122 protein-coding genes, 11 tRNA genes and 1 pseudogene (2 of these 134 running past the window's edge) are annotated in these 109731 nt (G+C 61.5%); 82 read left to right on the top strand and 52 right to left on the bottom strand.

What is annotated here, in order from left to right; genetic code table 11:
- Positions 1–936 carry the 5' portion of a sugar ABC transporter substrate-binding protein gene (locus PC358_RS01140; RefSeq protein WP_033696934.1) on the bottom strand. It extends 21 nt beyond the left edge of the window, so the window shows 936 of its 957 coding nt (coding positions 1–936); it begins with the start codon at positions 934–936; its stop codon lies beyond the left edge, outside the window.
- Positions 937–1328: 392 nt separating this feature from the next.
- On the opposite strand from PC358_RS01140, the gene PC358_RS01135 reads away from it, so the two are divergent.
- The gene (locus PC358_RS01135; protein WP_033696933.1) at positions 1329–2417 is read left to right on the top strand and encodes an asparaginase; all 1089 of its coding nucleotides are present in this window, start codon (positions 1329–1331) and stop codon (positions 2415–2417) included.
- Positions 2418–2474: 57 nt separating this feature from the next.
- Here PC358_RS01135 and hpaR (PC358_RS01130) read toward each other — a convergent pair whose 3' ends face one another.
- Both hpaR (PC358_RS01130) and hpaA read right to left on the bottom strand, forming a co-directional pair.
- Positions 2475–2897: a homoprotocatechuate degradation operon regulator HpaR gene (hpaR, locus tag PC358_RS01130; protein WP_033696931.1), complete on the bottom strand. Its 423-nt coding sequence runs from the start codon at positions 2895–2897 to the stop codon at positions 2475–2477.
- Positions 2898–3072: 175 nt separating this feature from the next.
- Positions 3073–3978, bottom strand: a complete 906-nt coding sequence (gene hpaA, locus PC358_RS01125) for a 4-hydroxyphenylacetate catabolism regulatory protein HpaA (RefSeq protein WP_033696929.1) — start codon at positions 3976–3978, stop codon at positions 3073–3075.
- Positions 3979–4150: 172 nt separating this feature from the next.
- On the opposite strand from hpaA, the gene PC358_RS01120 reads away from it, so the two are divergent.
- The 8 genes from PC358_RS01120 (at position 4151) to hpaI (ending at position 11507) form a co-directional block, all read left to right on the top strand.
- Positions 4151–4810, top strand: a complete 660-nt coding sequence (locus PC358_RS01120) for a fumarylacetoacetate hydrolase family protein (protein ID WP_033696928.1) — start codon at positions 4151–4153, stop codon at positions 4808–4810.
- Positions 4811–4821: 11 nt separating this feature from the next.
- A complete protein-coding gene (locus tag PC358_RS01115; RefSeq protein WP_033696925.1) occupies positions 4822–5595 on the top strand; it encodes a fumarylacetoacetate hydrolase family protein in 774 nt (257 codons plus the stop codon).
- Complete coding sequence (hpaE, locus tag PC358_RS01110; protein WP_033696922.1) at positions 5592–7052, top strand: 5-carboxymethyl-2-hydroxymuconate semialdehyde dehydrogenase; 1461 nt, start codon at positions 5592–5594, stop codon at positions 7050–7052. Before PC358_RS01115 ends, hpaE begins: the two co-directional genes overlap by 4 nt.
- A 69-nt stretch (positions 7053–7121) precedes the next feature.
- Positions 7122–8045, top strand: a complete 924-nt coding sequence (gene hpaD / locus PC358_RS01105) for a 3,4-dihydroxyphenylacetate 2,3-dioxygenase (protein WP_033696920.1) — start codon at positions 7122–7124, stop codon at positions 8043–8045.
- Positions 8046–8104: 59 nt separating this feature from the next.
- A complete protein-coding gene (locus PC358_RS01100) occupies positions 8105–8515 on the top strand; it encodes a 5-carboxymethyl-2-hydroxymuconate Delta-isomerase (RefSeq protein ID WP_033696918.1) in 411 nt (136 codons plus the stop codon).
- Positions 8516–8564: 49 nt separating this feature from the next.
- Positions 8565–9872: an MFS transporter gene (locus PC358_RS01095; protein WP_033696916.1), complete on the top strand. Its 1308-nt coding sequence runs from the start codon at positions 8565–8567 to the stop codon at positions 9870–9872.
- A 17-nt stretch (positions 9873–9889) separates the two neighbouring features.
- Positions 9890–10693, top strand: a complete 804-nt coding sequence (gene hpaH / locus PC358_RS01090; protein WP_033696913.1) for a 2-oxo-hept-4-ene-1,7-dioate hydratase — start codon at positions 9890–9892, stop codon at positions 10691–10693.
- A 10-nt stretch (positions 10694–10703) separates the two neighbouring features.
- A complete protein-coding gene (hpaI, locus tag PC358_RS01085; RefSeq protein WP_033696912.1) occupies positions 10704–11507 on the top strand; it encodes a 4-hydroxy-2-oxoheptanedioate aldolase in 804 nt (267 codons plus the stop codon).
- Between the two features lie 131 nt (positions 11508–11638).
- On the opposite strand, the gene PC358_RS01080 is transcribed toward hpaI, so the two are convergent.
- The 3 genes from PC358_RS01080 to hpaR (PC358_RS01070) all read right to left on the bottom strand — a co-directional run bounded on the left by PC358_RS01080 (position 11639) and on the right by hpaR (PC358_RS01070) (position 14453).
- Positions 11639–12583: a p-hydroxyphenylacetate 3-hydroxylase reductase component gene (locus PC358_RS01080; RefSeq protein WP_033696910.1), complete on the bottom strand. Its 945-nt coding sequence runs from the start codon at positions 12581–12583 to the stop codon at positions 11639–11641.
- A 75-nt stretch (positions 12584–12658) separates the two neighbouring features.
- Positions 12659–13828, bottom strand: coding sequence for a p-hydroxyphenylacetate 3-hydroxylase oxygenase component (locus PC358_RS01075; RefSeq protein WP_033696908.1), 1170 nt, complete (start codon positions 13826–13828; stop codon positions 12659–12661).
- Positions 13829–14030: 202 nt separating this feature from the next.
- Positions 14031–14453: a homoprotocatechuate degradation operon regulator HpaR gene (hpaR, locus tag PC358_RS01070; RefSeq protein WP_033696906.1), complete on the bottom strand. Its 423-nt coding sequence runs from the start codon at positions 14451–14453 to the stop codon at positions 14031–14033.
- Between the two features lie 231 nt (positions 14454–14684).
- On the opposite strand from hpaR (PC358_RS01070), the gene PC358_RS01065 reads away from it, so the two are divergent.
- On the top strand, positions 14685–15983 hold the full coding sequence (locus PC358_RS01065) for an NAD(P)/FAD-dependent oxidoreductase (RefSeq protein WP_033696904.1): 1299 nt from the start codon (positions 14685–14687) through the stop codon (positions 15981–15983).
- A gap of 80 nt (positions 15984–16063) precedes the next feature.
- Here PC358_RS01065 and feaR read toward each other — a convergent pair whose 3' ends face one another.
- From feaR to PC358_RS01050, 3 genes are all read right to left on the bottom strand, one after another.
- Positions 16064–17008 (bottom strand): transcriptional regulator FeaR, encoded by a 945-nt coding sequence (gene feaR / locus PC358_RS01060; protein WP_033696901.1) that lies wholly within the window; start codon positions 17006–17008, stop codon positions 16064–16066.
- A 114-nt stretch (positions 17009–17122) separates the two neighbouring features.
- Positions 17123–17707 carry a DUF3156 family protein gene (locus PC358_RS01055; protein ID WP_033696899.1) on the bottom strand — a complete coding sequence of 195 codons (585 nt, stop codon included), beginning with the start codon at positions 17705–17707 and terminating at the stop codon, positions 17123–17125.
- On the bottom strand, positions 17688–19184 hold the full coding sequence (locus PC358_RS01050) for an APC family permease (RefSeq protein ID WP_033696897.1): 1497 nt from the start codon (positions 19182–19184) through the stop codon (positions 17688–17690). The genes PC358_RS01055 and PC358_RS01050 overlap by 20 nt, the downstream gene beginning before the upstream one ends.
- A 275-nt stretch (positions 19185–19459) precedes the next feature.
- On the opposite strand from PC358_RS01050, the gene PC358_RS01045 reads away from it, so the two are divergent.
- From PC358_RS01045 to PC358_RS01025, 5 genes are all read left to right on the top strand, one after another.
- Positions 19460–20947, top strand: coding sequence for an aldehyde dehydrogenase family protein (locus tag PC358_RS01045; protein WP_033696895.1), 1488 nt, complete (start codon positions 19460–19462; stop codon positions 20945–20947).
- 188 nt (positions 20948–21135) lie between these two features.
- The gene (locus tag PC358_RS01040) at positions 21136–22446 is read left to right on the top strand and encodes an alginate export family protein (protein ID WP_033696891.1); all 1311 of its coding nucleotides are present in this window, start codon (positions 21136–21138) and stop codon (positions 22444–22446) included.
- 185 nt (positions 22447–22631) lie between these two features.
- Entirely contained in the window at positions 22632–23771 is a 1140-nt protein-coding gene (locus tag PC358_RS01035; RefSeq protein ID WP_033696889.1) for an ornithine cyclodeaminase family protein, read from the top strand.
- Between the two features lie 26 nt (positions 23772–23797).
- On the top strand, positions 23798–24220 hold the full coding sequence (locus PC358_RS01030; RefSeq protein WP_033696887.1) for a RidA family protein: 423 nt from the start codon (positions 23798–23800) through the stop codon (positions 24218–24220).
- A gap of 53 nt (positions 24221–24273) precedes the next feature.
- Complete coding sequence (locus PC358_RS01025) at positions 24274–25569, top strand: NAD(P)/FAD-dependent oxidoreductase (RefSeq protein WP_033696886.1); 1296 nt, start codon at positions 24274–24276, stop codon at positions 25567–25569.
- A gap of 29 nt (positions 25570–25598) precedes the next feature.
- Here PC358_RS01025 and PC358_RS01020 read toward each other — a convergent pair whose 3' ends face one another.
- Positions 25599–27722 (bottom strand): TonB-dependent receptor family protein, encoded by a 2124-nt coding sequence (locus tag PC358_RS01020; protein WP_420847907.1) that lies wholly within the window; start codon positions 27720–27722, stop codon positions 25599–25601.
- A gap of 219 nt (positions 27723–27941) precedes the next feature.
- Here PC358_RS01020 and PC358_RS01015 point away from each other — a divergent pair, with 219 nt between their 5' ends.
- A complete protein-coding gene (locus tag PC358_RS01015) occupies positions 27942–28184 on the top strand; it encodes a DUF1654 domain-containing protein (protein ID WP_033696884.1) in 243 nt (80 codons plus the stop codon).
- Positions 28185–28190: 6 nt separating this feature from the next.
- Positions 28191–28883 (top strand): endonuclease, encoded by a 693-nt coding sequence (locus tag PC358_RS01010; protein WP_033696883.1) that lies wholly within the window; start codon positions 28191–28193, stop codon positions 28881–28883.
- A 3-nt stretch (positions 28884–28886) separates the two neighbouring features.
- On the opposite strand, the gene PC358_RS01005 is transcribed toward PC358_RS01010, so the two are convergent.
- Both PC358_RS01005 and PC358_RS01000 read right to left on the bottom strand, forming a co-directional pair.
- The gene (locus tag PC358_RS01005) at positions 28887–29312 is read right to left on the bottom strand and encodes a GTP pyrophosphokinase (RefSeq protein ID WP_033696882.1); all 426 of its coding nucleotides are present in this window, start codon (positions 29310–29312) and stop codon (positions 28887–28889) included.
- A gap of 115 nt (positions 29313–29427) precedes the next feature.
- Entirely contained in the window at positions 29428–29997 is a 570-nt protein-coding gene (locus PC358_RS01000; RefSeq protein WP_033696881.1) for an SPOR domain-containing protein, read from the bottom strand.
- Positions 29998–30338: 341 nt separating this feature from the next.
- Here PC358_RS01000 and PC358_RS00995 point away from each other — a divergent pair, with 341 nt between their 5' ends.
- The 5 genes from PC358_RS00995 to PC358_RS00975 are packed head-to-tail and all read left to right on the top strand — an operon-like array spanning position 30339 to position 34845.
- On the top strand, positions 30339–30857 hold the full coding sequence (locus PC358_RS00995; RefSeq protein ID WP_033696880.1) for a TRAP transporter small permease: 519 nt from the start codon (positions 30339–30341) through the stop codon (positions 30855–30857).
- Positions 30857–32140 (top strand): TRAP transporter large permease subunit, encoded by a 1284-nt coding sequence (locus PC358_RS00990; RefSeq protein ID WP_033696879.1) that lies wholly within the window; start codon positions 30857–30859, stop codon positions 32138–32140. The genes PC358_RS00995 and PC358_RS00990 overlap by 1 nt, the downstream gene beginning before the upstream one ends.
- A gap of 28 nt (positions 32141–32168) precedes the next feature.
- Complete coding sequence (locus PC358_RS00985; protein WP_033696877.1) at positions 32169–33164, top strand: TRAP transporter substrate-binding protein; 996 nt, start codon at positions 32169–32171, stop codon at positions 33162–33164.
- A gap of 51 nt (positions 33165–33215) precedes the next feature.
- The gene (locus PC358_RS00980) at positions 33216–34019 is read left to right on the top strand and encodes a carbon-nitrogen hydrolase family protein (RefSeq protein WP_033696876.1); all 804 of its coding nucleotides are present in this window, start codon (positions 33216–33218) and stop codon (positions 34017–34019) included.
- 25 nt (positions 34020–34044) lie between these two features.
- Entirely contained in the window at positions 34045–34845 is an 801-nt protein-coding gene (locus tag PC358_RS00975; RefSeq protein ID WP_033696875.1) for an HpcH/HpaI aldolase family protein, read from the top strand.
- Positions 34846–34896: 51 nt separating this feature from the next.
- Here the strand turns inward: PC358_RS00975 and PC358_RS00970 are convergent, their stop codons facing one another.
- On the bottom strand, positions 34897–35796 hold the full coding sequence (locus tag PC358_RS00970; RefSeq protein ID WP_033696874.1) for a LysR family transcriptional regulator: 900 nt from the start codon (positions 35794–35796) through the stop codon (positions 34897–34899).
- Between the two features lie 112 nt (positions 35797–35908).
- On the opposite strand from PC358_RS00970, the gene PC358_RS00965 reads away from it, so the two are divergent.
- From PC358_RS00965 to PC358_RS00950, 4 genes are read left to right on the top strand one after another with little or no spacing between them, the layout of a single operon-like run.
- Positions 35909–36577 (top strand): RraA family protein, encoded by a 669-nt coding sequence (locus tag PC358_RS00965; RefSeq protein WP_033696873.1) that lies wholly within the window; start codon positions 35909–35911, stop codon positions 36575–36577.
- 46 nt (positions 36578–36623) lie between these two features.
- Complete coding sequence (locus tag PC358_RS00960; RefSeq protein ID WP_050506021.1) at positions 36624–37673, top strand: TRAP transporter substrate-binding protein; 1050 nt, start codon at positions 36624–36626, stop codon at positions 37671–37673.
- A gap of 26 nt (positions 37674–37699) precedes the next feature.
- Positions 37700–38308, top strand: a complete 609-nt coding sequence (locus tag PC358_RS00955; RefSeq protein WP_050506094.1) for a TRAP transporter small permease subunit — start codon at positions 37700–37702, stop codon at positions 38306–38308.
- Positions 38302–39582 (top strand): TRAP transporter large permease, encoded by a 1281-nt coding sequence (locus PC358_RS00950; protein WP_033696871.1) that lies wholly within the window; start codon positions 38302–38304, stop codon positions 39580–39582. The genes PC358_RS00955 and PC358_RS00950 overlap by 7 nt, the downstream gene beginning before the upstream one ends.
- A gap of 46 nt (positions 39583–39628) precedes the next feature.
- On the opposite strand, the gene PC358_RS00945 is transcribed toward PC358_RS00950, so the two are convergent.
- From PC358_RS00945 to PC358_RS00905, 9 genes are all read right to left on the bottom strand, one after another.
- Positions 39629–39705: transfer RNA gene (locus PC358_RS00945), tRNA-Val, on the bottom strand.
- 182 nt (positions 39706–39887) lie between these two features.
- Positions 39888–39964: transfer RNA gene (locus PC358_RS00940), tRNA-Val, on the bottom strand.
- A 182-nt stretch (positions 39965–40146) separates the two neighbouring features.
- Positions 40147–40223 (bottom strand) — tRNA-Ile (locus PC358_RS00935).
- A 182-nt stretch (positions 40224–40405) separates the two neighbouring features.
- A tRNA-Ile gene (locus PC358_RS00930) sits at positions 40406–40482 on the bottom strand.
- A 182-nt stretch (positions 40483–40664) separates the two neighbouring features.
- A tRNA-Ile gene (locus PC358_RS00925) sits at positions 40665–40741 on the bottom strand.
- 182 nt (positions 40742–40923) lie between these two features.
- A tRNA-Ile gene (locus PC358_RS00920) sits at positions 40924–41000 on the bottom strand.
- A 182-nt stretch (positions 41001–41182) separates the two neighbouring features.
- A tRNA-Ile gene (locus PC358_RS00915) sits at positions 41183–41259 on the bottom strand.
- A gap of 182 nt (positions 41260–41441) precedes the next feature.
- Positions 41442–41518 (bottom strand) — tRNA-Ile (locus PC358_RS00910).
- A gap of 182 nt (positions 41519–41700) precedes the next feature.
- A tRNA-Val gene (locus PC358_RS00905) sits at positions 41701–41777 on the bottom strand.
- 201 nt (positions 41778–41978) lie between these two features.
- Here PC358_RS00905 and PC358_RS00900 point away from each other — a divergent pair.
- Positions 41979–43262, top strand: a complete 1284-nt coding sequence (locus PC358_RS00900; RefSeq protein WP_033696870.1) for an NAD(P)/FAD-dependent oxidoreductase — start codon at positions 41979–41981, stop codon at positions 43260–43262.
- A 50-nt stretch (positions 43263–43312) separates the two neighbouring features.
- On the opposite strand, the gene PC358_RS00895 is transcribed toward PC358_RS00900, so the two are convergent.
- Positions 43313–43999 (bottom strand): peptidase C39 family protein, encoded by a 687-nt coding sequence (locus PC358_RS00895; RefSeq protein ID WP_033696868.1) that lies wholly within the window; start codon positions 43997–43999, stop codon positions 43313–43315.
- Positions 44000–44222: 223 nt separating this feature from the next.
- On the opposite strand from PC358_RS00895, the gene PC358_RS00890 reads away from it, so the two are divergent.
- Complete coding sequence (locus tag PC358_RS00890) at positions 44223–44402, top strand: hypothetical protein (protein WP_033696866.1); 180 nt, start codon at positions 44223–44225, stop codon at positions 44400–44402.
- Between the two features lie 77 nt (positions 44403–44479).
- Here the strand turns inward: PC358_RS00890 and PC358_RS00885 are convergent, their stop codons facing one another.
- Entirely contained in the window at positions 44480–45232 is a 753-nt protein-coding gene (locus tag PC358_RS00885) for a TerC family protein (RefSeq protein ID WP_033696865.1), read from the bottom strand.
- 28 nt (positions 45233–45260) lie between these two features.
- The gene (locus PC358_RS00880; protein ID WP_033696863.1) at positions 45261–45500 is read right to left on the bottom strand and encodes a hypothetical protein; all 240 of its coding nucleotides are present in this window, start codon (positions 45498–45500) and stop codon (positions 45261–45263) included.
- Positions 45501–45635: 135 nt separating this feature from the next.
- Between PC358_RS00880 and nhaR the strand changes: the two genes are divergently transcribed.
- The 3 genes from nhaR (at position 45636) to PC358_RS00865 (ending at position 48581) form a co-directional block, all read left to right on the top strand.
- Complete coding sequence (nhaR, locus tag PC358_RS00875) at positions 45636–46529, top strand: transcriptional activator NhaR (protein WP_033696862.1); 894 nt, start codon at positions 45636–45638, stop codon at positions 46527–46529.
- A 104-nt stretch (positions 46530–46633) separates the two neighbouring features.
- Complete coding sequence (gene sstT / locus PC358_RS00870) at positions 46634–47845, top strand: serine/threonine transporter SstT (RefSeq protein ID WP_033696861.1); 1212 nt, start codon at positions 46634–46636, stop codon at positions 47843–47845.
- Positions 47846–47933: 88 nt separating this feature from the next.
- A complete protein-coding gene (locus PC358_RS00865; RefSeq protein ID WP_033696859.1) occupies positions 47934–48581 on the top strand; it encodes a YceH family protein in 648 nt (215 codons plus the stop codon).
- 4 nt (positions 48582–48585) lie between these two features.
- Here PC358_RS00865 and PC358_RS00860 read toward each other — a convergent pair whose 3' ends face one another.
- The 9 genes from PC358_RS00860 to PC358_RS00820 all read right to left on the bottom strand — a co-directional run bounded on the left by PC358_RS00860 (position 48586) and on the right by PC358_RS00820 (position 57320).
- Positions 48586–48774 carry a hypothetical protein gene (locus tag PC358_RS00860; protein ID WP_033696858.1) on the bottom strand — a complete coding sequence of 63 codons (189 nt, stop codon included), beginning with the start codon at positions 48772–48774 and terminating at the stop codon, positions 48586–48588.
- Positions 48775–48831: 57 nt separating this feature from the next.
- On the bottom strand, positions 48832–50394 hold the full coding sequence (gene ahpF / locus PC358_RS00855; RefSeq protein WP_033696856.1) for an alkyl hydroperoxide reductase subunit F: 1563 nt from the start codon (positions 50392–50394) through the stop codon (positions 48832–48834).
- Between the two features lie 203 nt (positions 50395–50597).
- On the bottom strand, positions 50598–51161 hold the full coding sequence (gene ahpC / locus PC358_RS00850) for an alkyl hydroperoxide reductase subunit C (protein WP_033696855.1): 564 nt from the start codon (positions 51159–51161) through the stop codon (positions 50598–50600).
- Positions 51162–51449: 288 nt separating this feature from the next.
- Positions 51450–52805 (bottom strand): glutathione-disulfide reductase, encoded by a 1356-nt coding sequence (gene gorA, locus PC358_RS00845; RefSeq protein WP_033696853.1) that lies wholly within the window; start codon positions 52803–52805, stop codon positions 51450–51452.
- A gap of 97 nt (positions 52806–52902) precedes the next feature.
- Positions 52903–53742, bottom strand: coding sequence for a UTP--glucose-1-phosphate uridylyltransferase GalU (gene galU, locus PC358_RS00840; protein WP_033696852.1), 840 nt, complete (start codon positions 53740–53742; stop codon positions 52903–52905).
- 48 nt (positions 53743–53790) lie between these two features.
- Complete coding sequence (locus PC358_RS00835; RefSeq protein ID WP_033696851.1) at positions 53791–55152, bottom strand: UDP-glucose dehydrogenase family protein; 1362 nt, start codon at positions 55150–55152, stop codon at positions 53791–53793.
- A 102-nt stretch (positions 55153–55254) separates the two neighbouring features.
- Entirely contained in the window at positions 55255–56169 is a 915-nt protein-coding gene (locus PC358_RS00830) for a c-type cytochrome (RefSeq protein ID WP_033696850.1), read from the bottom strand.
- Positions 56166–56816 carry a c-type cytochrome gene (locus PC358_RS00825; RefSeq protein ID WP_033696848.1) on the bottom strand — a complete coding sequence of 217 codons (651 nt, stop codon included), beginning with the start codon at positions 56814–56816 and terminating at the stop codon, positions 56166–56168. The genes PC358_RS00830 and PC358_RS00825 overlap by 4 nt, the downstream gene beginning before the upstream one ends.
- Positions 56817–56960: 144 nt before the next feature.
- A complete protein-coding gene (locus tag PC358_RS00820; protein WP_033696847.1) occupies positions 56961–57320 on the bottom strand; it encodes a hypothetical protein in 360 nt (119 codons plus the stop codon).
- A 161-nt stretch (positions 57321–57481) separates the two neighbouring features.
- Between PC358_RS00820 and PC358_RS00815 the strand changes: the two genes are divergently transcribed.
- The 8 genes from PC358_RS00815 (at position 57482) to csrA (ending at position 63260) form a co-directional block, all read left to right on the top strand.
- The gene (locus PC358_RS00815) at positions 57482–57784 is read left to right on the top strand and encodes a DUF1883 domain-containing protein (RefSeq protein WP_033696846.1); all 303 of its coding nucleotides are present in this window, start codon (positions 57482–57484) and stop codon (positions 57782–57784) included.
- A gap of 7 nt (positions 57785–57791) precedes the next feature.
- Positions 57792–57962: a hypothetical protein gene (locus tag PC358_RS27870; RefSeq protein ID WP_077068364.1), complete on the top strand. Its 171-nt coding sequence runs from the start codon at positions 57792–57794 to the stop codon at positions 57960–57962.
- Positions 57963–58013: 51 nt separating this feature from the next.
- Positions 58014–59090 carry an NAD(P)H-dependent flavin oxidoreductase gene (locus PC358_RS00810; RefSeq protein WP_033696844.1) on the top strand — a complete coding sequence of 359 codons (1077 nt, stop codon included), beginning with the start codon at positions 58014–58016 and terminating at the stop codon, positions 59088–59090.
- A 107-nt stretch (positions 59091–59197) separates the two neighbouring features.
- Positions 59198–59956, top strand: a complete 759-nt coding sequence (gene modA / locus PC358_RS00805; protein WP_033696843.1) for a molybdate ABC transporter substrate-binding protein — start codon at positions 59198–59200, stop codon at positions 59954–59956.
- Positions 59956–60636: a molybdate ABC transporter permease subunit gene (gene modB, locus PC358_RS00800; RefSeq protein WP_033696842.1), complete on the top strand. Its 681-nt coding sequence runs from the start codon at positions 59956–59958 to the stop codon at positions 60634–60636. The genes modA and modB overlap by 1 nt, the downstream gene beginning before the upstream one ends.
- Before the next feature lies 1 nt (position 60637).
- Positions 60638–61729 carry a molybdenum ABC transporter ATP-binding protein gene (modC, locus tag PC358_RS00795; protein ID WP_033696840.1) on the top strand — a complete coding sequence of 364 codons (1092 nt, stop codon included), beginning with the start codon at positions 60638–60640 and terminating at the stop codon, positions 61727–61729.
- Between the two features lie 57 nt (positions 61730–61786).
- Complete coding sequence (locus tag PC358_RS00790) at positions 61787–62809, top strand: DNA topoisomerase IB (RefSeq protein WP_033696839.1); 1023 nt, start codon at positions 61787–61789, stop codon at positions 62807–62809.
- Positions 62810–63062: 253 nt separating this feature from the next.
- Positions 63063–63260 carry a carbon storage regulator CsrA gene (csrA, locus tag PC358_RS00785; RefSeq protein WP_004375914.1) on the top strand — a complete coding sequence of 66 codons (198 nt, stop codon included), beginning with the start codon at positions 63063–63065 and terminating at the stop codon, positions 63258–63260.
- A 45-nt stretch (positions 63261–63305) separates the two neighbouring features.
- Here csrA and PC358_RS00780 read toward each other — a convergent pair whose 3' ends face one another.
- The 4 genes from PC358_RS00780 to PC358_RS00765 all read right to left on the bottom strand — a co-directional run bounded on the left by PC358_RS00780 (position 63306) and on the right by PC358_RS00765 (position 66659).
- The gene (locus PC358_RS00780; RefSeq protein WP_033696837.1) at positions 63306–63668 is read right to left on the bottom strand and encodes a response regulator; all 363 of its coding nucleotides are present in this window, start codon (positions 63666–63668) and stop codon (positions 63306–63308) included.
- An 11-nt stretch (positions 63669–63679) separates the two neighbouring features.
- The gene (locus PC358_RS00775) at positions 63680–65125 is read right to left on the bottom strand and encodes an ATPase domain-containing protein (RefSeq protein ID WP_033696835.1); all 1446 of its coding nucleotides are present in this window, start codon (positions 65123–65125) and stop codon (positions 63680–63682) included.
- A 5-nt stretch (positions 65126–65130) separates the two neighbouring features.
- Entirely contained in the window at positions 65131–66291 is a 1161-nt protein-coding gene (locus PC358_RS00770) for a two-component system sensor histidine kinase NtrB (protein WP_033696834.1), read from the bottom strand.
- Positions 66292–66374: 83 nt separating this feature from the next.
- Complete coding sequence (locus PC358_RS00765) at positions 66375–66659, bottom strand: hypothetical protein (protein ID WP_033696833.1); 285 nt, start codon at positions 66657–66659, stop codon at positions 66375–66377.
- A 213-nt stretch (positions 66660–66872) separates the two neighbouring features.
- Between PC358_RS00765 and PC358_RS00760 the strand changes: the two genes are divergently transcribed.
- A tRNA-Leu gene (locus tag PC358_RS00760) sits at positions 66873–66957 on the top strand.
- Positions 66958–67060: 103 nt separating this feature from the next.
- Positions 67061–67474, top strand: a complete 414-nt coding sequence (locus PC358_RS00755; protein ID WP_033696831.1) for a DoxX family protein — start codon at positions 67061–67063, stop codon at positions 67472–67474.
- Between the two features lies 1 nt (position 67475).
- Here PC358_RS00755 and PC358_RS00750 read toward each other — a convergent pair whose 3' ends face one another.
- Positions 67476–67673: a hypothetical protein gene (locus PC358_RS00750; protein ID WP_033696829.1), complete on the bottom strand. Its 198-nt coding sequence runs from the start codon at positions 67671–67673 to the stop codon at positions 67476–67478.
- Between the two features lie 444 nt (positions 67674–68117).
- On the opposite strand from PC358_RS00750, the gene PC358_RS00745 reads away from it, so the two are divergent.
- Entirely contained in the window at positions 68118–68459 is a 342-nt protein-coding gene (locus PC358_RS00745; RefSeq protein WP_227696970.1) for a hypothetical protein, read from the top strand.
- Between the two features lie 342 nt (positions 68460–68801).
- Here the strand turns inward: PC358_RS00745 and PC358_RS00740 are convergent, their stop codons facing one another.
- Positions 68802–69026 carry a hypothetical protein gene (locus PC358_RS00740; protein WP_033699934.1) on the bottom strand — a complete coding sequence of 75 codons (225 nt, stop codon included), beginning with the start codon at positions 69024–69026 and terminating at the stop codon, positions 68802–68804.
- Positions 69027–69209: 183 nt separating this feature from the next.
- Between PC358_RS00740 and PC358_RS00735 the strand changes: the two genes are divergently transcribed.
- The gene (locus PC358_RS00735) at positions 69210–69467 is read left to right on the top strand and encodes a DUF6434 domain-containing protein (RefSeq protein WP_050506020.1); all 258 of its coding nucleotides are present in this window, start codon (positions 69210–69212) and stop codon (positions 69465–69467) included.
- A complete protein-coding gene (locus tag PC358_RS00730) occupies positions 69439–69807 on the top strand; it encodes a hypothetical protein (RefSeq protein ID WP_156056727.1) in 369 nt (122 codons plus the stop codon). The genes PC358_RS00735 and PC358_RS00730 overlap by 29 nt, the downstream gene beginning before the upstream one ends.
- 89 nt (positions 69808–69896) lie before the next feature.
- Here PC358_RS00730 and PC358_RS00725 read toward each other — a convergent pair whose 3' ends face one another.
- On the bottom strand, positions 69897–70292 hold the full coding sequence (locus PC358_RS00725) for a MerR family transcriptional regulator (RefSeq protein ID WP_033696825.1): 396 nt from the start codon (positions 70290–70292) through the stop codon (positions 69897–69899).
- A gap of 72 nt (positions 70293–70364) precedes the next feature.
- On the opposite strand from PC358_RS00725, the gene PC358_RS00720 reads away from it, so the two are divergent.
- Both PC358_RS00720 and PC358_RS00715 read left to right on the top strand, forming a co-directional pair.
- Positions 70365–71432 carry an SDR family oxidoreductase gene (locus tag PC358_RS00720; protein WP_033696824.1) on the top strand — a complete coding sequence of 356 codons (1068 nt, stop codon included), beginning with the start codon at positions 70365–70367 and terminating at the stop codon, positions 71430–71432.
- A gap of 178 nt (positions 71433–71610) precedes the next feature.
- Positions 71611–72510: a DMT family transporter gene (locus PC358_RS00715; protein WP_033696823.1), complete on the top strand. Its 900-nt coding sequence runs from the start codon at positions 71611–71613 to the stop codon at positions 72508–72510.
- Positions 72511–72773: 263 nt separating this feature from the next.
- On the opposite strand, the gene trbK is transcribed toward PC358_RS00715, so the two are convergent.
- From trbK to sohB, 3 genes are all read right to left on the bottom strand, one after another.
- Positions 72774–72992 carry an entry exclusion lipoprotein TrbK gene (gene trbK / locus PC358_RS00710; protein ID WP_033696822.1) on the bottom strand — a complete coding sequence of 73 codons (219 nt, stop codon included), beginning with the start codon at positions 72990–72992 and terminating at the stop codon, positions 72774–72776.
- A 310-nt stretch (positions 72993–73302) separates the two neighbouring features.
- A tRNA-Cys gene (locus tag PC358_RS00705) sits at positions 73303–73376 on the bottom strand.
- Between the two features lie 154 nt (positions 73377–73530).
- Positions 73531–74550, bottom strand: coding sequence for a protease SohB (sohB, locus tag PC358_RS00700; protein WP_033696821.1), 1020 nt, complete (start codon positions 74548–74550; stop codon positions 73531–73533).
- 198 nt (positions 74551–74748) lie between these two features.
- Here sohB and PC358_RS00695 point away from each other — a divergent pair, with 198 nt between their 5' ends.
- The 4 genes from PC358_RS00695 to PC358_RS00680 all read left to right on the top strand — a co-directional run bounded on the left by PC358_RS00695 (position 74749) and on the right by PC358_RS00680 (position 77879).
- Entirely contained in the window at positions 74749–75459 is a 711-nt protein-coding gene (locus tag PC358_RS00695; protein ID WP_033696819.1) for a histidine phosphatase family protein, read from the top strand.
- A gap of 56 nt (positions 75460–75515) precedes the next feature.
- Entirely contained in the window at positions 75516–75833 is a 318-nt protein-coding gene (locus PC358_RS00690; protein WP_033696817.1) for an SCP2 sterol-binding domain-containing protein, read from the top strand.
- A gap of 187 nt (positions 75834–76020) precedes the next feature.
- Complete coding sequence (locus PC358_RS00685; protein WP_033696816.1) at positions 76021–77088, top strand: phosphotransferase family protein; 1068 nt, start codon at positions 76021–76023, stop codon at positions 77086–77088.
- Between the two features lie 23 nt (positions 77089–77111).
- Positions 77112–77879 carry an SDR family oxidoreductase gene (locus PC358_RS00680; RefSeq protein ID WP_019470688.1) on the top strand — a complete coding sequence of 256 codons (768 nt, stop codon included), beginning with the start codon at positions 77112–77114 and terminating at the stop codon, positions 77877–77879.
- Here PC358_RS00680 and PC358_RS00675 read toward each other — a convergent pair whose 3' ends face one another.
- Together PC358_RS00675 and PC358_RS00670 are read right to left on the bottom strand one after the other, a co-directional pair.
- Positions 77880–78701 carry a class I SAM-dependent methyltransferase gene (locus tag PC358_RS00675; protein WP_033696814.1) on the bottom strand — a complete coding sequence of 274 codons (822 nt, stop codon included), beginning with the start codon at positions 78699–78701 and terminating at the stop codon, positions 77880–77882.
- A 55-nt stretch (positions 78702–78756) separates the two neighbouring features.
- Positions 78757–79107, bottom strand: a complete 351-nt coding sequence (locus tag PC358_RS00670) for a hypothetical protein (RefSeq protein ID WP_033696813.1) — start codon at positions 79105–79107, stop codon at positions 78757–78759.
- A 114-nt stretch (positions 79108–79221) separates the two neighbouring features.
- Between PC358_RS00670 and PC358_RS00665 the strand changes: the two genes are divergently transcribed.
- On the top strand, positions 79222–79524 hold the full coding sequence (locus tag PC358_RS00665; RefSeq protein ID WP_033696812.1) for an RcnB family protein: 303 nt from the start codon (positions 79222–79224) through the stop codon (positions 79522–79524).
- A 10-nt stretch (positions 79525–79534) separates the two neighbouring features.
- On the opposite strand, the gene PC358_RS00660 is transcribed toward PC358_RS00665, so the two are convergent.
- Positions 79535–80686 carry a GGDEF domain-containing protein gene (locus tag PC358_RS00660; protein WP_033696811.1) on the bottom strand — a complete coding sequence of 384 codons (1152 nt, stop codon included), beginning with the start codon at positions 80684–80686 and terminating at the stop codon, positions 79535–79537.
- 224 nt (positions 80687–80910) lie between these two features.
- Between PC358_RS00660 and PC358_RS00655 the strand changes: the two genes are divergently transcribed.
- The 4 genes from PC358_RS00655 to PC358_RS00640 all read left to right on the top strand — a co-directional run bounded on the left by PC358_RS00655 (position 80911) and on the right by PC358_RS00640 (position 85091).
- Complete coding sequence (locus PC358_RS00655; RefSeq protein WP_033696810.1) at positions 80911–81099, top strand: hypothetical protein; 189 nt, start codon at positions 80911–80913, stop codon at positions 81097–81099.
- A 74-nt stretch (positions 81100–81173) separates the two neighbouring features.
- Positions 81174–81560 carry a glycine zipper domain-containing protein gene (locus PC358_RS00650; protein WP_033696807.1) on the top strand — a complete coding sequence of 129 codons (387 nt, stop codon included), beginning with the start codon at positions 81174–81176 and terminating at the stop codon, positions 81558–81560.
- 138 nt (positions 81561–81698) lie between these two features.
- Positions 81699–83528: an SLC13 family permease gene (locus PC358_RS00645; protein ID WP_033696806.1), complete on the top strand. Its 1830-nt coding sequence runs from the start codon at positions 81699–81701 to the stop codon at positions 83526–83528.
- 138 nt (positions 83529–83666) lie between these two features.
- Positions 83667–85091 carry a GGDEF domain-containing protein gene (locus tag PC358_RS00640; protein ID WP_033696805.1) on the top strand — a complete coding sequence of 475 codons (1425 nt, stop codon included), beginning with the start codon at positions 83667–83669 and terminating at the stop codon, positions 85089–85091.
- A 1-nt stretch (position 85092) separates the two neighbouring features.
- Here PC358_RS00640 and PC358_RS00635 read toward each other — a convergent pair whose 3' ends face one another.
- On the bottom strand, positions 85093–85854 hold the full coding sequence (locus PC358_RS00635; RefSeq protein WP_033696804.1) for a sulfite exporter TauE/SafE family protein: 762 nt from the start codon (positions 85852–85854) through the stop codon (positions 85093–85095).
- Between the two features lie 98 nt (positions 85855–85952).
- Here PC358_RS00635 and PC358_RS00630 point away from each other — a divergent pair, with 98 nt between their 5' ends.
- Positions 85953–86858 (top strand): LysR family transcriptional regulator, encoded by a 906-nt coding sequence (locus PC358_RS00630; protein ID WP_033696803.1) that lies wholly within the window; start codon positions 85953–85955, stop codon positions 86856–86858.
- A gap of 132 nt (positions 86859–86990) precedes the next feature.
- Here PC358_RS00630 and PC358_RS00625 read toward each other — a convergent pair whose 3' ends face one another.
- Together PC358_RS00625 and PC358_RS00620 are read right to left on the bottom strand one after the other, a co-directional pair.
- The gene (locus tag PC358_RS00625; RefSeq protein WP_033696802.1) at positions 86991–87185 is read right to left on the bottom strand and encodes a hypothetical protein; all 195 of its coding nucleotides are present in this window, start codon (positions 87183–87185) and stop codon (positions 86991–86993) included.
- A gap of 425 nt (positions 87186–87610) precedes the next feature.
- Positions 87611–87964, bottom strand: a complete 354-nt coding sequence (locus tag PC358_RS00620; RefSeq protein ID WP_033696801.1) for an SH3 domain-containing protein — start codon at positions 87962–87964, stop codon at positions 87611–87613.
- 398 nt (positions 87965–88362) lie between these two features.
- On the opposite strand from PC358_RS00620, the gene PC358_RS00615 reads away from it, so the two are divergent.
- From PC358_RS00615 to PC358_RS26740, 4 genes are all read left to right on the top strand, one after another.
- Positions 88363–88548 carry a hypothetical protein gene (locus PC358_RS00615; RefSeq protein ID WP_033696800.1) on the top strand — a complete coding sequence of 62 codons (186 nt, stop codon included), beginning with the start codon at positions 88363–88365 and terminating at the stop codon, positions 88546–88548.
- A gap of 208 nt (positions 88549–88756) precedes the next feature.
- Entirely contained in the window at positions 88757–88936 is a 180-nt protein-coding gene (locus PC358_RS00610; RefSeq protein WP_033696799.1) for a hypothetical protein, read from the top strand.
- Positions 88937–90054: 1118 nt separating this feature from the next.
- Positions 90055–91230 (top strand): AAA family ATPase, encoded by a 1176-nt coding sequence (locus tag PC358_RS26745; protein ID WP_077068361.1) that lies wholly within the window; start codon positions 90055–90057, stop codon positions 91228–91230.
- Between the two features lie 16 nt (positions 91231–91246).
- On the top strand, positions 91247–93736 hold the full coding sequence (locus PC358_RS26740; protein WP_077068360.1) for a S8 family peptidase: 2490 nt from the start codon (positions 91247–91249) through the stop codon (positions 93734–93736).
- A 121-nt stretch (positions 93737–93857) separates the two neighbouring features.
- On the opposite strand, the gene PC358_RS00605 is transcribed toward PC358_RS26740, so the two are convergent.
- Together PC358_RS00605 and PC358_RS00600 are read right to left on the bottom strand one after the other, a co-directional pair.
- Complete coding sequence (locus PC358_RS00605) at positions 93858–94916, bottom strand: phage portal protein (RefSeq protein WP_033696798.1); 1059 nt, start codon at positions 94914–94916, stop codon at positions 93858–93860.
- Complete coding sequence (locus PC358_RS00600; RefSeq protein ID WP_025339722.1) at positions 94913–96670, bottom strand: terminase ATPase subunit family protein; 1758 nt, start codon at positions 96668–96670, stop codon at positions 94913–94915. Before PC358_RS00600 ends, PC358_RS00605 begins: the two co-directional genes overlap by 4 nt.
- A 151-nt stretch (positions 96671–96821) precedes the next feature.
- Between PC358_RS00600 and PC358_RS00595 the strand changes: the two genes are divergently transcribed.
- From PC358_RS00595 to PC358_RS26735, 22 genes and pseudogenes are all read left to right on the top strand, one after another.
- Positions 96822–97676 carry a GPO family capsid scaffolding protein gene (locus PC358_RS00595; protein WP_033696797.1) on the top strand — a complete coding sequence of 285 codons (855 nt, stop codon included), beginning with the start codon at positions 96822–96824 and terminating at the stop codon, positions 97674–97676.
- Positions 97677–97709: 33 nt separating this feature from the next.
- Positions 97710–98717, top strand: coding sequence for a phage major capsid protein, P2 family (locus PC358_RS00590; RefSeq protein WP_033696796.1), 1008 nt, complete (start codon positions 97710–97712; stop codon positions 98715–98717).
- Positions 98718–98728: 11 nt separating this feature from the next.
- The gene (locus PC358_RS00585; protein ID WP_033696795.1) at positions 98729–99427 is read left to right on the top strand and encodes a phage terminase small subunit; all 699 of its coding nucleotides are present in this window, start codon (positions 98729–98731) and stop codon (positions 99425–99427) included.
- Positions 99428–99532: 105 nt separating this feature from the next.
- Positions 99533–100009 (top strand): head completion/stabilization protein, encoded by a 477-nt coding sequence (locus PC358_RS00580; protein ID WP_033696794.1) that lies wholly within the window; start codon positions 99533–99535, stop codon positions 100007–100009.
- Entirely contained in the window at positions 100009–100221 is a 213-nt protein-coding gene (locus PC358_RS00575; protein WP_033696792.1) for a tail protein X, read from the top strand. The genes PC358_RS00580 and PC358_RS00575 overlap by 1 nt, the downstream gene beginning before the upstream one ends.
- Before the next feature lie 42 nt (positions 100222–100263).
- Positions 100264–100578 (top strand): phage holin, lambda family, encoded by a 315-nt coding sequence (locus tag PC358_RS00570; protein WP_025339728.1) that lies wholly within the window; start codon positions 100264–100266, stop codon positions 100576–100578.
- Positions 100575–101432, top strand: coding sequence for an N-acetylmuramidase domain-containing protein (locus PC358_RS00565; RefSeq protein WP_033696790.1), 858 nt, complete (start codon positions 100575–100577; stop codon positions 101430–101432). The genes PC358_RS00570 and PC358_RS00565 overlap by 4 nt, the downstream gene beginning before the upstream one ends.
- Positions 101432–101800, top strand: a pseudogene (locus PC358_RS00560) (Rz-like lysis system protein LysB); the annotation flags it as partial. The gene PC358_RS00565 and the pseudogene PC358_RS00560, both read left to right, overlap by 1 nt.
- Complete coding sequence (gene lysC / locus PC358_RS28030; RefSeq protein ID WP_237616600.1) at positions 101721–101975, top strand: Rz1-like lysis system protein LysC; 255 nt, start codon at positions 101721–101723, stop codon at positions 101973–101975. The pseudogene PC358_RS00560 and the gene lysC, both read left to right, overlap by 80 nt.
- On the top strand, positions 101972–102505 hold the full coding sequence (locus PC358_RS00555) for a phage tail protein (protein ID WP_033696787.1): 534 nt from the start codon (positions 101972–101974) through the stop codon (positions 102503–102505). Before lysC ends, PC358_RS00555 begins: the two co-directional genes overlap by 4 nt.
- Positions 102498–102953 (top strand): phage virion morphogenesis protein, encoded by a 456-nt coding sequence (locus PC358_RS00550; protein WP_033696785.1) that lies wholly within the window; start codon positions 102498–102500, stop codon positions 102951–102953. The genes PC358_RS00555 and PC358_RS00550 overlap by 8 nt, the downstream gene beginning before the upstream one ends.
- Before the next feature lie 61 nt (positions 102954–103014).
- A complete protein-coding gene (locus tag PC358_RS00545) occupies positions 103015–103590 on the top strand; it encodes a phage baseplate assembly protein V (RefSeq protein WP_033699930.1) in 576 nt (191 codons plus the stop codon).
- Positions 103587–103931, top strand: a complete 345-nt coding sequence (locus tag PC358_RS00540) for a GPW/gp25 family protein (RefSeq protein ID WP_033696782.1) — start codon at positions 103587–103589, stop codon at positions 103929–103931. Before PC358_RS00545 ends, PC358_RS00540 begins: the two co-directional genes overlap by 4 nt.
- Complete coding sequence (locus PC358_RS00535; protein WP_033696780.1) at positions 103928–104941, top strand: baseplate assembly protein; 1014 nt, start codon at positions 103928–103930, stop codon at positions 104939–104941. The genes PC358_RS00540 and PC358_RS00535 overlap by 4 nt, the downstream gene beginning before the upstream one ends.
- The gene (locus PC358_RS00530; RefSeq protein WP_033696779.1) at positions 104938–105660 is read left to right on the top strand and encodes a phage tail protein I; all 723 of its coding nucleotides are present in this window, start codon (positions 104938–104940) and stop codon (positions 105658–105660) included. The genes PC358_RS00535 and PC358_RS00530 overlap by 4 nt, the downstream gene beginning before the upstream one ends.
- Entirely contained in the window at positions 105657–106343 is a 687-nt protein-coding gene (locus PC358_RS00525) for a phage tail-collar fiber domain-containing protein (RefSeq protein WP_033696777.1), read from the top strand. The genes PC358_RS00530 and PC358_RS00525 overlap by 4 nt, the downstream gene beginning before the upstream one ends.
- A 2-nt stretch (positions 106344–106345) precedes the next feature.
- Positions 106346–107077: a hypothetical protein gene (locus PC358_RS00520; protein ID WP_033696776.1), complete on the top strand. Its 732-nt coding sequence runs from the start codon at positions 106346–106348 to the stop codon at positions 107075–107077.
- 7 nt (positions 107078–107084) lie between these two features.
- Positions 107085–107537 (top strand): hypothetical protein, encoded by a 453-nt coding sequence (locus PC358_RS00515; RefSeq protein WP_033696775.1) that lies wholly within the window; start codon positions 107085–107087, stop codon positions 107535–107537.
- A 102-nt stretch (positions 107538–107639) separates the two neighbouring features.
- Entirely contained in the window at positions 107640–108812 is a 1173-nt protein-coding gene (locus tag PC358_RS00510) for a phage tail sheath protein (RefSeq protein WP_033696772.1), read from the top strand.
- A 14-nt stretch (positions 108813–108826) separates the two neighbouring features.
- Positions 108827–109342, top strand: coding sequence for a phage major tail tube protein (locus PC358_RS00505; RefSeq protein WP_033696771.1), 516 nt, complete (start codon positions 108827–108829; stop codon positions 109340–109342).
- 31 nt (positions 109343–109373) lie between these two features.
- The gene (locus tag PC358_RS00500) at positions 109374–109712 is read left to right on the top strand and encodes a phage tail assembly protein (RefSeq protein ID WP_033696770.1); all 339 of its coding nucleotides are present in this window, start codon (positions 109374–109376) and stop codon (positions 109710–109712) included.
- A gap of 8 nt (positions 109713–109720) precedes the next feature.
- On the top strand, positions 109721–109731 hold the 5' portion of the coding sequence (locus PC358_RS26735; protein ID WP_033696769.1) for a GpE family phage tail protein. It continues 109 nt past the right edge of the window; 11 of the gene's 120 nt are visible here — the first part of the coding sequence; the start codon lies at positions 109721–109723; its stop codon lies off the right edge, out of view.

Below are 109731 nucleotides of genomic sequence, written 5' to 3'. Positions count from 1 at the left end.
GACCGGGGTCTGGATGACGTTGTCGGCATCCACGCCCGGCTTCTCGCCGTTGATCATCTTCAGCGCCGCCTGGATACCGAACACCGCCTGCTGGCTGGCGGCCTGGTCGAGGGTGGCGAGCACGCGACCATCCTCGAGCATCGGCTTAATGGCATTGATGTTGTCGTAACCGACCACTTGTACCTTGCCGGCCTTGCCTGCCGCACGCACCGCCGACACTACGCCCAAGGCCATACTGTCGTTACCGGCCAGCAGGGCCTTGAGCTCGGGGTATTCGTTGAGCATGGCGGCGGCGACGGCGCTGCCTTTGTCGATTTCCCAGTTGCCGGACTGCACCGCGACGATCTTCATCTGCGCAGCGTCCATGGCATCCTTGAAGCCTGCCGTGCGCTGCTGGGCGTTGGTGGTGGTCGACACGCCTTCGATGATGCCAACCTGGTCACCGGCCTTGAGCTTTTGCTGGGCCAGGTAGTCACCGACCATGCGTGCGCCCTTGCGGTTGTCGGGGCCGACGAAGGGCACGCTGATGCCTTTGCTCTTGAGCAACTCGGGGTCAAGGCGGTTGTCGATGTTGATCACCACCACGCCTTTGTCCATGGCTTTTTTAACCGCAGAAACCAGGGCCTTGGAGTCCGCCGGCGCAATCACCAGCGCCTTGACCCCCGAATTGACCATGTTCTCGACGATGCGGATCTGCTCGCCGGTGTCGGTTTCGTTCTTGATGCCGTTGGCGACCAGGTCGAAATCACTTGCGTGGGCTTTTTGGTAATCCTTGGCGCCGTCTTCCATGGTGCGGAAGAATTCGTTGGCCAGGGACTTCATCACCAGGGCGACTTTGGGTTTTTCTTCGGCGTGGGCCGCAGACAGCGGCAAGGCCAGGGACAGGGTGGAGACGACAGCGAGGGCCAGCAGACGACCGGGGAACGGCAGTTTCATGGACGATGACTCCGAATCTTGTGTTTTTTATCGGATCGCAAACGTTTGCGTTGACTCACTATGGAAACAGGACCTGGTTTTGTCAAACCCGTTTGGCTGGCTGGGCCTGAGTCACGCCCTGGGGCAGAGTATCCGGAATTTATCCGAAAAACCGAACAGGTTTTCCTATGCTTGTTCGGGTTCCCGAATTAAACCTGATGTTTGTAGGTGCGGCCTTGCGTCGCGAAAGGGCCGCATAGCGGCCCCGGGATATCCGCAGCGACGCATAAATCCGGGGCCCTTTCGCGACGCAAGGCCGCTCCTACCACAAGCCGCATCTAGGCTGGTACGAAACATGCCTAGCGTTAGTTGCACTTCAGCAATCGCCTCATTAGGAAGAGAGAACAATAACTATGAATGCTGCACTTAAAACCTTCGCCCCCAGCGCACTCGCTCTGCTGCTGATCCTGCCGACCACGGCTTCGGCCAAGGAAGCCGAAACCCAACAGAAACTGGCCAACGTGGTCATCCTCGCCACCGGCGGCACCATTGCCGGTGCGGGCGCCAGCGCGGCCAACAGTGCCACCTACCAGGCCGCCAAGCTTGGCGTCGACAAGCTGATCGCCGGCGTACCGGAGCTGGCAGACCTCGCCAATGTGCGCGGCGAACAGGTGATGCAGATCGCCTCCGAGAGCATCACCAACGAAGACCTGCTGAAACTGGGCAAGCGCGTCGCCGAACTGGCCGAGAGCAACGACGTCGACGGGATCGTCATCACCCACGGTACCGACACCCTGGAAGAGACCGCCTACTTCCTCAACCTGGTAGAGAAGACCGACAAGCCCATCGTGGTGGTCGGCTCGATGCGCCCCGGTACCGCCATGTCGGCAGACGGCATGCTCAACCTGTACAACGCCGTGGCCGTGGCCAGCGACAAGCAGTCGCGCGGCAAAGGCGTACTGGTGACCATGAACGATGAAATCCAGTCCGGCCGCGATGTCAGCAAGTCGGTCAACATCAAGACCGAAGCGTTCAAGAGCGCCTGGGGCCCAATGGGCATGGTGGTGGAAGGCAAATCCTACTGGTTCCGCCTGCCGGCCAAGCGCCACACGGTCAATTCGGAATTCGACATCAAGCAGATCAGCAGCCTGCCTGCCGTGGACATCGCCTACGGCTACGGCAACGTGACCGACACCGCCTACAAGGCACTGGCGCAGAACGGCGCCAAGGCGATCATCCATGCCGGTACCGGCAATGGCTCGGTGTCGTCGCGGGTAGTGCCGGCGCTGCAAGAGCTGCGCAAGAACGGCGTGCAGATCATCCGTTCGTCCCACGTCAACCAGGGCGGTTTCGTGCTGCGTAACGCCGAGCAGCCTGACGACAAGAACGACTGGGTCGTGGCCCACGACCTCAACCCGCAAAAAGCCCGCATCCTGGCCATGGTGGCAATGACCAAGACCCAGGACAGCAAAGAGCTGCAGCGTATCTTCTGGGAATACTGAGTGCTGTAGCAGCAAGGCCGGTGCGCTGCCTGCGCCGGCCCTTCCCTTCAGCCAAGCCTACGGCGCAACGCGCTTGAGCTCATTCAGCAAGCCCATCAGTTGCTCCAGCTTGTCTTCGCCGAACTGCTGCTGGATCTTGCGGTAGTTGGCCTCCATACCCTCGCGCATCGACTCGAAGCAGGCCTCGCCACGCTCGGTCAGGCTCACGAACATGCGCCGCTGGTCCTGGGCGGCCTTTTGCCGGCGCACCAGGCCGTCGCGTTCAAGCCGGCTCAATACCCCGGTCATGCTCGGCTTGAGAATGCAAGCCAGGTGCGCAAGCTGGTAGCTTTCCAGCTCGCCCTGCTGGCTGAGGATACGGATGACTCGCCACTGTTGTTCGGTCAGGTCATGTTCGTTCAGCAATGGCCTGAAAAATGCCATCGCAGCCTCCCTGGCCTGCAGCAGGCTCAGCGTCAGCGAGGGTTGAGTCTTGGTCATGTTGGCGCCTGTGATAGGAGTACAACGGGCAAGATTAGGGGCATAGGCGAAAAGGGACAAGGCACCTGGAAAGTGCAATCTGTTCCATGGAAAACCCATTCAAGGCCAAGGGGCAAGCTGCGACCATCCGGATCAAACACTCACAACCCGATCCGGGCGTACCGACGTGGCCATATCACTGCAACTGGGCTTGCCGCTGGCGGTATTCGCCGGGCGTGAGCTTGGCGTAACGGTTGAAGAACCGGCTGAAATAGGCCGGGTCCTTGAAGCCCAGCTGGTAGCAGATTTCGTTTGCCGTGCTGCCGGAAAACAACAGCAGGCGCTTGGCCTCCTGCATCAGCCGCTCAAGCACCAGGCGTTTGGACGGCAAGTCGGCAATACGCCGGCACACATCGTTAAGGCGTGCTTCGGTCACGCCGATCTGTTGTGCGTACTGCGCCAGCGGCCAATGCTCAAGGTAGTGCGCCTCGATCAGCGCATTGAAGCGGTGGAAAATTTTCAGGTCTTCATGCCGGGCCGGCGTCGACTCCAGCGAGTTGGGGCACAGCCGCAGCAAGCTGACCATGATCAGCCGGGTCAGCGACTGCAGTGCCGCCTCGCGCCCCGGGTGGGGGCTGGCAAACTCATCGCTGAGCGCATCCAGCCAGCGCTCCAGCCGGCGCGCCTCGGCCTTGTACGCGGCCGGCACGTTGCCCAGGGCAACGCAGGCAGGCTGTACCTGCACCCCCGCCGGCAGCAGGCTGGCGTCCGCTTCGATCAATTGCCAGACCAGCTGCTGACGCACCGTCAGCACATGGCCGTCGCTGTCCGCCTCGGTGACGAAGGCGTGCGCCACCGTCGGCGGCGTCAGGAAGAACATCGGCCCCGACTCGATGTACTGCTGATCGTCCAGGTACACCCGCACCGTGCCGGACTTCACGTAATGCACCTGAAAAAACCGGTCGTGACGGTGCACGGGCATGTTGCGCCCGAAGAACCCGGCAAGGTTACCCAGCCGGTCGTAATGCACCTCGCTGTCACTGTAGCGCTGGTCGTAGACCTGGCCGATGTTGATGTTCGGAATCGGATGCCGATCGCTCATGCCTGCTTACCCGCAAATCGCTTGACCGTGTTGACGTTCACCCATGGTGCCCCGGCTGCCCGGCAGATACCACTGACGGATGTGTTGACCTTCGTTAACATATTAACTATAACATTAACACGTTAACAATCTCGGCAGAGCGACTATCGCCCTGCACCGCCTGGAGAAAAGCATGAGCCATGCCCTGCATGACGTTGCGACCGGCACCCTGTTCGGCGTTGCGCTGAACTACCAGGGTCTGCTGCAGCAGCACGAAGCGGCGTTTCACGAAGCGCCCTACAAACAACCGCCCGTCAAGCCGGTGCTGTTCATCAAGACGCCCAACACCCGCAATCACCATGAGGGCAATGTGCTGTACCCGGCCGGTGTCGAGCGCCTGCAACCGGGCCCTGCGCTGGGCGTGGTGATCGGCAAGGACGCCAGCCGGGTCAGCGCCGAAGACGCACTCGCCTATGTGGCGGGCTACACCATCGTCAACGAAATCAGCCTGCCTGAAACCAGCTACTACCGCCCTGCGGTCAAGGCCAAGTGCCGCGATGGCTTCTGCCCGGTCGGCCCCGAGCTGGTGCCTGCGGCCCAGGTCGCCAACCCGGACGCCCTCGGCCTGCGCCTGTGGGTCAACGGTGAACTGCGCCAGCACAACACCACCGCCAACTGCGTGCGCACAGTGGCCCAGTTGATCGCCGAACTCAGCGAATTCATGACCCTGCATGCAGGCGACATCCTGATCACCGGCACCCCCGAAGGCCGCGTCGATGTGCAGCCGGGCGATCGCGTCGAGGTCGAGATCGACGGCCTGGGCAAGCTCACCAACCACATCGTCGCCGAATGAGGACTCACCCTGTGAAACACGCCCGTATCCAGTTCGACGGCCAAGCCCACACCGTCACCGTCGAAGACGAGCACCTGCGTCTGGCCGATGGCCGTCTGGTGCATGAAGACCAGGTGACCTGGTTGCCGCCGGCCACCGGCAGCATGTTCGCCCTTGGCCTGAACTACGCCGACCACGCTGCCGAGCTTGCCTTCTCGCCGCCCACCGAGCCATTGGCGTTCATCAAGTCACCCGGCACCTACACCGGCCACAAGCAGGTCACCTGGCGCCCAGACAACGTCGCCTACATGCACTACGAGTGCGAGTTGGTCGCGGTCATCGGTAAAGCGGCGAAGAACGTCAAGCGCGAGGACGCCCTGGGCTACGTTGCCGGCTACACCGTTTGCAACGACTACGCCATCCGCGACTACCTGGAGAACTACTACCGCCCCAACCTACGGGTGAAGAACCGCGACGCCACCACCCCGGTCGGCCCGTGGATCGTCGACGCCGCCGACGTGCCGGATGTAAGCAACCTGAAACTGCGCACCTGGATCAACGGCGAGCTGAAGCAGGAAGGCAGCACCTCGGACATGATCTTCGACATCCCCTACCTGATCGAATACTTCTCCAGCTTCATGACCCTGCAACCTGGCGACATGATCGCCACCGGCACCCCAGAGGGCCTGGCCGACGTGGTGCCGGGCGATGAAGTGGTGGTGGAGGTAGAAGGCGTCGGTCGCCTGGTCAACCGTATCGTCAGCGAAGCTGACTTCTTCAAGAACAACAAGGCATCAGCAGCATGATCAAGCACTGGATCAACGGCCGTGAGGTCGAGAGCAAAGACACCTTCGTCAACTACAACCCGGCCACCGGCGATGCCATCTGCGAAGTCGCCAGCGGCGGTGCCGAGGAAGTGGCCCAGGCGGTTGCTGCGGCCAAGGAAGCCTTCCCCAAATGGGCCAACACCCCAGCCAAGGAACGCGCCCGCCTGATGCGCAAGCTGGGTGAGCTGATCGAGCAGAACGTGCCGAAACTGGCCGAGCTGGAAACCCTCGATACCGGCCTGCCGATCCACCAGACCAAGAACGTACTAATCCCGCGTGCCTCGCACAACTTCGACTTCTTCGCCGAAGTGTGCACGCGCATGGACGGCCACAGCTACCCGGTCGACGACCAGATGCTCAACTACACCCTGTACCAGCCGGTGGGTGTCTGCGCCCTGGTGTCGCCGTGGAACGTGCCGTTCATGACCGCCACCTGGAAGACCGCACCGTGCCTGGCGCTGGGCAACACTGCGGTGCTGAAGATGAGCGAGCTGTCGCCGCTGACCGCCAATGAACTCGGCCGCCTGGCCGTTGAAGCCGGCATCCCCAACGGTGTGCTCAACGTGATCCAAGGCTATGGCGCCACTGCCGGCGATGCGCTGGTGCGTCACCCGGACGTGCGGGCGATTTCGTTCACCGGCGGCACCGCCACCGGCAAGAAGATCATGCAGACCGCAGGCCTGAAGAAGTACTCGATGGAGCTGGGCGGCAAGTCACCGGTGCTGATCTTCGAGGATGCCGACCTAGAGCGCGCCCTGGACGCGGCCTTGTTCACCATCTTCTCGCTGAACGGCGAACGCTGCACCGCCGGCAGCCGCATCTTCATCCAGGAAAGCGTGTACTCGCAGTTCGTGGCCGAGTTCGCTGCCCGCGCCAAGCGCCTGATCGTCGGTGACCCGACCGACCTAAAAACCCAAGTCGGCTCGATGATCACCCAGCAGCACTACGACAAGGTCACCGGCTACATCCGCATCGGTATCGAGGAAGGCGCACGCCTGGTCGCAGGCGGCCTGGAGCGCCCGGCCAACCTGCCAGCGCACCTGGCCAAGGGGCAGTTCATCCAGCCGACCGTGTTCGCCGACGTGAACAACAGCATGCGCATCGCCCAGGAAGAAATCTTCGGCCCGGTGGTGTGCCTGATCCCGTTCAAGGACGAGGCCCAAGCACTGCAGCTGGCCAACGACACCGAGTACGGCCTGGCCTCTTACATCTGGACCCAGGACATCGGCAAGGCCCACCGCCTGGCGCGCGGCATCGAAGCCGGCATGGTGTTCATCAATAGCCAGAACGTACGTGACCTGCGCCAACCGTTCGGTGGTGTGAAAGGCTCCGGCACCGGTCGCGAAGGCGGGCAATACAGCTTCGAAGTGTTCGCCGAGATCAAGAACGTGTGCATTTCCATGGGCAGCCACCACATCCCGCGCTGGGGCGTGTGATCATCCTCCTGCAGCGCCGAGCAAACCCGCCCCGGCGCTGCGGGACTTACAAGAATAAGGAGTCCGATCATGGGTAAAGTGGCGCTCGCAGCCAAAATCACTCACGTGCCCAGCATGTACCTGTCCGAGCTGCCTGGCCCGCGTCAGGGCTTTCGGCAAGCCGCCATCGACGGGCACTACGAGATCAGCCGACGCTGCCGTGAGCTGGGGGTCGACACGATTGTGGTGTTCGACACCCACTGGCTGGTCAATGCCAACTACCACATCCTCTGTGGTGAGCACTTCAAGGGGGTCTACACCTCCAATGAACTGCCGCACTTCATCAGCAACATGGCGTACGAGTTCCCGGGCAACAAGGACCTGGGGCTGATCCTGGCCGAAGCGTGCAACCGCTTCAACGTCGAGACCATGGCCCACCACGCCACCACCCTGGGCCCGGAGTACGGCACCCTGGTACCGATGCGCTACATGAACCAGGACCAGCACTTCAAAGTGGTCTCGGTCTCGGCGCTGTGCACCTCCCACTACCTGGCCGACAGTGCGCGCCTCGGCTGGGCCATGCGCAAGGCCGTGGAAGACCACTACGACGGCACCGTGGCGTTCCTGGCCAGCGGTTCGCTGTCCCACCGCTTCGCGCAGAACGGCCAGGCGCCGGACTTCGCCACCAAGGTGTGGAGCCCATTCCTGGAAACCCTGGACCACCGCGTGGTGAAGATGTGGGAAAACGCCGAATGGGAGGACTTCTGCGGCATGCTCCCCGAATACGCTGCCAAGGGCCACGGCGAAGGGTTCATGCATGACACCGCGATGCTGCTCGGCGCATTGGGCTGGTCGAAGTACGACGGCAAGGCCGACGTGGTAACGCCCTACTTCGGCTCGTCGGGCACCGGCCAGATCAACGCGATCTTCCCGGTCACCCCCCAGGATGGTTCGGCCATTCCCGCCGCACAGGCCGCCAACCCGGCCGCTGTGCTTTCCACCAGCCGCCTGTGACCCCGCTGCCTGGCCGCCCTGCCCGGCGGCCAGGCATTCCTGCCCTGAGGATGCCCTTCATGCCACACCTGGTTCTGCTCTACACCCCCGACCTGGAAGCCGACGCCGACATCCCGGCCCTGTGCCGCGCCCTGGCCGACACCATGCTTGAACAACGCGATGCCGCCGGCAAGGCAGTATTCCCCACCGGCGGTACGCGCGTGCTGGCCTACCCCGCCGCCCACTGCGCGGTAGCCGATGGCAACGGCGACTATGGCTTCCTGTACGCCAACCTGCGGATGGGCAGCGGCCGCGCTGCCGAGGTTCACAAAACGGTGGGCGACAGCCTGCTGCAAGTGCTCAAACAACACCTGGACGGGCTGCTGCAGCAACGCCCGATCGGCATCACCGTGCAGATCGACGAGAGCACCGCGCAGGTCTACGACGCCAAGCACAGCACCCTGCACCCGCTGTTCAACACGCCGGCCTGAAGCCACGGCCAGCCCCTCTCAACGTCTCATCCACTACAAGTACAAGAATATGAGCACACTGGAGCACGCCTCGCGCAGCACGGCGCAAGCCACACTCATCGACAGTACACACCGGGCCATCACCTGGCGGCTGATGCCGCTGCTGCTGGTGTGTTACCTGTTCGCCCACCTGGACCGCATCAACATCGGCTTCGCCAAGATGCAGATGAGCCAGGACCTGCACCTGTCCGACACGGTCTACGGGCTGGGCGCCGGGCTGTTTTTCATTGCCTACGCGCTGTTCGCCGTGCCCAGCAACCTGATGCTCGAACGCTTCGGCCCACGGCGCTGGATCGCCAGCCTGATGGTGGTGTGGGGCGCGCTGTCGACCTGCATGCTGCTGATCGAGAGCAGCAGCGCGTTCTACCTGCTGCGCTTCGCCCTGGGCGCGGCCGAAGCCGGGTTCTTCCCAGGTATTCTGGTGTACCTCAACCGTTGGTACCCGGCCGGCCGCCGGGCGCAGATCACCGCGCTGTTCGCCATCGCCGTGCCGCTGGCGGGGGTGGTCGGCGGGCCGCTGTCTGGCGGTATTCTGGCGTTCATGCATGACGCTGCGGGCCTGCGTGGCTGGCAGTGGATGTTCCTGCTCGAAGGCGCACCGGTCATCCTGCTTGGCCTGGTGGTGCTGGCCACCCTGCCGGAACGCTTCGAGCAGGTGAACTGGCTCGACGCGCAGCAAAAAGCCGCCCTGCGCGCTCAGTTCGGCCAGGAAGAACAGCGCAAGCCGGTTACCTCGTTCGCCGGCATCCTCGCCAGCCCTGCGCTGTGGTTGCTGGTGGCGGTGTACAGCGCGGTGATGCTGGCGGTGAACACCTTGGCATTCTGGATGCCCAGCCTGATCCACACCGCCGGCATCGCCAGCGACGCCAGTGTCGGCCTGCTCAGCGCCGTGCCGTACCTGGCCGGTTGCGTGTTCATGCTGGCCTGCGGGCGCTCGTCCGACCGCCACCGCGAGCGCCGCTGGCACTTGTCCATCCCGCTGTTGATGGCCGCTGCCGGTATCGCGATCGCCGCCCTTGCGCCCTCTCAGCCGCTGCCGGTATTGGCCGGCCTGGTACTGGCAGGCATGGGTGCGAGCGCCGCCCTGCCGATGTTCTGGCAACTGCCCCCGGCGTTTCTCAATGACCGCACCCAGGCGGCTGGCATTGCCCTGATCAGCTCGCTGGGCAGCATCGCCTCGTTCGCCACACCGTACTTCATCGGCTGGGTCCGCGACACCACGCAAAGCGCCAGCCTTGCGCTGTATGTGCTCGCCACTTTCATCACCCTCGGCGGCCTGCTGGTGCTGCGCACCCGCGCCGCCATCGTCAACCCTTGAACGCAGAGACTCTGACCATGCTTGATAACGCTTTCATCCAACAGGCGGCCGAGCGCCTCGACCAGGCCGAGCGCACGCGCGAACAGGTGCGCCAGTTCTCGCTCGACCAACCCGCTATCACTATCGAAGATGCCTACGCCATCCAGCGCGCCTGGGTCGCCAAGAAGATCGCGGCCGGGCGCAAGCTGGTCGGCCACAAGATCGGCCTGACCTCACGCGCCATGCAGGTGTCGTCGAACATCACCGAGCCTGACTACGGCGCCCTGCTGGACGACATGCTGTTCGATGAAGGCACCGACATCCCCTTCGAGCGGTTCATCGTGCCGCGCGTCGAAGTTGAGCTGGCCTTCATTCTCGGCAAGCCGCTCAAGGGCCCGAATGTCACGGTGTTCGATGTACTGGACGCCACCGAGTGGGTGATCCCTGCGCTTGAGATCATCGACGCCCGTATCCAGCAGGTCGACCCGCAGACCCAGGCCACACGCAAGGTGTTCGACACCATTTCCGACAACGCCGCCAATGCGGGCGTGGTGATGGGCGGGCGCGCCGTGCGTCCCACCGAGATCGACCTGCGCAAGGTGCCAGCCGTGCTGTACCGCAACGGTGTGATCGAGGAGTCCGGGGTCAGCGCTGCGGTGCTCAACCACCCGGCCAAGGGCGTCGCCTGGCTGGCCAACAAGCTGGCCGCGTATGACGTCACGCTGCAGCCGGGGCAGATCATCCTGGGCGGCTCCTTCACGCGCCCGGTGGCCGCACGGCCGGGCGACACCTTCCACGTCGACTACGACCAACTCGGCTCGATTGCCTGCCGTTTCGTCTGAGGACTTGCCCATGGACATGCCCGTCAACCGTTTCAAACAACGCCTGCGCAGTGGCGAGGCGCAGATCGGCCTGTGGCTCGGCCTGGCCGATGCATACTGCGCGGAGCTTGCCGCCAACGCCGGCTTCGACTGGCTGTTGATCGACGGTGAGCACGCACCCAACGACCTGCGCGGCATGCTCGCGCAGTTGCAGGCGGTGGCGCCTTACGCCAGCCAGGCGGTGATCCGCCCGGTGATTGGCGATACCGCGCTGATCAAGCAAGTGCTGGATATCGGCGCGCAGACTTTGCTGGTGCCGATGGTGGAAAGCGCCGCGCAGGCGCGCCAGCTGGTGCAGGCCATGCATTACCCGCCCAAGGGCATACGCGGGGTGGGCAGCGCGCTGGCGCGGGCGTCACGCTGGAACAGCATCCCCGGCTACCTCGACCAGGCTGATGCGCAAATGTGTTTGCTGGTGCAGATCGAGAACATGGAAGGGCTGGCCAACCTGGATGAGATCGTGGCGGTCGAGGGTGTCGATGGCGTGTTCATCGGCCCGGCCGACCTGAGCGCCGCCATGGGCCATCGGGGTAACCCTGGGCATCCTGAAGTGCAAGCGGCCATCGAGGACGCGATCGTGCGTATCGGCCAGGCGGGCAAGGCGGCGGGGATTCTCAGCGCGGACCAGACGCTGGCACGGCGCTACATGGCGTTGGGCGCGGCGTTTGTGGCGGTGGGGGTGGATACCACGGTGCTGATGCGTGGGCTCACGGCGTTGGCGGGGGCGTTCAAGGGGGGGGCGGCTGCGGTCGGTGATGGGGGCGGCGTTTACTGACAACCTTTGGGGGGCGCTTTGCGCCCCTTTCGCGACGCAAGGCCGCTCCTACCATCAGAGCCATGCGCTGTGCCTGTAGGAGCGGCCTTGCGTCGCGAAAGGGCCGCAACGCGGCCCCAGTCTGCAATGCCCTACCGCTGGATGATCGCCCTCAACACCGTCTTGAAGGTGTCCATCTGCTCATCGCTGAACTGCCCAAACACCTTGTCCTGTTGCTCCCTGGCAATGGTCCAGAGCATCTCGGTCTCGTCCACACCTTTGACCGAAAGCCGCACACGGCCCTCCTCATCAGCAATCAACCCCTTGCGCTTGAGGTTGGCGACCGCTTCCTCGATTTCCCGGGCCGGCATCGCCACTTCACGCTGCAGGTCGTTCAGGCCTAGCCCGGCATCGTTCTCCAGCACCATCAGCATCCGCGCTTCGCTGGTACGCAGGCCGGTGCTCAGTTGGCGTGGCTGATAGTCACCCTGGTAGGCCCGCAACGCCTGGGTCATCAGGTAGTACAGGTTGTGCTGCAGGCGGCCCTGGAAGTGGCTGCTCGGCGCCTGGCCCTCGGCACGCTGGGTCATGCGGGTATGGGGCAGCACCATCGAGTAGGCCCCCTGGTGGTACAGCAACGGCGAGCGGCCGAAGTCATCGAACGCCACCACCTTGCCGATCAGTATCCAGTGGTCACCACCGTCCAGTTGCTGAAACTTCTCACACTGAAAACGCGCCGAGCAGTCGGCCAGCAGCGGTGCGCCGCCCGCCCCTTGCTCGCATTCGACACCGGCAAAACGGTCGTCCCGGGGCCGTGCGAAGTTGTTGGAAAGCTCGATCTGGTCCGCCGCCAGAATGTTCACGGCAAAGTGCGACGCTTGCTCGAACACCTCGTGGCTGGTGGAGCGTTTGTCGATGCTCCACAAGATCAACGCCGGCTCCAGCGATACCGAGTTGAAGCTGTTGGCGGTGACGCCGACCGTGCGCCCGCCGGGGGCGGCGGCAGTGACAACGGTCACGCCGGTGGCGAAGTTGCCCAGCGCGCGGCGGAAGGCACGGCTATCGAAGCCAGCGGCAGTTGCGGTTTCATTGGACATGCAAGACTCCCGGGCAGACCAAGAGCCTGCCCTGTTCGTTGTTGTATTTGTGAGGGGGATCGGCCAGCCGGCGGCTCAGACCATCGCCGGGTCAGGCTCCAGGCCCATCAGCTCGCGGCCGAGGATTTGCGCGCACACGTCGTAATCGGTGTAGGCATGGGCACCGGTCAGGTGCGCATCGCGGAACAGGCGCTGCATCTCGTTGCTTTCGAACCAGGCGCCGCCACCGGCCGCTTCCATCAGCCGGTCTACCGCCTGGATGCACATCTTCACGGCATAGCCCTGGTTGGTGCGCCAGAATGCCAGGGTGGCGCGTGTCGGGTATTGGTGGCGCTCGCTGTGTTCGGCGATCTCTTCCCAGCTTTTTTCCAGCAGGGCCCGTGCGGCGGCGACTTGATGCGTGGACTCGGCCAGGCGCATGAGTGCCGGCGTTGCCGCGCCCACCGCAGCACCGGTGTAGGCGCGCACGCGGTTGCGGGTTTTCTCGCGGAACACCGCCAGCATGCGCTCGGCGACACCAAGGCTGACGGTGGAGAAACCACTGGCAAAATAGGGGCGGTACGGGGCGAAGAAGATCTTGCTGTCCGGGTACAGGCCAAAGCCTGCCGACTTGCCCTCCATCATGTCCTTGGCCTTCTGGATGCGGTGCTCCGGCACGAAGGCGTCACGCACGATCAAGGTCTTGCTGCCGCTGCCACGCATGCCGACGGCATACCAATCATCACGGATCTCATAATCGCTGCGCGGCAGAATGGCGAAGCAGTAGTCCTGGGTGCCCTCTGCATTCTGCCGGCGGAACCCCATGATCGCCCATTCGGCATGGTCGCAACCGGAGCTCCAGCCCATTTCACCGCTGAAGGTCACGCCGCCTTCGACCTCTTCGGTACGGCCAAAGGGCGCGATGCTGCTGCTGGCCGTTGCATCCGGGTTGGCTTGCCACACCTCCTGCTGCAGTTTGGGCGAGAACATCGCCATCTGGTGGCTGTGGGTGCACAGCAGGCTCATGGCCCAGGCGGTGCTGGCGCAGGCGCCTGCCAGCGTGGCGATGCACTGGGCAAACTGCGGCAGCGAAATCTCCATGCCACCGTAATGCTTTGGCAAGAAGGCGCGATGCATGCCGATGCTTTTGAGCAGCGCGATATTCTCTGCCGGAACACTGCGATCCTGCTCCGCGCGCACAGCATTGGCGGCAATCGTCGGCAAGATCGACGTGAGGTCTTCCAGCAGGGAGTTTGGCTTTTTCATGAACGGTCTCTTGTTATTGGATAGTCGACAGCGGCTGCGCCAAGCCCGTCGTTGCGGGCGTTTGGGTGCGAAGGAACAGCCGGGAAGTCTGCAATGACACGTTCAGTATGTGAGGTAAGACCAAACCTCGGAATGCACGTTACGGCGGGAAAATTGTACTTTCCATGGCGCCATCAGCCGATGAAACAAGGCCGTTGGCGTATCACGGTTTGATCTTTTTCATCTCGTTGAGCAGTTGCATCAGTTGCTCGAGTTTTGCCTCGCCGAACTGGCTGAGGATCCTGTCGTAGTTGCGGGCCATTTCTTCGCTCATGGCCAGAAACGCCTGCTGCCCCTTGTCGGTCAGCGTGATGAACACCCGCCGCTGGTCTTCCGGCGACTTTCGCCGTGCAACCACCCCGTCGCGTTCGAGCCGCTTGAGCACGCCACTCATGCTGGGCTTGAGGATGCAGGCAAGCTCGGCAAGCTGATGGCTTTCCAGCTCGCCTTGCTGGCGCAGAATGCGAATGACCCGCCATTGCTGTTCGGTCAGGTCATGGGCATTCAATGCCGGTCGAAAGAACGCCATCGTGGCTTCACGCGCCTGTAGCAGGGTCAGGGTCAAAGAGGGTCTTGGTGTGGTCATGCGTGCCCGAGCATCATGGAAAGTGGCGAGCAGGCCAGTATGCCATCGCAGGCTCATTAATACATTAACCAATCTGCCGATGACGGGCCCGTACGCCGCGCTGGCAGGCTGGTTACACTCGGGGGGCAGGCAAGGACAAGACCCCCGGCGATAGCCAGGCGTTCAATGGCCGCATGTGCCAGTGCGCTTGCGAAACAGCCCTATCACAACTCCCATTCGGCAGGCTGCGTCATGATCACCCTCGAAAGCCCGACCTATTACGGCGCAACCAAAAAGTACAACCTGAACTACCCCACTTTGGAACATGACATCGAGGCGGATGTGGTGGTCATCGGTGGCGGGTTTTCCGGCATCAACACGGCGCTGGAACTGGCCGAAAAAGGCGTGACCAACATCGTCGTGCTCGAAGCCCGCTACTTGGGTTTCGGCGGCACCGGGCGCAACGGCGGGCAGATCATGGCGGGCATCGGCCATGACCTGGAGAAGATCAGAAGCAGTGTCGGTGACCAGGGCCTGCAGCAGATCTTCGCGCTCAGCGAACTGGGCGCCGGCATCATCAAGGCGCGCATCGCCCGCTACGCCATCGACGCCGACTTCTGCCATGGTTACGGCTACATGGGCTTCAATCGCCGCCAGGCGAACACCCTGCGCACGTGGGAAAAACAGTTCAAGGCCATCAATTCGCAAGACGAAATCCGCTACCTGGAAGGCTCGGACGTGCGCCAGATCATCGGCAGCGACGCCTACAGCAGTGCCCTGCTGCACATGGGCGGTGGCCACGTGCATTCGCTCAACCTGCTGCTTGGCGAGGCCCAGGCCCTGGTCGGCCACGGTGCGCGCATTTTCGAGCACAGCCCGGCGCTCGAAGTGACCTACGGCGAGCGTATCAAGGTGCGCACCGGCCGCGGCTCGGTACGTGCAAGCAAACTGCTGTGGGCGTGCGACAGTTTTCTCAACAAGCTGGAGCCGGAGCTGCACGCGCGCACCGTCAACACCTACGCCTTCCAGATGATGACCGAGCCGCTGCCGGATCAACTGATCGCGCGCATCAGCCCGATCCGTGGCGCCTACAGCGATATCCGCCCGGTGATCGACTACTACCGCGTCACCCGCGAGAACCGCCTGCTGTTCGGCGCCGCCACCTCCTGCATCGAACACATCCCGCTGGACCTCAAGGCGTGGAACCGCGCCCTGATGCTGAAGATTTTTCCGTACCTCAAGGACGTGCGCATCGACCTGGCCTGGGGCGGCCCGATGGCCACCAGCGCCAACTTGTTCCCCCAGATCGGTACGCTGAGCAATCGTCCCAACGCGTTCTATGTCCAGGGCTATTCGGGTTTCGGCGTCACCCCCAGCCACATCATTTGCAAACTCCTCGCCGAAGGCATGCACGAAGGGTCGGCAGGCTATGAGCTGGTCAGCTCGGTCAAGCATGCGCGGATCTTCGGCAAGGACCATTTCCGCCCGCTACTGCTTACCGCCGGCAAAGCCGTGCACCAGCTTTCAGGCTATTTCAACGGCCGCCGCTGAACCTTTGCTTTCATTACTGAAGCACTGCCATGACCCTCACCGCCACTCGGCAAGGCGTACAACAGGCGGTGAGCTGAGGGCTACATGACCATGGCCTGTGCGCGGAAGTCCTTGGGCGATTGCTCGAACTGCTTCTTGAACGAGCGGCTGAAATGCGCCGAGTCGGTAAAGCCCCACTTGTAGGCGATCGAGGTAATCGACTCACGCTTGAAGAACGGGTTGGCCAGGTCGTCCGCGCTGCGCTTCAGGCGCGCTCGCTGGATGTAGCGGCAGACGCTGTCGCCCTCCTCCTCGAACAACCGGTACAGGTGGCGAACCGAAATATTCAGCCGACCCGCCAGGTTGGCCGGTGTCAGCCCCGGCTGCGACAGGGACTCATCAATCACCTGCTGCACATAGCTGCGCAGGTTGCCACCACTGAGCGGCCCCAGGTTGCAAGCGCCTTCGCCATTACGCTCGAAGCCCGGTTCGAGCAACGCAATGAATGCAGTCTGCAGCGCATCGCCTTGTGCACCATCGCCACTGACATGGTCGTCCTTGCACAGTTGGTCCATCAGCACATGCAGCATGCGCCCACAGGCATTGGTCGAGGAGATCTTGCCAAACATTGCCCCCGCGCCTTGTACATGCTTGCGCACCTGCTCGCGGGAAAGGGCCAGCGACACATGTTCGATCAGGCCGTTGGGGGTGATTTCGCAACGCCCGACCGAATCCATCAGCAACAATTCACCCGGCGCCAGGCTGACGCTCATGCCGCCTTGCGCCACCGTCGAATGCCCCATGCGCTGACTGACCAGAAAGCAATGCTGGTCATCGTCCAGGGTCGGGTTATCGCCCAGCCGGCGAATGTTGCCGGCGTTGGTGCGCAGGTTGGCAAGCGGCAGGCCCGCACGGGAAAACGTGGAGACTTCGCCGATGAACAAGGAATGGTTGGAGGCCAGCGCTGTCTCGAAACGGCCGCAGATCTGCTGCATGGCCGTGGTCCAGCTTTCCAGCCCCTGACGATTGGGTTGTTGAGTGTGCATGGATGCCCTCGACGCAGAATTTGTTGTTATGCGGCCATTGTTAACATGTTATCAATGACCGCACAACTGTGATCTCTCGCCTGAAACAGGAGCAAGGCACGTGCCAGAAAAAGGTCAGAGGCGGGGTAGCGACTCCCCGAACAGGCCGAGGCAAGCCATCAGGTGCGCCCGCTGCGGCGGGCTGATCTGGATGTAGCGCCGGAACGCCGGCATGCGGTTGACCACTTCGCTGCCGCCCATGTGTTCCAGGGTCAGCCACCAGTGGCCATCGCGGCATTCCAGGGCCAGGCGCTTGAAATCCAGCGGCATGAGCGCAGCGGTCAGTTGCGCATTGCTCAGCAGCAGGTCACGTGCCTGGATGAAGCGCGCCTTGTCACCGCTGCGGTACACGCAGGCCAGGCCCGTACGGCGGATTGCACCAGCGTGACGCAATTCAAGCCTCACCTCGCCCCCTTGCAGGGCAGGCAGGCACAGGTGGAATTCGCAGGTCACCACGTGCATCAGCAAGTGCGCCTCGACGCACTCGCGCACCTCGGCACGCCAGCCTTGGGCGGGGTTGTCGAGCACCGCGCGGGCGGGTTCCAGCAGGTGCATCTGTACCTGCCCCAGGTTACGCGACAGCAGCCCCAGCGTAGCCCCTGGCCGGTAACCGGTTGGGGCACGCGGCGCCAGCAGGCGCTCACGCAAATGTCTGATCATGCTGCATGTGCTCCACTGCAGGGCCCGGCTCTGCCGCGAATTCTTGTGCCAGTACATCCTCGACCCGCGCCGGCTTGAACGGGTTGACCTTCTGTACGCACAGCGTCCAGAACAGCGCATAGGTCGCGGTGCCGGCCAGCATGATGGCGAACGGCACGTAGATATCGGCCGGGTTCATGCCCGGTGGGGTGATGAACGCCATGCCGATGACGATGCCGCTGCTGGAGAGGATCTGCGGCAGCGGGAACAACGGCGAGCGGTAGGCACGTGGCAGGTCCGGACGACGGATGCGCAGGATCACCACCGACAACGTCACCAGCAGGTAAGCGGTGCTCCAGGCACACACCGCCGCCAGTACCAGGTGCAGGATGTTGTCCGGGTTGCCCCCCAGGTACCAGGCGTGCAGGCACGGGATCAAGGCAACCACCAGAATGCACAGCAAAGGCGTCTTGAAGCGCGGATGCAGGTAGCTGAAAGCCTTGGGCAGTGCACCATCCACCGCCATGCCGTAGAGGATGCGCGGCACCCCGGCCATCAAGGTGTTGATGGTGGCAGCGCCGGCAAACAGAAAGCCGATACCCAGCCACACCGGGCCGATATCGCCCATCACCTGCTCGGCGAAACGCGGGATGGCCATAGGCGTGTCGAGCAGGTGCACACCGCTGGCGGCATCGAGCACAACGTTTTCCACCTGGCGCTTCATCGCCGCGCCGTAGATGAACATGCAGCTGGCCACGCCAAACAAACCCAACGCCATGGCCCGCGGCAACACCCAGGCCGAACGGCGCAGTTCCGGCGCCAGCGGGGTGACGAACTCACACCCGACGAACATGAACATGGCCATACCGATCAGCGAGAGGATGGTCATCAGGTCGGTGCCGACCAGCGAAGCGCCGAACGGCCCTTCCAGCTCAACCGCCGGCGCAGCGATCAGGCCGAGCACGCCAAACACCATCAGCGTGGTCCACATGCCGAAGGTCAGGATCACCTCGGCGCGGCTGAAGGCACTGACGCCAAAAGCATTGAGCACCGCGAATGCCAACACGAAGAACACGCCGAGCAGCCACGAGCCACCTGCGGACTCCGCCAGGGTATTGAGGTGCTCGAAGTTCACCAGGGCCATGACGCCAGACAGAATGGTCTCGGCGGTACCGGCGAACACGTGCACGATCAGGTAGGCCGACAAGGTGCCGGTGATGGCGAAGAACCGGCCCATGCCGCAGTTGATGTAGTCGTACACCGACCCTGTGGTCGGCAGTATCGCCGCCGCCTCGGCGAAGGTGGTCGACTGCGCCAGCATCATCAATGCCGCGATGACCATGGCCATGGCGAAGGCACTGCCGCCAATGCCAAAGCCCATGGTCGCGGTAAGGATCACCGGGCTGGCCATGATCAGCCCGACGGTGCTGGCCAGCGCCGTGGGGAACCCGACAGTGCCCCGGTTGAGATGCTCGGTGAGCTTATTGTTGAGTGACATCGTTATGCCCCGGCTTGTTTTTGTGGCGTTGAACGCGGCAAGCGAACCTGCACGCACGGCTGTTGTTTGCCTCCCTGCGCTGCCACTGTGCGCCGCAGCCGGCAGGGCGTCTTGCCCATGGCTGCCGTGGCCCTTGTTGCTGCCTGCCAATGCCATCACGCCTGGCAGGCAGCGTCATGCCGGCGTCAGGGAGATGCAAGATCAACACCGTGCACGCTCACTATGCTCGACGCTTTGGCGGCCTGCCGGGCCGCGTCTCTGCCTCAGGAGCCTGCATGAGCGACATTACCCTTCTTCCCGCGGTCACCGCATTCATGGCCCGACAACATGGCGTGTTCATTCACGGCCAACACCTGGCCAGCCAATCGTCTGCGACCCTTGCGGTGGTCAACCCGGCCGATGGCGAAACCATCGCCCGCATCGCCGACGCCAACCAGGCCGATGTGGAGCATGCCGTGAGCTCGGCCCGCCAGGGCTTCACCACGTGGTCGCGCACCAGCCCCGCCGCCCGCGCCGCCGTGCTGTTCAAACTGGCCGACCTGCTGGAAGCCAACCGCGAAGAACTGGCCCAGCTCGAAACCTTGCAGTCGGGCAAGCTGATCGGTATCTCGCGCGCTTTCGAAGTCGAGCAGGCCGCGCACTTCTTGCGCTATTACGCAGGCTGGGCCACCAAGATCACCGGCCAGACCATCACCCCGTCCCTGCCCTCGTTCGCCGGTGAGCGCTACAGTGCATTCACCCTGCGCGAACCGATCGGCGTGGTCGTGGGCATCGTGCCGTGGAACTTCGCCACCATGATCGCCATCTGGAAACTCGCGTCGGCCCTGACCACCGGCTGCAGTATCGTCCTCAAGCCCAGCGAGTTCACGCCCCTGACGCTGCTGCGCATCGCCGAACTGGCCAGCCAGGCCGGCCTGCCGCCGGGCGCGCTCAACGTGCTGACCGGTGGCGGCCTGGTGGGCAAGGCATTGATCGAGCACCCCGGCACCGACAAGGTCTCGTTCACAGGCTCGGTGCCTACCGGCATCGCCGTCGGCCAGGCCGCCATGGGCGCCAAGCTGACCCGGGCGACTCTGGAGCTGGGTGGCAAGAACTCAGTGGCATTCCTGCCTGACGTGGCGCTCGACAAGGCCGTCGATGGCATCATCGAGGCAGGCTTCCTGCACTCAGGGCAAATCTGCGCAGCGGGTGAGCGCTTCTTCGTCCACCGCTCGCGCATCGACCCGCTGCTCGATGCGCTGTCCCAGCGCCTGAGCCAGCTGAAGGTCGGCTCCCCCCTGGATGAGGCCACCCAGTTCGGCCCAGTGGCCAACAAGCCGCACCAGCAGAAATTGGCCGAGCTGTTCGCCACCGCGCGCGCCGAGGGCAGTCAGATCATCCATGGCGGGCAGATTGGCGAGGGCCCGGGCTGCTTCGTCGAACCGACGGTGATCCTCGCCAAGGCCGCCAGCGACACCTTGCTGAACCAGGAAACCTTCGGCCCGGTGGCGACCTTCCTGCCTTACGACGACGAAGACGAACTGCTGCACCTGATGAACGCGACGCCTTATGGCCTGAGCGCCAGCCTATGGACCAACGACCTGGGCAAGGCCATGCGCCTGGTGCCGGAAATCCAGGCCGGCACCTTGTGGGTCAACATGCACACCCTGCTCGACCCGGCCGTGCCGTTTGGCGGTATCAAGGCGTCCGGCATCGGCCGCGAGTTCGGCTCGGCGTTCATCGATGACTTCACCGAGCTCAAGTCGGTGATGATCCGTTACTGAATAGGCCAATCGAACAGGCCTGGCCAAGGCGTGCAAACGCCTTGGCAGCCACGAACAAGACCCCACCCTGCCATCCACGCGCTAATAGGCCGTCGCAGCCAACCGCGACGGCGCCTCGTCCCCACACGGGTGCCCCCGAAAAACAAAGGCCGCCTTGCAAGGTGCCGAGAACAATCGAGGGAAGTGCAATGTTCAAACCGCAACGGCTGTCCGCCCTGGCCTTGGCCACCTTACTGGCCAGCCAGGCCGCGCCGGCCTACGAGCTTTACGCCGACGACGACAGCCACTTGAATGCCGACATGCTCGCGGTGTGGGGCATGTTCAACAGCCGCAAGAACTATGACGGCACCCCCGGTGGCTCGACCTGGCGCGAGGGCTTCATCAAGTATGGCGTTAGCGGCGATCAGGGCCTGGCCGGCAACGGCAGCCTTTATGGCGCCTTGAACTGGGTCAGTTCCGCCACCTGGGGCGATGGCGATGCCGCAGGCAATACCGATGGCTCCGAACGCACCACCAAGATCGAAGACGCCTACCTGGGCTGGCGTTCGGGCGATCTGCTGCCCTGGCTGGGCAAGGATGGCGTGGATATCTCCGCAGGGCGCCAGGTGGTGCGCCTGGGCAGTGGCTTCTTGATCAACGACGACGGGCCCAACCTGGGCAACGGCGTGGCGGATGGCACCCTGGACCGCGGCGGTGCCTACTACCTGGCGGCGCGCCATGCCTTCGACCGCACCGCCGTGCTGCGCCTGGGCGGGCAGGATGGCCTGCATGGCAGCCTGCTGTGGCTCAAGTCCGACAACCGCGCACAGGCCGAGACCGAACTGGCCGCAGGCACGCTGGACTACACCCATGCCCTGGGCACCTTGGGGCTGACCTGGGTGCACGGCATCGACGTGACCGACCAATGGGCCAGCGCCTTCCAGAAGGCGCGTGAGGGCATGGATGTCTACAGCTTGCGGGGCGAAGGCAGCGCCGGCATCGACAACGCCAGCTTCGCCTTCGAATACGCGTGGCAAGACAAGCAAGGCGGCCCGGAAAAAGCCTGGTACCTGCAGGCCGGCTACACCTTCGCCGACCTGCCCTGGGCACCCCAGGTGACCTACCGTTACACGCGCTACTCGGCAGGCTGGGATTCGCTGTTCAGTGGCCTGTCCAGTGGCTATGGCACCTGGTTCCAGGGTGAGGTCGCCGCCAACTACGCCGGCCCGTTCAACAGCAACACCGGCATTCACCATGTTGGCGTGAAGGCTACCCCGCTGGAAAACCTCACGGTCGGTGCGCTGTATTTCGACTTCGATACCGTGCGCACCCGCGACAGCCTCAACCTCGATGCCAGGGAGCTCGACCTGTACCTGGAATGGGCGGTCAACGAGCACCTGGTCATCAGCCCGCTGGTCGGCCTGTATCAGCCACGCAAGGGCGAAAGCAACGGCGGCAACCAGGTGGGTGGCAACGGCACCAACGTCTACAGCCAGCTGACCATCGCGGTGCCCTTCTAGGCCCTGATGGCAGTCACCGTCTTGCCAATACGCCGATGGCACGGCAGGTCAAAACGGCTGGCACGCAGGCACAAGACGCCCTGCCAGCCGTTAGCGAAACTGGCCGCACGTGTTAGCGCCAGCCCACAACAACAAAACCCGATGACGCCGTCGTCCCTGACAACGGCCGCCCTGCGAGACCCGCCATGACCCTCGATACCCGAATTGACTTCATCTACTTGTCCGAGCAGGACATGATCCGCGCCGGCGTGACCGACATGCCCGCTTGTGTCGACACCATGGAGGCGATGTTCAACCTGCTCTACCAGGGCGACTACCGCATGGCCGGCCCGAACAACGATTCCCACGGCGCGATGATCACGTTCCCCGAACAGTCGCCCTTCCCGCACATGCCCAAGCCCACCGCAGACCGTCGCATGATGGCCATGCCCGCCTACCTGGGCGGCAGCTTCCGCACCGCAGGCGCCAAATGGTATGGCTCGAACATCGCCAACCGGGAAAAGGGCCTGCCGCGCTCCATCCTGATGTTCACCCTCAACGACGCCGACACTGGCGCGCCCCTGGCGCACATGTCGGCCAACCTGCTGTCGGCGTACCGCACCGGCGCCATCCCCGGTGTTGGCGCGCGCCACTTGGCCCGCAAGGACGCCAAGGTCATCGGCCTGGCCGGGCCAGGTGTGATGGGCAAGACCACGGTCGCCGCGTTCATGGCCGTGTGCCCGCTGATCGACACGATCAAGATCAAAGGCCGTGGCCAGAAGAACCTCGATGAGTTCGTGGCCTGGGTCAAGGCCACCTTCCCGCAGATCACGCGCATCCAGGTCGTGCAAACCCTGGAAGAGGTGGTGCGTGATGCCGACCTGGTCAGCTATTGCAGCTCGGGCGAAGTCGGCGACCCCAGCACCTACCCGCTGGTACGCCGCGAATGGGTCAAGCCCGGCGCGTTTCTGGCGATGCCCGCCCCCTGCAGCATCGATGCAGGCATGGAGCGTTCGGACGTGCGCAAGGTGGTGGACAACACCGGGCTGTACGAAGCGTGGTTCGACGAACTGCCCAAGCCTGCGCACAACCATGTGCCGCTGGTAGGCGTGCGCTTCATGGACATGATCGCCGAAGGCACGCTCGACGCCGCGCAGGTCGAAGACATCGGCAAGATCATCAGCGGTGATGCGCCAGGGCGTCTGAACGACGATGAAATCATCATCATGTCGGTGGGCGGCATGCCCGTGGAAGACGTCGCCTGGGGCACCGTGGTGTACCGCAACGCTGTCGAGAAAGGCATCGGCGTAAAGCTCAACCTCTGGGAAAAACCTGTCCTCAGCTGACCCTCCTCACCTCAAAAGGCTCCCCCATGACGCAAATCACCAAACTGAAAACCGGCTCCAAATTCGAAGACATGGCCAGCTACTCCCGCCTGGTGGCGGTAGACAACTGGATCTACGTGTCCAACACTGCCGGCCGCAACCCGCAGACCCAGATCATCCCCGAAGACGTGATCGAACAGACTCACCAGGTATTCGCCAACATCGAAGCCGCGCTGGCGGCCGTCGACGCTGGGCTGGGCGATGTGATCAGCTCGCGCGTGTTCATCCAGGACCCAAACGATCTTCCCAAGGTCATGGACGTGATCGGCGAGAAATTCAGGGGCGTCGACCCGGCCACCACCGTCACCTGCCCGCCGCTGGGGTCGACCGTGTACAAGGTCGAGCTGGAAGTGACGGCGTACCGGGGCGCCTCCCGCGCGCAGGTCTCGTTGATCCGGCTGGGCCAGTGACCTGCCCGCCTTGAACCCGCCACGTTCTGTTCACACTGCCGCCGAGTGAAACCATGTCCCCCGTCATCGATCCTGTGCACACCAGTACCACCCACCCTCAGGCCACCAGCGTGGTGATCATCGGCGCAGGCATCATCGGCCTGACCGCAGCCCTGACCCTGGCCGAGCGCAACATCCCGGTGGTGGTGCTGGAGAAGGGCCGCCTGGCGGGCGAGCAGTCGTCGCGCAACCTTGGCTGGGTGCGCAAGACCAACCGCCATGCGCACGACATTCCGCTGGCCCTGGCCGCCGACCGGCTGTGGGCGAAGATGGCCGAGCGGGTTGGCTGCGATGTCGGCTACCGGCAAGCCGGCATCATGTTCATTGGCCGTAACGACACGCAAATGGGCATGCACGAGAGCTGGCTGAAGAGCATCGAGCACCTTGGCCTGGACTCTCGCCTGCTCAGCAGCAAAGAGATTGCCAACCGGGTGCCCGGTGGCCGTGCCGAATGGGCCGGGGGCATCTACACCGCCTCCGACGCCCGCGCGGAGCCAACCCTGGCAGCCAGCGCCATTGCCCGGGCGGCGATCGCCAAAGGCGCAGTGATCGTGGAAAACTGCGCCGTGCGCACATTGGTCACCGCCGCCGGCAGGGTCAGCGGCGTGGTCACCGAACAAGGCGAGATCCGCTGCGAGCAGGTGCTGCTGGCCGGGGGCATGTGGTCACGCAAGTTTCTCGGCAACCTCGATATCGACCTGCCAACCTTGCCGCTGACCTGTTCCGTGCTGCGTACCCACCCGCTGCAAGGCCCGACCGACATCGCCGTGGGCGCACCGGACTTTTCGTTTCGCAAACACAAGGATGGCGGCTACATCATCACCCAACGCGGCGCGCTCGATGCGTTCCTGACCTGGGACCATGTGCTGCTGGGCAGGCGCTACCTGCCGCAATTGCGGGCGCAACGTGATTTTTTGCGCATCAGTTTCGGCAAGTATTTCTTCAAGGACCTGGCCCTGGCCCGGCACTGGAAGGCCTCGCAAGTCACGCCCTTCGAACGCGTCAGGGTTCAGGACCCACAGGCCAACACCGCTCTCAATGACGAAGCCCTGCGTAACCTCAAGGCGGCCTGGCCGGTCTTCGAGCAGGCACAGATCGCCGCAGCCTGGGCCGGCACCATCGACGTCACCCCCGACTCCAACCCGGTCATCGGGCCGGTGCCGGCCCTACCCGGCCTGACCCTGGCCACCGGCTTTTCCGGCCATGGCTTCGGCACCTCGCCGGCTGCCGGCCAACTGGCCGCAGACCTGGTTTCGCAAGCGCCACCGCTGATCGATCCAAGCCCTTATCGGTTCGAACGCTTCGCCTGAACCCTCAGCGGATATAGCACCGCATCACATCAGCGGAACTGATACTCCAACCCTGCCCCGGCATACCACGAGCGCCCAGGCGCAGCTTCGTAGTAACGCGAGTTGCTGTCGCCCACGATCACCGACCCCACGTACTGCCGGTCAAGCAGGTTGTCCAAGCGGATCAGCTGATGAAACGTCCAAGGCCCGACGTGCTGCTCAAAGCGCGTTCGCCAGTTGAACACGGCATAGGCAGGCGCCGGCTTGGCGTTGTTGCTGTCCTCCACATACACCTTGCTGCGGTATTGCCCTTCAACCCCCATGCTGACGAACGTCGCAGGCTTCCATACCAGCTCGCCATACAGGTTGTTCAGCGGTACCCCAGGCAGCCGGTTACCGCTGTCGATAGTCTGCGTGCCTTGGGCAAAATCTTCGGCATAGCGGGCATCGGTGCGGGTGTAGACAAAGGTGGTTTGCCACTGATCGCTCAGGTCACTGTGCAGGCTCGCCTCGAAACCGCGGCGCAAGGTTCGCCCAGCGTTTCGATAGCTGGTGCGGCCTTCGGTGGAGCGGTCCACGACGATTTCATCATCGGTGTGGATTTCGTAGACCGCTGCGTTGATCCGGGTGCGCTCACCGAGCCGGTATTTCACGCCCAGTTCATACTGGGTACTGGTGGCAGGCTTGAGCCCGAAATTGAAGCTTTCGACCAGGCCGGGCGCGTAAGCCATCTCGGCCTGGGTCGGGGTCTCGAAACCCTTGCCGACACTCACGTAACCACGCAAGTCGGCAGTGAACGCGTACATCACTGACAGCGATGGCGTGTTCTGCTGATATTTCTTCTTGCCACTGGCGTCGCCATTGGCCAGGTAGTGGTCATCGACGCGCATTTGCATGGTGCTGTGGCGCACGCCGAGCTGGGTGGTCCAGTCGCCGATTTCCCAATGCGCCTGGATGTATGGGTCCAGGCTGGTGGCGGTGTCTTGCTCGTCACGGCGCAACTCGCCTTTGACGCCTAGCGTGTCGCCGCTGAAATTCTGGTAGCCGCGGCGGTCATCCTTGCTCTGGTCGTAGTCCGCGCCCACCGTGACGGTCAGGTTGCCGGGTGCGGCGGTAACCGGTTGTATCCAGCGCAAGGTGCCACCGTGGAACTCACGGTCGAAGTCGACGACCCCACCGCCACGCTGGTTGTTGGAGGCCACCGTCTTGGGGATGGACAGGTACTGAATGACGCTGCGCTGCCCCGCATAGAGATTGAACTGCAACGTGGCATCGCCAAAATAGCGCTCGTAGTTCATGCCCAACTGCTGGTGGTCGATGCTTTTGCGGGTGTTGTAGGTTTCAGCCACTGTCGCGGTGGAGCGCGGGTCGTGCTGGTAAGCGCTCCAGGTCTGCCCCAACGGGTCTTGCGTGTTGTTTTGCTCAAGGCTGCTGTAGATCAGTGCCAGGCGTGAATCGGCGTCTGGCCTGACGTGCACCTTGGCGAAGGTCTGGTCGCGGCGGGCAGCGCTGTGGTCACGGTAACCGTCGGTGTCCATGCGCGAGGCATCGAGCACAAAGCCGGCCGTCTCGTTACCGCCCTCGGCCGACAGGTGATTCTTGTTGAAACCGTCGCTGCCGAAGGTGGTTTCGGCCCCGACCCTGGCAGGCCCCTGCCCGTCCCGGCTGAACATCTGGATGACGCCGCCGGCGTTGCTCCCGTAAAGGGTCGCGGCCGGGCCACGCAGTACTTCGATACGGTCGGCCACATCCAGGTTTAGCGAGGCCGCCTGCCCCTGCCCGTCCGGGGTACTGGCCGGAATGCCGTCGCTGAGCAGCTTCAGGCCACGAATGCCGAAGGCCGAGCGTGCGCCGTAACCCCGCGAAGACACCTGCAGGTCTTGCGCGTAGTTCTGCCGGTTCTGCACCACCAGGCCAGGCACCTTGGTCAGCACTTCCGACAAGTTGACGCCCAACTGGCCGTCATTGCCCTGTGAAAGGTCGACGGTATCGATCGAAAAAGGCAAGTCGAAACTACCGGTTGGCGCATAGGCGCCGGTGACCACCACAGGGTCGGTGATCAGCACATCGGTTGCCTCGCTGCCGGCATGGCTCAAGGGGCTCATGCTACCGGTCAGCAACAGGGCCAGGCCTGTGCGCAAGTGGGCAGGTCGATGCAAAGGGAGTGGGTACATGTGAAGCTTCCTGAAACTTGCGCCTGACCCGTTGCGGGCCACGCCCAAGGCGTCGCTGCTGTGGCCATGCACAGCGCGCGCGAATGATGGCGGAGGGGTGATGGGCTGAATGGTATCAATCCTTCTCCTCAGTCACACACTCTTTCGCCTCACAGGCAGTTGCGAATTTACTTACAGTGAAATACTGTATGCACATACAGCAAAAACAAGGAAATGCCTGTGGCCAGCACCTCCTCAGCAACGCCGAGCAGCTATGAACAACTGGGTGTCCGTATCCAGAAGATCATCAACAGCCAATCCGCCCAGCGCAACCGCGCCGCGCTGATCTTCCGCCTGGAGCAGGAATCCCCGGACGACTGGGAAACCCTGCTTGAGGAAATCGCCGAAAACGACAACGTCACACTCGCCCATCGCGACGACGGTGGCGTGCAGATTTTCTGGACCGTGCCCAAGGAAGACTGACCGCGCATGAGAGTTTCGCTTTTCGCTGCAACCTGCCTGCTGTTGGCCACCCCGCTTGCCCAAGCCGATGCCCCGCGCACCTTCCAGGAGGCCAAGAAAGTCGCCTGGAAGCTGTACGCGCCCCAGTCGACGGAGTTTTATTGCGGCTGCAAATATAAAGGCAACAAGGTCGACCTTGCCTCTTGCGGTTATGCCCCGCGCAAGAATGCGCAACGGGCTTCGCGCATCGAATGGGAGCACATCGTGCCGGCCTGGCACATTGGCCACCAGCGCCAGTGCTGGCAGGCCGGAGGGCGCAAACAATGCTCGCAACAGGATGAGGTGTACAAACGCGCCGAGGCCGACCTGCACAACCTGGTGCCCAGCATTGGCGAGGTCAACGGCGACCGCAGCAACTTCAGTTTCGGTTGGCTGCCCGAACAGCGGGGTCAGTACGGCAGTTGCCTGACCCAGGTCGATTTCAAGGCCAAGAAGGTCATGCCGCGCCCCTCGATCCGCGGCATGATCGCGCGCACCTACTTCTACATGAGCAAGCAGTACAACCTGCGCCTGTCGAAGCAGGACCGCCAGTTGTTCGAAGCCTGGAACAAGACGTACCCACCGCAGGCCTGGGAGCTGCAACGCAACCAGCAGGTGGCCTGCGTGATGGGGCGTGGTAACGCATTCGTCGGGCCGGTGAACCTCAAGGCCTGCGGCTGAGGGTCAGGCCAGTGTCTGCAGGTAGGCGCTGGCCTCCCGGTAACGGGCCAGCCGCGCCAGGTCGGCAGGGCCTGGGCAGGCGATGCGCGAGAGGTCGCTGTTGTCGGCCAGGTCGGCCAATTTGACGGTACGCGCCAGCGGGTCGACGCCCAGCCGTACCACGAAGTCCTGATAGGCCTCGCCGTCACGTCGGCTCAGCGCCAGCAAGGCGGCGAGAATTTTCAGTGCAAAACCTTCACGCGCCAGGTCGGACAGGGTCAGCGGGGTATCTTCAATCACATCATGAAGCACCGCGACGATCCGCTGCTCGGGCGTGGAAACCCGCATCATCACGCGCAACGGGTGGAGGATGTACGCCGCCCCACCCTTATCGTATTGCCCTTCATGTGCCTTGGCTGCCACGACAATGGCCCGCTCCAGTGTAGACATGAGGCCCCTCCCCGTTCAGCTCTCCCAGTGCAAGCATAGCCCGCACTGGTCGCAGATGACAGGTCGGCTGCTTGCGATAGAGCCCTTGCGGCCTGCCTTGCAGCCTGGATAACCCTCAGCGCTGGGCGCCGTGCTGGATCACCACCGAATCGGTCCCCAGCTTGGCCATCACCTCGGCCTTGCGCGCCTCGGCTTCTTCCTTGGTGGGGAACGGCCCCATCAGCACGACCGGCTTGCCGTTGCGGTATTCGACAGAAGACGGGATGCCCTTCTCGATCAGGCGCGCCGTCATGTCGCTCAATGCGCCCATGTTCGCCCCCTGCACCACTTCGACATCCCAGCCTTCAGGGGCCGGCTCACCGGCCAGCGCCTCGGCGCGGCGCTGCAGGTCGGCACCGCCACACAGTTCGCGGATGCGCAGGTTGTTGCCGCTGTCGTCGACGATGATCTGGTACTGGCCATCACGCTTGATCGCCACATAGCTGCGGTAGGCTTCGTACTGCCCGGCATCGTCCTTGCCGCGGACCTGGCCGCAGAGGGTGCCATTCGTGTCGATCCGCACGTTGCCGAACTTGGCCGTCTTGGGGTTGTGCAGGTGCTCGGCCACCTGCTTGTGCACGCCTTCGACCTCGTTTTCACAGCCCGCCAGGGCGAGCACTGCCATTACCACAGCCAGTTTGCGCACGCGTGTACCTCCAGATTCGAAGGGGCGGATTCTAGCATGCCGACCCAGGGCAAGGACCGCGACCATACGTTACACCCTGCTACCGCGACGCTGCGACGGCAGTCCCTTGCACGCGCGGCGCCAGCCCACTGATCGCTATTTCTTATCCCCCTGATAAAAAACTTGAGGCAGCAGACACCGGGCGTTTCGTTGAACAATCCACACAGTCGTACGACGACGTATGTCCAATAATAAAAAGGTGACTCCATGCCCCGCTCACACTTACAGGTGGATGTTCCTGTCCGCGTTCTCGCACCAAGCGCTTTCGGCGCTCCCTGGGCAGTGATGCTCCAGGAGGCGCCATGAAAACACTGATCGATGGTTACTTCCTGGTTCTGAAGACGTTGGTGATCGGGTGCCTTGTCACCATCACCTGCCTGATTTTCACCAATGTCGTGCTGCGCTACGGCTTCAACTCGGGCCTGTTCTTCAGCGAGGAGATTTCGCGCCTGGCCTTCGTCTGGCTGGTGTTCGCCGGCGCCCAACTGATGCTTCACGAACATGGCCACATCGGCGTCGACATCGTTACCCGGCGGGTCTCCCCTAGCGTGGCCAGATGCCTGCTGGCGCTCACTCAAGTGCTGATGCTCTACGTGACCTGGCTGTTCCTTGACGGCAGCTGGAAACAGACCGTGATCAACCTGCATGTAGGCGCCCCCTCCACAGGCATTTCCATGGCCTTGTTCCATGGTGCAGGCCTGGTCTTTTGCATACTCAGCGGCCTGCTGATCTTTACCCAGCTGGTCAGAAACCTCACGGGCACCCTGCCCGCGCACACCCCGGCCGAACCCTCGGCAGCCGAACACGGAGCAGTCGAATAATGGCCCTGTCTGTCTTCGTCGGCGTGCTGATGGCCGCCATCCTGATCGGCGCCCCCATCGCTTACGCCCTGATCCTCTGCGGCGTTGCCTTGATGTGGCTGCTGGGCCTGTTCGATGGCCAGATCATCGCGCAGAACATCATCAACTCTGCAGGCAGCTTCCCCCTGCTGGCCATTCCGCTGTTCATCATCGCTGGCGAGGTCATGAACAGCGGTGGCTTGTCCAAGCGCATCATCAACCTGGCCATCACCTTGGTCGGCCACCTGCGCGGCGGGCTCGGCTACGTCACCATCTTCGCTGGCGTGCTGCTGTCCAGCCTGTCCGGTTCGGCACTGGCGGACGCGGCCTCGCTGACCGCGCTGCTGCTGCCGATGATGGTCATCGCCGGCTACAACCGCGACCGCTCCGGCGGCCTGATCGCCTCGGTCTCGGTGCTCGGTTCGATCATCCCGCCCAGTATCGGGTTCGTCGTGCTGGGGGTGGCTTCCGGCCTGTCGATCACCAAGCTGTTCCTTGCCGGCATTGCCCCGGGGCTGATGATCGCCGCCGCCCTGGTCGTGGCCTGGTGGCTGATGTCGCGGCGCAATACCGAGGTCGAGCTGAGCCCAAAGGCCAGTGCCAAGCAGCGCCTCAAGGCCTTGGTCGACAGCTTCTGGGCATTGATGCTGCCGGTTATCATCGTGGTAGGCCTGCGCTTTGGCGTGGTCACCCCCACCGAGGCCGGTGCGGTTGCCAGCGTCTATGCCCTGCTGGTGTCGTCGTTGATCTACCGCGAACTCAGCCTCAAGTCGCTCAATGACCTGCTGCTGCGCGCCGGCAAGACCACCGCCGCCGTGATGTTCCTGGTCGCCGCTGCCTCGATACCCGCCTGGATGATCACCATCGCCGACATCCCGGGGCAGATCATCGACCTGATCCAGCCAGTGATGGACAACCCACGCTTGCTGATCGTGGTGTTGATGCTGTTGATCCTGGTGATCTCCATGGTCATGGACCTGACGCCGACCGTACTGCTGCTTGCGCCCATCCTGGTGCCGGTAGTAACCGCCGCCAACATCGACCCGATCTATTTCGGCGTGCTGTTCATGATCAATTGCTCGATCGGCCTGATCACCCCACCCGTGGGCACGGTGCTGAACGTCGTGTGCGGCATCGGCAGGATGCGCTACGAGGCGCTGCTCAAGGGCACGTTCCCGTTCCTGATCGCCGAAATCATCGTGCTGTTCCTGCTGGTCATCTTCCCCGAACTGGTCACCGTCCCCGCTCAGTGGTTCGGCCACTGATCCCCTACAACAATAAAAGGCACACACCATGAAGAAGCTCGCCGTCATCGCCGCCCTTTTGCTCTCCAGCAGCCTGAGCATGGCCGCCGATTACAATCCGCGTGTGATCAAGTTCGCCGCCACCAGCCCCAAGGGCACGCCACCGGCCATCGGCATGGAGCTGTTCGCCAAGAAAGTGCAAGAGCGCAGCGATGGCAAGATCAAGGTACGCACCTTCCCTAATGGCGTCCTGGGTGGCGACGTGCAAGTGCTGTCGTCGCTGCAAGGCGGCGTGGTTGAAATGATGACCTGGAACGCCGGGTTGATGATCAACCACGTCACCGACTTCGGCATCCTCGACTTCCCGTTCCTGTACACCGACACCGCCAAGGTCGATGCCATGCTCGATGGCGAAGTGGGCAAGATGCTCACCGACCAGTTGCCCGAAAAGAACCTGGTCGGCCTGGCGTTCTGGGAGCTGGGCGTACGCAACCTGACCAACAATGCGCGCCCGGTGCAAAGCCTTGAAGACATTGCCGGCCTGAAGATCCGCGCGCAGCAATCGCCGCTGTTCCTCGACGTGTGGGCTGCGCTGGGTGCCAACCCCACCCCCCTGCCCTTCACCGAGGTGCACACGGCACTGGAGACCGGCACCGTGGATGGCCAGGAAAACCCGGCGGCGCTGATCTTGGCCTCGCGCTTCAACGAGGTCCAGAAGTACCTGAGCCTGACCCGGCATAACTACAACCCGCAGATTGTGCTGATCAGCAAGACCTTCTGGGACACCCTCAACCGCGATGAGCAGCAACTGCTGACCGAGGTGGCCCAGGAAGTGCGCCTGGAGCAACGCAGGATCTCCCGCGAGGCCGACAGCAAGGCCATCGCCGAACTGCGCAGCGACGGCATGCAGGTCAACGACATGCCGGCCGAAGAGGTCGCGCGGATCCAGGCCAGGATCCGCCCCGTGGTCGACAAGTACGCCGCCCAGATCAACCCCGAACTGGTCAGCAAGGTCTACCAGGCCATGGGCTACCAGGCGCAGTGACATTACCCGCGCCGCCCGCGGCGGCGCCCTTCAATTACCACAAGGACCCGCATGAAAATCTCCGTCGCCCAGATTCATCCCGTGGCCGGCAACCCGGCCCTCACCCTAGAAAAGGTTGCCGAACTGGCACGTCAGACTGCGGCTGAAGGCTCGCGCCTGATCGCCTTTGCCGAATGCCTGATTACCGGTGGCGCCTTCGACAGCCGCGAAGACCTCGAACGCGGCGCCATTACCCTGGATGCCTTGGCACCGCTGCTGCAGGTATCGGCGCAGAGCGGCATCTTGATCGTGGTCGGTTTCTACGAACGGCATGAAGCCTCGGTGTACAACACCGCCGCGCTGATCGGCGCACAGGGCATTATCGGCCTGCACCGCAAACGCCATCTGCCGTTCATGATCGGCGACCGTTTCACCGACCGCCCGAGCGAGTGGGCGCCGCCGGTGTTCGACACCGAGATCGGCCGTATCGGCCTGGCCATCTGCTATGAAATCCGTTTCCCGGAGGTCGTCCGCACGCTGGCGCTCGAAGGCGCCGATATTGTCGTGCTGCCTGCCGCCTGGCCTGAGCAGGCGCGCATGCTGCCGGACATTTTCAGCACCGTGCGCGCGGCCGAGAACATGGTCTATTTCGTCGCGCCCAACCGCAACGACATGGATGAAGGCATGCAGTTCATCGGCACCAGCCACATCATCGAACCCTCCGGCAAGACCTTGGTACGCGCAGGGCTGGAAGACGGTGTGTACAGCGTCGAAATCGACCTGGCCAAGGCTCGCAACAAATCGCTGATACGTGACCCTGGCGTGTTCGAGGTGCACCCGTTCCGCGACCGCCTGCCCGAAACCTATCGCCTCTGATATCAGCCCAAGGCAGACCTTAATCATGAACCCAAACATCACACACACAACGCTGAAGGCGCGCATGGCACGCGGTGCTACCTTCGGCATGAACATTTACAGTACGGCCTGCATGCCCATCGAGGTGGCCGGCAACTGGGGCCTGGACTTCGTCTTCATCGATGCCGAGCACACTGCGCTGGGTGTCGACAGCCACATGGAGAAGCTCTTGCTGGCCGCCAACAGCACGGCCATCCCCTGCCTTGTACGGGTGCGTGGCACGCTGGAGTGGGACATCCGCAAGGCGCTGGAGATGGGCGCTTCGGGCGTGATCGTGCCGCAGGTCCACACGGCGGCGCAGATGCGCGAAATCATCCGCTACAGCAAGTTTCCCCCGCTGGGGCGCCGCGGCGGTGACAGTTCGGTGCGCTCGGCAGGGTTCGCCGGGCCCGGCTTCGACTGGGCCACCTACACCCAGGCCGAAAATACCCGCAGCGTGATCGTGCCGATGGCCGAGAGCTACGAGTTCTTTGACAACATCGATGAAATACTCGACGTGGAGGGCATCGACGCCGTGCACTTCGGCCCTGCCGATTATTCATTGTCGCGACATTTGCCGGTCGACTACCGCCTTGGCAACCCCGAAGTGCTGCAACGCCTTGAGCTGCTGATCGAGAAGTGCCATGCCCGCGCGATCCAGGTCATGGTGCCGTGCTTCCCCGCAGACCAGGCCACCGCGCAGCGCCTCATCGAAATGGGCAGCGACATGCTGTTGATGGGCAGCGACCTGTCCTGGCTCAACCAGGCAGGGCAACAGATCTCGGCCGTTAAACGCGCCGTGGCCTGAACGCCGGCCCGGCCAAGGCGCCTGCGCCGTGGCCGGGCACACCCGGTTTGATCAATCGACCAGAAAATTCTGTTTGACCAAGGTCGCCCGGATGATCGAAACCAAGGTATCAAGCTGCATATCCGGGCGTTCGGTCAAATAAGACAGGCAGAACTTGGCCGGCGGGATCGGCGGATCGCAAGGCAATGTCTTCAACAAATCGACGGCCAGCAGGTCGCGAATCAAGGGTACCGGCAAAATACCTATGGCATGCCCTGCCGCTACCATCTTGGCAATAAAGGCCAGCGAGTTGCTCGAATGAAAGGCATGGCTGACCGAGCCACTTTCCATCAGCCAGCGGTCCACCACTGAATACAGTGTCGAGGGCGCACTGTGGGTGACAATCGAATATTGCCGGGCCTGCTGCGCCAGAAAAGGCCCCGGGGCCACGTCCAGGTGCCGCGCCGCCACCCACTGGAAGGTCATCCAGCCGAGGAACACATCGGTTACATCCTCACGCGTGGCCGGGTTGGTCAGCAGCGCGATGTCGAGTTCGTGGTCGTTCAGCTTGCGGTTGAGCACCGCACCGACATCGATGGAGATCTCCAGGGTGATCTCTGGGAAGTGCGCCTTTATATCGCTGATTACCGCCGTCAGCCCGACCATCGCCGAACATTCGTCCGCGCCCAGGCGCAAGCGCCGGTGCTTTTTCTGCTGCGCGGCAAACTGCTCGAGTTGCGTGCTGTTGTTGAGCACCTGTTCGGCGTGGCGCAAAGCGGTATGGCCATCTGCGGTGAGGCTCATGCGTTGCTTGCTGCGGTCGAACAACTTGACGCTGAGCAGCGATTCCATTTCCTTGATACGCGCCGACACTGCAGGTTGCGTCAGGTGAAGATGACGGGAGGCGGCATGAACGCCCCCGAGGCGGGCGGTCCAGTAGAACGCCTCGATCTGCATCAGCGTGATACGCATGATAAAAACTGCTCCGGTTACTGCTTACGGATTTTTATTATCGACCGTTAAGCGTGCTTGTTAGGATGACCGAAACCCTTCGAAAAAGCATCCGGCCTAATAACAACACCCTATGTATATTATCGAAGCACTGCCCGCCCCGATCAGCGCCGCTGAACTTGAAGTCTTGATCAACGCCGAACCGGCGACCATCGGCCATTTCATTACCCACGGTATTGCCAGCCCGCACATCAAGGCACACTTTCAGAATGTCAGGGCCGTGGGTACCGCGGTGACCGTGAGGATGCCAGGCAACGATGGCGGGATTCTGCATTACGCCATGGGCTGCGTGCGCCCAGGCGACTTTCTGGTGGTGGACCGCTGCGGTGAACGCATGACCGCCGCCCTGGGCGGCGCCATGGCCTACGCCGCCAAGCAGGCTGGCGTGGCGGGGATCATCGTCGACGGCTACGTCACCGACCTGGGCGAAATACGCGAGCATGGTGTGCCAGTGTGGTCACGCGGTGCCAGCGCGATTACCACCCGCGTGATGGGCCTGGAAGGCGAGTTCTGTACCGCCATCCAATGTGGCGGGGGGATTGTCCACCCCGGCGATGCGGTGGTGGCAGACGAAAACGGCATGGTGTTTCTGCGCCCCGGCCAGGTGATCGAAATGGCTCAGCGGGCCATCGACTTCCAGCACAAGGAAAAGCACACGCTGGCACGGCTGGCCAAGGGTGAGAAATTCCCTGATATCGTCGGTTCGCGAACCACCATCGAGGCCGCGTCCCGCCCTCGTTGATCGAACAGCCCCAAAGTAGCTCCCGAACAAGCACAAGAGGACTACCGTGAAACTCAGCTCGCTGCTCATCCCCCTGGCGTTCGGCGCGCTGCTCGGTACCTCGCTGGCGCGCGCGCAAGACTACCCCGTGATGCGCTTCAACGTGGTGGGCGGTGGCAGCCACAACTACACGTTCCGGGCGGTTGAACAGCCGTTCTGGAATCAGACGTTGCCCGCGCGCTCGCAAGGCAGGGTCACCGCGCAACTGCTGGGGTTGTCGGAAAGTGGCCTGAAAGGGCCGGAGATCATTCGCCTGATGCGCTTTGGCGCAGTCGATATCGGCATGGGCGTGTTCGCCTTCGTCGCCGGCGACGATGCCACCTTCGAAGGTGTGGACCTGCCCGGCCTGGCCGATACCATCGACACCGCCCACAGGGTCGCCAACGCCTACAAGCCGGTGCTCGAACAACGCATGGCCGAGCGTCACGGCATCAAGTTGCTGGCCACCGTCCCCTATACCGCGCAGGTCTTCTTTTGCCGCGATGCCGTGCACTCGCTGGCTGACTTGAAGGGCAGGAAAGTGCGCACTCGCGGGCGCAACATGGCCGAGCTGGTCAAGGCCATGGGCGCGGCGCCCGTCACCCTGCCCTTTGCCGAGGTGGTAACCGCCATGCAAACCGGCGTCATCGACTGCGCAATCACCGGCATTGGCTCGGGCAACGCCGCCAAGTGGTACGACGTTGCAGGCTACCTTTACAACCTGCCCGTGGATTGGTCGATCGGCTTCTATGGCATCGGCCTGAAGCGCTGGCAGCAACTGCCGCCCGAGGTACAGCAATTGCTGCAGGTGCAATCGCAAGTGCTGGAGCAGGCCTTGTGGCAAGCGACCGCCAACGAGAACCGTTATGCCCAGGCCTGCAATGTCGGCGGCCCTGACTGCCAGATTCATCACCCCGCACACATGACCGCCTCGGCCCCGACCGCAGCAGAGAAGCAGACCCTGCGCCAGGCCGCACTGACCATTGCCAACGACTGGGGCAAACGCTGCGGCGGACCTTGCGTGGCACGCTGGAATGCCACCGTGGGCGATGCCATCGGCATGCGCCTGGCCCCATGAGTTACCCTGCTTCGGAGACTGCCCACATGCACACCGCCCGCTCAAGCATGGGAGCCATCAGCGCCATTGCCAAGGCCAGTACCTGGGTCGGCGGCTTCGCGCTGCTCACCTGCGCCCTTCTGATCGGCATCGACCTGATCTTGCGCAAGGCCCTGGGTATCTCCATGGGCGGCGCCGACGAAATAGCCGGTTACGTGCTGGCGATCACCAGCGCCTGGGCGTTCCCGGTCACCTTGCTGAAGCGCGCACATATTCGCGTGGACATCCTCTACACCCGCCTTGGCCTGCGCCCCAGGGTCGCGCTCGACCTGTTCGCCCTCGCCTGCATGCTGGTGCTTGCCAGCACATTGGCCTACCACGCGTGGAACGTGCTGTGGGACTCCATCGAATACCGTTCAGTGTCAAACACGCCACTGCAGGTACCACAATGGCTGCCCCAATCACTCTGGTTCGCCGGCTACGTGTTCTTTGCCCTGACCTTGTCGAGCCTGGTGGTCACCTGCACCCGCCACTTGCTGCACGGCCGCTGGCACGCTGTCAGCAAACTGATCGGTATCAACTCGGTCGAGGAGGACATTCAGCAGGAGCGCTACCACGGTAGCCCCGCTGCTGGCACGGAGCAAAAGCCATGCTGAGCCTCACCCTGATCGTGCTGCTCGCACTGCTGGCGCTTAGCGTGGCCGCTGCAGTCAGTGTCGGCCTGCTGGGCATGTCCCTGTCGCAGCTGTTCTCGACATTGCCGTTAAGCAGCGCCATGGGCGAAATTGCCTGGAATACCAGTAGCGAATTCCTTCTGGTGGCGATCCCTTTGTACATCCTGATGGGTGAACTGCTGGTGTGTTCAGGCGTGGCCGGGCGCATGTACCAGGCCGTCGAAAAGTGGCTGTCGTGGCTGCCAGGTGGCTTGATGAATTCGAACATCGGCGCCAGCGCACTGTTCGCCACCACCAGCGGCTCCAGCGTGGCGACTGCGGCCACCCTCTCGACCCTGGCCATCCCCGAGCAGGAACGCAAAGGCTACAACGCGCCGCTGTTTCTCGGCTCGATTGCCGCCGGTGGCACACTGGGCATCCTGATTCCGCCCTCGATCAACATGATCCTGTTTGCCCTTATCGCCAACGTGTCAGTGCCCAAGCTGTACCTGGCCGCGACCGTTCCCAGCATCATCCTGAGCGTGCTGTTTATCGCGTTGATCGTGCTGGCCTGCCTGATTCGGCCACAGCTGGACGGCCGCAAGGCGCCTACGCGCTGGGCCGAGCGCCTGGCCTGCCTCCCTGACCTGTTGCCGCCACTGGCGATCTTCGCCCTGGTGATTGGTTCGATCTACAGCGGCTTCGCCACCGCCAGCGAGTCGGCAGCGCTGGGTGTGCTCAGCGCCTTCGGCCTGGGCCTATGGCGCCGGGCATTCACCTGGCAGAGCCTGGGTCAGGCGTTCGAGGTAACCCTGCGCACCACCGGCATGATCATGCTCATCACCTTGTCGGCGTTCTTTCTCAACTTTGTGCTGGCCTCCATTGGCCTGACCACCACGCTGGTCCATTTTGTCACTGACCTGAACCTTTCCCCCACGGCCACACTGCTGGCGATCATCCTGTTCTACATCGTGCTGGGTTGCTTCATGGACACGCTGGCCATGTTGATCACCACCGCGCCGCTGATCGTGCCGATCATCGTCGCACTGGGCTTCGATCCGTTGTGGTTTGGGGTGGTGTTGATCGTGCTGTGCGAGATGGGCCAGATTACGCCACCGTTCGGCATGAACCTGTTCGTGGTGCAGAGCATTCGTGGCCGGGGCAACTTCATGGACGTGGTGTACGGCGCGCTGCCGTTCTGCCTGGCGTTGCTGGTGCTGATCGCCCTGTTGATCGCCTTTCCACAACTGGCGTTGTGGTTGCCGGCAGCTGTTTAGCGGGCAATAAAAAAGGGCGATCCGTGTGGATCGCCCTTTTTCGATTTGGTAGGCACAATTGGACTCGAACCAACGACCCCCACCATGTCAAGGTGGTTCTCTAACCAACTGAGCTATGTGCCTGTCGTGTGGTGCGCATATTAGTGATCGAATGCGTACCTGTAAAGCTTTTTTTTCAGAAAAATCAAAAACTTTCGGTTTTGACTGGAGGGGCTGCTTCATGCCCCTTTTCGACCGGATCGACGCCCCGGTAGGCCGCCCAATGAAAGAAGGGGCAACCCTTTCGGATTGCCCCTTCTTCGATTTGGTAGGCACAATTGGACTCGAACCAACGCCCCCCACCATGTCAAGGGGGTGCTCTAACCAACTGAGCTATGTGCCTGGCTTGTGGTGCGCATATTAGTGATCGCATGCGTACCTGTAAAGCTTTTTTTTCAGCAAAATCAAACACTTTCGGTTTTGACTGGAGGGGCTGCTTCAGGCCCCTTTTCGACCGGATCGACGCCCCGGTAGGCCGCCCAATGAAAGAAGGGGCATCCCTTTCGGATTGCCCCTTCTTCGCTTTGGTAGGCACAATTGGACTCGGACCAACGACCCCCACCATATCAAGGTGGTGCTCTAACCAACTGAGCTATGTGCCTGGCTTGTGGTGCGCATATTAGTGATCGCATGCGTACCTGTAAAGCTTTTTTTTCAGCAAAATCAAACACTTTCGGTTTTGACTGGAGGGGCTGCTTCAGGCCCCTTTTCGACCGGATCGACGCCCCGGTAGGCCGCCCAATGAAAGAAGGGGCATCCCTTTCGGATTGCCCCTTCTTCGCTTTGGTAGGCACAATTGGACTCGGACCAACGACCCCCACCATATCAAGGTGGTGCTCTAACCAACTGAGCTATGTGCCTGGCTTGTGGTGCGCATATTAGTGATCGCATGCGTACCTGTAAAGCTTTTTTTTCAGCAAAATCAAACACTTTCGGTTTTGACTGGAGGGGCTGCTTCAGGCCCCTTTTCGACCGGATCGACGCCCCGGTAGGCCGCCCAATGAAAGAAGGGGCATCCCTTTCGGATTGCCCCTTCTTCGCTTTGGTAGGCACAATTGGACTCGGACCAACGACCCCCACCATATCAAGGTGGTGCTCTAACCAACTGAGCTATGTGCCTGGCTTGTGGTGCGCATATTAGTGATCGCATGCGTACCTGTAAAGCTTTTTTTTCAGCAAAATCAAACACTTTCGGTTTTGACTGGAGGGGCTGCTTCAGGCCCCTTTTCGACCGGATCGACGCCCCGGTAGGCCGCCCAATGAAAGAAGGGGCATCCCTTTCGGATTGCCCCTTCTTCGCTTTGGTAGGCACAATTGGACTCGGACCAACGACCCCCACCATATCAAGGTGGTGCTCTAACCAACTGAGCTATGTGCCTGGCTTGTGGTGCGCATATTAGTGATCGCATGCGTACCTGTAAAGCTTTTTTTTCAGCAAAATCAAACACTTTCGGTTTTGACTGGAGGGGCTGCTTCAGGCCCCTTTTCGACCGGATCGACGCCCCGGTAGGCCGCCCAATGAAAGAAGGGGCATCCCTTTCGGATTGCCCCTTCTTCGCTTTGGTAGGCACAATTGGACTCGGACCAACGACCCCCACCATATCAAGGTGGTGCTCTAACCAACTGAGCTATGTGCCTGGCTTGTGGTGCGCATATTAGTGATCGCATGCGTACCTGTAAAGCTTTTTTTTCAGCAAAATCAAACACTTTCGGTTTTGACTGGAGGGGCTGCTTCAGGCCCCTTTTCGACCGGATCGACGCCCCGGTAGGCCGCCCAATGAAAGAAGGGGCATCCCTTTCGGATTGCCCCTTCTTCGCTTTGGTAGGCACAATTGGACTCGGACCAACGACCCCCACCATATCAAGGTGGTGCTCTAACCAACTGAGCTATGTGCCTGGCTTGTGGTGCGCATATTAGTGATCGCATGCGTACCTGTAAAGCTTTTTTTTCAGCAAAATCAAACACTTTCGGTTTTGACTGGAGGGGCTGCTTCAGGCCCCTTTTCGACCGGATCGACGCCCCGGTAGGCCGCCCAATGAAAGAAGGGGCATCCCTTTCGGATTGCCCCTTCTTCGATTTGGTAGGCACAATTGGACTCGAACCAACGACCCCCACCATGTCAAGGTGGTGCTCTAACCAACTGAGCTATGTGCCTGTCGTGTGGTGCGCATTCTACGCATTCCGAAAACCATGTCAACACTTTTTTTCGCGCTAACTTACTGAATCTTAACCTCTTTATAGGAAAGCTTCGGCGACGGCCGGGTAAAGGATTTTCAACGGACGACTAGCGGGTGTTTATTATTATTGATAGCATCGCTACATTCGTTAAAAATATAACACACGAGGTTTCTCGAGCATGGCCAACACCCCCTACCCCCAGTCCTACTACGCCGCCTCGGCTAACCCGGTGCCGCCACGTCCGGCGCTGCAGGGTGAGGTGGAAACCGATGTGTGCATCATCGGTGCCGGCTACACCGGCCTGTCCAGCGCCTTGTTCCTGCTGGAAAACGGCTTCAAGGTCAGCATCGTCGAAGCCGCCAAGGTTGGTTTTGGCGCGTCCGGCCGCAACGGCGGCCAGATCGTCAACAGCTACAGCCGTGACATCGACGTGATCGAGCGCACCGTCGGCCCAAAGCAGGCACAACTGCTGGGCCAGATGGCATTCGAAGGTGGCCGCATCATTCGTGAGCGTGTCGCCAAGTACAATATCCAGTGCGACCTGAAAGACGGTGGCGTGTTCGCAGCCATCACCCCTAAACAGATGGGCCACCTGGAGTCGCAAAAGCGCCTGTGGGAACGCTTTGGCCACAACCAGCTCGAGCTGATGGACCAGAAGCGCATCCGTGAAGTAGTCGCATGCGACAGCTACATTGGCGGCATGCTGGACATGAGCGGCGGCCACATCCACCCGCTTAACCTGGCCCTGGGCGAAGCGGCCGCGGTAGAGTCGCTGGGCGGCATCATCTATGAGCAGACCCCGGCCATCCGTATCGAGCGTGGCGCCAACCCGGTCGTGCACACACCGCAAGGCAAGGTGCGCGCCAAGTTCATCATCGTCGCCGGTAACGCCTACCTGGGCAACCTGGTGCCAGAGCTGGCCGCCAAGTCCATGCCGTGCGGCACCCAGGTGATCACCACCGAGCCCCTGAGCGATGACCTGGCACGTACCCTGCTGCCGCAGGATTACTGTGTCGAAGACTGCAACTACTTGCTCGACTACTACCGCCTGACCAGCGACAAGCGCCTGATCTTCGGCGGCGGCGTGGTCTACGGCGCGCGTGACCCGGCGAACATCGAGGCAATCATCCGTCCGAAGATGCTCAAGGCCTTCCCGCAGTTGCAGAACGTGAAGATCGATTACGCCTGGACCGGCAACTTCCTGCTGACCCTGTCGCGCCTGCCGCAGGTTGGCCGCATCGGCGACAACATCTATTACTCCCAGGGCTGCTCGGGCCACGGCGTCACCTACACGCACCTGGCAGGCAAGGTGCTGGCCGAGGCGCTGCGTGGCCAGGCCGAGCGTTTCGATGCGTTCGCAGGCCTGCCGCACTACCCGTTCCCGGGTGGCCAGATGCTGCGTGTGCCATTCAGCGCCATCGGTGCCTGGTACTACAGCCTGCGTGACCGCCTGGGCTTCTGATTGATGCCTCGGTAACCTGGCACCGGCCTCTTCAAAAGGCCGGTGTACGTTTACCGCCCCAGGCTGTTCACGGCCTGCTTCGCGGCAATTTCCTGCCCTGCCCGGGCCAGTTCGTCGGCCGCCTGCAACCAGCGTTGCCGGTCTACCTGGGCGGGCAGTTGCCGCGGCGGTTGCACCAGCACCGCCCAACTGCCCTGCTTGGCCCAGGCCGAAGCAAAATCATCGAAGGCCATCAGTTGCCTGCGGTGCATGCCTGAGCGCAACAGTACCCGCTGCTTGTAGCGGTCATAACCGATCAGCACCGCGTAGCGTGGCTCGCTCCACCAGGCTGAACCCTCCTCGTAACGCAGCAAAACCGGGTTGCCCGCCGCCACCTGCGTCAACAAGGCATCCATTTGCTTGTCCAGTGCGTACACCACCATGCCGTAGTCACGCGCCACGCGGGGGATGCTGGTGTCCAGCGTTTCGGCGCCCTGGGGCAGGTTCAATGGCTTGTCCAGCAGGCCTGGCGTGATCGGCGCCCCCTGCTGCGAAAGCAGCGCTGCCAGGGCCATGGCGCCGCTGTGGTTGGCATTGCCACGGTAAAACGGCACGCTGCTGATCTCGACCCGCTGCGGCAGGCCTTTCAGGTTCGCGGGCGGTGCGCTGGCACAACCGGCCAGGCTGGCCGCCATCAGGCAGGCCAGCAGCAGCCGACGGGGGGCTGAGGCCAGCGGTTTGAAGGAAACTTGCTCCATGGGCACTCGCTTGTTCCGATGCCAGGCAGGCAGCGCCCGGCTCTGGGCTCAGATCATAGGGCCCACAGGTGCGCGGGTATAGTCCGACACAGGCTTGTAGCCAATCGGACCAAGCAATAGACCTTTGATCAATGGAACGTCACACGGGTCGAGCTAGACTAAAGCAGTGTCTGTAAGGCGAGCCCTGGCTGACAGCGCGCTTGCCCGAGAGAAGGAGGCACACATGAGCCTGACCCTGGCAATCCTCATGCTGGTAGGTATGTGGCTGAGCGTCGCAGCCGCCATGCTGTGGGGTGTACTGCGTATCGTGCGGCGTCATTCCCATCATCACTCCCTGCCCCCGCAGGGCCTGGCCAAACCTCAGGTTGGGCACAGGGTACGGCGGCAAGTGGAGGCGCATTAAACTCACGCTTTTGTGATGGTCCATTCGCGGGGCCCACCCCTGGCTTCAAGGCCAGCGGTGGGCCTGCGCCTTTTACATCAACCTTCTGCCGCTTCGCGCTTGAGCCGCGCCCGACGGGCCATGATGTTGAGGACCTCGATCAAGGTCGAGAAGGCCATCGCTGCGTACACATACCCTTTCGGTACATGAGCCCCCATGCCTTCGGCGATCAGGGTCATGCCGATCATGATCAGGAAGCCCAGGGCCAGCATCACCACGGTCGGGTTGTCATTGATGAACTTGGCCAGCGGGTCGGCCGCCACCAGCATTACGATCACGGCAGCGATCACGGCAATGATCATGATCGGCAAGTGCTCGGTCATACCCACGGCGGTAATGATGCTGTCGATCGAGAAGACGATATCCAGCAGCAGGATCTGGCCAATGGCTGCGGCAAAACCCAAGGTGATGGTGGAACCGGCCTTGGACTCTTCCTTGGCACCATGCGGGTCGACGTTCTCGTGGATTTCCTTGGTGGCCTTCCACAGCAGGAATAAGCCACCTGCGATCAGAATCATGTCCTTCCACGAGAAGCTGTGGCCGAACACATCGATCACCGGCTCGGTCAATTGCACGATCCAGGCCACGGTGCTGAGCAGCGCCAGGCGCATGACCAGGGCCATGCTGATACCAATGCGCCGCGCCTTGGAACGGTATTCCATGGGTAGCTTGTTGGTCAGGATGGAGATGAAGATCAGGTTGTCGATGCCGAGCACGATCTCCATGGCCACCAAGGTGGCGAGGGCGACCCAGGCGGTCGGGCTTGCGGCGAGTTCCAGCAAATATTCCATTTAATCAATCCTGCATCGGGTCTTGGGGTCAGATGTCCTGGGTCTTTTCGTGCTTTTCAGCATCTTTGGGCGGCTGGCCTTCGCTGCCGATGGCATCGCTCAGGGCCTGCTGGGCCGCTTCGTTGGTCTTGTCGATGGCCTGCTTGGCCGACTGGGCGGCCTGGTCGAGCATCTGCTGGGCAGATTTTTCAGCCTGATCGCAGCCGGCCAGGGTGAACAGGGCCAGGGCCAGCACCAAAGGCGTGCCAATGGATTTAAGCTGCAACATGGGTTCCTCGCTTGTCGATATTCCGGCGGCGCGCAACGCGCCTCATGGAGTCGCATTCTAGAGAGGCGAATACATCAGGAAAATTCGTATTTTCAGCGGTTATACTTCGGTTTTTACGAATCGAGAAATACACCGATGCTCAACTATCGCCAGTTGCACTACTTCTGGGCCGTGGCCAAGACCGGCAGCATCGCGCGTGCCAGCGAGCAGTTGAACCTCACCCCGCAGACCATCAGCGGGCAGATCAGCCTGTTCGAGCAGACGTATGGCCTTGAATTGTTCCAGCGAGTCGGTCGGCAGTTGGAGCTGACCGAGACCGGCCGCCAGACGTTGGTGTATGCCGAGCAGATGTTCCAACTCGGCGGCGAGCTGGAAGCCATGCTGCGCGCCGGTCCGCAAGAGCAGATTCTGTTTCGCGTGGGGGTGGCCGACGTTGTCCCCAAATCCATCGTCTATCGCCTGCTGGCGCCGACCATGGAGCTGGACGAGGTGCTGCGCATCAATTGCCGGGAAGACAAACTCGAGCGGCTGCTGGCGGACCTGGCGATTCAGCGCCTGGACCTGGTCATTTCCGACAGCCCGATGCCCAACCACCTGGATATCAAGGGCTACAGCCAGAAGCTCGGCGAGTGTGGCCTGAGTTTCTTCGCCACCCAGGCGTTGGCGCAACGCCTTGCCGGCCCCTTCCCTGCCTGCCTCGACGATGCACCGCTGTTGATTCCGGGCCAGGAGACCGTGGTGCGCAGCCGTTTGCTGCGCTGGCTGGGGGAACAGCAGGTACAGCCGCGGATCGTTGGCGAGTTCGACGACAGCGCCTTGATGCAGGCGTTTGGCCAATCGGGCAGCGGCATTTTCGTGGCGCCCAGCGTGATCGCCGAGGAAGTGTGCCGCCAGTATGGCGTGCAACTGATCGGGCAGACCGAAGCGGTGCATGAGTCGTTCTATGCCATTTCGGTGGAGCGCAAGGTCAAGCACCCAGGGATCGTCGCCATTACCGAGGGGGCGCGACGGGAGTTGTTCCACTGGTGATGTGCTCGCCGCTTCGCGCGTGAACCCTGAAGACCGCGAACCTGCCCGACAAAGGTCTATGGTAAAGTCTCGCCCTTTTTGAACATGCCGGGATATCGCTGCATATGACCCCCTTCTTCCGCCTTCTCAACCGCACCAGCCTGGTGACGCAGATCGTCATCGGCCTGCTGGCCGGCATCGCCCTGGCGCTGCTCGCACCCGACGTCGCCCGCGACCTGGCGTTCCTCGGCAAGGTGTTCGTCAGCGCCCTCAAGGCAGTGGCACCCATTCTGGTGTTCATTCTGGTCATGGCCTCGATCGCCAACCACCGCCACGGCCAGGAAACCCACATACGGCCGATCCTGTGGCTGTACCTGCTGGGCACCTTCGCCGCAGCGGTGGTGGCCGTGGTCGCCAGCATGCTGTTCCCGTCCCACCTGGTGCTGAGTGCCGGCGACGCCACGCTGAGTGCGCCGGGCGGTATCACCGAGGTCCTGCAAAACCTGCTGCTGAGCGCGGTCGACAACCCGGTCAACGCCTTGCTCAATGCCAACTTCATTGGCGTGCTGACCTGGGCGATTGGCCTGGGCGTGGCCCTGCGCCATGCCGGCGAAACCACCCGCACTGTGGTCGAGGACCTGTCCAACGGGGTTACCTTGATCGTGCGCGTGGTCATCCGCTTCGCCCCGCTGGGCATCTTCGGCCTGGTCAGTGCCACCCTCGCCCAGTCGGGCCTCGATGCCCTGTTCGGCTATCTGCACCTGCTGGCCGTGCTGATCGGCTGCATGCTGTTTGTGGCCCTGGTGATGAACCCGCTGATCGTGTTCTGGAAGATTCGCCGCAACCCGTACCCGCTGACCCTGCTGTGCCTCCGCGAGAGCGGTATCACGGCGTTCTTCACCCGCAGCTCGGCGGCCAACATCCCGGTCAACCTGGCCCTGTCGGAGCGTCTTGGCCTGCATGAAGACACCTATTCGGTGTCGATCCCGCTGGGCGCGACCATCAACATGGCGGGCGCAGCGATCACCATCACCGTACTGACACTGGCCGCTGTGCATACCCTGGGTATCCCGGTCGACCTGCCGACTGCCGTGCTGCTCAGCGTGGTGGCGGCTGTCTGTGCGTGCGGCGCCTCGGGCGTGGCAGGTGGTTCGCTGTTGTTGATCCCGCTGGCGTGCAGCCTGTTCGGCATCCCCAGCGAGATTGCCATGCAGGTGGTGGCGGTGGGCTTCATCATTGGTGTGCTGCAGGACTCGGCGGAGACTGCGCTGAACTCGTCGACCGACGTGCTGTTCACCGCGGCGGCGTGCCAGGCTGAGGAACGACGCGGGGCGTGAGGCTGTCGGGGCCGTGTTGCGGCCCCAATTGCCTTAATCAACGGCTTTACCTACGCTAGTGGCCTTTTCCTCGCAATGAGACAGGGCCATGTCCGAACACGAAACCGTAGGTGAAGGCCGTTTCAACAGCACCGAGATCCGCATTCTCGGCTCGCTGATCGAAAAGCAGGCCACCAGCCCGGAAAGCTACCCACTGACCCTCAATGCCCTGGTCCTGGCCTGCAACCAGAAGACCAGCCGGGAACCGGTGATGAACCTCACCCAAGGCCAGGTCGGCCAGGCCCTGCGGGCGCTCGAAGGCCAAGGCATGACCCGCTTGCAGATGGGCAGCCGCGCCGACCGCTGGGAGCAGCGGGTGGACAAGGCCCTGGAATTGGTGCCGGCGCAACTGGTGCTGATGGGCCTGATGTTCTTGCGCGGCCCGCAAACCCTCAACGAGTTGCTCAGCCGCAGCAACCGCCTGCATGAATTCGATGACACCGAGCAGATCCAGCACCAGCTGGAACGCCTGATTTCAAGGGACCTTGCCCTGCACCTGCCGCGCCAGGCAGGCCAGCGCGAAGACCGCTATACCCATGCATTGGGCGACCCGGCAGAAATCGAAGCGATCATGGCCGCACGCCAACAGGAAGGCGGTGCCCGCAGCAGCGGTGGCAGTGTTTCGGAAGAGCGCATGGAGGCCTTGGAAGCCCGGATTGCAGCGCTGGAGGCGCGCCTGGCCGAACTCGAAGGCTGAGCCATTAGTGCTCGGGGTCGGGGAAATTGCGACAGCTCTTGCGCTCAGCCAGCTCCCGCTCACTGGGGCGCTGGTCGACGAACACGGTGCGGCCGTCGGCGTAGATTTCGAGGAAGCCCCAGTGCAGGTCCTGCTCTTTCTGCCCGGGCTTGGATGGCACTAGCCACCAGGGTTCGCGGCTGATCAGGGTCATGGTGAGCTTCCTGAGGGTGTCTGGGGTAATGATAGACACCCTCAGGCTGCTGCTGACTTACGCCGGGGCCGAAGCCCGAATCAGGTGATCGAAGGCCGCCAGCGAAGCCTTGGCGCCCTCACCCACGGCAATGACGATCTGCTTGTACGGCACGGTGGTCACATCACCCGCGGCAAACACGCCGGGGATGTTGGTCGCGCCCTTGGCATCGACAATGATCTCGCCACGCGGCGACAGTTCGACGGTGCCTTTGAGCCAGTCGGTATTGGGCAACAGGCCGATCTGCACGAAGATGCCTTCCAGCGCCAGGTCATGCAGCTCATCGCTGGCGCGATCCTTGTAGCGCAACCCCGTCACCTTCTCACCATCGCCGACCACTTCGGTGGTCAGTGCGCGGGTGATCACCTTGACGTTCGGCAGGCTGTGCAGCTTGCGTTGCAACACGGCGTCGGCACGCAACTGGCTGTCGAACTCGATCAGGGTCACCTGGGCGACGATGCCCGCCAAATCGATGGCCGCTTCCACGCCCGAGTTGCCGCCGCCGATCACCGCCACACGCTTGCCCTTGAACAGTGGGCCATCACAGTGCGGGCAGTAAGCCACGCCCCGGGCACGGTATTGCTGCTCGCCCGGCACGTTCATTTCGCGCCAGCGTGCACCGGTGGCCAGGATCACGGTCTTGGCCTTGAGCGACGCACCGCCCGCCAGACGCACTTCGTGCAGGCCGCCATCGGTGGCCGGGATCAGCGCTTCACCGCGCTGCAGGTTCATGATGTCGACGTCGTACTGCTTGACGTGTTCTTCCAGCGCAGTGGCCAGTTTCGGCCCTTCGGTTTCCTGCACCGAGATAAAGTTCTCGATGGCCAGGGTGTCGAGCACCTGGCCGCCGAAACGCTCGGCGGCAACACCGGTACGGATACCTTTACGCGCGGCATAGATCGCGGCCGCAGCGCCGGCCGGGCCACCGCCGACGATCAGTACATCGAAAGCGTCCTTGGCGTTGATCTTTTCGGCCTGGCGGCTGCCGGCACTGGTGTCGATCTTGCCCAGAATCTCTTCCAGGCCCATGCGGCCCTGGCCGAACACTTCACCGTTCAGGTAGATGCTCGGCACCGCCATGACTTTGCGCGATTCGACTTCATCCTGGAACAGCGCGCCGTCAATGGCCACGTGGCGCACGTTGGGGTTGAGCACCGCCATCAGGTTCAGCGCCTGGACCACGTCCGGGCAGTTCTGGCACGACAGCGAGAAGTAGGTTTCAAAGGTGAATTCGCCTTGCAGCCCTTGGATCTGCTCGATCACTTCGGCGCTGGCCTTGGACGGGTGGCCACCGACTTGCAGCAGCGCCAGCACCAGGGAGGTGAATTCATGGCCCATGGGGATGCCGGCGAAACGCAGGCTGATGTCAGCCCCAGGGCGATTGAGCGAGAACGATGGACGACGAGCGTCGGTCCCGTCCGCGCGCAGGGTAATCAGGTTCGACAGGCCGGCGATTTCCACCAGCAGGTCGTGCAATTCGCGGGATTTCGCGCCGTCGTCGAGGGAAGCAACGATCTCGATCGGCTGGGTGACCCGCTCCAGGTAGGTTTTCAGTTGCGATTTAAGCGTGGCGTCCAACATACGGGCGATTCCTTTTTCAATCTTCAGATACAAAAACGCCCAGGCAACAGCGCCCGGGCGTTTGGCGGGGCGGTAAGTACTTCAGCTTTGGCGGCTGCTTACCGCCCTCGACTGGCGCATAACGTCTATTCGTTCGTGAAGTGCCGAGCGGCGATCAGTTTCAACGCAGCATGATCGTCGCGCAGGCACTTATTGGACGACGATTAGATCTTGCCGACCAGGTCCAGGGATGGCGCCAGGGTAGCCTCGCCTTCTTTCCACTTGGCCGGGCAGACTTCGCCTGGGTGGGCAGCGACGTACTGGGCAGCCTTGACCTTGCGCAGCAGTTCGCTGGCATCACGGCCTACACCACCGTCGTTGATTTCGACGATCTTGATCTGGCCTTCCGGGTTAATCACGAAGGTACCGCGATCGGCCAGGCCGGCTTCTTCGATCAGCACGTCGAAGTTGCGCGAGATGACGTGGGTCGGGTCACCGATCAGCGGGTACTTGATCTTGCCGATGGTTTCCGAAGTGTCGTGCCAGGCTTTGTGGGTGAAGTGGGTGTCGGTGGACACGCCGTAGATTTCCACGCCGAGCTTCTGGAACTCTGCGTAGTTGTCAGCAAGGTCACCCAGCTCGGTCGGGCAAACGAAGGTGAAGTCGGCCGGGTAGAAGAACACGACAGACCACTTGCCTTTCAGGTCGGCTTCGCTTACCTGAACGAATTCGCCGTTGTGGAAGGCGGTGGCGTTGAACGGTTTGACCTGGCTGTTGATGATAGGCATGAGAGACGCTCCTTCATGGGGTTGAAATCAGTTGACGGAGAGAATCCTAACCGCTGGTCGCCAGAAAGGCTCATTGGCAAACCTGATGCTGACGATTGGTTTTGGCTATAACCAGGGTTTATTAATAGAAGAGATAGCGCTGAGCGGCGGTTGCTTTGTGTAGGAGCGGCCTTGCGTCGCGATGGGCGGCGAAGCGGCCCCAGGATTTCGGCGTCGAAACACAGATCCTGGGGCCGCTTCGCCGCCCATCGCGACGCAAGGCCGCTCCTACAAAGGCCAGAGGTGCTTTTAGCGGGTAACGGTGCGCATCGTCACGAATTCTTCAGCCGCGGTCGGGTGCACGCCGATGGTCTCGTCAAACTGCTGCTTGGTCGCGCCCGCCTTCAGCGCAATCCCCAGGCCCTGCACGATATCGCCGGCATCCGGCCCGACCATGTGGCAGCCCAGCACCTTGTCGGTCTCGGCATCGACCACCAGCTTCATCAGGGTCTTTTCCTGGATGTCGGTCAAGGTCAGCTTCATGGCCCGGAAACGGCTCTCGAAGATCTGCACCTTATGGCCGGCCTCCAGCGCCTGTTCCTCGGTGAGGCCAACGGTACCGATCGGCGGCTGGCTGAACACCGCAGTGGGGATGTTCTGGTAGTCCACCGGGCGGTACTGCTCGGGCTTGAACAAGCGCCGCGCAACGGCCATGCCTTCGGCCAGCGCCACTGGGGTGAGCTGCACGCGACCGATCACATCGCCAATGGCCAGAATCGACGGCGCGGTGGTCTGGTACTGCTCATCGACGCGAATGTAGCCCCGTGCATCCAGCTCGACGCCCGTGTTCTCCAGGCCCAAATTGTCGAGCATCGGACGCCGCCCAGTGGCGTAGAACACACAGTCGGCAACCAGCTCGCGGCCATCCTTGAGGGTGGCCTTGAGGCTGCCGTCGTCCAGCTGGTCGATGCGCTGGATATCCGCGTTGAACTGCAGATCGAGGCCGCGTTTTTCCAGCTCTTCCTTCAAGTGCGTGCGCACCGAACCATCAAACCCGCGCAGGAACAGATCGCCCCGGTACAGCAAACTGGTATCGGCCCCCAGCCCCTGGAAGATGCCGGCAAACTCGACGGCGATGTAGCCACCGCCCACCACCAACACGCGGCGCGGCAACGCCTTGAGGTAGAACGCTTCGTTGGAAGTGATGGCCAGTTCCTTGCCAGGGATGTCCGGCACCTGCGGCCAGCCGCCGGTGGCGATGAGGATGTGCTCGGCGGTATAGCGCTGGCCGTCGACTTCCACCTCGTTGGCGCCAGTCAGGCGTGCATGGCCCTGCAACAGGGTCACCCCGCTGTTGACCAGCAGGTTGCGGTAGATACCGTTGAGGCGCTCGATCTCCCGGTTTTTGTTGGCAATCAGGGTGCCCCAGTCGAAATGCCCTTCTTCCAGGGTCCAGCCGAAGCCTGCGGCCTGCTCCAGCTCGTCTGCGACATGCGCGCCATACACCAGCAGTTTTTTCGGCACACAGCCGACGTTGACGCAGGTACCGCCCAGGTAGCGGCTTTCGGCTACCGCCACCTTCGCGCCGAAGCCCGCGGCAAAACGCGCTGCGCGCACACCGCCGGACCCGGCACCAATCACGAACAGATCAAAATCGTAGGCCATTTATTCAGTCTCCTAGGCTGGCGCCCAGCATACCGCCGTTGGCCGCCGCAAACAAAAAAGCCACCCCGAGGGGTGGCTTGCAGACCAGCGGGGCTTATCAGTAAGCCTTGCCAGTCTTGTAGTAGTTCTCGAAGCAGAAGTTGGTCGCGTCGATGTAGCCTTCGGCGCCACCGCAGTCGAAACGCTTGCCCTTGAACTTGTAGGCAATCACGCAGCCATCTTTGGCCTGCTGCAGCAGGGCGTCAGTGATCTGGATTTCGCCGCCTTTGCCCGGCTCGGTATTGGCGATGATATCGAAGATGTCCGGGGTCAGGATGTAGCGGCCGATGATCGCCAGGTTCGAAGGCGCGTCTTCCGGTGCAGGCTTTTCGACCATGTTGGTGACACGGTAGATGTCGTCGCGGATCATCTCACCGGCGATCACACCGTACTTGTTGGTTTCCTGCGGGTCGACTTCCTGGATGGCGACGATCGAGCAGCGGTACTGCTTGAACAGTTTGACCATCTGGGTCAGTACGCCGTCACCTTCCGGGTTGACGCACAGGTCGTCAGCCAGCACCACCGCGAACGGTTCGTCACCGATAAGCGGGCGGCCGGTGAGGATCGCGTGGCCCAGGCCCTTCATCTCGGTCTGACGGGTGTAGGAGAAGGAGCACTCGTTGAGCAGACGACGGATACCGACCAGGTACTTTTCCTTGTCGGTGCCCTTGATCTGGTTTTCCAGCTCGTAGCTGATGTCGAAGTGGTCTTCCAGGGCACGCTTGCCACGGCCGGTCACAATGGAGATCTCGTTCAGGCCGGCATCCAGCGCTTCTTCAACGCCATACTGGATCAGTGGCTTGTTGACCACCGGCAGCATTTCCTTGGGCATGGCTTTGGTAGCGGGCAGGAAGCGGGTGCCGTAACCGGCGGCCGGGAACAAGCATTTCTTGATCATATACGTCCTTAAACAAAGGCTAGGCCTGTGGAATTCGGCGCAGTCTAATCAGGCGGCAGTCACCTTACAATGCCCCGCCTGAGGCCGACCGATGCCATGATAGAGATAACCCAGTGTAGATAGTTCCAAGGGATCGTAAATATTGCGCCCATCAAATAGCACTGGCATACGCATAAGCCCCCGCACACGCACGAAATCCGGCTGCCGAAACTGCTTCCATTCGGTCACCAGCACCAGGGCGTCTGCGCCCTCGACACAGGCGTAAGGGTCTTCGCTCAGGCGCAACTGACCGCTGGCCACGGCCTGCGGATAACGCCCCTGCATGCCGCCAAGTGCCACCGGGTCGCAGGCCTGTACCCGGGCCCCCGCCGCAAGCAACGCATCGATCAGCACCAGACTGGGCGCCTCGCGAAGGTCGTCAGTGCCCGGTTTGAAGGCCAGCCCCCAGAGCGCGACGCTACGCCCACGCATGAAGCCGCCAAAGTGCTGGTGCAGCGCCTTGAACAGCAAGGTCTTCTGTTCGTCGTTGCGTGCCTGCACCGCCTGCAAAATCGCGGCCTGGTAGCCCTGCTGCTCGGCAGTGCGAAGCAGGGCCCGGACATCCTTGGGGAAGCACGAACCGCCGTAGCCACACCCGGCATAGATAAAATGGCTGCCGATGCGCCGATCACTGCCGATGCCCCGGCGCACCTGCTCGATGTCCACATCCAGCTGTGCGCAAAGCCCCGCCAGCTCATTGATGAAGGAAATCTTGGTGGCCAGAAAGGCGTTGGCGGCGTATTTGCTGAACTCGGCGGCGCGGGGCGCCATCAACAGAATGCGTTCGCAGTTACGCACAAAGGGTGCATACAGCCGCTGCAGGCACTGGCCGGCCGCCGCACTGTCGCTGCCGATAATGATGCGGTCGGGGCGCATGAAGTCATCGATGGCGCTGCCCTCCTTGAGAAACTCGGGGTTGCTCGCCACCTCGACAGCAAAGCCTGCGCCACGCGCGCGCAAACCGACTGCAATGTGCCGGGCCACCCGCTCTGCAGTACCTACCGGTACTGTCGACTTGTTCACCACCAGGCCTGGGCGTGTCAGGTGGCGCCCCAGGCTGTCGGCAACGCCCAGCACATGCTGCAGATCGGCCGAACCGTCCTCCTGGCTGGGCGTGCCCACGGCGATAAACACCACCTCGGCACTGGCCAGCGCCTGCTGCCAATCATCGCTGAACAGCAGGCGGCCCGCCTGCATGCCGCTATGCAAGAGTGCCGGCAGGCCTGGCTCGTGGATCGGGCTCTGGCCCTGGCGCAACTGCATCAAGCGCTGCGGATCACGTTCCAGGCAGGTCACCCGGTTGCCCATTTCGGCAAAACAGGCCGCCGTTACCAAGCCGACATACCCCGCCCCGATCACACAGAGTTCCATGGCCGCGCTCCTTGAGGATGATGGCGGTCATTGCAACCCGAAGGTGGTTGCAGGGCGGTGACGGGCAGATGACAAAAGAAGGCGGCCGGCGCAGCAAACCCGTCAGCTACCCGTTCCCTGCCCGATCAACACCCCCTCGACTTGCTGGCCATACAGGTTCACCCCGTCATTGGCATGAAACTTCAGCCGCGTCTTCTCCACAGACCCCTCCACCAAGCGCGGGTCCTGCGGCCGTTCGTGGCGGTTGATCCACGCCGCCACATCCCAGGCCTGTTGATCGCTCAAGCTGCCCGGTTTGCCCAGTGGCATGTTGTACTTGATGAAGGACGCTGCCGTGTTGATCCGGTGCATACCGGCCCCCCAGTTGTAGGAGTCCTTGCCCCACAGCGGCGGCATCACGTACTCACCGGCCACCTTCTGCCCTTCGCCGTTGTCACCATGGCAAATCGCACATTGCTCACGGTAAACCTGCTGGCCGCGCTTGAAGTCGTAGCCACCCTGGGGTTGCGCCACGTCCGGATAGCCGCGACCCGCGATCTCGACGCCTGTGGGTGCCTTGGTCGACAACCAGTAGGCATACACCGACAGCGCCGTCATCTGCGGGCTGTCTGCCGCCGGTGGCTTGCCGTTCATGCTGAACTGGAAACACCCCTGGATGCGCTCGGCATAGGTGTTGACCTTGTCGTTTTTCTTGCGATAGGCCGGGTACATCGGGTACGCGCCCCACATCGGCGCGGAGTGTGCCAGCCGCCCCTGGTCGAGGTGGCAGTTGCTGCAGTTCAAACCGTTACCCACGGCTTCCGGCATCTTGCGTCGGGTATCGACAAACAAGGCATGGCCCTCGCGGACCATCTTGCCAAAGGCATTGTCCGGCAACTCGCTTTCGGCGGGCGGCACGAACTGCGGCGCGGCCTGCACGCCTGGCACCTTCAACTGCGACTGGTCTTCCATGGCGATCGGGGCCGCCTGGGCACTGCCCATGGCCAACAGCAGCGCGGCGGGAATCAAGGGCTTCATGGCGTGACCTCCTGGCGGGCGGGGCGGGCGAAGAACTCGGCAATGGCCTTGACCTCGTCATCGGTCATGGCCTTGGCCACGCCGACCATCAGTTGGTTGGGGTCATTGCTGCGGCTGCCGTCGCGCCAGGCATTGAGCTGCGCCATCAAGTAAGCCGCAGGCTGGCCTGCCAAGGGCGGAAAATGCTCACCTACACCACTGCCACCAGGGCCGTGGCATTGCACACAACCGGGTATCTGTCGCCCCCAATCACCGTACAGGGCCATGCGCGTGGTGGGGTCATCGGCAATCTGCTGGCGGCGCAGGTCAGCCGCTGGCTCGGCCGGTAGGCTGGCCAGGTACGCGCTGACCGCCTTGATCTCGTCTTCGCTCAAAGCCTTGGCGAGCGGTTCCATCACCGGCTGCTTGCGCGTGCCATCACGCCAGTCGTGCAACTGTTTGCTCAGGTAGCCGGCGGGTAACCCGGCCAAACGGGGGAACCCAGCGGCGGCAATGCCCTTGCCGTCTGGCCCATGGCAACCTAGGCAGGCCATGGCGGCGGGGTTCGCCCCGCCCTGGGTGAATATTTTCTGGCCATCGGCGGCATGCGCCGTGGGCCAGGCCAGGATCAGCAAGCTGCCGATCACGACTCGACTCAACGGTGTCATCACGAATCTCCATTTCTTTTGTTATAAGCTTAGGCTTAAAAAACATAAGCAAATGGATACTAGCCCCGTAAGGCAAATCGCAACAACGCCAGACTCGCCAAGCGAGGGTTATTGGCTTTTTAACCGCGAATCAATTGCGCCAGATCAATGGCCAGAAATGCACTGCGTCGTCGCCGTGCGCACGTCGCCCAGGCGCAGCGGGAAGTTGTTCAACCGCTCACGCAGTTTGATGCTGCTGCCGCTGCCACGCTTGTCGATATCGACCAGCGCCGCAGGCCCGGCCCCGGACGTCAGCTTCTGCGGCACGATCAGGCGCAGGCCGTCGCCTCGCGGCTCCTCGACCAACGGATCACGGGTATCGGCCAGCTTCTGCTTGATGCAATCTGCGTATTCACGCGGCGTCTTGCCAGAGATCACATCCATTGTTTCGCGCGATTGTTCAAGCTCCGAAACGCTGACACAGCCACCCAGCGTCAGGGACAACGCCGCTACCATCCATTTCATTTGCAGCACCTCTGCCTTTCAAGAATCCCGTTCGACCACCGCCGGGCTGTTTTGCTCCCTGCTTTGGCAGATTTATCTACGCCTGGCCAACAGGCGCGGCAGTGTAACGCTACATCGTGGTATCTTTCGCCTTTGCAGATCCAAACCTTGCGGAGCATCACATGAAATTCGTACACCAGCGCGAGCACCTGAACGAAGACGATATCGTCGTCATCGAGTGCTCCCAGCGCTGCAACATCCGCCTGATGAACGACGCCAACTTCCGCAGTTTCAAAAATGGCGGCCGGCACACCTACCACGGGGGTGCTTTTGACCAGTTCCCGGCAAAGATCACCGTGCCAAGTACCGGTTTCTGGAACATCACCCTCGATACCGTGACCACTCGCCCGATCTCGGTAACGCGCAAACCGACCTTGACCCACAAGATCAAGATCATCCGTCGCTCGTCGTCGAAACTCAGATAAGACCGCCATGACCCAGACCATCAAGTACGTCATCAAATACAAACTCGACGGCGAGCGCCGCTTTGAATTCGCGTTCATGCCCGAGGCTTCCGTGGAGCAGGCCCTGCAAGCGCTGCAAAAGATCCACGGCGACGATGCCGTGAAGATCAGCGACATCCAGGTCAGCAAGGCCCTGTAAACGCCCACGTGCACTGCCGTACCGATCACGCTGCCCCGCAAGGAGAATCGCATGAGCCAGTGGCCTGACCGTCGCATCCTCGATCTGCTGGGCATCGAGCTGCCCATTCTCCAGGCGCCGATGGCCGGTGCGACCGGCTCGGCCATGGCCATTGCCGTGGGCGCTGCGGGCGGCCTCGGTGCGCTGCCCTGCGCCATGCTCACCGCCGCGCAGATCGCTGAAGAGATCGAAGCATTTCGCGCCGCCTGCCCTGGGCGCCCGCTGAACCTGAACTTCTTCTGCCACCAGCCACCGCTGCCCGATGCCGAGCGCGATGCGCGCTGGAAGCAGGCACTGAAGCCTTACTACAGCGAATTGGGTGCCGACTTCGAGGCCCCTACCCCGGTCTCCAACCGTGCGCCTTTCGATGAGCAAAGCTGCCAACTGGTCGAGCGACTGCGCCCTGAAGTGGTGAGTTTCCATTTCGGCCTGCCCGCGCCGCAGTTGCTGCAGAGGGTCAAGGCAACCGGCGCCAAGGTGCTGTCCAGCGCCACCACGGTGGCAGAAGCGGTGTGGCTGGAGCGCCACGGCTGCGACGCGATCATCGCCATGGGCTATGAAGCCGGCGGCCATCGCGGCATGTTCCTCAGCGAAGAAATCACCAGCCAGATTGGCACTTTCGCCCTGGTGCCGCAGATTGCCGATGCGGTCGAGGTGCCGGTGATTGCAGCCGGCGGCATCGGCGACCACCGCGGCCTGGTCGCGGCCCTGGCCCTCGGCGCGTCGGCCGTGCAGATCGGCACGGCCTACCTGTTCTGCCCTGAGGCCAAGGTTTCTACCGCTCACCGCCACGCTCTGGACACCGCGCCGGCCAGCGAAACCGCACTGACCAATCTGTTCACCGGCCGCCCAGCGCGGGGCATCATCAATCGCGTCATGCGCGAGCTGGGTCCGATGAGCGAGCTGGCACCGCGCTTTCCGCTGGCGGGTGGCGCGCTGATGCCGCTGCGCGCAATCACCGCCCCCCAGGGCAACAGCGACTTCAGCAACCTCTGGTCAGGCCAGGCGCTGCGCCTGGGCAGGCACTTGCCGGCAGGTGAGCTGACCCAGGATATCGCCGACAAGGCCCTGCAACAAATCGGGCGCTGAACCCGGTTGGCGAACGCCTATAACACAGTTGCCCTCAGGCCCTTCCCGGCCAATGGCGTATCGCTATATAGTTAACGCTATAACGATAATCCCAAGGAGCTGTCTTCATGCGAATCCGCCCACTGCACCTGGCTGCCACTGCCCTGGCCAGCCTGATCTGCCTCAACACTGCCTGGGCCGACGAGGTTCAGGTCGCGGTCGCAGCTAACTTCACAGCACCGATCCAGGCCATCGCCAAGGACTTCGAGAAAGACACCGGCCACAAGCTGGTTGCAGCCTACGGTGCCACCGGGCAGTTCTACGCACAAATCAAGAACGGTGCGCCGTTCGAAGTGTTCCTCGCCGCCGATGACAGCACCCCAGCCAAGCTCGAGCAAGAAAACGAAATCGTACCCGGTTCGCGTTTCACCTACGCCATCGGCACCCTGGCCCTCTGGTCGGCGAAGGAAGGTTACGTGGACGCCAAGGGCGAAGTGCTGAAAAAGAACGCCTACAAGCACCTGTCCATCGCCAACCCTAAAGCCGCCCCTTACGGCCTGGCCGCGACGCAGGTGCTGGACAAACTGAACCTGACCGAGGCCACCAAGGGCAAGATCGTCGAAGGCCAGAACATCACCCAGGCCTTCCAGTTCGTATCCACCGGCAATGCCGAGCTGGGCTTCGTTGCCCTGTCGCAGATCTACAAGGACGGCAAGGTAACCAGCGGCTCGGCCTGGATCGTGCCGTCCGCGCTGCACGACCCCATCCGCCAGGACGCCGTGATCCTCAACAAGGGCAAAGACAATGCCGCCGCCAAGGCGCTGGTCGAGTACCTGAAGGGCCCGAAAGCCGCAGCGGTGATCAAGTCCTACGGTTATGAAATCTGATGCCACTGGACGCCAGTGACCTGGGGGCAATCTGGCTGACCGTCAAACTAGCCAGCTTGACCACCCTGATTCTGCTGGTCCTCGGTACGCCCATCGCCTGGTGGCTGGCACGCACGCGTTCGTGGTTACGCGGGCCGGTGGGCGCCGTGGTGGCGTTGCCGCTGGTGCTGCCACCGACGGTGATCGGCTTTTACCTGCTGATCGCCCTCGGCCCGCACGGTTGGCTCGGCCAGGCTACCCAGGCGCTAGGCCTGGGTAGCGTGGTGTTCAGCTTCACGGGGTTGGTGATCGGCTCGGTGATCTATTCCATGCCGTTCGTGGTGCAGCCGCTGCAAAATGCCTTTGGCGCTATCGGCCAACGGCCACTGGAAGTTGCAGCCACCCTGCGCGCCAGCCCCTGGGACACCTTCGTTCATGTGGTACTGCCGCTGGCCCGCCCCGGCTTCGTCACCGCGAGCATCCTGGGTTTCGCCCATACCGTGGGCGAGTTTGGCGTGGTGCTGATGATTGGCGGCAACATCCCCGACAAGACCCGCGTGGTCTCGGTACAGATCTTCGATCACGTCGAGGCCATGGAATATTCGCAAGCCCACTGGCTGGCCGGTGCCATGCTGGTGTTCTCGTTCCTGGTGCTGCTATTGCTATACGCTGGGCGCCGCGGCAAGGCTGGCTGGAGCTGAAATGACTGGATCGATTGTGGCGCGCCTGGAGTTGGCGCGCGACGACTTTACCCTGGATGTCGACCTGCTGCTGCCAGGGCGCGGTATCAGCGCGCTGTTCGGCCACTCCGGCTCGGGCAAGACGTCATGCCTGCGCTGCCTGGCGGGGCTGGAGCGGGCTGCCAGCGCGTATATCGAGATCAACGGCGAGGTTTGGGAAGACAGCGCGAGCGGCTATTTCCAGGCGCCGCATCTGCGACCGGTGGGCTACGTATTCCAGGAAGCCAGCCTGTTCCCGCACCTGTCGGTACGCAGCAACCTGGAGTTCGGCTGGCGGCGAATTGCGCCGGGCGAGCGCAAGGTCAGCCTTGATCAGGCCTGCCAACTGTTGGGCATCGGCCACCTGCTGGCACGCCGCCCGGCCACCTTGTCCGGCGGCGAGGCCCAGCGCGTCGGCATTGCCCGTGCGCTGCTCAGCAGCCCACGGCTGTTGCTGATGGACGAGCCACTGGCGGCCCTCGACGGGCCGCGCAAGCGCGAGATCCTGCCGTACCTGGAGCGCCTGCATGACGAGCTGGAGATCCCGCTGGTGTATGTCAGCCACGCCCAGGACGAAGTGGCGCGGCTGGCAGACCACCTGGTGTTGCTGGAGCAAGGCCAGGCCGTGGCCAGCGGCCCGATCGGCGAAACGCTGGCGCGCCTCGACCTTTCATTGGCCCAGGGCGAGGACGCCGGGGTGGTGTTCGAAGGCCTGGTGGTCGGTCATGACCCTCATTACGATTTGCTCGACCTACGCCTGCCCGGCAGTAGCGCGCCACTCTTGCGCATCGCCCACCCTGCGCATGTCATGGGCAGTACCCTGCGGGTCAAGGTTCAGGCCCGCGATGTAAGCCTGGCCCTGGCCGCAGACAGCGCCTCGAGCATCCTCAATCGGTTGCCGGTGCGGGTGCGTGAAAGCCGCCCGGCAGACAACCCGGCCCATGTCCTGGTCAGCCTGGATGCCGGCGGCAATGCCTTGCTGGCGCGTATCACTCGCTATTCGGCAGACCAGTTGGGCCTGCACCCGGGCCAGGCACTGTTTGCCCAGATCAAGTCGGTGGCATTGTTGGGCTGAGCAACCACCACGCGGCCGTTGTCCATTGATCAGTGACCTGATCGAGGCCTGCCGCCAATGCTCGACTGCCCCCTGCCCCGCACCTTGCATTACGTTGACGACAGCCAACCGGGCCTGAGCCGGCGGCGCTGGCGCGACCGCTTCATCTACTTTGACGCCGAGGGCCAACGGGTGCGCGACGCCGACACCCTCGCGCGCATCGCCGCGCTGGTGATTCCGCCGGCGTACAGCGAAGTGTGGATCTGCGCCGACCCGCAGGGTCACCTGCAAGCCACTGGCCGCGACGCCCGTGGCCGCAAGCAGTACCGCTACCATGAGCAATGGCGCGAACTGCGTGACCAGCACAAATACGGGCGCATGCTGGCCTTTGCTCAGGCACTGCCGAAACTGCGCCTGCAACTGGAAACGCACCTGGCCCGCCCGGGCCTGGACCGGGAAAAGGTCATGGCACTGGTGGTGAGCCTGCTGGACCACACCCTGATCCGCATCGGCAACCAGCGTTACCTGCGCGACAACCAGTCATACGGGCTGACCACGCTGCGCAACCGCCACGTCAAGGTGCAAGGCGGCACCATCCGCTTCCAGTTCCGCGGCAAGCGCGGCGTCGAGCACGACGTCACCTTGCATGACCGGCGCCTGGCAAACCTGCTCAAGCGTTGCATGGAGCTGCCGGGCCAGGCGCTGTTCCAGTACCTGGACGAAGACGGCCAACGCCGCAGCGTCGGCTCCAGCGAGATCAACCAGTTTTTGCAGGAACTCACTGGCGCCGATTTCACTGCCAAGGACTACCGCACCTGGGCCGGCAGCAGCCTGGCGCTGGATCTGCTCAGGCCGCTGGCATGGGAGCCGGAAAGCGAAGCGAAGCGCCAGGTCGCAGCCATCGTCAAACAGGTAGCCACACGCCTGGGCAACACCCCGGCGGTGTGCCGACGCTGCTACATCCACCCGGCGGTGCTGGAACACTTTGCCCTCGGGCGGCTGGCCAGTTTGCCGCGCAAGCGTAACCGCAAGGGCCTGGACCCGGAGGAAGTCGCGTTGCTGTTATTTCTTCAGGCACTAGAGGAACAGTACGATCATTGACACTGTCTATTTAGGCCATGATGCAGAGAAATTTCCAATACGGGCTGAACCCCCCTATTCTTGCCACCGAGCACCTTCGCCGACAATCCGCTTGCGGTAACTATCGGCGCCTGCAACTGAAGACACGCAACAGAATTTGTCTGTCGGGGAATTCCTATCCGCCGAAAGCGTCTTTAATGAGAAGGAAGAGGGACTGGCTCCCACCGCCGCGGCAAATAGCCCGACGGATTTCAACATTACCAAGGAGAACTACATGCTGATACTCACCCGTAAGGTTGGCGAAAGCATCGTCATCAACGATGACATCAAAGTCACCATTCTGGGCGTCAAAGGGATGCAGGTGAGGATTGGTATCGACGCACCGAAAGATGTCCAGGTGCACCGCGAAGAGATCTTCAAGCGTATCCAGGCTGGCAGCCCGGCCCCGGAAAAACACGACGACTCGCACTGAGCGACCCCGCCTCAAGACGCACGGACGCGCTTGATCGACGGTGCCTCAGGTGCCCACCAGTTCGCGCACCTTGGCGATCATCCTGTCCATATCGAAGGGTTTGTCGAATACCGCGGCGAACAGTTCAGGGCACCCGTGGTTGGCCTGGCTAACCTGGCCGCCGCTCATCAAGATGACCGGCAGGTCGCTCAGGTGCAGCTCATCGCGCATCGAGCGCACCAGCTCTTCGCCATTGAGCAGGGGCATCATGTAGTCGGTGATCACCAGCTCGACGCGTTTTTCCTTGAGCGCTTCCAGGGCCTTGAGGCCATTGCTCGCCTTCTCCACCAGATAACCTTCATCCTCAAGGGCGAAGCCGAGGATGTCGGCGATCAGGTATTCGTCATCGACGATCAGAATGGTGTTCATCAGAGGGCCCGTCACCCGCTCCCCTGCGGCACAGGGGCCCCAGAGAGCACGCCGCTGGCGCCCTCGAAGGCCTTGCGCAAGGTGATGCCCTGGGGGCCGAGCAGCAGCTCGTGCAACGCAGGGTCATGGTGGCTGTCACGCACCTTGAGGATCGACAGCATGCGCCGCAGCTGCGACTGCAGCTCGACGAAGCGCATCAGCATCAGGTTGTCGACGATGCTCGACAGGTCCGCTGTCGGCGCAGTGATTTCCGAACCGAAGATGTCACGCATTTCCCAGGTCAACAGCACACTGACTTCACGTGCTCGCAGCTCAGCAGTCAAGGCGCGGAAAAACGCGTTGAGCCGCGTCGGGTCGATCGCCAGACGGCTGAAGGCACCCAGGCTGTCGATCACCACACGCTTGCTGCCTTGCGCCTCGACACGTTCAAGCAAGCGCGCGCCAACCTGGTCCAGCAAACCCTCCGTGGTGGGCTGCCAGCACAACTGCAGGGCACCTTCGCGCTCAAGTGCGGCAAAATCGTAGCCCAGCGACGCCGCTTTGAGGCGCAAGCGTTCGGGCGTTTCGTAGAAACCGAAGTGCACCCCTGGCGCCCGCGCGGTACATGCGCCCAGAAATGCCAGGCCCAGGGACGTCTTGCCGATACCGGAAGGCCCCATCAACAGGCTGACCGAGCCAGCGGCCAGCCCGCCACCGCACATTTCATCCAGGCTCAGGATGCCTGAAGAGACCCGGCTCAGCGTGGCGTTGCCCTTCTGACTGAGGTGACCGAGCAGCGACTCCAGCCGCGGAAACACATGCATGCCCGCTTCGTCGATCAGGCATTCGTGACGGCCCGACAAGGCTGCGCTGCCACGCGTCTTGCGCAACTGAATGTGGCGTACGGCACGGCTGCCGACCAGTTGCTCGCCCAGCTCGATCACCCCATCGACCATCGTGTGTTCCGGGCTGCCTTCGTCCAGCCGTGCACTGGTCAACAGCAACACGGTGCAGCCGGCAAAAGCTGCGTGGCCTTGCAGTTCCGAGACGAATTTTTTCGTGTCCAGGTGCGTCTGCGCACGCACGCGGGCATTGAGCACACCGTCCACGATGAGTAGGCTGGCCTGCTGGCGCCCGATCTCCTGGCGCAGCAACTTGACCACGGCATCGAGCCCTTCCTGCTCGAGGGCGTCGAAGGCACTGACGAACTGGATCTGGTCGCCAACCAGGCTCGGGTCGAAAAATTCAAGGGTACCCAGGTACTGGAACAGCCGCTCGTGGGATTCACTGAGCAACGTCGCCACCAGCACCCTGCCGCCAGTCTGCACGTGGTGACAGGCCAACTGATTGGCGAGAATGGTTTTACCCGCGCCGGGTGGGCCTTGAATGATGTACGACGCCCCCGCCACCAGCCCACCCCTGAGCAGCGCATCGAGCCCTTCGATCCCCGTCACCAGCCGCTTGAGTGCCTGTGCCATGGTTTCTACCTGTCGAGTTGGCGATCTGCTTGTGGGTCAGACGTGGGTAAATAAAGACGCATGCAGGTGCCCTTGCCGAGCACGCTGTCGACGCTGATGGCGCCATTGCTCTGCTTGGCGAAGCCATAGACCTGGCTGAGGCCCAGGCCGGTGCCCTTGCCGAATGCCTTGGTGGTGAAGAACGGCTCGAAAATGCGTGGCAGCACGTCAGGGGCGATCCCGCTTCCGCTGTCCTGCACCTCGAAGCACACGAAGCTGCCATGCAACCCCTCCACCTCACCGACAAGCTCGACAACCTCGGCCGCCATACGGATTTGGCCACTGCCCGGGATAGCATCGCGGGCATTGAACAACAGGTTCAGCAGCACCATCTGCAACTGCCCTGCATCCACTTCTATTGATGGCAAAGTTGACGGCAGGTGATGCTCCAGGTCGATGTCACTGGGCAGCGAATGTTCCAGCAGCCCACGGGTGGCGGCGATCAGTTCCAAGGGCGCGACGCGGCTGACATCGAGTTTGCGGTGTCGGGCAAAACTGAGCAGTTGCTGGGTCAGTTCGGTACCCCGCTGCCCGGCGTCGACAATGTGTTGCAGCATACGTTGGATACGCGCCGGGTCCTGAGCGTTCATGGCCAGCCGTGCCGAGCTCAGGATGATGGTCAGCATGTTGTTGAAATCATGCGCCAGCCCACCGGTCAGTTGACCAAGGGCTTCGAGCTTCTGCGCCTGGAACAGCTGGGCACGCACAGCATCGAGCTGCAGCGCAGAATCGCGCCGGTCAGTGATATCCCGGGTAACCTTGGCCAGGCCGACGATCTGCCCGAGATCGTCACGGATCACGTCCAGCGCGGCCATCGCCCAGAATTGCGAGCCGTCCTTGCGCACGCGCCACCCCTCATCCTGCGCCACCCCCTGCTCCAGCGCTTGGCGAAGCAGGCGTTCGGGGCGCCCTTCGGCACAATCCTGAGGGGTGAAGAACAACGAGAAATGCCGGCCGATCACTTCATCTGCGCGGTAGCCCTTGATCCGTTCGGCGCCAGCGTTCCAGGAAACCACGCGCCCATCCGGGTCGAGCATGTAGATGGCGTAGTCCACCACCGACTGAACCAGTTGTTCATAGCGGTGAGCGGGAATGACGGGGTGATCGAGGCAGTCAGCTGAAACCATGCAAACTCCACAGGCACAGCGGGAGGTAGAAAATAGGCCTAACCAGCAGTGTCACCCTGCATCCGCCCTGTGGCAACTGTTTGTCAGCGGTCACGGTCGACCAGTACAGGGCTCACTCGACGCGGCAGCGCCACCTTGAGCAGCCACAGGCCCAGCAGCAGAATGCCGCCGCCGCCCGCCAAAGCCATCATGCGTTGGGATTGCGGGTGCTCGGCGTCAAACCCTAGCATCAGCAAATAACCGCCGAGGCTGATGAGGCTCACATAGAGAAACGCCCGCAACAGTGTCACCCGGGCGAACAACAGACGCCATATAAACCGCGGGCGCATCACACGACCACTAGCATCGGACGGACTGGCCCGAGTCATCGTTTCATAGCCATTGGATCCAAATGAGGGGCAACAGTGGCGTAATGACAGCAAGGTGTCAATCACCCATTCGAGCACCCTTCACACCCTTGATCATAGGTGCTGCGGTTGACTCAACTATAACAATGGGTTATAAAGCGCGCTTGAATGCAAGGCTCTTCTACTTAAAAGCATTGACTTAGAAGCATGCCGGTCGCTCAGACCCATTCAAGTGCGAGTGTGGTGGAATTGGTATACACAGCAGACTTAAAATCTGTCGGCGTGAGCCTTGCGGGTTCGAGTCCCGCCACTCGCACCAAATTCCTTCGAAAAGGCGCCCTTGTGGCGCCTTTTTTCGTCCTGCGGAAATTCCCGGCGCAACTGCTAGAGTGGAGTTTGTCCCCGTCCACTGGAACGCCGCCATGCGCTACTCCCTGTTCGATGGTCAACGCGACGTCATCATCCTGATTGCCCGCATACTGTTGATGATTCTGTTTGTTGTATCCGGCTGGGCCAAACTGACTGGTTTTGAAGGTACGGTCAGCTACATGACATCACTAGGCGCGCCTGCGCCAATGCTTGCCGCAGCAGTTGCAGTGGTGATGGAGTTCTTTGTCGCCATCGTGCTGATTCTGGGGTTCTATACCCGCCCACTGGCGTTTCTATTCGCACTGTTCGTGCTGGGCACCGCGCTGATCGGCCACCCGTTCTGGAACATGGTCGACCCCGAACGCAGCGCCAACATGACTCAGTTCCTGAAAAACTTGAGCATCATTGGCGGCTTGCTGTTGCTGGCAGTGAGCGGCCCCGGGCGTTTCTCGCTGGACCGCCGTTGACTCAATCGTCTTCGCAGTCGTCGTGCCAGGCTGGGTGATCACGGTCCTCGTCATCGAGATCATCCAGCGTTTCCTCATCTTCTTCGACTTCGTCTAGCGCGCCTTGGGCATCTGCTTCGTGCTCGATGTCGTCGTAGAGGAATTCGTGGTCGAGCAGGTGGTCATGCTCGGGTTCGTGCAGGTCGTCTTCGTCGCGCATGCTGGCTCCTGGATTGGCGGGAGGCCTATATAGGCTGAACAGTGGGCAAGGTCAATGGATGGCCGCTTAATGCTGGGTTAACCGGGCGCGGGCAGTCTGCAGGCTCTCCCTTCAAGCGTTCCTTGCCCGCCATTTAATGGCGGGCTTTTTTTTGCGCGGGGGTTTGTTGAAGACGGGGAAACACCTGGCTTGAATACCCGTAGCAAACGACAGCCGTATGACACCCTCTTCACATATTATCGACAACCTGCTTGGCACACTGGCCTTGCTCCGTACGTTCTTTAGCCCGCCCATTGTCGGCGGGCTTTTCTTTTGCCGCTTAATAATTGCCTGACCCCAGGTTGGGCCTAGCCCCTTTCCTCGCTCCAACCACTATGCGGCGTCACCCAGAAAACACGCTAAGCTCAGCTATCCGATGCCTTGGTAATCGGCGTTTCAACGCGCTTGCCCATCGTCGCTCTGGCGATCCACACCGACGAGCCTATTTGGCTCAAAGAGGGTGTTTCAATGGCGACAATCGAGACAAAAGCGTTCGCTAGAGGGCTGCTGAAGGTTGAAAACGCTTGGCAGGCCTATGTCCTGTCGCGCAAGTCCACCCAGGGGCTTGCCGGCCTGGAGCTGATGGCCGCGCAGGCGGAGTGCGACCGCGACTTTATCAGGTTCCAAAATCAGAGCCAGCAGTTCTACGCCGAAGTGCGCAAGCGTATTGGCGACGCTGAAAAGCTGGAGGTGGACAGGGCGCTGTATCCTCAGCATTTCCCCACACGCCCATCAGCAGACAGCTGAAAGCCCACAAAAAAACCGGCCACTGGCCGGTTTTGCTTTAACGTCTCAAACGCAAGGCCTAGCCCTTCGAATTGGACCACCTGGCAGAAGGCTGCCTGGGGCCGACACGATCGGAAGCGCCAATACCGGAAGCCACCTCCTGGATGGACCCGCCTTTTGAGAGGAATACTTTGATCTGCTCGTCGAGCCGCAGGTGGGCTTTGTGCGTGGGGGACTGATGGGAGGCATTCATGACTGAACCTCGATAGGGAAGTCACTGGAATGCAGCAACTCGTTTGTCACTATACGCCTCATCCGTCACTGACGGGGTGAATTCCCCTTCCCCTCCCCCAAGTGCCAGCCTTAAAGAGCCTCCATCCGCCGGTCATCGAAAGGCGGCGGCGCTTTCAAGATGTGGGAAAAGCTCCCGGTCAAGCCGAACCGAAGCTCTTTGGGCATCACGAACGTGAAGTGGATCAGCCATGAGCCATCGCCGAGCAACAACGTTTCGCTTCGGTATCGTAGGACTTCCGCTTCGCTTATGCCGATCGCTACTGCGACTTCCTGATTGCTGGGCTTGCGATCCATTGAGATGACTCCCTCCGACATTGCGCCGGGAAGCCATCAATACTCCTCCTCCGGCTACATAAGCGCTACTTAAAAATTTGCCTACCCGTGTGTGGCCGGGCACAGAGGGTGCTTACACCGTCAGTGTTCTGCAGCACGAGCAGTGCTACGCTGCGGGTGACTTTGCCACCCAAGGAGCAGGGAATGAGTTTTGACTGGCACGCAGGGCCGATCACCCGTGCAACCCCGCTGGACAAGAACTACCGCAACACGCAGAAGGTCCGGCAGTTCATGGTCGGCGAATGCGGCGATGGCTTCAAGTTCGATCGCACCTTCATGGCCTGGATCAAGGGCGGCGAGCCCGTAACACTGGGCGACGTTGCTGATGAATGGCTGCGTAGAAGAGCAGTTCTATCTGATATGGCCGGCGTTGATGATCATCGCCATGAAGGCCGGAGGTAAGCGCCTGCTGGTGGCAGCCGGCGTCATTCTCGCTATCGGCTCCTTCGCGGTGAGTGAGTACTTCCTGGCTCGCGACACCTCGTTCGCTTATTACATGCTGCCTTCCAGGGCAGGCGAACTTCTGGTCGGTGCCCTTCTGTTCCTGTGGCAGGACTCGCGACGCATCCCTGCCTCCGCTGCCAACTTGGCAAGTGCAGTGGGCCTGGCCATGGTTGCCGGATCGATTCTCTATCTTGACGAGAGAAATGGTTTCCCTGGCGTTCGGTCGATTATTCCGTCCCTGGGCACGGCACTCAATCTGTTGGGCAACACGTCGAAGATTGAACGCATGAGCATTTAAACTGCCATCTCTGCAAGCCCGCCACCTCGGCGGGCTTGCACTTTTACAGTCTGACCTGGCCGGGATGCCTTGCTCTTGCACATTGCGTCTTAGACACGACCATGGTCAGGCAGTAGAGGAATAGTCTGTCCGTTGGCCAGAGCACTGGCTTCAAGCTTCGCACGCTCCGCGCTTAGAAAAACATAAGCGGCTTGCAGTGTGGTGATCTTCGTTTGAATCTCGGCCATCTTGGCGGCTACCAAAACCACACCGTGCGCGCAATCGATGTTATTACCCCGCCTGGCCGCAAGAATTTCCCCAATCTCTGCGAGTGAAAAACCTCCGCTCTGCGCACTCTGAATGAAGGCTAAATCGACAACGGTCTGTTCGCTATAGCTGCGGTAGTTGTTGGCTTGTCGATGGGACACGATAAGGCCGAGCTGTTCGTAATAGCGCAATGCGTGGCGGCTGATCCCACTCCGGCGCTCCAACTCACCAATGTTCACGGTAAAAATCCTTGACTGTAGAGTAGGCTCTATACCTTAGCCTGCGCCGATCAGCTAAACAAGGATTCAGTCATGAGTGCGGAATGCTTCATCACAGGTGGCAGTGGGTTTGTGGGCCAACATCTACTGAGCCGTCTTACGGCGAAAGGGCACAAGACCTGGGTGCTTATGCGCACCCCTGGAAACATAGAGCGTCTCAGGGAACAGGTAGGCCAACTGGGAGGTAACCCTGCGTTTATCCATGCCGTTGAGGGCGATATCAGCAGGGAGGGGCTTGGACTCAGCGAGGCAGACAAGCAAAACGTGTCTTCGGCCACTGTGATTTTCCACCTCGCTGCGCAATTCTCCTGGGGGCTGACACTGGAGCGTGCTCGCGCCATTAATGTTCAAGGTGCTCTGAGCGTGGCCAAGCTTGCGGCTAGCCAACGCATCCGACTGCTGATGGTGGGCGGTTTCATGCTACAAAACCTTACCCACCTCAACAGTATCGGAGTTGATATCACATGCCCTGAGAACACAGACTGGCCTGCGGTCTACGCCCGTGTAGGTGGCTATGAAGGCAGCAAACTCGAATCCCATTTTGCTGTCATCCGCTACATGCAAGACGCAGACGCGGATTACACGATTGTTCATCCTGCTACGGTGTGTGGCCACAGCGAGAACGGACATATCTTGGAAGGCCAACCGTTTTCCGAACTGATTCGAAACCTGGCACAAGGCCAGTTCAAAGCTGTACCCGGCTCTGTCAGGCATTGGTTACCATTAGTCAGCGTCGATTACCTGGTGAAGATGATGATTTGCGTGGCCTTCGACCCCTTCATGGCCAACCGTCAGGTCCTGGCGCTCTATGAGCGAACACCGAGCTTACAAGGGATGCTTCTGCAGATCGCAAAAACGCTAGACGTCAAGGCACCCCGCCGCCATGTACCAATAGGGTTGCTCAGGTCGCTATTGACCATTCCCGGACTGGCGACCCGGTTCGCGATCAGCGCCGAGTCATTAAATTTTATTCAGGTGCAGCGCTTCGATATGGGTATGAGTAGACAACTGGAACGGAAGTATCAATTAACCCATCCCAACATGACACGTGCTATCGAGAACACGGTGCGCTACGTCAAGGACTACGTGACGAAGCAATAATCTAGCCCTCTACAGAGTTGCTTGCCCTCTGCGCACATTGGCATTTATTTCTGCCCTTAAGGCACTCTATTTTCTTCGCAGACCAAATAGTTACTTTCAGACCGTTTGGTTGGTCAAAAGGATCGACACTTAGCCTCGCCTACGAGCAATCCAGCATACATTAACAAGGAATGTACTGATGCAATCTCAATTCGGCAAAGGCGTCCTCTTTGCACTTTGCGCCGCTGCACTGAATGCAACAATCGGAGTATTCAGCAAGGTGCTGATGAACAGTGGGTTCAGCCCCAGCAGTATCGCCCTGATAAAGACCGTACTCGGCTGCCTACTGCTGTCAGTCTTGCTGCTATTCCTCAAGCGGCCCTGGCATACGGCTAAGTGGCTCCAGGCAGCCGTCTGCGCCTTTCTCGGCATTTTTGTGTTGTTCCACTTTGAAACCTCGGCCTATAACCATTACGCCGCAGCGGGCGTGGTGGTGATCCTGATGGCAAGTGCTTCCATTTCTTCGTTATTACTAGGCCGGATAGTCCTCAAGGACCCAATCACCGCCAACGCAGCGGTAGGTGCCGGATTGACGATAGCCGGTATTACCGTGGTTTTTGGAGCAGACCTGGAACAAGGTTTTTCGCTGCAAGGCGCAGTGCTCGCGTCGATTGGAGGCTGCGGTTATGGCGCGTTTTCGGTTGCCATGAAGCGCATGGGCGTTTCTGGAGGACTGCATTTCACTCGGCAGCTATTGTTTTTCGGGAGTCTTTACCTGCTGATGCCGGCTGCAACCAATGGGTTCATCATGGGAGAGCTGTCACCGGTGGCGGTCATGGCTTTGGTGGCCCTGGCTGCATTGCCGACCATCCTCGGTTTCTTCTGCACCACCAAAGCCATCGAGTATTTAAAGCCATCACAAGTTCAGGCACTGGAACTGACTGAACCGCTGTTTGCCGCACTTCTGGCGTTCGTGGTCCTTAATGAGGTACCGCGAGACACGTTGTACTGGGGGGCCGGGCTCATCCTCACTGGACTGTGTTTCTCAAACGAATTGATCCGATTAGGCAAGAAGACAGCACAGCCGTCTGCGGTGTAATTCGCTTTTTGAGTCAGCACTCGGCGCACACACCAAGCGCATCTATCGCCGAACGGGTGAGCGCGTGAGCCCCACCACGCAATGGCCAGATTCGGAAACGATTGTTTTATTCGACCCACAAAGAAAAACCCCGCAGACGTTAATCTGCGGGGCTTTTGAATGTGCAGGCCGAGGTCGGAATCGAACCGGTGTAGACGGATTCACCCTCCCGGAAAACGAAAACGCCCCCTGATGAGGCGGCGATGACTGACGAAGGACGGGCGTTACCAGGTCTTCGGCTCTGACTTCTTGTACGAGCCACCGGTCATGCACTTTTCGACCAGGTCTTCCCGGGCCTTGTTGTCTGGAAGCGTTTTGAGGTAGTCCGGCTGGCAATGTTCGGCAGTGGGCTCGTAGGCGGCAGTATCGGCGGCTTCTTCTTTACAGCCGGCCAAGCCCATAGCGAGTGCAGCAGCGAGCATTGTAGTAAGGGTGCGCTTCATGAGGTTCCTTCCTGTGAAATGGACGGGCGTTATACCAAGGATCGAAATGCCCCGCAAAGCGCGGCGTAGTGCCATCAGCCAGCCCCCTCCCCTATTCAACCATAACGCCTCACCAGAGATGGCGGCACCTGCATCATCAATTCCATGCGCAGGGACGATATGGAGCGCGTTTACCGCCGCGTCGGCGCCATCGCCAAGCCCTCAAAAGGCTGAAGTTTCGGAACTCCACCTCTGTAGTTTCGGAACCCCTGTCTTTTTCGACCCACAAAGAAAAACCCCGCAGACGTTAATCTGCGGGGCTTTCGAATAATGGAGGCCGAGGTCGGAATCGAACCGGCGTAGACGGATTTGCAATCCGGAGCATAACCACTTTGCTACTCGGCCTCAAAGTTTGGAGTTAGCCGCTTTCGCTTTGCTATCTCCTTGAAACACTGAACCTTTTTCAAAGTTCGCTGCGTTTCGATGGGCGCCATTATGTCTGCATTCAATGAACCTTGCAACCCCCTGAACAGAAAAAAATTTCAAGGGGTTCAAGGTGTTAGCGCAAGCGGCCGAGTTTGCTCCAAAGTCCCACCACGGTGTTCTCCACCGTGCCGCTGGCGGCCATGCCGATGCGTTCCTGCAGGCTCTTGCGCTCAGCAAAGTGCAAGTGGAACAGGTTGGCGTTGCGGGCGCGGTCGCTCAGGTATTCGTCGCTGGTCTGCAGCTCGTCCACCAGCTTGCGGTTAAGCGCTGCCACGCCCAGCCAGACTTCGCCGGTGGCCACTTCGTCCATGTGCAGCTGTGGCCGATAGCGGGCGACAAAATCCTTGAACAGCTGGTGGGTGATGTCCAGGTCTTCCTGGAACTTCTCCCTGCCCTTCTCGGTGTTTTCACCGAACACCGTGAGGGTGCGCTTGTATTCGCCGGCGGTGAGCACCTCGAAATCAATGTTGTGCTTCTTCAGCAGACGATTGACGTTGGGCAGTTGCGCCACCACACCAATCGAACCCAACACGGCAAAGGGTGCGCTGACAATCTTCTCGCCAATGCAGGCCATCATGTAACCACCGCTGGCAGCCACCTTGTCGATGCACACGGTCAGCGGGATGCCTGCCTGGCGAATACGCGCCAGTTGCGAAGCGGCCAGGCCATAGCTGTGCACCAGGCCACCGCCGCTTTCGAGCCGCAGCACCACCTCGTCACGCGGGGTGGCGAGGGTCAGCAGGGCGGTGATCTCGTTGCGCAGGCTCTCGGTGGCCGAGGCTTTGATGTCGCCATCGAAATCGATCACGAAGACCCGGCTCTTTTCTTCACCCTTGGCTTTTTTCTGCTGTTTTTCCGCCTTTGCCTGCTGCTTGCGCAAGGCCTTGAGCTGGGCCTTGTCGAGCAAACCCGACTCCAGGCGCTCGCGCAGCTCTTTATAGAACTCGTTCAGGCGCGTGACCTGCAGTTGCCCGCCCGGTTTGCGCCGCCCTTTGCCGCGCAAACCGGCAATGGCCGACAACACCACCAGGATGGCAATCACCAAGGTGGCGGTTTTAGCGAGAAAGCTTGCGTATTCGGCAAGAAACTCCACGTTGACTCCTTCAAAGACTGGCGCCAGTTCAGCGCGTAACTGCTACAAGCATACCGGTGCGCCTGAGGCGCTGCCAGCCGGTGTAAACGCTGGCAACACAGTTCAAACAACCTTTTCAAACGCTTGTATGTTTTTTCGTTGACAGCCTGTGTGGCACATCCTAACCTCGCAGCAACCTCCAACAGGCCGGATACCTTCGTGGGCAACCTCTACCTGATCCGACATGGCCAAGCCTCCTTTGGTGCCGAAGACTACGACGTCCTCTCAGCCGTCGGTGTGCGTCAGAGCCAGGCGCTGGGCGAACACCTGGCTCAGCTCGGTGTGCGGCTGGATCGTTGCGTGGCCGGCGACCTGCGCCGTCAGCAGGATACCGCACGCCTGGCGTTGGAGGCCTTGCACGCCAGCGGCTGCGCGGTACCGGCTGTCGAGACCGACGCGGCGTTCAATGAATTCGATGCCGACGGGGTGATCCACGCCCTGCTGCCGGGGCTGATGGAGCACGAACCCAACGCCCTGCACATCTTGCGCAATGGCGCGCAGCACCGCAGTGAATTCCAGCGCCTGTTCGCCTTGATGGTGCAGCGCTGGCACGATGGCGAGCATGCCGACGACGGCCTGGAGACCTGGCAGGCCTTCACCGCCCGCGTCCAGAAGGGCTTGCAACGTGTGCTCGAAGCCGCAGGCAGTGGCGACAACATCGCCATCTTCACCTCCGGCGGCACCATCGCCGCCCTGCTCCACCTGGTCACCTGCATTACCCCCAGCCAGGCTTTCGCACTGAACTGGCAAATTATCAACACGTCGCTCAGCCAGCTGAAGTTCCGCGGCCGCGACGTGGCACTGGCTTCCTTCAACAGCCAAGCCCATGTGCAGCTGTTGAGGGCGCCGGAGCTCATTACCTACCGATGAGCCCGGCTTGTTGTGTCCCTGCGGGGACGTGAAAATCACTCTATAAGGAATGCGCCATGACCTCCGTAGCTGATGCCGTTAAGAAGATGCAAGAGAAGTTCAACCCAGCCGCTGCCGCCGGCCTGGACCTGGTGTTCGGCTTCGACATCACCGACGAAGGCAAAAAGTACGCGCTGATCGTCAAGGACGGTGCCTGCGACATCCAGGAAGGCGAGAACCCAGACGCCAACTGCACCCTGGTGCTGGACAGCGAGACCCTCAAGGGTATCGTCAGTGGCGAGACCGACGGCATGCAGGCCTTCATGGGCGGCAAGCTGCGCGTCGAGGGCGACATGATGCTGTCGATGAAACTGAGCGAGCTGTTCCCTTCCTGAGTGACGGGCACGCCGAGCGATGAAAAAACCGAAGCCTGACCGGCTTCGGTTTTTTTTTGCCCACCCCATCAAGGCGATTGATCCACCTGCAACACCCTTGTCTATATGACTACTAGGACGCTTGTTCCAGTTCCCGCAGGCCATTAAATTAGCCAATAGTCCTTGCGATCGATAATAAGGAAAACGCATGACGCTCACCGATCAGTCCACCCAGGTACGCCCCGGCGAAGAACTCGACGCGGCCGTCATCGACCCTTATCTCAAGGCCCATATCACCGGCCTGGCGGGTTTGCCGAGCATCAGCCAGTTCCCTGGCGGCGCCTCCAACCTCACCTACCTAGTCAGCTACCCGGGCCGCGACTTTGTACTGCGCCGGCCGCCGTTCGGCCACAAGGCCAAGTCGGCCCACGACATGGGCCGCGAGTTCCGCATTCTCAACCAGCTCAACGATGGCTTCCCGTACTGCCCCAAGGCGTACGTGCACTGCACCGACGAGCGCCTGATAGGCGGCGAGTTCTACGTGATGGAGCGGGTCAAGGGCATCATCCTGCGCTCGGACATCCCCGCTGAACTCAACTTTGACGCCGCCAAGACCGAAGCCCTGTGCAAAAGCTTCATCGACCGCCTGGTGGAACTGCACCAAGTCGATTACCAGGCCTGCGGGCTGGCCGACCTAGGCAAGCCGGAAGGCTATGTGCAGCGCCAGGTCGAGGGCTGGACCAGCCGCTATGCAAAAGCCATCACCGAGGATGCGCCACGCTGGGAGCAGGTCATCGCCTGGCTGCACGAGCAGATGCCCGCCGACCATCCGCGCCCCGGCATCGTGCATAACGACTACCGCTTCGACAACGTGATCCTCGATGCCGACAACCCGATGCGCATCATCGGCGTGCTGGATTGGGAGATGGCCACGATTGGCGACCCGCTGATGGACCTGGGCAACAGCCTGGCCTACTGGATCGAAGCGGGTGACCCGGCGCCGATGCAACTGATGCGCCGCCAACCCAGCAACGCCCCTGGGATGCTGAGCCGTCGCCAGTTCGTCGATTACTACGCCGAGCGCTCCGGTATCCGCCTGGACAACTTCGATTACTACTATTGCTATGGCCTGTTCCGCCTCGCCGGCATCGTGCAACAGATCTACTACCGCTACTACCACGGCCAGACCCAGGACAAGCGCTTCGCTCAGTTCATCCACATGAACCGGCTGCTGGAGCAGATGGCCTTGAAGGTCATCGCCAGCACCACGCTCTGACGACAGACAACAAGGAAAACAGCATGTCCAAGACCCACTTGTTCGACCTTGACGGCAAGATCGCCTTCGTTTCCGGCGCCAGCCGCGGCATCGGTGAAGCCATTGCCCACCTGCTGGCCCAGCAGGGCGCCCACGTGATCGTCTCCAGCCGCAAGCTGGACGGCTGCCAGCAGGTCGCCGAGGCGATCATTGCCGCCGGGGGCAAGGCAACTGCAGTGGCCTGCCACATCGGCGAGATGGAGCAGATCCAGCAGGTGTTCGCCGGTATCCGCGAACAGTTCGGGCGCCTGGATATCCTGGTCAACAACGCCGCCACCAACCCGCAGTTCTGCAACGTGCTGGACACCGACCTGAACGCCTTCCAGAAGACCGTGGACGTCAACATTCGTGGTTACTTCTTCATGTCGGTGGAAGCCGGCAAGCTGATGCGCGAACACGGCGGCGGCAGCATCATCAATGTGGCGTCGATCAACGGCGTCTCGCCGGGGCATTTCCAGGGCATCTATTCGGTGACCAAGGCGGCGGTGATCAACATGACCAAGGTCTTCGCCAAGGAATGTGCGCAGTTCGGCATCCGCTGCAATGCGCTGCTGCCAGGCCTGACTGACACCAAGTTCGCCTCGGCACTGGTGAAGAACGACGCCATCCTCAACGCCGCCCTGCAGCAGATCCCGCTCAAGCGCGTGGCCGACCCCAAGGAAATGGCCGGCGCGGTGCTGTACCTGGCCAGCGATGCCTCCAGCTACACCACCGGCACCGCACTCAACGTCGACGGCGGTTACCTGTCCTGATCAGGCCTTGATTGCCTGCAGGGTGTAGCTCAAAGGCAGGCGTGACGGCTGCTGGCGCAAGCGCCACTCGCCGTCGGCACCTTTGTCCATCTGGCCCGGCAGCGCCTCCCAAGGGATGCTCTGGTGCTCGACCAGAGCTGTCAGTTGCAGCCCATGCGCCAGCAACGCACTGATCACCTCGCCCAGGCCGTGGTTCCACTCATGGGTCTCGGTATGGACCAGGCGCTGATCGGTTTCGACGTATGTCTGGTCGTTATGCCAGACCGTCGGAGTGTCGTGCTCGAAGTACGGATACTCGATCAACAGGCGGTCCTGATGGTCTTCGTTGACCGCCATCAGCATCGGGTGGCCATCGCGCAGGAACAACCGCCCACCCGGTTTGAGCAGGGCTGCCACCGTACGCGCCCACGGTTCGATGTGGGGCAGCCAGCAGAGTGCGCCGATGCCGGTATAGACCAGGTCGAAGCTACCTGCGGGCAACACCTGGTCGGCGGCATAGACATCCGATTCCACATAGTCGATCGGCACCGCGCAGCGCTCGGCGAGTGCCCGCGCCTCGGCCAGCGAAGCCCCGGAGTAATCCAGGCCGCAGACCTTCGCGCCCAGGCGGGCGAGCGAGAGGGTATCGGTACCGATGTGGCACTGCAGGTGAACGGTGTTGAACCCGCTGATATCGCCTAGCAACGGCAGGTCGAAGCGAACGGTTTCGGAAAGATGCGCAGGGTGCTCGACGAGCCGTTCGACCTCATAGTCTTTCGAGGCCGCATGCAAGGGGGCTCGTTCGTCCCAACTGCTGCGGTTGAGTTGCAGTGATCGGTCCATGCTTACGTCCTTGTCTACGTGTCGTGTCTCGGCAGCCCTGGTCAGGCCTTCATCATTACAGGCAGGTCGCCGCCGCCGCGCGCCGTTGCAGGGCCACACTGTCATTGTTTTGCGCGTAGTAGTCGACCCGCGTTCCGTCTGCTTGCGGATAGATATCCACGAACGCTTCGGCATCGCGGGTATACACCGTGAAACCACCCAGCTTGCGCGGCTCCAGGTAGCCACTGGCATCGACCCCGAACACCGCCTCTTCCTGCCAGCTGAACTGGATGCACTGGGCTACCAGCGCGGGCGCCTTGTGCGAATCGAGCTGCGCGGTCGGCTTGCCGCCACGTGCCGTTTCCATGGTCGCAGAAGCACAACCGACCAGCATCAGTATCGCGGCCATCGGCAGAATTGCTCGCATGTTCAACCCTCAGGGCAAAAAAGAAGGCGACTCTAGCACTGGCAGGCACCGCGAGTGAATTGTTGGCGGCACGCCGCTGTCGCAGTAAGGACATGCCGTCACAAGGAAACCGCCATGAAACTGCATCACCTGCTGCCTTCACTGCTGCTCGCCGCCCTGCCCTGCCTACCGCTGGCCGCCTCTGCCGCGCCCTCAGCCGAAGAAAGCATCACCGGGCCGGAAACCCACAACCGCGAACTCAAGGTAGGTGACAAGGCCCCCGACCAATACAAACGCGATGACCAGACGGTAAAAGACTGGAAAACCAAAGGTCTGCCGGCCCCCGAAAAGGAAAGCCACTGGGTGCGCATGGGCGAGCACTATGTGCTGGTGCAGATCACCAATGGTGTGGTCCTGGCCATCCACCCCGCGTCCTGACCCTGCCGAGCTACACATAGGCCGCCATGTGCACTGTGTTACGCCCGGCGGCCTTGGCCTGGTACAGCGCTGCATCGGCCTGAGCAAGCAGGCTGGTAGTGTTGTCGTTGGCGCCGGGCACACTGCACCACAATCCGACACTGAAACGCAGTTCGATTTCATCGCTGGCAAAGCGTGCGGGGCTGCGGGCAATGGCCTCACGCAAGCCCTGCAGCGCCGCCATTGCGCCAACGCGGTCGGTTTCGGGCAACAGCAGCAAAAATTCCTCGCCGCCATAGCGGCCCAGGCTGTCTCCCTGGCGCAAGCGTTGCTGCAACTGGCGCACGCAATGGCACAGCACCTCGTCACCGGCCAGGTGCCCGTACAGATCGTTGATGCGTTTGAAGTGGTCGATGTCGATCATGGCCACGGCCAGGCTGCTCTGCGCGTCCCGGGCGCGGTCCAGCTCGACGACGAAGCGCTCGAGGATCGCCCGGCGATTGTAGGTACCCGTGAGCACATCGCGCAGGGCCAGGTGCTGCAGGCGTGATTCGCTGCGTTCCTTGGCCATCAGCACCAGCCCGATCGAATACATCATCACCGTGGCAGTGCCGATCGCCACCGAAATGCTTTGCTTGAGGTTACTGGTGTCGTAGCGCATTTCCACGGCCGTGCCATTGGCCACAGCCACGGCGCGCATGCCCAGCCCGACCAGGCTGATCAGCGCACCGATCTGCAGCAGCAGGTGCGCCCTGCCCGGCCGCTCGACGTAACGCCGCGCCCAATACAGGATCATCGAACACTGCAGCATCAGCACCAGCGTCGCCAGCAACATGCGGGGCTCAAGGGTATCGAGCAGCAGCATCAGCCCCACCAGCATGACGGCGGGAATGACGAAGATCATCCGCCACGGGATCACTTGCTCGCGCACCCGGAACAGGCTGGCCGAATAGAACGCCAAGGCCAGGGACAGCAAGCTGTTGCCCAGGCCATAGCTCACCCATAACGGCGCTTGGGCATAGAGCGTGTAGCACACATAGGCCAAGGCATGCACCAGCAGCCCGCAACCGGTCAGCATCAGGTTGTCGCGGCGGTTGCTGCGCCCGACCAGCAGCAGGCAGAAGGCCAGAATGGTTGCAACCAGGGCAACGGCGGCGAACAACGTGGGGGTGTGGGCGATCATCGTGATTCACCGTGTGGCAGTTTGCCGTCTTGGCTGCGGCTTGCTGTGCAGTTTAGTGGCCGACCCGCGGCTCGGCCATGACCGAGCGGGACAGAACAGCAGCCGGCAGGCACGCCGCTGATCGCGCGCCTGACAAAATTTTGCCTGCCAAGGAAACCAAATGGACCGTTCCCAGTCTCAGGAAGTGCCCCGTAAACCTTTGCGGATCAAGGACCTATATCGTGATGACCCGCCTTGCAAGCTTCTCGTTGGTTGCCGCCATCCTGCTGACCGCTGGTTGCCACAGCCATCGCTACCATGACGACGACGATGGCTGGCGTGATCGCGACCGTGGCCAGCGCCACCATCATCGGCATGACCGCGATGATGACGATGACAATCGTCAATACCGCGGTGACCGCTACTACCGCTGAAGCGTCTTTGCACCCCTGACCCGCCGCCCGTTGCGCGGCACCTTAACCTGATGATTCCTTTTGAGGTTCGTACCATGCGTCTGACTCTACCTTCCCTTGCTCTCGGCCTGCTGCTGTGCCAGGGCGCTTTCGCCGGTGACGGTACCGCCGCCATTGGCGGTGGCCTGGGTGGTGTACTGGGTAACGTTGTCGGTCAACAGATCGGCGGCAGTACCGGCGCTGCGATTGGTGCCGGTGTCGGCGGCGCGGCCGGCAGTGCGGTAGGCGCACGCAAGGGCAATCGCACCGAAGCCGCCATCGGCGGTGGCCTGGGTTCGGCGGGTGGTTCGCTGCTGGGCGGCAAGGTCGGTGGCTCTGCCGGTTCGACCATCGGTGCCGGCCTGGGCGGTGCTGCAGGGGGTGCCATCGGCAACCACCTGGGCGACAACAACGGCAAGAAGCACCGCCGTCACCGTCACTGATCCCGGTGACCAAGGGGCTGCTCGGCAGCCCCTTTTGCTTGTGAAACCCTGCAACACGTCAACATACACTTCACCGCAAGCTGGCACACTGGCTGCTACTGTCTACCGTGCCCCCGTGTGAAGGAACACCCCCTCCCCATGAACCAAGAGCTGCTCTGGGTCCTCGGCCTGCTGGCCATCGTCGTCGTCCTCTTCATCATCAACCGCCCGCGCATGGACGTGGTCGCGCTGATGGTGATTCTCGCCCTGCCGTTATCGGGCATCCTTACCGTGGAACAGGCCCTGGCCGGCTTCAGCGACCCCAATGTGGTGCTGATCGCGGCCCTGTTCGTGATCGGCGAAGGCCTGGTGCGCACCGGCATTGCCTACCGCATTGGCGAGTGGATGAGCGAGCGGGCCGGCAACAGTGAAGTGCGCCTGCTGGTATTGCTGATGGTGGCGGTAGCGGGGTTGGGCTCGGTGATGAGCTCGACCGGGGTGGTGGCGATCTTCATACCGGTGGTGCTGAGCATCGCCGCGCGCCTCAAACTGTCACCCAGCCGCCTGATGATGCCCTTGAGCTTCGCCGGCCTGATCAGCGGCATGCTCAGCCTGGTGGCCACGCCCCCCAACGTGGTGGTGCACAGTGAACTGGTGCGCCATGGCGAGCAGGGCTTCAACTTCTTCAGCTTTACCCCGTTCGGCCTGGTGGTGCTGGTGCTGGGCATCGGCTACATGCTGCTGACGCGCCACTGGCTCAATGGTGAAGTGCGCAAGGACGGCCGCGTGGAAACCCGCCGTACGCTGCTCGACCTGGTGCTGGACTACAAGCTCAACGGCCGCGAGCGGCGCCTGCGCATCCGCCCCCACTCGCCGCTGATCGGCCATACCCTGGGCGAGCTGGAGCTGCGCACCCGGCATGGCGCCAACGTGATCGGCATCGAACGCCAGCACAAGTTCACCACGCGGGTCATCGCGGCCGACTCCAACACCGTGCTGCACCAAGGTGACGTGCTGTTGCTCGACCTGTTCGCCAACCGCGACGACCTGCGCAGCCTGTGCCAGACCATGCAACTGGAACCCCTGCACTTCAAGGCGGCGTACTTCATCGACCAGTCCCAGGAGCTGGGCATGGCCGAAGTGTCGCTGCCCCCCGGCTCGCAGTTGGTCGGCAAGAGCATCCTCGAGCTGGCGTTCCGTAGCCGTTTCGGCCTCAACGTGGTGGGTTTGCGCCGTGAACAGGCCGCCATCGAAGAGCAATTGGTGGAAGAAAAGCTGCGCCTGGGCGATACGCTGCTGGTGGTAGGCCCCTGGAAAGCCGTGCGTCAACTGCAAAGCAACCCCCACGACTTTTTAGTGTTGAGCCTGCCCGCCGAAGTCGATCAGGTCGCCCCGGCCCGCAGGCGCGCACCGCAGGCCTTGCTGAGCCTGGCGGTGATGGTCGGCCTGATGGTCAGCGGCGCGGTGCCCAATGTCATCGCCGCCTTGATCGGCTGCCTGTTGATGGGCGCGGGCCGCTGCATCGACATGAACAGCGCTTACCGGGCCATCCATTGGCAGAGCCTGGTACTGATCGTCGGTATGCTGCCCTTTGCCCTGGCCCTGCAGAAAACCGGCGGTATCGACCTGGCAGTGACCGGCCTGGTCAGCTTGCTCGGCGACGCCGGACCGAGGGCCATTCTGGCCTGCCTGTTTGCCGTGACCGCGGTGATCGGCCTATTCATCTCCAACACCGCCACCGCCGTGCTGATGGCACCGGTAGCAATCAGCACCGCCACCCAGTTGGGCATGTCGCCCTACCCGTTCGCCATGACTGTGGCCCTCGCCGCATCGGCAGCGTTCATGACGCCCGTCTCGTCACCCGTCAACACCCTGGTGCTCGGGCCTGGGCAGTACCGCTTCGGTGACTTCGTCAAAGTCGGCGTCCCTTTTACCTTGCTGGTGATGCTGGTCACCGTACTGATGGTGCCGTGGTTCTTCGGCTTGTGATGAAATCGACAGGGAATGCAGGCAATTTGACATTATCCAGCCGGATCGCGGCAGATTGACACCCACTGCCCTGTGGAAACACACTGATACGTAATTGCCCCAGGTGCTTCAAGGCGTTTTCCTGGATTTCGTTTCCGCTTGCCGGTCGAGTTCATGGTTTTTCCAGCCCAATCGCGCTTGTTGTCCTACGTCGCTCTGCTTTGCCTGACCTTTGCCTTGACCCTGGGCGGCATCCTGGCACGCCCGATCGAGTCCCTGTCGCTGTTCTGGCCAGTCAATGCGGTACTGGTCGGCGTGCTGTTGCGTTACCCCCGTCAGGCCAATGCCCTTGGTTTCACACTGGTGTGGCTGGCCATGGTGGCGGCCGACCTGCTGTGCGGCAGCGATTGGATGCCGGCCTTGTGGTTCAACCTGTGCAACCTCGGCATGGTGTTCAGCGTGTGGCAGTTGCTGGCACGCGTGCCGCGCCTGCACCGCCGCATGCGCAGCCCGCATGGCGTACTCAGCGTGTTTGCCGCTTGCGCGGCCGGTGCCATGGTCGCGGCGAGCCTGGCCTCGGTCATGGCCGCCCCCTGGTTCGAGCAATCCCTGCAGGCCACCTGGGTGGCCTGGTTCAGCGAACAGTTCTCGACCGGCGTACTGGTGCTGCCAGTGCTGCTGACCGCCCCCTCGGTACGCGCCCTGATGCGCAGCGGCGCCCAGCCGGTACGTTTGCCGCCCCTGCTGGTGCTGCTTGCTTCGCTGGCCTTCAGCATTGCCTTTGGTGGGCCAGGCGCCATTGCCTTCCCCATTGCCGCACTGTTGTGGTGTGCCTGGACTTACCCGCCGTTTCTGGTCTCGCTGCTGACGCTCACCGCTGGCAGCACGCTGATCGTCGCGGTCGCACAAAACCTCATGCACTTCAGCGTGCCGCAAAGCGAACCGGGGGTCACTACGCTGATGTCGGCGCGCCTGGGCATCGCCATGCTGGTGCTCGGCCCGCTGGTGGTGGCCTGTGTCAGCCAGGCCAACCGCAGCCTGCTGGCGCGCCTGGCGCATCAGGCCACCATCGATCACCTGACCGGTGTACTGACCCGCAGCGCGTTCACCCGCCGTGCCAACGCCCTGCTCGACAGCCGCCAGCAACACGGCCCGGCACTGCCGCTGACCTTGATGATGCTGGACATCGACCATTTCAAAGCGATCAATGACGCGCATGGCCACGCGGTCGGTGACAAAGTGCTGCGCCATTTCGCCCGCACCCTGCAAGACCAGTTGCACGAAGGGCAGCTGTTCGCACGCATGGGCGGCGAGGAGTTTGTCGTGGTCCTCCCGGGCCTTGCGCCGGAGCGTGCCAAATTCACCGCCGAACGCCTGCGCCGGGCGGTGCAGGACCTGCATGTGGTGCAGGCCGACCATCGCCTGCAGATTACCGTGAGTATCGGCCTGGACGGCTGCGCCGCCGAGACCCCGGCACCGAGCCTGGACGAACTGCTGGCGCGCGCCGACCAGGCGCTGTACCGGGCCAAGGCCCATGGCCGCAACCGTGTCGAACAGGCCGAGGCACAGCGCCAGGTGGTCTGACTCACCCGGCCAGCAAGTCCCAGGACAGCTTGGCGATCAGTACGCACAGCAAAATCAGGAACAGCCCGCGCACGAACCCTGCCCCCTTGCGCACCGCCAGCCAGGTGCCGGTCAAAGCGCCGAGAATGTTGCATGCCGCCATCGGCAAGGCGATGGCGTACAACACGTTGCCCGACGGCACGAAGAACACCAGCGCCGCCAGGTTGGTCGCGATGTTCACCACCTTGGCCGAAGCCGAGGCATGCAGGAAGTCCAGGGCGAAGAAGCGAATGAACAGGAAGATCAGGAAGCTGCCGGTGCCTGGCCCGAACAGCCCATCGTAGAAACCGATCGCGCCGCCGATTAGCACCGCCAGGCACTGCTCCTTGCGACCGATCTGCGTGGGCTTGTGCAAGGTGCCGAAGTCCTTCTTGCAGAATGTGTAGATCGCCATCAGGACGATCATCACCAGCACTGCCGGGCGCATCACGCTGGGCGGCACCAGCGATACTGTGGCGGCGCCGACGAACGACATGACGAAGGCACTGAGCGCTGCGGGCACAATCAGCCCCCAGTCCAGCGTGACCTTGCGAATGAACGAGCGCGCCGCAAAGGCCGTACCACACACCGAGGCCAGCTTGTTGGTGCCCAGCAAGGCCGCCGGTTGCGCGGTGGGCAGCACGTTGAACAACGCCGGAATCTGAATCAGCCCACCACCGCCCACGGCGGCGTCGATCAAACCGGCGGCAAAGGCGAATACAGAAAGTACGGCGATATCCATCATGATACAGCTCCAGGCAGTGAGTCAGCCTGCAAGGCTAATCAAAGTGCCGCACTTGTGTTGAAATGCCACATTGCGAAAACTGCAACGAGGGCTAGGCAATGGCATTGGACATGCTGCGGGAGATTCAGGCGTTCGTCAGTGTGGCGCACAAGCGCAGCTTCGTTGCCGCAGCGCGCGCCCTGGGCCGCTCACCCAGTGCAGTGACGCGTGCGGTGCAAACTCTGGAAGACAATGCCGGCAGCAAACTGCTCAACCGCAACGCCAATGCCGTGACCCTCACCGAAGCCGGCGAGCGCTTGTTGCCCCATGCCGAACGCTTGCTGGATGCGCAACGTGATGCAGCCGATGAGCTGGCCGCGCTCAGCGGCAGTACGCAAGGCTGGATCCGTTTTGCCGTGCCGCAATTGCTCGCTGAACATGTGCTGCCACGGGTACTTGCCGCGTTTTCCCAACGCCATCCACAAGTGACCCTGGACGTTCAGTACAGCGATGCCGCCCTGGACCCACTGCTGGACAAATTCGACTTCGTGGTGCGCGGTGCCTTTCCGCAATCCAGCGAGCTGATCGGCTATCCGCTGTGGAGCTACCGCCGCCATCTCTATGCAAGCCCAGGTTACCTGGCCATGGCGGGCAACCCGCAACACCCCGATCAGTTGGAAGACCACGCACTGATTCTGCATACCGCCCCGCGCATACTCAAAGCCTGGCACTTCTGCCGTGATGGCCAGATCACCAGCCTGCGCCCGACGCCACGGCTTCGCCTGGATTCGGGCGATGCGGTGTACCACAGCGCCTTGGCAGGGGGCGGTATCGCGCGCCTGGCAGCCTGGGTTGGCGAAGCCCAGGTCGAAGCCGGGCGCCTGGTGCGGGTGTGCCCGCAATACCACTTGACTTCAAGCACAGGCCAGGACCCGCAAATGCACGCGGTCTACCCCGCTGGCGAGTTGCCCGCACGGGTGCGTGAGCTGTTGCAGGCCCTGCGCCGCGCCGGCCTGTCGGCCTGACCCAAGCACCCGAAAAGGACTGTTCAAATTCTGCTCAATTTAACAGAGCCCGCTTCCGGCTTGGCTTACAGCATTTTATCCACAGACCTACCCACGTTTTTTGTGGACAGATTTCCCAGCGCAAAGAACGACTTATCGCACATGCAGCAACGCCGAATTGGCCAGCTTGACCAGTTTGATCCATTCGAGGGTGCTGATCACTCCCGACTGTTCCAGCACGCCGGCACTGCGTAGCGCCTCATCGTAGCCCTCCTCGTCGAGGGAGCCTTCAGCGAGAAAACGGCAACGCCACTCCAGCATGGCTGAAGTGCCTTTCTTGCATTCCATGTATGTTCGACTCCAAGGCAAAAGACCGGCCCGTCCATGCGGGCCGTATGACGGCGGCGGGAGACTACACGAGCCATTTGCACTTGAGAATGACTTGCAGCTACCGCTGATCAAGCGATAGCGATCGAGCGGGGTTGGCGAAGGGCGCACACGTGCGGGCCCATCTGGCGAATCAGACGGGCCGCAGAGGGGGAAGTGTGGTGAATGTCAGCTTGGCGGGATGGTGCCTAAAAGACCTATCAGAATGGTCAGTAGCAGAAAACCACCCAGGAACAGCGTCAGCTTGCCCATCGGAACCTCTACAGTGTGATGCGGGGATGGGCATATTGTCTTACTTGGCCTGATACGGTTACAGATTCAGGTTTGCAGAAAAAAAGCAGATCAGATGCACCGCAGGTGCGCCACATTCGTCGAAACAAGTTGAATCAGGTCAGTTGCTTGAGCTTCTCTGCTGGCAACCAGCCCAGCTCGCCATCGCCTTGGCGCCGGCACCATATCCAGCCATTGAGCGGGCGAAGTATCTGCACCAACTGCCCCGGGTCGGCGTGCAGTTCATGGGCCGAGTAGTCATCAAGCGCCCTGCCCCGCCCCACGCTGATCGGCTCGATGAGCTGGGCCGGCACCCAGCCCGGTTCCTGGCCGGTGCACGAACACAGGTACCAGTCCTGCCAACCCGGCTCCCCCTCATAACGCGGGCCGATATCCAGCAGCGTGCCCTTGACGAAACGAAGCGGGCGCGGGTATTCGCTGCGGTGGGGCTCGATCACGATGTAATGCATACGCCTCTCCTTGGCCAGGGAAATCAGGGATCGTAGCAGATGCTATCTGATATGCATTTGCTCAAGCCGCGGCCCATTAACCTCGCCAGCGGCCCGCTTCAGGGCCTTAATTGCTACACAAGATTTCGAAGCTCACGGCGCGCCTGCTACAGATCACTGTAACTGATGACGCTATCGAACTCGCTTCAATACCCGTCAATCCGCGGTATTGAGCGCCATCTGAAACACACTTCTTGAAATGGTCAGATTCAAGATTTGTAGGATTTTATCCTGTGATTCGTAGGACAACTCTAGGCAGCAACGTCGCCCTGTATGAAACATCAGTTTCATCGGCAAAATCGAGCTGATACGGTCCAGTTTTCCTACAACGGCACGGACGCCTACCGCATGAGAAAAGCATGGACCCGTTCGACTCCTCAGCCCTGAAACTACAGAAAAACCTGCTGACACTGCGCCGAGCGCGTGACCGCCTGAGGCAGGAAGGCAATGACAAGGAAGCGGATCAGCTTGCGCAACAGATCGCGCGAATCGAGGCGGTGTTGAGCAATATGCAAGGTACGATCAGACCGCCAACATTGCAGTGAGCCCAAGCATTTTCGTGTACAGCGGGTTCGCGCCCTTCACGAACATTGCCGAAGGGCGCGTCGGTCACGCCTGCGCCTGCCCCGCAGGCTCTCGGTAACTGGCACAAAAGTAACCCTGTGAAAGGTTCAGCCGGGCAAAGATGACCAAGCCTCATGACGCGAATTGTGTACCCTGTACGCCTTATGCCGTTCGCCGTTGGAAGCGCCCATGAATAAATTGATCCTACCTGCAGCCATTTTCTTTAGCGTGCTCATCGCCGGCAAGCTAGCCGAGCACTTCGGGCTTGAGGGCAGCTGGAAAATCGGCTTGCTCTGCCTCGTGGCAGCGGCCGTGCAGATCGCGGTTTCGCGTTTGCAGCGCATGCAGCAGCAAAAAGCCCAACGTTGACTCGCCTGCTGCCTCTGGTTTTTCCACCTTAGCAGGGGCGCTTTCGCGGGCTTTCTTTCGCCCCTTGAAGTGAGAATCAATATTCCAGTTAGGAAAACATCGCTTCATAGCAGACCGGTCAGCGGCCAACTGGGTGCACTTGATGACAATTTTTGCATGCCCAAAAACGCAAAAAGCCCTGAATAATCAGGGCTTTGAATATGGCGGAAGCGTAGAGATTCGAACTCAACGAGATTGCGGCAGATAGGCTGGAGGCCTTGATTTCTGTGGCCAGGAGAGAGCGTTTGTGAGCGTTTTTGTTCCCAGAGTGTTCCCAAGGTGGGTGTGCACGTCACCCTGCCAGTGTGCTTCCCCATAGGAAGCCGCCGTTTAAGGTTGACCCCTCAAAAAAAGGTAATTTTGGTAATTGAGATCCGAATATGCTCTGGAGGCCACGTAAATCAAGGGCTACAGGGATTTTGGAAAAGGTAATTTTTTGGTAATTGAAAGGTAATTCGATTACCTCCATGACTGGTTGTGTGAAGGAAAAACCACACCCTTTAAAATCAATAACTTACGGAAAAATTACCTTTCCCCTTACCTTTAATTACCTTTTTTGGTAATCGCTCAAACCCTTGCCCCATAAGGCTTGCAGGGGTGTCACAACCCCCTCCTAACCGAAATTACCTTTTTTTGATGGGTCTCCCTAAAAATGGAAGGAAACGAGCCCTGTGCCCGCAAAAATAGGCCTTGCTGCAGGGATTCGCAGAAGCGCGCCCTCCCCTATACCTACTCGGCCGCCCAGTAACTGCGCTGAGCTGGCGGTCGTGCAGGTGCGCAGAAATTCCGACACGTTTAGTCCGCAGGCGTGGCGGGGGGACGAGTGCGCGCGCCCGTGTAGGGCACAGCGCCCGGCCCGCTCGCAAGCTCCCCTCCCTCTCTGCTCGCTATCCCAAGGCGCCGATAGGAGCCGACTACGTGACCTCAAAGAGAGCAGCTGCTGTCGCGCACCCCTAAATGACGCCAACAAGCTCAGACTGCCGCAATATTTGCACCAAAGCGTATATTTTCCGCCCCAATGGTGATATTTTTTGCATCGAAAACGATTTTTTCGCTTTCCATACGTCTAGAGGCTAATGATGGACCACTTTCAAATTATTCAAGCGCTGACGAGATCTGCGCTTCCGACAGGGGGGGCGGCGGTTCGCAACCAGGTGGAACGCCTCAAGCAAGCTTTAGCAGATGCTGGTGAAACAAGGCAGGCGCAGAGCCTGGCTAAGCTGCTCGCTAACTCTGCAAAAGCAGCAGAGATGGCGCCGAGTAAGCTCACGCAATCCCGTCATACTTTGTTCTCTGGCGAAGAACTAAGTAAAAACACACCTTTACCGGTTGACCGGGAGACCGCATCACCGCTAGCAGATGTGCTATTTCCTGAGCAAATAAAAGGCGATATGCCACTGCTCGACTCTCGAGTTGCTGTGGCCGCTAAGGCTCTACTCTCAGAATGGAGTAAGGTGGAGGACCTATTAAAGCTTGGTGTAGAGCCAGCTAGATCCTGCCTTATATACGGTGCACCTGGCACAGGAAAAACCAGTCTAGCCATTTGGCTTGCAAAGCAGCTTAACCTGCCTATTGTTTTAGCCAGACTCGACGGACTTATATCTTCATTCTTAGGGACCACTGCCAGAAACGTCGGCGCGCTCTTTGCCTTTGCAAATAGATACAAATGCGTCCTGGTACTTGACGAGTTCGATGCGGTTGCAAAAGTCCGCGACGATCCAAATGAAGTCGGAGAAATAAAGCGAGTTGTCAACGCCCTCCTCCAAAATATCGATTCCAGGAGAGAAACAGGCATAACAATAGCGATAACTAACCATGAGCAGCTTTTAGACCCAGCTATTTGGCGACGTTTTGAACTGCAACTGAAAATTCCAAAACCCAGCTTTGAGGGTCGGGTGGGTATAATAGAGAAATACCTGTCACCAATCAGCCTCGACGATAGAGTAAAAAAACTCGTCGCGTGGATTACAAAAGGGTTTTCGGGGGCAGAAATCGAGGTATTTGTAAATGGATATAAGAAATATTTAGCACTAAGCGGCGACACTCCAGACAACATTATCCCAGCCCTCCAATATCTACTGACTGTTAGCGGTGAAAAAGTCAGCAGAGAAACGCATGACTTATTAATGCTTGAGCCGCCGCACATTGCAGCAGCATTAGCATCAATTCCAGATCTTGCACTTTCAAGGGCTGACATAGCCCAACTACTAAACAAAGATAAGACAACCATTGGGCGCTGGTTGAAGACTGCGTAATAAAAGGAAATTAGCGATGGCGAACGCACCAATACAGGTTATTTTAAATACCGACGGATACCGCAGGGACAGAGATGCAAAACGCCCAAACAGCGCGGGGACGGATTTTTTCGAGGGAGACGACAGTGCGTTCGCCGCTCACAAACAAGAGCTAAAACAGCAGATAGCTCTTATTAGTGAACAGATAGAGAATACTGAGCGGCAAAAAAAATATGGCTCAGCCACATACATAAAAGTATCAATGAGACCCGATGCACTCGCAAAATCACATCGCCCAACAACAGCCATTTTCAAAGATGACAAGGCACCAGAAATTGGAGTTGACGGGCTCGGCGAACTGATATGCGAAGTCGACACCAAGGCTCTGCAATGGGTTACCAGCGCCATTGAGAAGTCAGAAGTTGACGTACGCCAAAAGCTGAACAAGTTGACAGGTGAACTACAAAATGCACCAACTCGCTATAGATGCGAAGTAAGTGCCATAGGAAAGATAGAACCTTGGGATAAAAGCGACAGAAGGAATTTTGACGTCCCGACCGCAATAGATTGGTTGTCTGACCCTCGCAGCGGGCATGTATATCATGTAGAACTTTTCAGAACAATAATAGACAAAAATGTATTTCGCACGGATGCTCTGTCACAAAGTCTGATCCGTGAACTCCAAAATCTCCCAGCAGGAATTCTTGTATATTTCCCCAAAAAACTCACCCGAAACAACTGCGTAATAGAGATCAAAGTCACCAACAGCGAAAATAAAACTCAATTCATCCAATCAACCCAAAAGCCACACCTACCTCAGGGCTACGAATTCAGTTCGAGCACAAACAAACATCAAGCACTGTTAGGTGTACTTCAGAATCACCCGCTTGTTAGAAGAATCCATCTACCGAATTTGCTCATAGCATCTCCAAATGCCACCGCAGCTTCGTCAGGGCACCACATATTCAGCCCTCCAACACCAAACCAGAACTATCCTAAGGTTGGAGTGATTGACGGTGGCGTATCTAAACATCTGGGAAGCTGGGTTCTAAATCGCTGGGGAATCCTTGATCCAACGCATCAGAGCCTGGATCATGGAACATTCATAGGTGGTCTCCTTGTCAACGGCAGCCAACTAAACCCCCATTTGGATATCGACCCAGACGGCTGTTTGGTCGCAGATATAGATGTATTCCCCAACACTGCATATCCTGGTTTGTTCGGACAATACTACCCGAACGGCGCAAGCGACTTCTTCGATGAAATTGAAGAGGCCGTTAGAGTTTGCGTTGAGGATCATGGAATACGCATTTTCAACCTCAGCATCAATGCTATAAGCCCTGTAAATCTAGAGCGATACAGTCTTGAAGCGCAGCGCCTAGATAGTATTGCCGACGAATATGATGTTATATTTGTTATTTCTGCCGGCAACCTCAAACAACCTGACATGCGTCCGGAATGGCCAAAGGACAATACAAAAGCCGCAGCCATTCTTGCCTCATATCGCAACGACCAAATTTTTGTTCCAGCAGAATCAGTGAGAAATATATCTGTTGCCGCATTGAACCCAACCAATCACTCAACGAGCATCGCTGAAATGCCCGCGAGGTATAGCCGAAGAGGCCCAGGACTTCGTACGGGAGTCAAGCCTGATATTAGTCATTATGGCGGATCAGGATCTATATGCCCAGTTCTTGGCCATGGGCTCTCCTCGGTCAAACCTGACGGACGTATTGATACAGGTTGTGGCACCAGCTATGCCGCACCCCTTGCCGCCAAGATGATAGCGGGCCTCGATTCAGGTATAGAAGGTGAGGTTTCGCGCGAAACTCTTACCGCACTCGCAATTCATAATTCAAATATATCTGACACACTAAAGAAAAAAGAATTTCAAGGTTCTGCCCAACAGCTAGTAGGATTTGGCAAGCCCCCAAAATCATCAGAAGCGATGCTTAACGGCGACCATGAGATCACATTGCTTTTCTCGAGCAAACTCATAGCTGGAGAAGCATTAGAGTTTCGATTCGCATGGCCATCCTCTCTTGTAATGGACGGTGGTAAGTGTCAAGGAAACGTAAAGCTTACATTAGTCTCCTCTCCTCCACTCGACCACAGCTATGGCGCAGAATTTGTCAGAGTAAATATAGAAGCGGCCCTCCAACAGGAACAGCCAAATGGAGGCTTCAAAAGCGGCCTAGAGCCGACTTACGTATTTTTCAGTAAAGATGACAAAGTCACAGAGGCCGACCTTATCGAACACAAATTCAAGTGGTCGCCTATAAAAGTATTTGGTACTAGCATGCCCCAAGGCCGCGGAAAAAGCTCAAACTGGCGACTAATGATTAACTACCTTACTCGTTCTGGGGAAACCTTGCCAGCAGATGGAGTACCATTCTCCATTCTATTAACCATCTCAGACCCAAGTAAAACCAAACCAATTTTTCAGGAGATGCGCAACAGCCTGCAACTAGCTGGGGCAACTATTGCAGACATCCACACTGCAGCCCGGGTTACGCCCAGGGTGTAAATTTGAAGCTCTAATAAATACTGTCACAGCTTGTACTCACACTCCCAACAGCGAGTACAAGCTGTATCAACACCATCAGCGCGCAGTGAGACTGTTTTGGATCAAGCTCCTTGCATAGGCCTCACTTCGGTGCGGGTATTTCAAAGGGTGCAAATCGCACCACTTCCTCACCTAACCAGTCATTGATCTGGGTCAGTCGCGTCTGGACCGGCTCGAGTTCGTTCATCGCCCAGATCTCCGTCGCTTCCTTGATCGACCCGAACCCGCCCGCGTTCTGGGGTACGATGCCCATCAGTTGCGGCGGAATACGCAAAGCCGCGAGCAGGTCGTCCCGGCTGATGTTCTTGATCGCCCCGAAGTCATCTTTGGCCGCCACCTCGCTAATCGGCAGCAGCTGAATGCCGTCCTTCTTTCCGTTCGGCGCGTACATGAACAGGTTGCGGAAGTTGCCCGGTCCTTTGCTGTTCTTCATGGCATCCCGCAGGTCGTCGACAAACTTCTCGCTGTGGGCGGGATCGGTCATGTAAAGGATGAAGCCGGCGTGACTACCGTTCTGGTAGTACCTGCGCCGGAACAGGGTGGCGCTCTCATTCAACAGGGCACTCTGCAGAGCTGGCAGCCACTCGGGCAGCCCGTAAATCTCCTGGTTGATGTCGGCCTCGCGAAGGTGGCAGATGCTGCGGGTCTTGAAGGCGTGCTCATCCTTCCAGCCTCGCACCTGGTAGTAGGTCTCCAGGTCGGTCCCACGGCGCATGTATTTGGCCAGGCAGGGCTGCAGCCCCATGGCCTGGCCAAGCATGTTGTCGCGTTTCTCCAGGTACAGGTTCCCGCACCACCCCCAGTCCATTACGATCTGCTCGAACGCTGGCCGGCTCAGCAGTCGGTGGGGGATAAAGCTGCGCATCAGCATGTTGCGCTTGAATGTCAGTCCCGACTGCAGGTAGACGCTGGCCTTTGTCGATCTTGCAAGCCCGTCCAGATTGACCGGCGGTTCAAACCACCGGCCGTTGGACCAGCACTCCAGGTAATCGAGAATTTCGCGGCCATCCAGCACCGGTACCGGCTCGCCGAACGTAAACGCCATTGATTCCCCGCCGGCCCCTTTGACCAGCAACTCGCCCTCGCGGGCTGGCTGCTCCAGCGCGCCGCCGCGCTGGCGGCGCTTGTTCGGCTTGCTCATGAGTAGATCTCCATGAAGCCGGTGTTGGCCGTGGTCTGGCCCTCCAGCGGCTCGTTTTGCAGTGCGTGAAAGAGCGCCCACGCCAGGTCGGCATGGCCGGTGGTCTCGTTGCGGCCGGCGGTGTAGGTGAACTGCCGCCCGCCAGCGGTAATAGTCTTGCGGATAGCCATAAGCGACTGGGCGACGTCCGTCCAGCCGGCGTCGAACTCCAGCCTACCCTTGCTGATAACGTCCACGGCCTTCATCACCAGGCGTGTCTTGACCTCGGGGCTGTAGGAGAACGTCCGTAGGCCCGGGAAGAACTGGCGCACCAGCTGGGCCACGGCCGCGCCCATGCCTGTGGTATCGATGCCGATGTAGGTCACCCAGTAGCGCTGGGTCACCTTGCGGATGGTCTCGGCCTGGGCGTTGAAGTCCATCCCACGGAACTGGTGGCGTTCGAGGATGCGGAACTTGCCGCCCGGCACCAGCGGTGGCGCCACCACGACCAGGCCTGCGCTGTCGGTGGTCTCAGCCGGGTCATACCCGACCCAGACCTGCCGGTCGGCGAACGGCCTGGCCGCAAAGGGCTTGTAGTCATCCCACACCGTCCAGCTGTCCACCATGCACGGTTGCAGCATGGCCAATGGGAAAATGCTCGCGCCGTCGTCGACGAACTCGCACATCAGCAGGTTCTGGAAGGCCGCGGCGTCGTACTCGATGCGCAGGTCGTCCAGGTCGAAGAGGTCACAGCCCCGCGCTTCAGCGTCGAGGATCGTCACAATCTGGCGCCAAATCTTGTCCTCGCACAGTCGCCCCTGCTGCAGCGCCTCATGGCTCACATCCAGCTTGATGTGCTGGGCGGTCGGCTTGCCCTTGTTCAGGCGTTCGCCCGTCCACCAGGTGTATGCCGGGTGCGCCATGCTGCTGGGCGTGGAAAAGTAGGTCTTGCGCCATTTCTTGTGCAGGGCCATGCCCGAGGCGACCTTGTTGATCTCCTTGAAGCCATGCACCCAGAAGAATTCGTCGAAGTAGAAATTGCCGGAGCGCCCCTGTGCCGTGCGGAAGTTGGTCCCCAGGAAGTGCAGCTCGGCGTTGTTCCACAGCACGATTGGGTCGCCGGTCAACTTCACGCCCAGGACTTCGTTGAGGAAGGCCTGCATGTAGGTCTTGAACTGGTGCGCCTGGGCCTTGCTCGCCGACAGGAAGATCTGATTGCGGCCGGTGGTGATCGCGTCGATCAGGGCCTCGCGTGCAAAGTAGAACGTCGCACCAATCTGCCGGCTCTTGAGCACCATACGGGTGCGCTGATTGCCGGCCCGGTACCAGTCCAGCTGGTAATCGAAGCAGCTGTCGCGGAACGCCTCGACCAGAGTCTCGATCTGCTGCTCGTCCAGCTCGTTGCGCACCGCCTGTTTTTTCGGCCCCTCATTGCGCTTGGCGATGTTGGGGTTGAGGTCGGTTTCGGTGCCGCCGCCCTGGTACCGCTGAATCCGCGCTTGGCGCTCCAGTTGCCGGTGCAGCAGGTCGATCTCCTTGAAGTCCCCGCCGGTCTTGCCCTCCTTCAGGATCAGCTGCACCAAGCGCGCCTCCAGCGCACCGCCGATGCGCTCGACGTTGTCCGCCCGGTCCCACTCGTCGCGGGCTTTCCAGCTGTGGACGGTTTTCTCCTTCTCGCCGAGGAAATCGGCGATATCGGTGATGCGCCACCCGGTCCAGTACAGGAACTTGGCTTGGCGGCGTGCGTCGGTGGTTGGTTGGGCGATAGCGTTCATGGCGCAGATGCTGCCGACCGCGCGCGCGAACCCCTACTGGCATCGCCTGTAACCGCCGGGCTTACAACCCCAGTACATTGCTGCCGACCGGCGCGCTGCGGACCATGCCCTCATCGCAAGGCACACCGCCACCGCAACGAGGATCCCCGGCATGGCCGAAAAGACCGACACCCCAGCAAAAAAACTTCGCTCCAAGTGGTTCCGGGTTGCCGTAGAAGGCGGCACCACCGATGGCCGGACCATTGAACGCTCCTGGATCGAGGAGATGGCCGCGCAATACAGCCCGAACACCTACGGTGCGCGCATCAACTGCGAGCACATCAAATGGGCTTGGCCGGGCGGTGAATTCGGCGCTTATGGCGATGTGCTGGCCTGTAAGGCGGAAGAGGTCGAAATCAATGGCGAGACCAAACTGGCGCTGTTCGCTCAGCTGCAGCCCAACGATGCGTTACTCGCCCTGAACGCCAAGAACCAGAAAATCTATACGTCGGTCGAGATCGATCCCAAGTTCGCCAAGACCGGTAAAGCGTACCTGGTTGGTCTGGCGATTACCGACACCCCGGCCAGCCTGGGTACCGAAGCCCTGCAGTTCAGCGCGCAGCAAGGCACCCTCACCGGCCGCAAGCAGAACAAAGACAACCTGTTCACCGCAGCTGAAGAGGTGCAACTCGAATTCGAGGAGGTGACGGATGGCCCCAGCATGTTCGCGGCACTGCGCGACAAGGTCGGTGGCCTCCTCAGCAAGAGCAAGGAAAAGGAAGGCAGGGATGCCACTAACTTCGCAGCCTTGGGCGAGCTGATCGAGCAGTTGGCTACCCACGGCGCCGAGCAAGCCGAAGCGATGACCAAAAGCCTGGCCGCTTTCGCCGAGCTGGAGGCCAAGTTCGCCAAGCTCAGCAGTGACCACGAAGCCCTGGTCACCCGCCTGGGTAGCACCCAGGACCACACCCAGAAGGATCGCCCATCGGTTCCCGGTGGCAGCGGTCGCGAACTCACCGACTGCTGATCGACAAAAGATCAAGGAACACCGGAGACCACCATGCGTAACGAAACCCGCCTGCTCTTCAACGAATACCTGGCCCAGCTGGCCAAACTTCATGGCGTACCTGACGTAACCACCAAATTCACCGCCAGTCCGGCTGTGGCCCAGAAACTGGAAAGCCGTATCCAGGAGTCCAGCCAGTTCCTGAGCGCGATCAACATCTATGGCGTCCCCGAGCAGATGGGTGAAAAGATCGGCCTGGGCGTGACCGGCAACATCGCCGGCACCACCGACACCGACGTCAAAGCCCGCGAGACACGCGACCCAACCGGCCTCGACAACCGCGGCTATGTCTGCACCCAGACGAACTACGACACCCACCTCAAGTACCAGAAGCTCGATGCCTGGGCCAAGTTCCCGGACTTCCAGGCCCGTATCCGTGACGCGATCATCAAGCTGATGGCGCTCAACCGCATCTGCATCGGCTGGAACGGCACCAGCCGGGCCGCCTCTTCCAACCCAGCTACCAACCCGCTGCTGCAGGATGTGAACGTCGGCTGGCTGGAGAAAATGCGCCTGGAGAACGCCGCGCGCGTGATGAAAGAAGTGGTCGACGGCAGCGGCAAGATCTCCATCGGCGCCGGCAAAGACTTCGAGAACATCGATGCCCTGGTGTTCGCCATGGTCAACGAGCTGATCGAGCCGTGGTACCAGGAGGACACCGAGTTGGTGGTGGTCTGCGGTCGCAAGATCTTGGCCGACAAGTACTTCCCGATCATCAACAAGGCCAACGCCCCGACCGAAATGCTGGCGGCCGACATCGTCACCAGCCAAAAGCGCATCGGCAACCTGCCGGCCGTGCGTGTGCCGCACTTCCCGGCCAACGGCCTGTTCGTGACCCGCCTGGACAACCTGTCGTACTACTGGCAGGAAGGCAGCCGCCGCAAGACCGTCGTAGACAATGCCGCCCGCGACCGGATCGAGAACTTCGAATCGGTCAACGAGGCCTATGTCATCGAGGACCTGGGCTGCGCCGCGTTCGCCGAAAACATCGAGATCGCGTGAGGGGTAACGTCATGACCAATCCCTGCCGGCGCCATTTCCAGCGCGTTACCGCGGCCCTTGCCGCGGCGGCCACCGCGCCTGAACAAACCATGGAAGGGGCCACCCAGTACGAGCTGCAGCTTGCTCAACTCCACCAGGACCGTCAGCGACTGTCCGCCATTCAGTCACGTGAAGGAAAAGGCAAGCTAAAGGCCGAGCTTCTGCCCGCCTACGAGCCCTATGTAGCGGGCGTGCTGGAGGCCGGCAAGGGTGCCCAAGACGAGGTGCTGACCACCGTAATGATCTGGCGCTTCGACGCCGGCGAATGGATCGGCGGCCTCGATGTGGCGGCCTACGTACTGCAGCATGGTCTGAAGATGCCCGACCGCTTCGAGCGTTCCACTGGCTGCATCGTGGCCGAAGAAATCGCCGAAGCCGCGCTCAAGGCCCAGAAAACCGGCGAAACCTTCCCTCTCGACATCCTGACCCGCACCGCCGAGCTGACCGCTGAAGAGGACATGCCCGATGAGGCCCGCGCGAAGCTGATGCTGGCCCTTGGAAAGGCCACCCTAACCGGTCTGGACGACGCCAATCCCGGACAGCCAGGCCAGATTCAGGCTGGTGTTGACCTGCTGCGCCGCGCCATCGAGCTGCACGATAACTGCGGCGGCAAGAAAGACCTGGAGCGCGCCGAGCGCCTCCTCAAGAAACTCGCTGGCCCTGCCAGCTAACCGAGCGTCCCACGCAACCCGGCGGCTCGGGGCGGATCAGCGGCTTTCTCCTTGGCCCAGCTGTGAAGCCCCGACCACCGCCGACCTATTCAGAGCACCGCGATCATGAGTGGATTCATTCCTGGCGGCCTGGCGCCCAGTCCTTCCGTACCCGGCGTGCACATCAACAGCGAGGCCTTTTGGCCCTCGATCGATCTGGACAAGCTGCGCGAGACCCTGCGCATCGATTCCAGCGTCACCGCTGCCCGGCTTGAGACCGCCGTGATTGCCGCTGTCATCAGCGTAAATCGCGAGCTGTCGGCATGGCGTGAGGCCAAACAGGCGGCGGGCTACGCCTCGCTTGAGGCAGTCCCAAGCGAGAGGGTGAAGGACCAATCCCAGCTGGTTTACCTGTATCAACGTGCGGTCGAGTGCGCGGCCGGTGCCGAGGTTTGTGAGCGGTACCGCAGCTACGACACCACTCGCAGCGGTGCCGAAGAGGCCGACAGAACCGAGCCGACGATCGACGACTACCGCCGCGATCAGCGCTGGGCTATTCGGGACATCCTTGGGACCTCCCGCACCACCGTGGAGCTGCTGTGATGTCCACTCAACTCCGAACCCAGCAAAACGATACCGTCGACGCGCTGTGCTGGCGTCACTACGGCCGAACGGCGGGTGTCGTTGAGGCTGTCCTCGACGCCAACCCCGGTCTGGCCGCCCTCGGCCCGGTGCTCAAGGCCGGCGTGCTGGTCGACCTACCCGAAATCCAAACCTCTGCGCCTGAACGCCAGATGGTGAACCTGTGGGAGTGACTGCCCATGACCAAACCAACCCGAAACCATGGAAGGACTCCCATGCCTGACCGTCCTGAAACCTGGGCCTTTCTCGCAACATGGCTCGAAAACAACTGGCCCGGGCTGTATGCCGGCCTGCTGGCGGCCCTGATTGCCGCCCTGCGGGTTGTCTATGGCGGCGGGAAGCTCCGCCAACTGGTCATCGAGGCACCGCTGTGCGGATTCGTTGCCCTATCGGCCAGCCATGGGCTGTCGTTGATCGGCATCCCACTGACCGCCGCACCTTTCTTCGGGGGCCTGATCGGCCTGCTGGGCATCGAGTTCGTTCGGGCGGCTGCGAAGAAAACTTTCACTCGCAAGGAGGGCACACTATGACTCTTCGCCATGGTGACCGCTCCCAGGCGGTGCGCGACCTGCAGCGCAAGCTCATTGCCCGCGGCGCCAAGATAAGCGCCGATGGCGTGTATGGTGACGCCACCGAGGCCGCTGTCCGTGCCTACCAGCACCAGGCAGACCTGGTTGCGGACGGTATCGCCGGCCCTAAAACGCTGGCCAGCCTGCAGGGTGCCGACTGCGCTCACCTGCTGAAAAATGCCGACATGGTGCGAGCTGCCGACCGCCTGGGCGTACCCCTGGCGGCTGTGTATGCGCTCAACGAGGTCGAGTCCAAAGGGCGTGGCTTCCTGGATAACGGCAAGCCGGTGATCCTGTACGAGCGACACATCATGTACGCCCGCCTGCAGAAGATCCGCCGGCCCGGTGACAACCAGGACGAGCTGGAGCAGCTGACCGATCAACTTCGCCAGCGTTCCGACGAGCTGGCCAAGCAGTTCCCGGCCCTGGTCAATCCGAAGTTCGGCGGCTATGTCGGCGGTACCGCAGAACACCAGCGCCTGGCCCAGGCCCGGATGATCGACGAGCAGGCCGCCCTAGAATCCTGCAGCTGGGGCGCCTTCCAGGTGATGGGCTTCCACTGGGAGCGACTGGGCTATCCCAGCGTCCAGGCCTTCGTCGATGCTATGAGCCGCAGCGAGTCGGACCAGTTGGAGGCCTTCGTCCGCTACATCGAGGCCGACCCTACCCTGCTCAAGGCCCTCAAGTCGCTCAAATGGGCCAAGGTGGCCGAGCTGTACAACGGCCCGGACTACAAGCGGAACCTATACGACGTGAAGCTGCAACGCGCCTTTGAGCGGCACCAGGACTGCGGCTGCGGACAGGAGGCAGCCTGATGGACCTGCGCGACGGGGTGCTGGCCGGTGCTCTGTTCGCCGCGGTGTCGGCCGGGCTGTGGGGTTGGGGTCAACAGCTCCTGCTCGGGACTGAGAAGGCCAAGACCAAGGGGCTGGAGGGCCAGCTCACAACCGCCCAGGCCGATGCCCGCCGCAACCTGGCCACCGCCACCGAGCTGAAATCCACCCTGGAGCGCGAGCGCAACGGCCAGGCCCAACTCCTGAAGACTCAGGGCGAACTGCGCCAGGGCTTGGCCACCCGCCAACGCACAATCGAGGCACTCAAGCATGAAAATGACCAACTCCGGGACTGGGCTCGCCAGCTTCTGCCTGATGCTGCTCGCCGGCTGCGGGAGCGTCCCGCCCTCACCGGCGCCGACGCTTACCGTCAATGGCTGTCCGGTGGTGGTCCCGTGCGTCCTGCCGGCGACGGCGCCGACGGCCAACGGGGACCTTCTCAATGACCAGGACATTGTTGAACAGGCCTGGGCCGAATGTGCCGCCCAAGTCGACCGTGTCTATCAGCACCAGGTGAACCCATGAACAAGCCCAATAGCCTCCGCGACCATCTGCTCGCGGCCGTCCCTGGCCTCAAGCCAAACCCCGATGCGCTGCTGATGTTCATCGACGCCGGTAAGGTCCGCTGCACTGCGGCTCCAACCCTGTCGTTCGAATACAGCTACACGCTGCAAATCATCCTGACCGACTTCGCGGGTCACCCCGACAGCGTGATGCTGCCGATTCTGGGCTGGCTCCGGGTCAACCAGTCGGAACTGTTGGTCAACCTCGAAAAGGCCGCCAACAGCGTCAAGTTCGAGGTCGACCTTATCGACCGGAGCAAGGTGGACATGAGCATTACCCTGCCGCTGACCGAACGTGTCGTGGTCAAGCGCCAGGCGGACGGGACCTATGACGTCACCCACCCCGGCGAACCGCAGTACGAGCCATACCAGGACTATGGCGAGGTGACCATCTTCGCAGATGGCCAGCCGCTGGCCTCTTGGCTGCCGCCGTCGGCGCCGGAAGGCATGGCGTTGTCGGTACCGCATCCAAGGCGACCAAGCCATGGCTGATCTTGAAGCCCTGGAGGACTGGGTAAGTCCGCTCCTACAGCGCATCGAGCCGGCGGAGCGCTCCAAGCTGGCCCGCTCGATAGCCCAACAACTCAGGCGCAGCCAGCAGCGGCGCATCACAGCGCAACAGAACCCGGACGGCTCGGCGTATGTGCCCCGCAAACCACGACAACTGCGCGGCAAAAAAGGGCGAATCCGCGCCAAAGTGAAGATGTTTCAGAAGCTGCGCACCGCGACCTTCATGAAAGCCCGTGGTGACGGAAACGCGGCCACCGTGGGTTTCACCGGTCGAATCGCCAGGATTGCACGGGTGCACCAGGAAGGCCTACGCGATCGTGCAGCCCGCAATGCGCCGGCCGTCCAGTACGACCAGCGCGAGCTCCTCGGCCTCACCGACACCGAACTCGACCAGGTTCGCGACACCTTGCTCGCTCATCTGACCCTGTAACAGCCCTCCCTACAAGGCCATGGTGATGCGCGCACGCGTAGGCGGCGCGACCATCACCAGCATGAACAGCCTCGCCGAACTTGCCCGCCTCATAGAAAACCTTGTCCGCTTTGGCACCATTGCCGAGGTGCAGCACAAGCCGCCTCGTGTGCGGGTGCGCACTGGCGAGTTGCTGACCACCTGGTTACCGTGGCTCGCCCTCCGCACCGGCGCCGACCGAGAGTGGGACCCACCCACCGTCAACGAGCAGGTCATTCTTCTTTCACCGAGTGGCCAACTCGCCAACGGCGTGGCAATCACCGGGCTCTTCAGCGATCTCATTCCGCCGAATGGTGACCGCCCAGGCCTGCACCGCCGCACCTATGCAGACGGCGCTGTCATCGAATACGACAGCGAAGCTCACCACCTGAGCGCTGCACTTCCGTCGGGTGGAACTACCGAACTCATCAGTGACGGCGGAATTCGCATCGTCGGCGACATAGACCATCAAGGGGACTACACCCAAAAAGGCAACCAGAACGTCACCGGCACGGTGATCGTCTCGGAAGACGTCGTGGCCCAGGAAATCAGCCTGGTCAGCCACCTGCACCGCGGCGTCATGAGCGGCCCAAGCAAAACCGGGGTCCCCGTGAAATGAACCGACACACCGGAGAAGCCATCGGGGAAGAGGACCACATCATTCAATCGATCGTGGACATCCTCACCACCCGTATCGGGACCAGAGTGATGCGCCGCGACTATGGCAGCTTGATCCCCGAACTGATCGACCAACCCCAGAATTCTGCAACGCGGCTGCGCCTTTACGCCGCCTCTGCCATGGCCATCATGCAGTGGGAGCCCCGGATCACTCTCAATAAGGTTCGCCTCGATGTCGATTCCATGACGGGCGCTGCCACCCTTGAAATCGAAGCCAGGCAGATCGACACCAATGCACCGCTGAGCATCCGCACGCCACTACAGCTGGGGGCCGCCCGATGAGCGCAACCCGCATGATCGATCTGAGCTTGCTGCCGGCGCCAGACATCATCGAGATGCTCGATTTCGAGACCATTCTCGACGCACGCAAGGCGCGTTTTGTCAGCCTTTATCCGATCGAGGAGCAGCCAGCCGTCGCGGCGCGGCTAGCGCTCGAGTCGGACCCCGTGGTCAAGATGCTGGAGGAGAACGCCTATCGTGAGCTCATCCTCCGCCAACGGGTCAACGACGCGGCCAAGGCAAGCTTGCTGGCCTATGCCAAGGGCGCCGACCTGGACAATCGTGCGGCCGATTACGGCGTGCAGCGGCTGACCATTCGGGCGGCTGATCCAGACGCGGTACCGCCTGTGGCAGCAGTGATGGAAAGCGACGAGGCGCTGCGCTACCGCACGCGTCTATCGCTGGAAGCGCTGTCCGTCGCAGGCAGTAGCGGCGCATATGAATATCACGCGATGAGTTCGTCGGCCGAGCTGGTGCACGTCTCAGTCGATTCGCCCCGGTTTTCCGGGGTGGCGGTGCCAGCTGCGGTGAAAGCGCAGCTACCCGCCGGGGCCATTGTTGTGGTCTGCGACTACGACGCAGGCTTGGCCAATCCGCTACCTGGCGACGTATCGCTGGCTGTCCTGCCCAGGCCAAACAGCACCGTGCCAGAGGTGCAACTGGTGTCGATTGTCCTAAAGGCGCTGTCGGCAGAGGATGTGCGCCCAGTAACGGACCGGCCACGGGCGCAGGTTGGTATCCCGACCGACTTCAAGGTCGAGGCAGTCCTCTGGGTAGAGGACGGGCCAGATCCTGATGTTGTCCTCGCCACCGCCAGGGCCAGCTTGGATACCACCATTGCCGCCTCGCGCCGGCTGGAGGGGAAGTTGCCGGTTTCGGCTATCTATGCAGCGTTGCACGTAACAGGGATCAGTCGGGTTGACCTGGTCCAGCCGGTCGAGGGGGTGGTGTGTGACAAGCGACATTACCCGCGCGCCACCTCCATTGACCTGACCAGCAGGTTGGCCACATGAGCCTGCTACCCCGCAACGCCACGCTGCTGGAGCGCTCGCTGGAGCGCGTCGGCGAGTTGGGTGTGGACCCAGAAATCATTCGCGGCGTGGCCGATTCGGCGCGCTGCCCGCCTAATTTCCTGCCCTGGCTGGGCTGGGCGCTCAAGGTGGAAGGCTGGGAAGCGGCCTACACCGACGAGCAGCGCCGTGCACTGATCCGCGAGGCGATTCCGGTTCACAAGACCAAGGGCACCGTCGGAGCAGTCCGGCGAGTACTCAAGGCAGTGCGGGTCAACGCGGAGTTCAAGGAGTGGCACCAGATACCGAACGCCGCGCCGTACACGTTCCAGGTCACGGCCTGGGCCAACGAAAACCGGGCGGGTGAGGGTTCAATTATCTCCCCCGAGCTGGGCGCGCGTTTGCGTGCCCTGGTCGATGCGGCGAAGAACGAGCGCAGCCATTACGAGTTTCGGCTGGGTGCCCGCTTCGACGGCGGTCTGGTGCTCGGTAACGCCTTCCAGGCGCGCGCCGTACAGCATCGATCCATGGATGCCCAGGCGGTGCCGTTCGATCCCATGGCGCAGATGGTGCTGTTTGCCAATGCCCTCAACGCGTCCAGCGTATCCCGGCGATTTGCCGAGGCGCAGGGCGTACCCATTCAAGCAGAAGGTGCCCCGCTGGTGGCCAACGCGGCGCAGGTGCGCACGGTCGTGCGGGGCTACATGGAGGCTGTTCTATGAGTACAGGCTTGCAACCTGTCATCACCAAGGCCGGCCTGGCGGCGATCCTGACGGCGACGAAAACCGGCCTCTCGGCCGAGATTAGCCATATCGCCCTGGGCAGCCAGGCCTACACCCCGAGCGCCGAGCAGAAGACCCTGCGCAACGAGGTGGCGCGCTTTCCGATTTCCAGCGGCGAGAAGCTGAGTAGCACGCTGTTGCACCTGACTGCTGTCGCCGATGGCGCGGCAGCGTACTGGGTGCGCGAGGTCGGGATTTTCCTGAGCGACGGCACCCTGTTGGCGGTCTGGTCGCACCTGACCGAGGCGCTGGCCTACAAAGCCGCCAACATCGACCTGCTGCTGGCCTACGACCTGTCACTGGCTGCGCTGCCGGCGGACAGCGTGACCATTACCAGCGTGGCCGCCGGCCTCAACCTGACGCTGGCCGAGCCTCTGGCCGTGCAGGCCACGGCGCTCATTGCCGAGCAGCTGCGCACCCTGCAGCAGCAAGACCGCCTGGTTAGCCAGGAACGCCTACAGCGCATTGCAGAAGAGCAAATCAGCGGTCTGCTGGAGCGTATGAGTGCTGCCGAGAAAACCGCCACCGAAACGCGTGACAGCCTGCTGAGCGCGACAGTTGCCAATGCCACCGGCCTGATGGCCCTTCAATACACCGTTGTTCAACACCTGTACGGATCATAACCATGAGCCTTGAAACTGAAATCGCCGCGCTGGTCGCGGCAAACAACAAGCTGATCGACTATTTCAGCGGTAAAAAGACCGCGATTGACGCTGCCGTGTCGGCAGCGGTTGCGGCAGCACCGTCGATTGTTCGCGCCTACTGGGTGGACCCGCAGTTGGGCGACGACAACGCTATCGGTACCGAGGCCAGCCCGTTCAAGACCCTGCAGCGGGCGGTCGATGCCACCCCGGACGGCGGGCGGGTTACGGCGTGGCTGGCCAGGGACTATGTGCTGGATAAGAGCATCCTCACAGCCGGCCGTCAGTTGATCGTTGCAGCTGTGGCTGGGTCGGGGCGAAAGCTGATTTGCAATGAGTTTCTGCCCGATGGCAGTGACCAGCTGACTCGCATGGGATCGTTCTGGTTGTCGAATGGCTCGACCCTGCAGCTGCTTAACGTGACAGTCAGTCTCCCGGCCTCGAGCGCCGGTGATCTGAGCGCCTACTATGCGCTCGCTTTTGCCAGCGGATCGTCGGCCCCGATCCTTATGCAGGTGCGCATGTACAACTGCACGCTTGAGCTGCGCGGCACTTTCCGGGGCAGGCTGATCGGGCCAGGCTCGGCGCTTATTGCGCTGTCAATGACCGGTACGGCGGTGCCTTCGGCACTCAATGGCTCGCTGTTTGTGGGTATCGCGGCGGGCACCCTGTCCAAAGACTTGGGCCACATCATTACCAACCTGTCGAGCCTGTGAGGCGATCATGCAAAAGACCTTTCTGAACGTCGTTTACGGCGAGACCAACTACAACGGCTTCGACTTCGAGGCGCTGCCCATTGGCGCGGCGCTGCTGGTGGCCCAGCAGCAAATCGAGAAGGCGGCCGACCAGGCATTGGCGGCGGTGCTGGGCGATCCGCTGCGCGCTATCGAGAACCAGCTGGCCGAGGCCGAGGCGAAGGCCTTCAAGCTGGCGGGTTACGCCGGTGAGGTGCCGCTGACCGTACAGGCCGTGGTCGATGCCCAGGGCGTCGATCCCATGGAGGCGGCCGAGTCGATCCTGCAGGAGGCGCAGGCGTGGCACGCGGCCGTCTGCTCAATCCGGGCGGCCCGCCTCAAAGGTAAGGTCGAGGTGCTCAAGGCAACCACGCATGGGCAGGCCGAAGACTTTGCAGATACGGCAATCAATGCCATCCGCGCAGCAGTCGGTAGCGCTTAAACACCTTGTAGCTACCTGGACTACAAGCCCTCTCAATCGCATCTCATCGTCGCGCGCGTCAGCCTGTGCAGTGTCTTCCAACCACCGCACAGGCACTCAACCATGGCCGACGAATACCATCACGGCGTCCGGGTCCTCGAAATCAGCGAGGGCACCCGCCCAATCCGAACCGTTTCTACCGCCGTCGTCGGCTTGGTCTGCACCGCAGACGACGCCGACGCCTCGGTTTTCCCGCTCAATACTCCCGTCCTGCTGACCAACGTACAGGCCGCCATCAGCAAAGCCGGCACCAAGGGAACTCTGGCCGCCAGCCTGCAGGCGATTGCAGACCAAACCAAGCCTGCGACCGTCGTCGTGCGGGTGGCAACCGGTGCGACCCCTGCAGAAACCACCAGCAACCTGATCGGCACCACCACCGCCACCGGCAAGTACACCGGCATGAAGGCGCTGCTGGCCGCCAAGACCCGCCTCAAGGTCACCCCACGCATCCTGGGGGTGCCAGGCCTCGACTCTTTGCCAGTGGCCACCGCCTTGGTATCGATCGCCCAGCAGCTACGCGCGTTCGCGTACGTCGCCGCCTCGGGCTGCAAGACCAAGGAAGAGGCCGTCGCCTACCGCGAGAATTTCGGTGCCCGTGAAGTCATGGTCATCTGGCCGGACTTCGAACAGTGGAGTACGGCCAGCAATGGCACCATCCCTGCGCCGGCAGTAGCCCGAGCCTTGGGCCTGCGCGCTAAGATCGACCAGGAGATTGGCTGGCACAAGACCCTCTCCAACGTTCCGGTCAATGGCGTAACCGGCATCACCGCCGATGTGTTCTGGGACCTGCAGAACCCGGCAACCGATGCGAATTACCTCAACAGCAACGAGGTGACCACCCTTATCAACGAGGACGGCTTCCGTTTCTGGGGCTCGCGCACCTGCACCGAAGACCCGCTGTTCGCGTTCGAGAACTACACCCGCACCGCGCAAGTCCTGGCCGACACCATGGCCGAGGCGCACCTGTGGGCGGTCGACAAGCCAATGCACCCATCCCTGGTCCGGGACATGCTGGAAGGTATCAACGCCAAGTTCCGCGAGCTGATCGCCGGCGGCTACCTGATCGGTGGCAGTGCCTGGTACGACGAGCAGGTCAACACCGAAGCAACCCTCAAGGCCGGCAAACTCGCCATCGACTACGACTACACGCCTGTGCCGCCGCTTGAGGACCTCTCGCTGCGCCAGCGCATTACCGACCGCTACCTGGCTGACTTCGCCAGCCGCGTCAACAGCTGACGGAGACCATATCCATGGCCATGCCACGCAAGCTCAAGAACCTCAACCTGTTTAACGATGGCGGCAGCTATCTCGGCGTTTGTAAGACCGTCACCCTGCCCCCGCTCAGCCGCAAGATGGAGGGCTACCGCGGCGGCGGTATGAACGGCCCGGTCAAAGCTGACCTCGGCTGGAGCGATGACGGCATCCAGCTGGAGTGGAAGCTCGGCGGTTTCGACGACCAGGTCATTCGCCAGTTCGGCGCCATCAAGGCTGATGCCGTACTGCTGCGTTACACCGGCACGTATCAGCAAGACGATACCGGCGTGCACACCGCCGTCGAGATTGTTGTCCGCGGTCGTCACGAAACCATCGAGGCAGGCGAGGCCCAGGCCGGTGAGGACACCGAGAAGAGCATCACCACCACCTGCAGCTACTACAAGCTGACCATCGACGGCGAAGTCCTGGTCGAGGTCGACCTCCTCAACTTCATCGAGATCATCGACGGCGTCGACATGCTCGCCGAACAACGCAAAAACCTGGGCATTTGATCCCGCCCCCTGACAGAACACTGGAGCCACCATGGAAATTACCGAAGCCACCGCCGCCGCAGCCACTGCCGAAGCCAAACAACTGAACGACAACCAGGTCGAGCTGGACACCCCGATCCAGCGTGGCAAAACCGAAATTGCCGTCATCACGCTGCGCAAGCCCACCGCAGGCGAGCTGCGCGGTATCCACCTGTCCGAGTTGCTGCAGATGGATGTGGCGAGCCTGATCAAGCTGATCCCGCGCATCAGCGAGCTCAATGAGTACGAGGCCGGCCGCCTGGACCCTGCCGACCTGGTCGCTGTGGGCGTGAAAGTGTCCGGTTTTTTGCTGCAGAAGCGGATGAAGACGGACGCGTCCCTCGTTGCGTAGAAGATGCCATGGCCGATGT

This window comes from Pseudomonas capeferrum, assembly GCF_000731675.1.
In the GTDB taxonomy this organism is placed as follows: domain Bacteria; phylum Pseudomonadota; class Gammaproteobacteria; order Pseudomonadales; family Pseudomonadaceae; genus Aquipseudomonas; species Aquipseudomonas capeferrum.
The sequence above is the reverse complement of the archived record's forward strand: the minus strand, read 5'-3'. Positions and strand labels throughout refer to the sequence as shown.

Coding starts and splice junctions, on each gene's coding strand:
- PC358_RS01135 (WP_033696933.1), top strand. CDS start 1,329: ATGAATGCTGCACTTAAAACCTTCGCCCCCAGCGCACTCGCTCTGCTG.
- hpaR (WP_033696931.1), bottom strand. CDS start 2,897: ATGACCAAGACTCAACCCTCGCTGACGCTGAGCCTGCTGCAGGCCAGG.
- hpaA (WP_033696929.1), bottom strand. CDS start 3,978: ATGAGCGATCGGCATCCGATTCCGAACATCAACATCGGCCAGGTCTAC.
- PC358_RS01120 (WP_033696928.1), top strand. CDS start 4,151: ATGAGCCATGCCCTGCATGACGTTGCGACCGGCACCCTGTTCGGCGTT.
- hpaE (WP_033696922.1), top strand. CDS start 5,592: ATGATCAAGCACTGGATCAACGGCCGTGAGGTCGAGAGCAAAGACACC.
- hpaD (WP_033696920.1), top strand. CDS start 7,122: ATGGGTAAAGTGGCGCTCGCAGCCAAAATCACTCACGTGCCCAGCATG.
- PC358_RS01100 (WP_033696918.1), top strand. CDS start 8,105: ATGCCACACCTGGTTCTGCTCTACACCCCCGACCTGGAAGCCGACGCC.
- PC358_RS01095 (WP_033696916.1), top strand. CDS start 8,565: ATGAGCACACTGGAGCACGCCTCGCGCAGCACGGCGCAAGCCACACTC.
- hpaH (WP_033696913.1), top strand. CDS start 9,890: ATGCTTGATAACGCTTTCATCCAACAGGCGGCCGAGCGCCTCGACCAG.
- hpaI (WP_033696912.1), top strand. CDS start 10,704: ATGGACATGCCCGTCAACCGTTTCAAACAACGCCTGCGCAGTGGCGAG.
- PC358_RS01080 (WP_033696910.1), bottom strand. CDS start 12,583: ATGTCCAATGAAACCGCAACTGCCGCTGGCTTCGATAGCCGTGCCTTC.
- PC358_RS01075 (WP_033696908.1), bottom strand. CDS start 13,828: ATGAAAAAGCCAAACTCCCTGCTGGAAGACCTCACGTCGATCTTGCCG.
- hpaR (WP_033696906.1), bottom strand. CDS start 14,453: ATGACCACACCAAGACCCTCTTTGACCCTGACCCTGCTACAGGCGCGT.
- PC358_RS01065 (WP_033696904.1), top strand. CDS start 14,685: ATGATCACCCTCGAAAGCCCGACCTATTACGGCGCAACCAAAAAGTAC.
- feaR (WP_033696901.1), bottom strand. CDS start 17,008: ATGCACACTCAACAACCCAATCGTCAGGGGCTGGAAAGCTGGACCACG.
- PC358_RS01055 (WP_033696899.1), bottom strand. CDS start 17,707: ATGATCAGACATTTGCGTGAGCGCCTGCTGGCGCCGCGTGCCCCAACC.
- PC358_RS01050 (WP_033696897.1), bottom strand. CDS start 19,184: ATGTCACTCAACAATAAGCTCACCGAGCATCTCAACCGGGGCACTGTC.
- PC358_RS01045 (WP_033696895.1), top strand. CDS start 19,460: ATGAGCGACATTACCCTTCTTCCCGCGGTCACCGCATTCATGGCCCGA.
- PC358_RS01040 (WP_033696891.1), top strand. CDS start 21,136: ATGTTCAAACCGCAACGGCTGTCCGCCCTGGCCTTGGCCACCTTACTG.
- PC358_RS01035 (WP_033696889.1), top strand. CDS start 22,632: ATGACCCTCGATACCCGAATTGACTTCATCTACTTGTCCGAGCAGGAC.
- PC358_RS01030 (WP_033696887.1), top strand. CDS start 23,798: ATGACGCAAATCACCAAACTGAAAACCGGCTCCAAATTCGAAGACATG.
- PC358_RS01025 (WP_033696886.1), top strand. CDS start 24,274: ATGTCCCCCGTCATCGATCCTGTGCACACCAGTACCACCCACCCTCAG.
- PC358_RS01020 (WP_420847907.1), bottom strand. CDS start 27,722: ATGTACCCACTCCCTTTGCATCGACCTGCCCACTTGCGCACAGGCCTG.
- PC358_RS01010 (WP_033696883.1), top strand. CDS start 28,191: ATGAGAGTTTCGCTTTTCGCTGCAACCTGCCTGCTGTTGGCCACCCCG.
- PC358_RS01005 (WP_033696882.1), bottom strand. CDS start 29,312: ATGTCTACACTGGAGCGGGCCATTGTCGTGGCAGCCAAGGCACATGAA.
- PC358_RS00995 (WP_033696880.1), top strand. CDS start 30,339: ATGAAAACACTGATCGATGGTTACTTCCTGGTTCTGAAGACGTTGGTG.
- PC358_RS00990 (WP_033696879.1), top strand. CDS start 30,857: ATGGCCCTGTCTGTCTTCGTCGGCGTGCTGATGGCCGCCATCCTGATC.
- PC358_RS00985 (WP_033696877.1), top strand. CDS start 32,169: ATGAAGAAGCTCGCCGTCATCGCCGCCCTTTTGCTCTCCAGCAGCCTG.
- PC358_RS00980 (WP_033696876.1), top strand. CDS start 33,216: ATGAAAATCTCCGTCGCCCAGATTCATCCCGTGGCCGGCAACCCGGCC.
- PC358_RS00975 (WP_033696875.1), top strand. CDS start 34,045: ATGAACCCAAACATCACACACACAACGCTGAAGGCGCGCATGGCACGC.
- PC358_RS00970 (WP_033696874.1), bottom strand. CDS start 35,796: ATGCGTATCACGCTGATGCAGATCGAGGCGTTCTACTGGACCGCCCGC.
- PC358_RS00965 (WP_033696873.1), top strand. CDS start 35,909: ATGTATATTATCGAAGCACTGCCCGCCCCGATCAGCGCCGCTGAACTT.
- PC358_RS00955 (WP_050506094.1), top strand. CDS start 37,700: ATGCACACCGCCCGCTCAAGCATGGGAGCCATCAGCGCCATTGCCAAG.
- PC358_RS00950 (WP_033696871.1), top strand. CDS start 38,302: ATGCTGAGCCTCACCCTGATCGTGCTGCTCGCACTGCTGGCGCTTAGC.
- PC358_RS00900 (WP_033696870.1), top strand. CDS start 41,979: ATGGCCAACACCCCCTACCCCCAGTCCTACTACGCCGCCTCGGCTAAC.
- PC358_RS00895 (WP_033696868.1), bottom strand. CDS start 43,999: ATGGAGCAAGTTTCCTTCAAACCGCTGGCCTCAGCCCCCCGTCGGCTG.
- PC358_RS00890 (WP_033696866.1), top strand. CDS start 44,223: ATGAGCCTGACCCTGGCAATCCTCATGCTGGTAGGTATGTGGCTGAGC.
- PC358_RS00885 (WP_033696865.1), bottom strand. CDS start 45,232: ATGGAATATTTGCTGGAACTCGCCGCAAGCCCGACCGCCTGGGTCGCC.
- PC358_RS00880 (WP_033696863.1), bottom strand. CDS start 45,500: ATGTTGCAGCTTAAATCCATTGGCACGCCTTTGGTGCTGGCCCTGGCC.
- nhaR (WP_033696862.1), top strand. CDS start 45,636: ATGCTCAACTATCGCCAGTTGCACTACTTCTGGGCCGTGGCCAAGACC.
- sstT (WP_033696861.1), top strand. CDS start 46,634: ATGACCCCCTTCTTCCGCCTTCTCAACCGCACCAGCCTGGTGACGCAG.
- PC358_RS00865 (WP_033696859.1), top strand. CDS start 47,934: ATGTCCGAACACGAAACCGTAGGTGAAGGCCGTTTCAACAGCACCGAG.
- PC358_RS00860 (WP_033696858.1), bottom strand. CDS start 48,774: ATGACCCTGATCAGCCGCGAACCCTGGTGGCTAGTGCCATCCAAGCCC.
- ahpF (WP_033696856.1), bottom strand. CDS start 50,394: ATGTTGGACGCCACGCTTAAATCGCAACTGAAAACCTACCTGGAGCGG.
- ahpC (WP_033696855.1), bottom strand. CDS start 51,161: ATGCCTATCATCAACAGCCAGGTCAAACCGTTCAACGCCACCGCCTTC.
- gorA (WP_033696853.1), bottom strand. CDS start 52,805: ATGGCCTACGATTTTGATCTGTTCGTGATTGGTGCCGGGTCCGGCGGT.
- galU (WP_033696852.1), bottom strand. CDS start 53,742: ATGATCAAGAAATGCTTGTTCCCGGCCGCCGGTTACGGCACCCGCTTC.
- PC358_RS00835 (WP_033696851.1), bottom strand. CDS start 55,152: ATGGAACTCTGTGTGATCGGGGCGGGGTATGTCGGCTTGGTAACGGCG.
- PC358_RS00830 (WP_033696850.1), bottom strand. CDS start 56,169: ATGAAGCCCTTGATTCCCGCCGCGCTGCTGTTGGCCATGGGCAGTGCC.
- PC358_RS00825 (WP_033696848.1), bottom strand. CDS start 56,816: ATGACACCGTTGAGTCGAGTCGTGATCGGCAGCTTGCTGATCCTGGCC.
- PC358_RS00820 (WP_033696847.1), bottom strand. CDS start 57,320: ATGAAATGGATGGTAGCGGCGTTGTCCCTGACGCTGGGTGGCTGTGTC.
- PC358_RS00815 (WP_033696846.1), top strand. CDS start 57,482: ATGAAATTCGTACACCAGCGCGAGCACCTGAACGAAGACGATATCGTC.
- PC358_RS27870 (WP_077068364.1), top strand. CDS start 57,792: ATGACCCAGACCATCAAGTACGTCATCAAATACAAACTCGACGGCGAG.
- PC358_RS00810 (WP_033696844.1), top strand. CDS start 58,014: ATGAGCCAGTGGCCTGACCGTCGCATCCTCGATCTGCTGGGCATCGAG.
- modA (WP_033696843.1), top strand. CDS start 59,198: ATGCGAATCCGCCCACTGCACCTGGCTGCCACTGCCCTGGCCAGCCTG.
- modB (WP_033696842.1), top strand. CDS start 59,956: ATGCCACTGGACGCCAGTGACCTGGGGGCAATCTGGCTGACCGTCAAA.
- modC (WP_033696840.1), top strand. CDS start 60,638: ATGACTGGATCGATTGTGGCGCGCCTGGAGTTGGCGCGCGACGACTTT.
- PC358_RS00790 (WP_033696839.1), top strand. CDS start 61,787: ATGCTCGACTGCCCCCTGCCCCGCACCTTGCATTACGTTGACGACAGC.
- csrA (WP_004375914.1), top strand. CDS start 63,063: ATGCTGATACTCACCCGTAAGGTTGGCGAAAGCATCGTCATCAACGAT.
- PC358_RS00780 (WP_033696837.1), bottom strand. CDS start 63,668: ATGAACACCATTCTGATCGTCGATGACGAATACCTGATCGCCGACATC.
- PC358_RS00775 (WP_033696835.1), bottom strand. CDS start 65,125: ATGGCACAGGCACTCAAGCGGCTGGTGACGGGGATCGAAGGGCTCGAT.
- PC358_RS00770 (WP_033696834.1), bottom strand. CDS start 66,291: ATGGTTTCAGCTGACTGCCTCGATCACCCCGTCATTCCCGCTCACCGC.
- PC358_RS00765 (WP_033696833.1), bottom strand. CDS start 66,659: ATGACTCGGGCCAGTCCGTCCGATGCTAGTGGTCGTGTGATGCGCCCG.
- PC358_RS00755 (WP_033696831.1), top strand. CDS start 67,061: ATGCGCTACTCCCTGTTCGATGGTCAACGCGACGTCATCATCCTGATT.
- PC358_RS00750 (WP_033696829.1), bottom strand. CDS start 67,673: ATGCGCGACGAAGACGACCTGCACGAACCCGAGCATGACCACCTGCTC.
- PC358_RS00740 (WP_033699934.1), bottom strand. CDS start 69,026: ATGGATCGCAAGCCCAGCAATCAGGAAGTCGCAGTAGCGATCGGCATA.
- PC358_RS00735 (WP_050506020.1), top strand. CDS start 69,210: ATGAGTTTTGACTGGCACGCAGGGCCGATCACCCGTGCAACCCCGCTG.
- PC358_RS00730 (WP_156056727.1), top strand. CDS start 69,439: ATGATCATCGCCATGAAGGCCGGAGGTAAGCGCCTGCTGGTGGCAGCC.
- PC358_RS00720 (WP_033696824.1), top strand. CDS start 70,365: ATGAGTGCGGAATGCTTCATCACAGGTGGCAGTGGGTTTGTGGGCCAA.
- PC358_RS00715 (WP_033696823.1), top strand. CDS start 71,611: ATGCAATCTCAATTCGGCAAAGGCGTCCTCTTTGCACTTTGCGCCGCT.
- trbK (WP_033696822.1), bottom strand. CDS start 72,992: ATGAAGCGCACCCTTACTACAATGCTCGCTGCTGCACTCGCTATGGGC.
- PC358_RS00690 (WP_033696817.1), top strand. CDS start 75,516: ATGACCTCCGTAGCTGATGCCGTTAAGAAGATGCAAGAGAAGTTCAAC.
- PC358_RS00685 (WP_033696816.1), top strand. CDS start 76,021: ATGACGCTCACCGATCAGTCCACCCAGGTACGCCCCGGCGAAGAACTC.
- PC358_RS00680 (WP_019470688.1), top strand. CDS start 77,112: ATGTCCAAGACCCACTTGTTCGACCTTGACGGCAAGATCGCCTTCGTT.
- PC358_RS00675 (WP_033696814.1), bottom strand. CDS start 78,701: ATGGACCGATCACTGCAACTCAACCGCAGCAGTTGGGACGAACGAGCC.
- PC358_RS00670 (WP_033696813.1), bottom strand. CDS start 79,107: ATGCGAGCAATTCTGCCGATGGCCGCGATACTGATGCTGGTCGGTTGT.
- PC358_RS00665 (WP_033696812.1), top strand. CDS start 79,222: ATGAAACTGCATCACCTGCTGCCTTCACTGCTGCTCGCCGCCCTGCCC.
- PC358_RS00660 (WP_033696811.1), bottom strand. CDS start 80,686: ATGATCGCCCACACCCCCACGTTGTTCGCCGCCGTTGCCCTGGTTGCA.
- PC358_RS00655 (WP_033696810.1), top strand. CDS start 80,911: ATGACCCGCCTTGCAAGCTTCTCGTTGGTTGCCGCCATCCTGCTGACC.
- PC358_RS00650 (WP_033696807.1), top strand. CDS start 81,174: ATGCGTCTGACTCTACCTTCCCTTGCTCTCGGCCTGCTGCTGTGCCAG.
- PC358_RS00645 (WP_033696806.1), top strand. CDS start 81,699: ATGAACCAAGAGCTGCTCTGGGTCCTCGGCCTGCTGGCCATCGTCGTC.
- PC358_RS00635 (WP_033696804.1), bottom strand. CDS start 85,854: ATGATGGATATCGCCGTACTTTCTGTATTCGCCTTTGCCGCCGGTTTG.
- PC358_RS00630 (WP_033696803.1), top strand. CDS start 85,953: ATGGCATTGGACATGCTGCGGGAGATTCAGGCGTTCGTCAGTGTGGCG.
- PC358_RS00625 (WP_033696802.1), bottom strand. CDS start 87,185: ATGGAATGCAAGAAAGGCACTTCAGCCATGCTGGAGTGGCGTTGCCGT.
- PC358_RS00620 (WP_033696801.1), bottom strand. CDS start 87,964: ATGCATTACATCGTGATCGAGCCCCACCGCAGCGAATACCCGCGCCCG.
- PC358_RS00615 (WP_033696800.1), top strand. CDS start 88,363: ATGGACCCGTTCGACTCCTCAGCCCTGAAACTACAGAAAAACCTGCTG.
- PC358_RS00610 (WP_033696799.1), top strand. CDS start 88,757: ATGAATAAATTGATCCTACCTGCAGCCATTTTCTTTAGCGTGCTCATC.
- PC358_RS26745 (WP_077068361.1), top strand. CDS start 90,055: ATGGACCACTTTCAAATTATTCAAGCGCTGACGAGATCTGCGCTTCCG.
- PC358_RS26740 (WP_077068360.1), top strand. CDS start 91,247: ATGGCGAACGCACCAATACAGGTTATTTTAAATACCGACGGATACCGC.
- PC358_RS00605 (WP_033696798.1), bottom strand. CDS start 94,916: ATGAGCAAGCCGAACAAGCGCCGCCAGCGCGGCGGCGCGCTGGAGCAG.
- PC358_RS00600 (WP_025339722.1), bottom strand. CDS start 96,670: ATGAACGCTATCGCCCAACCAACCACCGACGCACGCCGCCAAGCCAAG.
- PC358_RS00595 (WP_033696797.1), top strand. CDS start 96,822: ATGGCCGAAAAGACCGACACCCCAGCAAAAAAACTTCGCTCCAAGTGG.
- PC358_RS00590 (WP_033696796.1), top strand. CDS start 97,710: ATGCGTAACGAAACCCGCCTGCTCTTCAACGAATACCTGGCCCAGCTG.
- PC358_RS00585 (WP_033696795.1), top strand. CDS start 98,729: ATGACCAATCCCTGCCGGCGCCATTTCCAGCGCGTTACCGCGGCCCTT.
- PC358_RS00580 (WP_033696794.1), top strand. CDS start 99,533: ATGAGTGGATTCATTCCTGGCGGCCTGGCGCCCAGTCCTTCCGTACCC.
- PC358_RS00575 (WP_033696792.1), top strand. CDS start 100,009: ATGTCCACTCAACTCCGAACCCAGCAAAACGATACCGTCGACGCGCTG.
- PC358_RS00570 (WP_025339728.1), top strand. CDS start 100,264: ATGCCTGACCGTCCTGAAACCTGGGCCTTTCTCGCAACATGGCTCGAA.
- PC358_RS00565 (WP_033696790.1), top strand. CDS start 100,575: ATGACTCTTCGCCATGGTGACCGCTCCCAGGCGGTGCGCGACCTGCAG.
- lysC (WP_237616600.1), top strand. CDS start 101,721: ATGAAAATGACCAACTCCGGGACTGGGCTCGCCAGCTTCTGCCTGATG.
- PC358_RS00555 (WP_033696787.1), top strand. CDS start 101,972: ATGAACAAGCCCAATAGCCTCCGCGACCATCTGCTCGCGGCCGTCCCT.
- PC358_RS00550 (WP_033696785.1), top strand. CDS start 102,498: ATGGCTGATCTTGAAGCCCTGGAGGACTGGGTAAGTCCGCTCCTACAG.
- PC358_RS00545 (WP_033699930.1), top strand. CDS start 103,015: ATGAACAGCCTCGCCGAACTTGCCCGCCTCATAGAAAACCTTGTCCGC.
- PC358_RS00540 (WP_033696782.1), top strand. CDS start 103,587: ATGAACCGACACACCGGAGAAGCCATCGGGGAAGAGGACCACATCATT.
- PC358_RS00535 (WP_033696780.1), top strand. CDS start 103,928: ATGAGCGCAACCCGCATGATCGATCTGAGCTTGCTGCCGGCGCCAGAC.
- PC358_RS00530 (WP_033696779.1), top strand. CDS start 104,938: ATGAGCCTGCTACCCCGCAACGCCACGCTGCTGGAGCGCTCGCTGGAG.
- PC358_RS00525 (WP_033696777.1), top strand. CDS start 105,657: ATGAGTACAGGCTTGCAACCTGTCATCACCAAGGCCGGCCTGGCGGCG.
- PC358_RS00520 (WP_033696776.1), top strand. CDS start 106,346: ATGAGCCTTGAAACTGAAATCGCCGCGCTGGTCGCGGCAAACAACAAG.
- PC358_RS00515 (WP_033696775.1), top strand. CDS start 107,085: ATGCAAAAGACCTTTCTGAACGTCGTTTACGGCGAGACCAACTACAAC.
- PC358_RS00510 (WP_033696772.1), top strand. CDS start 107,640: ATGGCCGACGAATACCATCACGGCGTCCGGGTCCTCGAAATCAGCGAG.
- PC358_RS00505 (WP_033696771.1), top strand. CDS start 108,827: ATGGCCATGCCACGCAAGCTCAAGAACCTCAACCTGTTTAACGATGGC.
- PC358_RS00500 (WP_033696770.1), top strand. CDS start 109,374: ATGGAAATTACCGAAGCCACCGCCGCCGCAGCCACTGCCGAAGCCAAA.